General features: G+C 63.9%; 107 protein-coding genes and 1 tRNA gene (2 of these 108 only partly in view). 70 read left to right on the top strand and 38 right to left on the bottom strand.

Annotation, left to right across the window (positions count from 1 at the left end; translation table 11 throughout):
- The 6 genes from AAEO60_RS05505 to AAEO60_RS05530 all read left to right on the top strand — a co-directional run.
- Positions 1–633, top strand: the 3' portion of a protein-coding gene (locus tag AAEO60_RS05505) for a 4-(cytidine 5'-diphospho)-2-C-methyl-D-erythritol kinase (protein WP_341672639.1). Its footprint begins 180 nt before the window's first position; 633 of the gene's 813 nt are visible here — the last part of the coding sequence; its start codon lies beyond the left edge, outside the window; its stop codon occupies positions 631–633.
- A complete protein-coding gene (locus AAEO60_RS05510; protein ID WP_341672640.1) occupies positions 630–1,367 on the top strand; it encodes an N-formylglutamate amidohydrolase in 738 nt (245 codons plus the stop codon). The genes AAEO60_RS05505 and AAEO60_RS05510 overlap by 4 nt, the downstream gene beginning before the upstream one ends.
- Before the next feature lie 110 nt (positions 1,368–1,477).
- Entirely contained in the window at positions 1,478–3,343 is a 1,866-nt protein-coding gene (gene ilvD, locus AAEO60_RS05515; RefSeq protein WP_341672641.1) for a dihydroxy-acid dehydratase, read from the top strand.
- Positions 3,340–3,684: a hypothetical protein gene (locus tag AAEO60_RS05520; RefSeq protein ID WP_341672642.1), complete on the top strand. Its 345-nt coding sequence runs from the start codon at positions 3,340–3,342 to the stop codon at positions 3,682–3,684. Before ilvD ends, AAEO60_RS05520 begins: the two co-directional genes overlap by 4 nt.
- A complete protein-coding gene (locus tag AAEO60_RS05525) occupies positions 3,681–5,081 on the top strand; it encodes an NAD(P)H-hydrate dehydratase (protein ID WP_341672643.1) in 1,401 nt (466 codons plus the stop codon). The genes AAEO60_RS05520 and AAEO60_RS05525 overlap by 4 nt, the downstream gene beginning before the upstream one ends.
- Positions 5,078–6,274, top strand: coding sequence for a class I SAM-dependent RNA methyltransferase (locus tag AAEO60_RS05530; protein WP_341672644.1), 1,197 nt, complete (start codon positions 5,078–5,080; stop codon positions 6,272–6,274). The genes AAEO60_RS05525 and AAEO60_RS05530 overlap by 4 nt, the downstream gene beginning before the upstream one ends.
- Here the strand turns inward: AAEO60_RS05530 and AAEO60_RS05535 are convergent.
- The 4 genes from AAEO60_RS05535 to AAEO60_RS05550 are packed head-to-tail and all read right to left on the bottom strand — an operon-like array spanning position 6,271 to position 9,005.
- Positions 6,271–7,050, bottom strand: coding sequence for a hydrolase 1, exosortase A system-associated (locus AAEO60_RS05535; protein WP_341672645.1), 780 nt, complete (start codon positions 7,048–7,050; stop codon positions 6,271–6,273). The two genes, AAEO60_RS05530 and AAEO60_RS05535, sit on opposite strands and share 4 nt — an antisense overlap.
- The gene (locus AAEO60_RS05540) at positions 7,047–7,709 is read right to left on the bottom strand and encodes an alpha/beta hydrolase family protein (protein ID WP_341672646.1); all 663 of its coding nucleotides are present in this window, start codon (positions 7,707–7,709) and stop codon (positions 7,047–7,049) included. The genes AAEO60_RS05535 and AAEO60_RS05540 overlap by 4 nt, the downstream gene beginning before the upstream one ends.
- 6 nt (positions 7,710–7,715) lie before the next feature.
- Positions 7,716–8,009 (bottom strand): acyl carrier protein, encoded by a 294-nt coding sequence (locus AAEO60_RS05545; protein WP_341672647.1) that lies wholly within the window; start codon positions 8,007–8,009, stop codon positions 7,716–7,718.
- Positions 8,010–8,018: 9 nt separating this feature from the next.
- Positions 8,019–9,005 carry a GNAT family N-acetyltransferase gene (locus tag AAEO60_RS05550; protein WP_341672648.1) on the bottom strand — a complete coding sequence of 329 codons (987 nt, stop codon included), beginning with the start codon at positions 9,003–9,005 and terminating at the stop codon, positions 8,019–8,021.
- A gap of 25 nt (positions 9,006–9,030) precedes the next feature.
- Here AAEO60_RS05550 and AAEO60_RS05555 point away from each other — a divergent pair, with 25 nt between their 5' ends.
- From AAEO60_RS05555 to AAEO60_RS05610, 12 genes are all read left to right on the top strand, one after another.
- Complete coding sequence (locus tag AAEO60_RS05555; protein ID WP_341672649.1) at positions 9,031–10,527, top strand: acyl-CoA ligase (AMP-forming), exosortase A system-associated; 1,497 nt, start codon at positions 9,031–9,033, stop codon at positions 10,525–10,527.
- On the top strand, positions 10,524–11,750 hold the full coding sequence (locus tag AAEO60_RS05560; RefSeq protein WP_341672650.1) for a pyridoxal-dependent decarboxylase, exosortase A system-associated: 1,227 nt from the start codon (positions 10,524–10,526) through the stop codon (positions 11,748–11,750). Before AAEO60_RS05555 ends, AAEO60_RS05560 begins: the two co-directional genes overlap by 4 nt.
- Before the next feature lie 195 nt (positions 11,751–11,945).
- Positions 11,946–12,587 (top strand): XrtA/PEP-CTERM system exopolysaccharide export protein, encoded by a 642-nt coding sequence (locus AAEO60_RS05565; protein ID WP_341672651.1) that lies wholly within the window; start codon positions 11,946–11,948, stop codon positions 12,585–12,587.
- A 15-nt stretch (positions 12,588–12,602) separates the two neighbouring features.
- Positions 12,603–14,120 (top strand): XrtA system polysaccharide chain length determinant, encoded by a 1,518-nt coding sequence (locus AAEO60_RS05570; protein WP_341672652.1) that lies wholly within the window; start codon positions 12,603–12,605, stop codon positions 14,118–14,120.
- A gap of 10 nt (positions 14,121–14,130) precedes the next feature.
- A complete protein-coding gene (locus AAEO60_RS05575) occupies positions 14,131–15,159 on the top strand; it encodes a P-loop NTPase family protein (RefSeq protein ID WP_341672653.1) in 1,029 nt (342 codons plus the stop codon).
- Positions 15,156–16,808, top strand: coding sequence for a preprotein translocase subunit YajC (locus AAEO60_RS05580; RefSeq protein WP_341672654.1), 1,653 nt, complete (start codon positions 15,156–15,158; stop codon positions 16,806–16,808). Before AAEO60_RS05575 ends, AAEO60_RS05580 begins: the two co-directional genes overlap by 4 nt.
- A gap of 22 nt (positions 16,809–16,830) precedes the next feature.
- Positions 16,831–17,985, top strand: a complete 1,155-nt coding sequence (locus AAEO60_RS05585; protein ID WP_341672655.1) for an XrtA/PEP-CTERM system-associated ATPase — start codon at positions 16,831–16,833, stop codon at positions 17,983–17,985.
- A gap of 53 nt (positions 17,986–18,038) precedes the next feature.
- A complete protein-coding gene (locus AAEO60_RS05590; RefSeq protein WP_341673548.1) occupies positions 18,039–18,926 on the top strand; it encodes an XrtA system polysaccharide deacetylase in 888 nt (295 codons plus the stop codon).
- Positions 18,923–19,981 (top strand): FemAB family XrtA/PEP-CTERM system-associated protein, encoded by a 1,059-nt coding sequence (locus AAEO60_RS05595; RefSeq protein ID WP_341672656.1) that lies wholly within the window; start codon positions 18,923–18,925, stop codon positions 19,979–19,981. The genes AAEO60_RS05590 and AAEO60_RS05595 overlap by 4 nt, the downstream gene beginning before the upstream one ends.
- Before the next feature lie 9 nt (positions 19,982–19,990).
- Positions 19,991–21,223: a TIGR03087 family PEP-CTERM/XrtA system glycosyltransferase gene (locus AAEO60_RS05600; RefSeq protein ID WP_341672657.1), complete on the top strand. Its 1,233-nt coding sequence runs from the start codon at positions 19,991–19,993 to the stop codon at positions 21,221–21,223.
- Positions 21,213–22,769, top strand: coding sequence for an exosortase A (gene xrtA / locus AAEO60_RS05605; RefSeq protein WP_341672658.1), 1,557 nt, complete (start codon positions 21,213–21,215; stop codon positions 22,767–22,769). The genes AAEO60_RS05600 and xrtA overlap by 11 nt, the downstream gene beginning before the upstream one ends.
- A 9-nt stretch (positions 22,770–22,778) precedes the next feature.
- A complete protein-coding gene (locus tag AAEO60_RS05610; RefSeq protein ID WP_341672659.1) occupies positions 22,779–24,674 on the top strand; it encodes an XrtA/PEP-CTERM system amidotransferase in 1,896 nt (631 codons plus the stop codon).
- Here AAEO60_RS05610 and zapE read toward each other — a convergent pair.
- The 3 genes from zapE to AAEO60_RS05625 are packed head-to-tail and all read right to left on the bottom strand — an operon-like array spanning position 24,671 to position 27,001.
- Positions 24,671–25,786: a cell division protein ZapE gene (zapE, locus tag AAEO60_RS05615; protein WP_341672660.1), complete on the bottom strand. Its 1,116-nt coding sequence runs from the start codon at positions 25,784–25,786 to the stop codon at positions 24,671–24,673. The genes AAEO60_RS05610 and zapE overlap by 4 nt on opposite strands.
- Positions 25,783–26,217, bottom strand: a complete 435-nt coding sequence (locus tag AAEO60_RS05620; RefSeq protein ID WP_341672661.1) for a GFA family protein — start codon at positions 26,215–26,217, stop codon at positions 25,783–25,785. The genes zapE and AAEO60_RS05620 overlap by 4 nt, the downstream gene beginning before the upstream one ends.
- A gap of 1 nt (position 26,218) precedes the next feature.
- Positions 26,219–27,001, bottom strand: coding sequence for a succinate dehydrogenase iron-sulfur subunit (locus tag AAEO60_RS05625; RefSeq protein WP_341672662.1), 783 nt, complete (start codon positions 26,999–27,001; stop codon positions 26,219–26,221).
- Positions 27,002–27,191: 190 nt separating this feature from the next.
- Between AAEO60_RS05625 and AAEO60_RS05630 the strand changes: the two genes are divergently transcribed.
- On the top strand, positions 27,192–27,932 hold the full coding sequence (locus AAEO60_RS05630) for an SDR family NAD(P)-dependent oxidoreductase (RefSeq protein WP_341672663.1): 741 nt from the start codon (positions 27,192–27,194) through the stop codon (positions 27,930–27,932).
- Here AAEO60_RS05630 and AAEO60_RS05635 read toward each other — a convergent pair.
- Complete coding sequence (locus AAEO60_RS05635) at positions 27,929–28,942, bottom strand: D-alanine--D-alanine ligase family protein (protein ID WP_341672664.1); 1,014 nt, start codon at positions 28,940–28,942, stop codon at positions 27,929–27,931. The genes AAEO60_RS05630 and AAEO60_RS05635 overlap by 4 nt on opposite strands.
- A 142-nt stretch (positions 28,943–29,084) precedes the next feature.
- Between AAEO60_RS05635 and AAEO60_RS05640 the strand changes: the two genes are divergently transcribed.
- The gene (locus tag AAEO60_RS05640) at positions 29,085–29,720 is read left to right on the top strand and encodes a class I SAM-dependent methyltransferase (protein ID WP_341672665.1); all 636 of its coding nucleotides are present in this window, start codon (positions 29,085–29,087) and stop codon (positions 29,718–29,720) included.
- 2 nt (positions 29,721–29,722) lie between these two features.
- Here the strand turns inward: AAEO60_RS05640 and AAEO60_RS05645 are convergent, their stop codons facing one another.
- Together AAEO60_RS05645 and AAEO60_RS05650 are read right to left on the bottom strand one after the other, a co-directional pair.
- Positions 29,723–30,553 (bottom strand): NTP transferase domain-containing protein, encoded by an 831-nt coding sequence (locus tag AAEO60_RS05645; protein WP_341672666.1) that lies wholly within the window; start codon positions 30,551–30,553, stop codon positions 29,723–29,725.
- A 26-nt stretch (positions 30,554–30,579) separates the two neighbouring features.
- Entirely contained in the window at positions 30,580–33,321 is a 2,742-nt protein-coding gene (locus AAEO60_RS05650) for an Rne/Rng family ribonuclease (RefSeq protein ID WP_341672667.1), read from the bottom strand.
- A 467-nt stretch (positions 33,322–33,788) separates the two neighbouring features.
- Between AAEO60_RS05650 and AAEO60_RS05655 the strand changes: the two genes are divergently transcribed.
- The 7 genes from AAEO60_RS05655 to AAEO60_RS05685 all read left to right on the top strand — a co-directional run bounded on the left by AAEO60_RS05655 (position 33,789) and on the right by AAEO60_RS05685 (position 41,517).
- Entirely contained in the window at positions 33,789–34,661 is an 873-nt protein-coding gene (locus tag AAEO60_RS05655) for an N-acetylmuramoyl-L-alanine amidase family protein (RefSeq protein WP_341672668.1), read from the top strand.
- A 54-nt stretch (positions 34,662–34,715) separates the two neighbouring features.
- Positions 34,716–37,235 carry a penicillin-binding protein 1A gene (locus tag AAEO60_RS05660; protein WP_423970090.1) on the top strand — a complete coding sequence of 840 codons (2,520 nt, stop codon included), beginning with the start codon at positions 34,716–34,718 and terminating at the stop codon, positions 37,233–37,235.
- A 66-nt stretch (positions 37,236–37,301) separates the two neighbouring features.
- Positions 37,302–38,429 (top strand): peptide chain release factor 2, encoded by a 1,128-nt coding sequence (prfB, locus tag AAEO60_RS05665; protein WP_341672669.1) that lies wholly within the window; start codon positions 37,302–37,304, stop codon positions 38,427–38,429.
- 203 nt (positions 38,430–38,632) lie between these two features.
- Positions 38,633–39,427 (top strand): class I SAM-dependent methyltransferase, encoded by a 795-nt coding sequence (locus AAEO60_RS05670; protein ID WP_341672670.1) that lies wholly within the window; start codon positions 38,633–38,635, stop codon positions 39,425–39,427.
- Entirely contained in the window at positions 39,408–40,814 is a 1,407-nt protein-coding gene (locus AAEO60_RS05675; protein WP_341672671.1) for an NAD(P)H-dependent flavin oxidoreductase, read from the top strand. Before AAEO60_RS05670 ends, AAEO60_RS05675 begins: the two co-directional genes overlap by 20 nt.
- Position 40,815: 1 nt before the next feature.
- Positions 40,816–41,352 (top strand): esterase/lipase family protein, encoded by a 537-nt coding sequence (locus AAEO60_RS05680; RefSeq protein WP_341672672.1) that lies wholly within the window; start codon positions 40,816–40,818, stop codon positions 41,350–41,352.
- Positions 41,353–41,358: 6 nt separating this feature from the next.
- Entirely contained in the window at positions 41,359–41,517 is a 159-nt protein-coding gene (locus AAEO60_RS05685; protein ID WP_341672673.1) for a hypothetical protein, read from the top strand.
- Here AAEO60_RS05685 and AAEO60_RS05690 read toward each other — a convergent pair.
- Positions 41,514–42,809, bottom strand: coding sequence for an ammonium transporter (locus AAEO60_RS05690; protein WP_341672674.1), 1,296 nt, complete (start codon positions 42,807–42,809; stop codon positions 41,514–41,516). The genes AAEO60_RS05685 and AAEO60_RS05690 overlap by 4 nt on opposite strands.
- A 132-nt stretch (positions 42,810–42,941) precedes the next feature.
- Here AAEO60_RS05690 and AAEO60_RS05695 point away from each other — a divergent pair, with 132 nt between their 5' ends.
- Positions 42,942–43,412 (top strand): SH3 domain-containing protein, encoded by a 471-nt coding sequence (locus AAEO60_RS05695; protein ID WP_341672675.1) that lies wholly within the window; start codon positions 42,942–42,944, stop codon positions 43,410–43,412.
- A 61-nt stretch (positions 43,413–43,473) separates the two neighbouring features.
- Here the strand turns inward: AAEO60_RS05695 and AAEO60_RS05700 are convergent, their stop codons facing one another.
- The 4 genes from AAEO60_RS05700 to AAEO60_RS05715 form a co-directional block, all read right to left on the bottom strand.
- Positions 43,474–43,866, bottom strand: a complete 393-nt coding sequence (locus AAEO60_RS05700; RefSeq protein ID WP_341672676.1) for a hypothetical protein — start codon at positions 43,864–43,866, stop codon at positions 43,474–43,476.
- A gap of 109 nt (positions 43,867–43,975) precedes the next feature.
- Positions 43,976–44,368 carry a hypothetical protein gene (locus AAEO60_RS05705; RefSeq protein WP_341672677.1) on the bottom strand — a complete coding sequence of 131 codons (393 nt, stop codon included), beginning with the start codon at positions 44,366–44,368 and terminating at the stop codon, positions 43,976–43,978.
- An 86-nt stretch (positions 44,369–44,454) separates the two neighbouring features.
- A complete protein-coding gene (locus AAEO60_RS05710) occupies positions 44,455–44,898 on the bottom strand; it encodes a hypothetical protein (RefSeq protein WP_341672678.1) in 444 nt (147 codons plus the stop codon).
- Positions 44,899–45,013: 115 nt separating this feature from the next.
- Complete coding sequence (locus AAEO60_RS05715) at positions 45,014–46,210, bottom strand: thiolase family protein (protein ID WP_341672679.1); 1,197 nt, start codon at positions 46,208–46,210, stop codon at positions 45,014–45,016.
- Between the two features lie 68 nt (positions 46,211–46,278).
- Here AAEO60_RS05715 and AAEO60_RS05720 point away from each other — a divergent pair, with 68 nt between their 5' ends.
- The 22 genes from AAEO60_RS05720 (at position 46,279) to AAEO60_RS05825 (ending at position 66,577) form a co-directional block, all read left to right on the top strand.
- Positions 46,279–47,613 carry an SMP-30/gluconolactonase/LRE family protein gene (locus AAEO60_RS05720; RefSeq protein WP_341672680.1) on the top strand — a complete coding sequence of 445 codons (1,335 nt, stop codon included), beginning with the start codon at positions 46,279–46,281 and terminating at the stop codon, positions 47,611–47,613.
- Between the two features lie 79 nt (positions 47,614–47,692).
- The gene (ndhC, locus tag AAEO60_RS05725; RefSeq protein WP_341672681.1) at positions 47,693–48,073 is read left to right on the top strand and encodes an NADH-quinone oxidoreductase subunit A; all 381 of its coding nucleotides are present in this window, start codon (positions 47,693–47,695) and stop codon (positions 48,071–48,073) included.
- Positions 48,064–48,609, top strand: a complete 546-nt coding sequence (locus AAEO60_RS05730) for a NuoB/complex I 20 kDa subunit family protein (protein ID WP_341672682.1) — start codon at positions 48,064–48,066, stop codon at positions 48,607–48,609. Before ndhC ends, AAEO60_RS05730 begins: the two co-directional genes overlap by 10 nt.
- A complete protein-coding gene (locus tag AAEO60_RS05735; protein ID WP_341672683.1) occupies positions 48,606–49,358 on the top strand; it encodes an NADH-quinone oxidoreductase subunit C in 753 nt (250 codons plus the stop codon). Before AAEO60_RS05730 ends, AAEO60_RS05735 begins: the two co-directional genes overlap by 4 nt.
- Entirely contained in the window at positions 49,355–50,569 is a 1,215-nt protein-coding gene (locus tag AAEO60_RS05740; RefSeq protein ID WP_341672684.1) for an NADH-quinone oxidoreductase subunit D, read from the top strand. Before AAEO60_RS05735 ends, AAEO60_RS05740 begins: the two co-directional genes overlap by 4 nt.
- Positions 50,566–50,784, top strand: coding sequence for a hypothetical protein (locus AAEO60_RS05745; protein WP_341672685.1), 219 nt, complete (start codon positions 50,566–50,568; stop codon positions 50,782–50,784). The genes AAEO60_RS05740 and AAEO60_RS05745 overlap by 4 nt, the downstream gene beginning before the upstream one ends.
- The gene (nuoE, locus tag AAEO60_RS05750; RefSeq protein WP_341672686.1) at positions 50,771–51,439 is read left to right on the top strand and encodes an NADH-quinone oxidoreductase subunit NuoE; all 669 of its coding nucleotides are present in this window, start codon (positions 50,771–50,773) and stop codon (positions 51,437–51,439) included. Before AAEO60_RS05745 ends, nuoE begins: the two co-directional genes overlap by 14 nt.
- On the top strand, positions 51,439–51,594 hold the full coding sequence (locus tag AAEO60_RS05755) for a hypothetical protein (protein WP_341672687.1): 156 nt from the start codon (positions 51,439–51,441) through the stop codon (positions 51,592–51,594). Before nuoE ends, AAEO60_RS05755 begins: the two co-directional genes overlap by 1 nt.
- Complete coding sequence (nuoF, locus tag AAEO60_RS05760) at positions 51,584–52,876, top strand: NADH-quinone oxidoreductase subunit NuoF (RefSeq protein WP_341672688.1); 1,293 nt, start codon at positions 51,584–51,586, stop codon at positions 52,874–52,876. Before AAEO60_RS05755 ends, nuoF begins: the two co-directional genes overlap by 11 nt.
- Positions 52,873–53,685, top strand: a complete 813-nt coding sequence (locus tag AAEO60_RS05765; RefSeq protein WP_341672689.1) for a hypothetical protein — start codon at positions 52,873–52,875, stop codon at positions 53,683–53,685. Before nuoF ends, AAEO60_RS05765 begins: the two co-directional genes overlap by 4 nt.
- Positions 53,685–55,673 (top strand): NADH-quinone oxidoreductase subunit NuoG, encoded by a 1,989-nt coding sequence (gene nuoG, locus AAEO60_RS05770; RefSeq protein WP_341672690.1) that lies wholly within the window; start codon positions 53,685–53,687, stop codon positions 55,671–55,673. Before AAEO60_RS05765 ends, nuoG begins: the two co-directional genes overlap by 1 nt.
- A gap of 14 nt (positions 55,674–55,687) precedes the next feature.
- The gene (gene nuoH / locus AAEO60_RS05775) at positions 55,688–56,731 is read left to right on the top strand and encodes an NADH-quinone oxidoreductase subunit NuoH (protein ID WP_341673550.1); all 1,044 of its coding nucleotides are present in this window, start codon (positions 55,688–55,690) and stop codon (positions 56,729–56,731) included.
- Entirely contained in the window at positions 56,728–57,213 is a 486-nt protein-coding gene (gene nuoI / locus AAEO60_RS05780; RefSeq protein WP_269101161.1) for an NADH-quinone oxidoreductase subunit NuoI, read from the top strand. Before nuoH ends, nuoI begins: the two co-directional genes overlap by 4 nt.
- Before the next feature lie 18 nt (positions 57,214–57,231).
- Positions 57,232–57,849 carry an NADH-quinone oxidoreductase subunit J gene (locus tag AAEO60_RS05785; RefSeq protein WP_341672691.1) on the top strand — a complete coding sequence of 206 codons (618 nt, stop codon included), beginning with the start codon at positions 57,232–57,234 and terminating at the stop codon, positions 57,847–57,849.
- Positions 57,846–58,151 carry an NADH-quinone oxidoreductase subunit NuoK gene (nuoK, locus tag AAEO60_RS05790; RefSeq protein WP_341672692.1) on the top strand — a complete coding sequence of 102 codons (306 nt, stop codon included), beginning with the start codon at positions 57,846–57,848 and terminating at the stop codon, positions 58,149–58,151. The genes AAEO60_RS05785 and nuoK overlap by 4 nt, the downstream gene beginning before the upstream one ends.
- Positions 58,152–58,154: 3 nt before the next feature.
- Positions 58,155–60,146 carry an NADH-quinone oxidoreductase subunit L gene (gene nuoL, locus AAEO60_RS05795; protein WP_341672693.1) on the top strand — a complete coding sequence of 664 codons (1,992 nt, stop codon included), beginning with the start codon at positions 58,155–58,157 and terminating at the stop codon, positions 60,144–60,146.
- Complete coding sequence (locus tag AAEO60_RS05800; protein WP_341672694.1) at positions 60,146–61,693, top strand: NADH-quinone oxidoreductase subunit M; 1,548 nt, start codon at positions 60,146–60,148, stop codon at positions 61,691–61,693. The genes nuoL and AAEO60_RS05800 overlap by 1 nt, the downstream gene beginning before the upstream one ends.
- Positions 61,693–63,156 carry an NADH-quinone oxidoreductase subunit NuoN gene (nuoN, locus tag AAEO60_RS05805; RefSeq protein ID WP_341672695.1) on the top strand — a complete coding sequence of 488 codons (1,464 nt, stop codon included), beginning with the start codon at positions 61,693–61,695 and terminating at the stop codon, positions 63,154–63,156. The genes AAEO60_RS05800 and nuoN overlap by 1 nt, the downstream gene beginning before the upstream one ends.
- Before the next feature lies 1 nt (position 63,157).
- Positions 63,158–63,871 carry a biotin--[acetyl-CoA-carboxylase] ligase gene (locus AAEO60_RS05810; RefSeq protein WP_341672696.1) on the top strand — a complete coding sequence of 238 codons (714 nt, stop codon included), beginning with the start codon at positions 63,158–63,160 and terminating at the stop codon, positions 63,869–63,871.
- On the top strand, positions 63,871–64,650 hold the full coding sequence (locus AAEO60_RS05815) for a type III pantothenate kinase (protein ID WP_341672697.1): 780 nt from the start codon (positions 63,871–63,873) through the stop codon (positions 64,648–64,650). The genes AAEO60_RS05810 and AAEO60_RS05815 overlap by 1 nt, the downstream gene beginning before the upstream one ends.
- Positions 64,647–66,296, top strand: coding sequence for a ribonuclease J (locus tag AAEO60_RS05820; protein ID WP_341672698.1), 1,650 nt, complete (start codon positions 64,647–64,649; stop codon positions 66,294–66,296). Before AAEO60_RS05815 ends, AAEO60_RS05820 begins: the two co-directional genes overlap by 4 nt.
- A 5-nt stretch (positions 66,297–66,301) precedes the next feature.
- The gene (locus AAEO60_RS05825; RefSeq protein WP_341672699.1) at positions 66,302–66,577 is read left to right on the top strand and encodes a DUF1467 family protein; all 276 of its coding nucleotides are present in this window, start codon (positions 66,302–66,304) and stop codon (positions 66,575–66,577) included.
- 9 nt (positions 66,578–66,586) lie between these two features.
- Here AAEO60_RS05825 and AAEO60_RS05830 read toward each other — a convergent pair whose 3' ends face one another.
- Complete coding sequence (locus AAEO60_RS05830) at positions 66,587–69,151, bottom strand: hypothetical protein (protein ID WP_341672700.1); 2,565 nt, start codon at positions 69,149–69,151, stop codon at positions 66,587–66,589.
- A gap of 167 nt (positions 69,152–69,318) precedes the next feature.
- On the opposite strand from AAEO60_RS05830, the gene AAEO60_RS05835 reads away from it, so the two are divergent.
- From AAEO60_RS05835 to AAEO60_RS05845, 3 genes are read left to right on the top strand one after another with little or no spacing between them, the layout of a single operon-like run.
- Entirely contained in the window at positions 69,319–70,470 is a 1,152-nt protein-coding gene (locus AAEO60_RS05835) for a hypothetical protein (RefSeq protein WP_341672701.1), read from the top strand.
- Positions 70,471–70,505: 35 nt separating this feature from the next.
- A complete protein-coding gene (locus AAEO60_RS05840) occupies positions 70,506–71,465 on the top strand; it encodes a hypothetical protein (protein ID WP_341672702.1) in 960 nt (319 codons plus the stop codon).
- 4 nt (positions 71,466–71,469) lie between these two features.
- Positions 71,470–72,849, top strand: a complete 1,380-nt coding sequence (locus tag AAEO60_RS05845) for a sensor histidine kinase (RefSeq protein WP_341672703.1) — start codon at positions 71,470–71,472, stop codon at positions 72,847–72,849.
- A gap of 3 nt (positions 72,850–72,852) precedes the next feature.
- Here the strand turns inward: AAEO60_RS05845 and AAEO60_RS05850 are convergent, their stop codons facing one another.
- Both AAEO60_RS05850 and gltX read right to left on the bottom strand, forming a co-directional pair.
- Complete coding sequence (locus AAEO60_RS05850) at positions 72,853–74,139, bottom strand: citrate synthase (RefSeq protein ID WP_341672704.1); 1,287 nt, start codon at positions 74,137–74,139, stop codon at positions 72,853–72,855.
- A 46-nt stretch (positions 74,140–74,185) separates the two neighbouring features.
- Positions 74,186–75,616, bottom strand: coding sequence for a glutamate--tRNA ligase (gltX, locus tag AAEO60_RS05855; protein ID WP_341672705.1), 1,431 nt, complete (start codon positions 75,614–75,616; stop codon positions 74,186–74,188).
- Between the two features lie 28 nt (positions 75,617–75,644).
- Here gltX and AAEO60_RS05860 point away from each other — a divergent pair, with 28 nt between their 5' ends.
- Entirely contained in the window at positions 75,645–77,831 is a 2,187-nt protein-coding gene (locus AAEO60_RS05860) for a ComEC/Rec2 family competence protein (RefSeq protein ID WP_341672706.1), read from the top strand.
- Between the two features lie 64 nt (positions 77,832–77,895).
- Here the strand turns inward: AAEO60_RS05860 and lexA are convergent, their stop codons facing one another.
- The 11 genes from lexA to AAEO60_RS05915 all read right to left on the bottom strand — a co-directional run bounded on the left by lexA (position 77,896) and on the right by AAEO60_RS05915 (position 88,474).
- Positions 77,896–78,567 (bottom strand): transcriptional repressor LexA, encoded by a 672-nt coding sequence (lexA, locus tag AAEO60_RS05865; RefSeq protein WP_341672707.1) that lies wholly within the window; start codon positions 78,565–78,567, stop codon positions 77,896–77,898.
- Positions 78,568–78,637: 70 nt separating this feature from the next.
- Positions 78,638–79,828, bottom strand: coding sequence for a molybdopterin molybdotransferase MoeA (locus tag AAEO60_RS05870; protein ID WP_341672708.1), 1,191 nt, complete (start codon positions 79,826–79,828; stop codon positions 78,638–78,640).
- Positions 79,829–79,833: 5 nt separating this feature from the next.
- The gene (moaC, locus tag AAEO60_RS05875) at positions 79,834–80,304 is read right to left on the bottom strand and encodes a cyclic pyranopterin monophosphate synthase MoaC (RefSeq protein WP_341672709.1); all 471 of its coding nucleotides are present in this window, start codon (positions 80,302–80,304) and stop codon (positions 79,834–79,836) included.
- Positions 80,305–80,380: 76 nt separating this feature from the next.
- On the bottom strand, positions 80,381–80,776 hold the full coding sequence (locus tag AAEO60_RS05880; protein WP_341672710.1) for a DUF3597 domain-containing protein: 396 nt from the start codon (positions 80,774–80,776) through the stop codon (positions 80,381–80,383).
- 90 nt (positions 80,777–80,866) lie between these two features.
- Positions 80,867–81,655, bottom strand: coding sequence for an indole-3-glycerol phosphate synthase TrpC (gene trpC / locus AAEO60_RS05885; RefSeq protein WP_341672711.1), 789 nt, complete (start codon positions 81,653–81,655; stop codon positions 80,867–80,869).
- Complete coding sequence (trpD, locus tag AAEO60_RS05890) at positions 81,652–82,644, bottom strand: anthranilate phosphoribosyltransferase (protein ID WP_341672712.1); 993 nt, start codon at positions 82,642–82,644, stop codon at positions 81,652–81,654. Before trpD ends, trpC begins: the two co-directional genes overlap by 4 nt.
- Positions 82,641–83,255 (bottom strand): anthranilate synthase component II, encoded by a 615-nt coding sequence (locus AAEO60_RS05895; protein ID WP_341672713.1) that lies wholly within the window; start codon positions 83,253–83,255, stop codon positions 82,641–82,643. Before AAEO60_RS05895 ends, trpD begins: the two co-directional genes overlap by 4 nt.
- 31 nt (positions 83,256–83,286) lie before the next feature.
- Positions 83,287–84,246: a prolyl aminopeptidase gene (gene pip / locus AAEO60_RS05900; protein WP_341672714.1), complete on the bottom strand. Its 960-nt coding sequence runs from the start codon at positions 84,244–84,246 to the stop codon at positions 83,287–83,289.
- Positions 84,243–85,025 carry a phosphodiester glycosidase family protein gene (locus tag AAEO60_RS05905; protein ID WP_341672715.1) on the bottom strand — a complete coding sequence of 261 codons (783 nt, stop codon included), beginning with the start codon at positions 85,023–85,025 and terminating at the stop codon, positions 84,243–84,245. Before AAEO60_RS05905 ends, pip begins: the two co-directional genes overlap by 4 nt.
- The gene (gene trpE / locus AAEO60_RS05910; RefSeq protein WP_423970093.1) at positions 85,022–86,533 is read right to left on the bottom strand and encodes an anthranilate synthase component I; all 1,512 of its coding nucleotides are present in this window, start codon (positions 86,531–86,533) and stop codon (positions 85,022–85,024) included. The genes AAEO60_RS05905 and trpE overlap by 4 nt, the downstream gene beginning before the upstream one ends.
- Positions 86,534–86,542: 9 nt before the next feature.
- Positions 86,543–88,474: a peptidyl-prolyl cis-trans isomerase gene (locus AAEO60_RS05915; RefSeq protein WP_341672716.1), complete on the bottom strand. Its 1,932-nt coding sequence runs from the start codon at positions 88,472–88,474 to the stop codon at positions 86,543–86,545.
- A gap of 232 nt (positions 88,475–88,706) precedes the next feature.
- Between AAEO60_RS05915 and tpiA the strand changes: the two genes are divergently transcribed.
- The 3 genes from tpiA to AAEO60_RS05930 all read left to right on the top strand — a co-directional run bounded on the left by tpiA (position 88,707) and on the right by AAEO60_RS05930 (position 91,677).
- Positions 88,707–89,465 carry a triose-phosphate isomerase gene (gene tpiA / locus AAEO60_RS05920; protein WP_341672717.1) on the top strand — a complete coding sequence of 253 codons (759 nt, stop codon included), beginning with the start codon at positions 88,707–88,709 and terminating at the stop codon, positions 89,463–89,465.
- Between the two features lie 94 nt (positions 89,466–89,559).
- Entirely contained in the window at positions 89,560–89,946 is a 387-nt protein-coding gene (gene secG / locus AAEO60_RS05925) for a preprotein translocase subunit SecG (RefSeq protein ID WP_341672718.1), read from the top strand.
- Positions 89,947–90,036: 90 nt separating this feature from the next.
- Positions 90,037–91,677 carry a CTP synthase gene (locus AAEO60_RS05930; protein ID WP_341672719.1) on the top strand — a complete coding sequence of 547 codons (1,641 nt, stop codon included), beginning with the start codon at positions 90,037–90,039 and terminating at the stop codon, positions 91,675–91,677.
- A gap of 362 nt (positions 91,678–92,039) precedes the next feature.
- Here the strand turns inward: AAEO60_RS05930 and AAEO60_RS05935 are convergent, their stop codons facing one another.
- Entirely contained in the window at positions 92,040–92,513 is a 474-nt protein-coding gene (locus AAEO60_RS05935) for an Hsp20 family protein (RefSeq protein WP_341672720.1), read from the bottom strand.
- A gap of 129 nt (positions 92,514–92,642) precedes the next feature.
- Here AAEO60_RS05935 and grxC point away from each other — a divergent pair, with 129 nt between their 5' ends.
- The 4 genes from grxC (at position 92,643) to AAEO60_RS05955 (ending at position 94,315) form a co-directional block, all read left to right on the top strand.
- On the top strand, positions 92,643–92,906 hold the full coding sequence (grxC, locus tag AAEO60_RS05940; RefSeq protein ID WP_341672721.1) for a glutaredoxin 3: 264 nt from the start codon (positions 92,643–92,645) through the stop codon (positions 92,904–92,906).
- Between the two features lie 4 nt (positions 92,907–92,910).
- Positions 92,911–93,738 (top strand): carbon-nitrogen hydrolase family protein, encoded by an 828-nt coding sequence (locus tag AAEO60_RS05945; RefSeq protein WP_341672722.1) that lies wholly within the window; start codon positions 92,911–92,913, stop codon positions 93,736–93,738.
- Entirely contained in the window at positions 93,735–94,199 is a 465-nt protein-coding gene (locus AAEO60_RS05950) for a DUF1178 family protein (RefSeq protein WP_341672723.1), read from the top strand. Before AAEO60_RS05945 ends, AAEO60_RS05950 begins: the two co-directional genes overlap by 4 nt.
- Positions 94,200–94,238: 39 nt before the next feature.
- A tRNA-Arg gene (locus AAEO60_RS05955) sits at positions 94,239–94,315 on the top strand.
- Positions 94,316–94,320: 5 nt separating this feature from the next.
- Here the strand turns inward: AAEO60_RS05955 and AAEO60_RS05960 are convergent.
- Together AAEO60_RS05960 and AAEO60_RS05965 are read right to left on the bottom strand one after the other, a co-directional pair.
- Positions 94,321–95,310, bottom strand: a complete 990-nt coding sequence (locus AAEO60_RS05960; RefSeq protein WP_341672724.1) for a zinc-dependent alcohol dehydrogenase family protein — start codon at positions 95,308–95,310, stop codon at positions 94,321–94,323.
- A gap of 97 nt (positions 95,311–95,407) precedes the next feature.
- Positions 95,408–98,554, bottom strand: coding sequence for a TonB-dependent receptor plug domain-containing protein (locus AAEO60_RS05965; protein WP_341672725.1), 3,147 nt, complete (start codon positions 98,552–98,554; stop codon positions 95,408–95,410).
- A 643-nt stretch (positions 98,555–99,197) separates the two neighbouring features.
- Between AAEO60_RS05965 and AAEO60_RS05970 the strand changes: the two genes are divergently transcribed.
- The gene (locus tag AAEO60_RS05970) at positions 99,198–100,505 is read left to right on the top strand and encodes a MarR family winged helix-turn-helix transcriptional regulator (protein ID WP_341672726.1); all 1,308 of its coding nucleotides are present in this window, start codon (positions 99,198–99,200) and stop codon (positions 100,503–100,505) included.
- Positions 100,506–100,547: 42 nt separating this feature from the next.
- On the opposite strand, the gene AAEO60_RS05975 is transcribed toward AAEO60_RS05970, so the two are convergent.
- On the bottom strand, positions 100,548–101,105 hold the full coding sequence (locus AAEO60_RS05975; protein ID WP_341672727.1) for a hypothetical protein: 558 nt from the start codon (positions 101,103–101,105) through the stop codon (positions 100,548–100,550).
- A gap of 115 nt (positions 101,106–101,220) precedes the next feature.
- Positions 101,221–102,330 (bottom strand): 4-hydroxyphenylpyruvate dioxygenase, encoded by a 1,110-nt coding sequence (gene hppD, locus AAEO60_RS05980; protein WP_341672729.1) that lies wholly within the window; start codon positions 102,328–102,330, stop codon positions 101,221–101,223.
- Between the two features lie 119 nt (positions 102,331–102,449).
- Between hppD and AAEO60_RS05985 the strand changes: the two genes are divergently transcribed.
- The 3 genes from AAEO60_RS05985 (at position 102,450) to AAEO60_RS05995 (ending at position 105,408) form a co-directional block, all read left to right on the top strand.
- On the top strand, positions 102,450–102,770 hold the full coding sequence (locus AAEO60_RS05985) for an FtsB family cell division protein (RefSeq protein WP_341672730.1): 321 nt from the start codon (positions 102,450–102,452) through the stop codon (positions 102,768–102,770).
- 148 nt (positions 102,771–102,918) lie between these two features.
- The gene (gene pdhA / locus AAEO60_RS05990) at positions 102,919–104,019 is read left to right on the top strand and encodes a pyruvate dehydrogenase (acetyl-transferring) E1 component subunit alpha (protein WP_423970094.1); all 1,101 of its coding nucleotides are present in this window, start codon (positions 102,919–102,921) and stop codon (positions 104,017–104,019) included.
- A 3-nt stretch (positions 104,020–104,022) separates the two neighbouring features.
- Positions 104,023–105,408: a pyruvate dehydrogenase complex E1 component subunit beta gene (locus AAEO60_RS05995; RefSeq protein WP_341672732.1), complete on the top strand. Its 1,386-nt coding sequence runs from the start codon at positions 104,023–104,025 to the stop codon at positions 105,406–105,408.
- 101 nt (positions 105,409–105,509) lie between these two features.
- Here AAEO60_RS05995 and AAEO60_RS06000 read toward each other — a convergent pair whose 3' ends face one another.
- Genes AAEO60_RS06000 through AAEO60_RS06010 form a run of 3 tightly spaced genes read right to left on the bottom strand, consistent with a single transcriptional unit; the run spans position 105,510 to position 108,045 of the window.
- Positions 105,510–105,950 carry a TadE/TadG family type IV pilus assembly protein gene (locus AAEO60_RS06000; protein WP_341672733.1) on the bottom strand — a complete coding sequence of 147 codons (441 nt, stop codon included), beginning with the start codon at positions 105,948–105,950 and terminating at the stop codon, positions 105,510–105,512.
- A 5-nt stretch (positions 105,951–105,955) separates the two neighbouring features.
- Positions 105,956–106,453, bottom strand: a complete 498-nt coding sequence (locus tag AAEO60_RS06005) for a TadE/TadG family type IV pilus assembly protein (RefSeq protein ID WP_341672734.1) — start codon at positions 106,451–106,453, stop codon at positions 105,956–105,958.
- Positions 106,450–108,045 (bottom strand): TadE/TadG family type IV pilus assembly protein, encoded by a 1,596-nt coding sequence (locus tag AAEO60_RS06010; RefSeq protein WP_341672735.1) that lies wholly within the window; start codon positions 108,043–108,045, stop codon positions 106,450–106,452. The genes AAEO60_RS06005 and AAEO60_RS06010 overlap by 4 nt, the downstream gene beginning before the upstream one ends.
- A 179-nt stretch (positions 108,046–108,224) precedes the next feature.
- On the opposite strand from AAEO60_RS06010, the gene AAEO60_RS06015 reads away from it, so the two are divergent.
- Positions 108,225–108,896 carry an isoprenoid biosynthesis enzyme family protein gene (locus AAEO60_RS06015; RefSeq protein WP_341672737.1) on the top strand — a complete coding sequence of 224 codons (672 nt, stop codon included), beginning with the start codon at positions 108,225–108,227 and terminating at the stop codon, positions 108,894–108,896.
- 32 nt (positions 108,897–108,928) lie between these two features.
- Complete coding sequence (locus tag AAEO60_RS06020; RefSeq protein WP_341672738.1) at positions 108,929–109,387, top strand: EF-hand domain-containing protein; 459 nt, start codon at positions 108,929–108,931, stop codon at positions 109,385–109,387.
- A gap of 33 nt (positions 109,388–109,420) precedes the next feature.
- Here the strand turns inward: AAEO60_RS06020 and trmFO are convergent, their stop codons facing one another.
- Positions 109,421–110,785: a methylenetetrahydrofolate--tRNA-(uracil(54)-C(5))-methyltransferase (FADH(2)-oxidizing) TrmFO gene (gene trmFO / locus AAEO60_RS06025; protein WP_341672739.1), complete on the bottom strand. Its 1,365-nt coding sequence runs from the start codon at positions 110,783–110,785 to the stop codon at positions 109,421–109,423.
- A gap of 54 nt (positions 110,786–110,839) precedes the next feature.
- Here trmFO and AAEO60_RS06030 point away from each other — a divergent pair, with 54 nt between their 5' ends.
- The 3 genes from AAEO60_RS06030 to AAEO60_RS06040 form a co-directional block, all read left to right on the top strand.
- Entirely contained in the window at positions 110,840–112,315 is a 1,476-nt protein-coding gene (locus AAEO60_RS06030; RefSeq protein WP_341672741.1) for a S41 family peptidase, read from the top strand.
- Between the two features lie 9 nt (positions 112,316–112,324).
- Positions 112,325–113,017 carry a lysoplasmalogenase family protein gene (locus AAEO60_RS06035; RefSeq protein WP_341672742.1) on the top strand — a complete coding sequence of 231 codons (693 nt, stop codon included), beginning with the start codon at positions 112,325–112,327 and terminating at the stop codon, positions 113,015–113,017.
- Between the two features lie 80 nt (positions 113,018–113,097).
- On the top strand, positions 113,098–113,932 hold the 5' portion of the coding sequence (locus tag AAEO60_RS06040) for an alpha/beta hydrolase (protein WP_341672743.1). The gene runs 146 nt beyond the window's last position; the window shows 835 of its 981 coding nt (coding positions 1–835); the start codon lies at positions 113,098–113,100; its stop codon lies off the right edge, out of view.

Raw genomic sequence — 113,932 nt, forward strand, 5'->3', positions numbered from 1 at the left:
AGCGACCCGTTCGAGAACATCGTAATGCAGGCGCTGGGTGCGCTCCCGCGTCCGGGCGGCCTTGCCATCACGCTGGAGAAGAACCTGCCGGTCGCAGCCGGGCTGGGCGGCGGTTCTGCCGATGCCGGGGCGGTGTTCCGCATGTTGCGGGAAGCCCACGGCCTTCCGGACGATTGGCGCGAACGCGCGGCCCGTCTCGGTGCCGATGTTCCAGCCTGTGTGGAGAGCGTCACCTGCATCGGCCTCGGCACCGGCACGGAACTTGTTCCGCTCGAAAGCGATTTGATTGGTATGCCCGTTCTCCTGGTCAATCCGCGTATCCCGCTTCCTACCGGGCCAGTGTTCAAGGGATGGGACGGCGTTGACCGCGGCCCCTTGCCGGAGACCAACGAGGTTAGCCGGATCGCACGCGAGGGTCGCAACGACCTTGAAGCACCAGCCATCGAAATCTGTCCAGAAATCGCCGACGTTCTCGACGAATTGGCCAAGGACGATCCGTGGCTCGCGCGCATGTCCGGGTCGGGCGCAACCTGCTTCGCCCTTTATGAAACCGCAGAAGTGCGCGATAGAGCCTCGCAAAGGCTACATTCTGACCGCCCGCAGTGGTGGCAGATGAAAGGAAACCTGCGATGAGCGAGACGGTCTGCCGCCTGATCGGCGAGGCCAGCAAGGGCGGTATTGTCGCTGTTTGCGACCATGCCTCCAAGCGCGTGCCCGAAGGCATCGAGCTTGGCGTCACGCCGGAGACGCTGGAGAAGCACGTCGCCTGGGATATCGGTACTGCCGGCGTCTGCGAGCGGCTGGCGCGGCGGCATCACATCCCCGCGATGCTCTGTGACATCAGCCGGCTGGTGATCGACATGCACCGCGAAGAAGAGTCGTCCGGCCTGATCCCCACCAGCAGCGACGGGATTCTGATTCCCGGCAATATCGGTGCCAATCGCGATGCCCGGCTGGACGCCTATCATCGGCCCTATCACGATATGCTCGGCAAGTGGCTCGACGCGGTCGAACCGGGGCTGATCCTCTCGATCCACAGCTTCACCCCGGAACTGGAAAGCAAGCCGGAAGAAGAGCGACCGTGGGAACTGGCGCTGCTCTACAACGAGGATGACCGCGCCGCGCAGCATGCGATCCGCCTGTTCAGCGAGCTTGGCGTGACCGTGGGCGATAACGAGCCCTATTCGGGCAAGCAGCTCAACGCGACGATGAACCGCCATGCGGAAGCGAAGGGCCGTCCCTATTGCGCGATCGAGATCCGCAACGACCTGATCGCCACGGAGACGGGGCAGGCCCGCTACGCCGCGATCATCGCCGACGTTGCTGGCCGCGTGAAGCTGGCACTCGACACCGAAGCCCAGGGCTGACCAAACACCAAGCACTTGCAGGCGGGAAAGCATTTCCTCTTTCGGATGGGGCCCGGCTTCCTCTAAGGCGAGCCCTGCAAATCTGATCAGGACTGACCCGAAGGCCAATCATGCCCGCATATCGTTCACGTACCTCGACCCACGGCCGCAACATGGCAGGTGCCCGCGGCCTCTGGCGCGCCACCGGCATGAAGGATGGCGACTTCGGCAAGCCGATCATCGCCGTGGTGAATTCCTTCACCCAGTTCGTGCCGGGTCACGTGCACCTGAAGGACCTCGGCCAGCTGGTCGCGCGCGAGATCGAGGCGGCGGGCGGCGTTGCCAAGGAATTCAACACCATCGCGGTGGATGATGGCATCGCCATGGGCCACGACGGCATGCTCTATTCGCTGCCTTCGCGTGACCTGATCGCGGACAGCGTGGAATACATGGTCAACGCCCATTGCGCCGATGCCATGGTGTGCATTTCCAACTGCGACAAGATCACGCCCGGCATGCTGATGGCGGCCATGCGGATCAACATTCCCGTCGTGTTCGTTTCGGGCGGCCCGATGGAAGCGGGCAAGGTGGTGCTGAAAGGCAAGGAAGTGGCACTCGACCTGGTCGATGCCATGGTTGCCGCCGCGGACGAAAGCTATACCGACGAGGAAGTGCTCAGCATCGAGCAATCCGCCTGCCCGACCTGCGGTTCATGTTCTGGCATGTTCACCGCCAACTCGATGAACTGCCTCACCGAGGCACTGGGCCTGTCGTTGCCGGGCAACGGCTCGCAGCTGGCCACGCACTCTGACCGTCGGGGCCTGTTCGAGCGCGCGGGACGGCTCGTGGTGGCGCTGGCCAAGCGGTACTACGAGGAAGACGATGCCAGCGTGCTGCCGCGTTCCATCGCCAGTTTCGAGGCGTTCGAGAACGCGATGAGCCTCGATATCGCCATGGGCGGCTCGACCAATACCGTTCTCCACCTGCTCGCCGCCGCGCACGAAGCGGGCGTGGATTTCACCATGCAGGATATCGACCGGCTCAGCCGCAAGGTGCCGTGCCTGTCAAAGGTCGCGCCCGCCAAGGCTGACGTGCACATGGAAGATGTCCACCGCGCCGGCGGGATCATGTCGATCCTCGGCGAACTGGACCGTGCGGGACTGCTGCACACGGCGCTGCCGACCGTGCACTCGCCGACCATGGCCGATGCGCTGGACGATTGGGACATTGTGCGAACCGGCAATCCCAAGGTGCACGAATTCTACAAGGCCGCCCCCGGCGGCGTGCCGACACAGACCGCCTTCAGCCAGTCACGCCGCTGGGAGGAACTCGATCTCGACCGTGACGGCGGCGTGATCCGCAATGCCGAACATGCCTTCTCGCAGGATGGCGGGCTCGCGGTGCTCTACGGCAATATCGCGCTCGAAGGCTGCATCGTGAAGACTGCAGGCGTCGACGACTCCATCCTCAAGTTCACCGGCCCCGCGCGCGTCTACGAAAGCCAGGATGCGGCCGTAGAAGGCATCCTTGCTGACGAGGTACAGGCGGGCGAGGTCGTGGTGATCCGCTACGAAGGCCCCAAGGGCGGGCCGGGCATGCAGGAAATGCTCTACCCGACCAGCTATCTGAAATCGAAGGGCCTTGGCGCCAAGTGCGCGCTGCTGACCGACGGGCGCTTCTCCGGCGGCACCTCCGGCTTGTCGATTGGTCACGCCAGCCCCGAAGCGGGCGAGGGCGGGGCGATTGCCCTGGTCGAAACCGGCGACGTGATCGCCATCGATATTCCGGGCCGCACGATCAACCTCATGATCGACGATGCCGAACTGGCCGCTCGCCGCGAGACGATGGAAGCCAAGGGCGACGCCGCATGGCTGCCGACCGAGCCGCGCAAGCGCCGCGTTTCGCCGGCGCTGGAAGCCTATGCCGCCATGACCACCAGCGCCGCACGCGGTGCGGTGCGCGACGTGACCCAGATCACCCGAGGCGCGAAATCGTGAGGGCGGCGCTGGTCGCTGCAGTCCTGCTCCTCGCTGCCTGCAACGAGGCGGTCGAGGGCGAGGCTGTGAATGCGACCGGTGAAGGCACCTTGATCGATTGCTCGCTGAACGGTGCGGGCGGTTTCGGTCGCGATTGCACCTTGGAACGGCACGAGCAGGACAACGAAAGCTTCGTCATCGTCCGCCACCCTGACGGGGCCTTCCGGCGCTTCGAGCTGGGCGTGCCGGGACGCGGCCTGATCACCGCCGACGGCGCGGAAGAGGCAGAAATCACCGATATGGGCGGCTATGTCGAAGTGCGCGTCGGGTCCGACCGCTACCACTTGCCGATAGCGGAATGACCGCCGCCTTTCCCCAGCAGATCCTGACCGCATCGCAGATGCAGGAGGCCGAGCAGGCGCTGCTGGATGCGGGCGAGACAATCGAAACCCTGATGGAGCGCGCCGGTGCGGGCGCGGCCGACTGGGTCTGGCGCATCGCCGCACACCGCCCGGTTACCGTACTTTGCGGCCCCGGCAACAACGGCGGCGACGGCTACGTCATCGCCCGCGTGCTGGCGGAGCGCGGCGTGCCGGTGCAGGTGGTCGCGCCGATCCCGCCCAAGACCGATGCGGCAAAAATTGCGCGGGCAAAATGGGGCGGCGAACCGGTGTCCGATGCCAAGGGCGAAGTGCTGGTCGATTGCTTGTTCGGCACGGGCCTCGGACGGCCACTCGACGACAGCCTGCTGGCACACCTTACCTCGCTGGCAGCCTCGCACCCCATCCGGATCGCGGTGGACCTGCCCAGCGGGATCGACAGCGACAATGGCGAAGCGCTCAACGAAGGCTTGCCGCACTACCAGCTGACCATTTCGCTGGGCGCGTGGAAATATGCGCACTGGATGATGCCCGCCATGGCGGCGATGGGCGACAAGCGCCTCGTCGATATCGGGGTGGGCCGCGTGCACGAGGCTGCGCGCCTCTCCACCCCTCCGCAATTGGCTGCTCCGGCACCTGACGCCCACAAGTATTCGCGCGGCCTGCTGGTCGTGCTCGCAGGAGAAATGCCGGGCGCAGCCGTCCTCGCTGCACGCGCGGCGCAACATGGCGGCGCGGGCTATGTAAAAGTATTCGCGGGCGAAGACGACGAACGTTTCCCGGTCCCGCCAGACTTGGTGGTGGATCACGGGTCGCTGTTCGACCTTGTGCGCGATCACCGCATCGACGCCTTCCTTGTCGGACCCGGCCTTGGCCGCAGCGACGAGGCACAGGCGCGGCTCGACTGGGTGCTCGCTTGCGACCTGCCGACCGTTGTCGATGCCGACGCGCTGGCCTTGCTCGAACCGCAGATGCTGGAAGAGCGCGAATGGCCGATCGTGGCCACGCCGCACGCTGGCGAGCTGGATGCCATGGCCAATTCTTTCGGCGTCGCTGGCCTCGACCGCGCCGAGCAGGCGATCGAACTGGCCGAGGGCATCGAGGGCGTCATGGTGGCCAAGGGGCCGGATACGCTGATTGCTGCCCAGGGATCGTCGCTGGCGATCATGCCGCCTGCCACAAGCTGGCTGAGCACGGCAGGCACCGGTGACGTGCTTGCTGGCCTGATTGCAAGCCGTCTCGCTTGCGGCGTGAACCCGCGCAAGGCGGCAGAGCAGGGCTGCTGGCTGCACGCACTCGCGGCGCGCAAGGCCGGACCGACCTTCACGGCAGGACAACTGATCGAACAGGTGCCTGCTGCCTACGCGGAGTTGATGTGAGCGAACCCAGCGAAATCCTGCGCCTCGCCGCCAAGGGCGACGGCGTGACCGCGGACGGCAAGCATGTGCCGCTGTCCGCGCCGGGAGACCTGCTGCTGCCCGATGGTACGCTCCAGCATGGCCCGCACCATGTCGAACCGGCCTGCCGTCATTTTGGCACTTGCGGGGCCTGCCAGTTGCAGCACTGCGACGAGCAAGCGCTGTCCGAATTCGTCCGCAACCGCGTGGCCTATGCGGCGCAGTCCCAGGGGCTGGAGCCGGAACTCGTCGCGCCCGCAACGCTGTCCCCGCCGCGCACGCGTCGCCGCGCCAGCCTGCGAGCTATCAATGGCGGCGGCCGCCCGCTGATCGGCTTTACCCAGGCCGGATCGCACAAGGTCGTCGACATGCGCGAATGCCATGTCCTGCTGCCGGAACTGTTTGCCGTGATCGAAGGTCTGCGCGGTTATCTCGGGCGGGTGAAAGGCAAGTATTCGATCGGCATCGAGCTGACGCGGATCGACCAGGGCGTCGACCTTGGCCTTACGGGCTTCACGCCCGAGGGGCTCGACCAGACGGAAGACCTGCTCGATTTCTGCCGCGACCAGGGACTGGCGCGCCTGACGCTGGATCAAGGTTATGGCGCCGAGGGCTTCTGGGAGCCGGAACCCGCCACGGTTACGCTTGGCGGCGTGCCGGTGGCCTTCCCGGCGGGCGCCTTCCTGCAAGCGACGCACCACGGCGAAGCCGCGCTGCTGGGGGCGGCGAAGGAATGGCTGGCGGATTGTCCGCTGGTGGCAGACCTGTTCTCGGGCCTCGGCACCTTCGCGCTCGCCCTGGCCGCCAATGCCCAGGTTTTGGCCGCCGAAGCTGACGGAGCGGCCATTGCCGCTTGCCGTCTTGCAGCCAACCGCGCGCGCATGCCGGTCGATTGCCTGCACCGCGACCTCTTCCGCAATCCCGTGCGCGCGGATGAACTGGCAGACTTTGATGCCGTCCTGCTCGATCCGCCGCGCGCCGGTGCGCGGACGCAGGTCGAGAAAGTGGCGCAGAGCAAGGTGAACCGCGTGGTCTACATCAGCTGCAATCCGTCCAGCTGGTCGCGCGATTGCGTGCAGCTGAAAGAGGCCGGTTTCCGCCTCGTCGAGCTGCGTCCCGTGGGCCAATTCCGCTGGTCCACCCACGTCGAACTGGCCAGCCTGTTCGTCCGCTAGCCGCCAAGCATTCCCAGCACCTGCGTTTCAAGCCAATTGCGCGCGTGCGGTTCGACATAGGCGTGGCTGGCACCAGGGCAGGTGTAGAGATCGCCGCTGTCACCATCCCAGTGCACGGCGAAGGCCTGCCCGGTGCGATCCTTTTCGGCGATCAGGATGACGTGGGGCTTGCTCGAGCCAACTAGCCCATCCAACATGTCCTGCAGCAGCGAGTTCGGTTCGGGCGCTTTCTCCACCGCCCCCCACAGGCCGCGCATCAGCTTGGCCATGTTCACCTCGCCGCGCAGCAGGCGCAGGAGTTCGGCGGGATTGCGCAGCTTCTCGGCATAGCGGGAGCGGATGGCCGAAGGCGGGGGCAACGCGTCTTCGGCCGCGTCTTCAAAGGTCCAGGGGTTGGAGAGGACCAGTGCATCGCAGAGATCGCCGGACATCAGCATGAGGGCACTGGCGGCATCGCAATTGCCGAAGGCTACTACCCGGTTGATCTGCGGGCACAGTTCGCGAAACTTGGCATTGGCGGCCAGGATGTCCTCGCTGCTTTCCCGGAAGCCGAGGTTTTCACCGCTGCTGTCGCCGACACCGCGCCGGTCGAAGCGGAACACCGGAAAGCCGGCTGCGGCAATCCGGGCGGCAAGCGCTGCCTGCCCGCCGAAAGTGCCGGAGCGAATCTCGTTGCCGCCGCTGACGATCAGCAGGCCACTGCGCGAAGCGCCGCGATCCAGCGTGCCGACGAGCGTTTCGCCTGCACATTCGAAAGTGACGTGCTGGCGGCTCATCCGACCTGCTCCAGCATCAGTGCTGCCAGTGCGTCAGCCTGATCGGCATCGAATGCAGGTTCGGCGCGCAGCCAGAGGCCCGCGCCGCCCATCTCGGCCTGTTTCACCTCGGTCGCCGGGCCATCCGGTGCTTCCGCTTCCGCCAGTTCCCGCACCATGGCAGGCCCAAGATCATATCCCGCGAGCTGTGCGCCTTGCGATTCTGCGCGCGCGACCAGTTCATCGCGCGTGGTGGTGAGGTCCGCTTCCTTGTCGCTCAACAGCTGCACGCGCACGAGGCCGCGCAGCAATGCAGTCCCGCCGACACTGGCGTAGCGCAGGCCGGGCAGGGTGCCGGGATCGAGCAAGGTACCGCCACGCAGGGTCAGCACATGGGTTGCTTTGAAGTGGCTCGCCGCGGCTTCAACGGCTGCCCGCCATCCGCTCACCGTCTGCTCGGTCAGCGGCGCGAGGCTCTCGTTGGTGCCCGGCAGGTCCGGCAGCATGGAATCGACGCCGCCGGTATCCAGTCGACGCATCACCTCGACGGTAAAGTGCCGCAGCTTGTTGCTCTCGTCGAACAGCGCCGGGATCACCAGCACGCGCTTGTCGCGCTGCTGGTCGAAGCTCAGCGCGAATTCGTCGCCACCGGCAGGGCTGGGCCAACTGCCGGTCAGCATCGGCTGTCAGCCTTCGTTGCGCTTTGCGGCGAGGTAGGAGAGCAGCCCGCCATAGGTCTCCAGCATTTCGCCATCGACCTCGTCGTCCTCGATGATGATGTCGAGGCGGTCTTCCAGCTCGGTGAGCAGGCCCGCGACGGCCATCGAATCGAGTTCGGGCAAGTGACCGAACAGGCCGGCATCGTGATCGAGATCGGCAACGCGTTCTGCCGAAAGGCCGAGAACATCCGACAACACCTGTCGCAGGATGAGGTCGGTATCGCCTTCCAGTTCGAGCGGGACGGGGAGATTGGTCGACATAACCGCGCCCTAGCCACGGCGCGCGCCCGAGACAAGCTTGCGGAGCGTGGCCTTGGCGATGAAAGGCCAGTTGCGCGGTTTACCGTGGCGCAGGCAGGTGAGCTGCCAGCGTGTGCGGACCTGTTCCATCCAGTCGCGCTTGTAGGGATCGTCGCCGGTGCCGAAATCGACCCATTCGACCTTGTCGGTGTCGATCACATGTTCGAACAGCGCGGCAGTCAGCGTGGTGCCGGGGGAGAGATTTTGCGCGCCTTGCCGGTGCGCCAGCTTGTGGATGTAGGCGGTCCTCCCCTCGACCGTCCAGAACTGCGCGGCGACGGGTTTGCCGTCGTGGCGGGCTAGGGCGAAGCGGAAACGGCCAGCCTTGCTCTCGGCCTCGGCGAAGGCGCGCAGCATGGTGGGATCGCCTTCCTCAGGCTTCCAGCTGTCGGCGTAGATTTCCTCGTAGGCGTCCCAATCCTCGGCATCGAAGAGGGTGTGCAGTGTGGTTTCGACCTTCTTCGCCTTGCGCTTCAGCGTGGTGCGGACCTGGCCCGGGCGGTCCGCGAGGAACTCGGCATAGGTGCGGCCGGCGACGGGCAGCACGTGGTTGGTATCGCAGGGTTCTGCGAAAACGAGCCATCCGGCCTTGCGGAAGGCCAGCATAAGGCGCTGCAAAGTGCCGTCCTCGTCGCGCAGCTTGGTGAGGGTGACGCGGTCCGCGCGGCCTGCAAGGTCAAGCGCGAGGTCTTCGAGCAGGGCGGGGCTGGTAAGACCGGAGGTGTGCAGGTCGCCCCAGGTGAACGCATACCAGTTGGTTAGGGCTTCCAGCCCGTCGCCAGACTGGCGCAGCGGCAGGGTGATCGCCTGCCCACCTTCGCTGGCGGTGGCGAACAGCGGCTGCATCCCGCTCTGTTCGAGCAGGGCAAACCATTCCGGACGTGCAAAAGGTCCTGCACAAGCCCAGTCATGGTCTTGCAGATCGTTAACCGTGTCGTGATAGCTGATCGCTGTCACTTTTCCTGCTTGCTCCCGGAGCCCGATGTCCACTGCGCCTGACCCAACGCCGTACCCGCTCGATCACCTCGCACTGCGCGGGGATGATGACGATGCGGCGCTGGTCCTGCGCGGCGAAACCCTTAGCTGGAAGGACTTAAGAACCCGTGTCGGCCAGCTGGCAGGCTGGCTGGCGGAGCAGGTGCCGGAAAAGGGCGCGCGGGTCGCGACCTGGGCGGCCAAGGGTGAGTTGACCTGCCTGATGCCGCTGGCTGCGGCCCGCGCGGGGCTGGTCCACGTGCCGGTCAATCCGCTGCTGAAGCGGGCACAGGTTAAGCATATCCTTGAAGACTGTTCGGCCAGCCTGTTGCTGGCCAACTCCGCGCGGCTTGCCTCGCTGGAAGATGGCGACGTCGAATGTCCGCAGGTGGAGGAAAGGGCGGCCATGGAGGCGCTCGACAGCGCTTGGCCCCTTTCGGGCCCGTCTGCGCATGACCCGCAGGATCTCGTCGCGATCCTCTATACCAGCGGCTCCACCGGGCGTCCCAAGGGCGTGATGCTGAGCCATGCCAACCTGTGGCTGGGCGCGGTCAGCGTGGCGCATTACCTTGGCATGGAGCGCGATGACGTGACGCTGGCGGTCCTGCCACTGAGCTTCGATTACGGTCAGAACCAGCTGCTAAGTACCTGGTACGCAGGTGGCTCGGTCGCACCGCTCGATTACCTGACGCCGCGCGATGTTATCAAGGCGTGCGGCCGCCATGGGATCACGACGCTGGCCGCGGTTCCTCCGCTGTGGGTACAACTGGTGGACCAGGAATGGCCCGCCGAAGCAGTCGCCCCGATGCGGCGCATGACCAACAGCGGCGGCGCCCTGACAGAGGACCTTGTGCGCGATCTTCGTACCATCTTCCCCGATGCGCGGCTGTTCCCGATGTACGGGCTAACCGAAGCATTTCGCTCGACGTTTCTCGATCCGGCATTGGTCGACGAACATCCGACCTCGATGGGCAAGGCTATTCCCTTTGCGGAAATTCTCGTGGTCGACGAGGCGGGCGAGGTCGCCACCCAAGGCGAACTGGTTCACTGCGGACCGCTGGTGGCGCAAGGCTATTGGCAGGATCCCGAGCGGACCGCCGAACGCTTCAAACCTGCACCTGCGGCCTCGCAATACGGCGGCATGGCAGTCTGGTCAGGCGACAGCGTACGGCGTGCGGACAACGGTTTGCTCTATTTCCTTGGCCGCGGCGATGCCATGATCAAGAGCGCGGGCAACCGCATCAGCCCGCAGGAGATCGAGGAGGCCGTGATCGCGACCGGACTGGCAGACGAAGCCGTGGCTTTCGGCGTCCCTGACGAGAAGCTCGGCCACGCGATCTACCTGGTCGTGCGCGGCACTGGTGACGAGGACGCCTTGCGCGATGCCCTGCGCCGCGAATTGCCCAATTTCATGCAGCCGGCGGTGATCCGCTGGGTAGAGACGATGCCGCTCAATCCCAACGGCAAGATTGATCGCGCCCTGCTGGCGAGGAAGGCAGCATGAAGGCGCTCGGCCCGATCCCCCCGGAATATACCGCCAAAGACGGCGAACTGGCTATCGGTGGCCGTCCCGCGAGTGCGCTGGTGAGGGAGGCGGGCGGTACACCGCTGTTTGTCTATTCGCGCGACATGCTGGCCCAGCGCATGGGCAAGTTGCGCAAGGCCATGCCTGAGCGGATCAACATTCATTATGCCATGAAAGCAAACCCCTACGGGCCATTACTCGAATTCATGGCAGACCTGGTCGACGGCCTCGACATTGCCTCTGCAGGTGAGCTGGACCTGGCGCGCGAGGCCGGATACCTGCCGCGCGAAATCAGCTTTGCCGGACCGGGCAAGCGCGACAGCGAACTGTTCGCTGCCATCCGGGCCGGCGTGACGCTGAACCTCGAATCCGGGAACGAGGCCGACCGGGCCTTGCAGATGGGCAAGGAACTGGGCGTCTCGCCGCGTCTCGCGATCCGGGTGAACCCCAGTTTCGAACTGCGCGGTTCGGGCATGAAGATGGGCGGCGGAGCCAAGCCTTTTGGTATCGACGCCGACCGGGTGCCCGCCCTGGCGCGCAAGATCGTCGATGCCGGGGCCACATGGCGGGGCTTCCATATCTATTCGGGCAGCCAGGCGCTGGATGCCGAGGCGATCATCGAGGCGCAGGGCCACGTGCTCGACCTTGCCGCACAGCTGGCAAGCGAGGCGGGCGTGGACGTGCCGCACCTCAACATGGGCGGCGGCTTCGGGATCCCCTATTTCGACAAGGACGAGCGGCTCGATATCTCGGCCATCGGTGCGGCGCTGCAGGCGCGCTTCGGTGACTTGCCGGACGTGCTAAAGGACACCCAGTTCGCCATCGAGCTTGGCCGCTATCTGGTTGGCGAGGCAGGGGTCTATCTTGCTGAAATCGTTGATCGGAAAGTGAGCCACGGTACCACCTATCTCGTCACGGACGGGGGCCTGCATCACCAGCTGGCGGCATCTGGCAATTTCGGCACCGTCGTCCGCCGCAACTATCCGGTGGCTATCGCCACGCGCTTCGATGCCGAGCCGGAAGAAGAGGTCTATGTCGTGGGTTGCCTCTGCACCCCGCTCGACCGGCTTGCCGATGCCGCGCACCTGCCGCGCGCCGAGGTGGGTGACCTCGTCGCGGTGTTCTGCGCCGGGGCCTATGGCGCCAGCGCCAGTCCGGCCCAGTTCCTGGGACAGGGACCGGCCCGCGAAATGCTGGTCTGACAAGCGCCCGAATCCCGTCCCGTTTCGGGACATCCCCTCATAAACCCCCGTCAAACCGCCTGTTTCGGCCAAAAGGCTAACGCAATGTTCACCCTTATTCGCGAGAAGCGAAGGCGGATCCAAAGGGGTGGGTTGCGTCCATAGCCAGCGAGGGCTTGGCAGCGACTTCCCCGAAAATTCGTGAAGGACGCTTCAATGCGCACGTCAAAGCCGGTTTTCCTCCTCCTAGCCTCCGTTGGCATGGCGCTCAGCCTTGCCGGTTGCGCCACGAGCAGCGGCGCACAGCTGGAGCCTGCGCGCTTCGTCGCCATGCAGGAAGAACCGGGCGAGGAATACATCATCGGCCCGCTCGACAAGCTGACCGTCCACGTCTGGCGCAACGACGAGCTCGGCGCCGAGGTGCAGGTACGACCCGATGGCCGTATCACCACGCCGCTGGTGGCTGACATGCCCGCCGTGGGCAAGACCCCGACCATGCTGGCCGAAGATATCCGCCTGCAACTGTCGCAGTACATCGAAGATCCGCTGGTGACCGTGATCGTGAACGAGTTCGCCGGCACCTTCAGCCAGCAGGTGCGCATTATCGGGGCGACGGCCGAGCCGGCCTCGCTGCCTTACCGCGCCAACATGACGCTGCTCGACGCGATGATCGCTGTCGGCGGCCTGTCCGAATACGCCGCGGGCAACCGCGCCAAGCTGATCCGCTTTGACCGCGAAAGCGGCCAGCAGCGCGAATATGACCTGCGCCTGTCGGACCTGCTTCGTCGCGGCGAGAGCGACGCCAACGTGATGCTGCGTCCGGGTGACGTGATCATCATCCCTGAAAGCATGTTCTAGGGCAGGGGCAGGGCATTGAACCAACTCCTTGAAGAACTGCGCGCCGGCATCTGGGCTGTCTGGAACCGTCGTTGGCTCGCCCTGGCGATCGCCTGGGGTGTCTGCCTGCTGGGCTGGCTGGCCATCGCGCTGATTCCGAACAAGTACGAGAGCGAAACCCGCATCTTCGTGCAGCTGGATGACGTGCTGGCCGAACAGATCGGTATCGGCGCGGCCAGCCGTGCCCGCGACATCGACCGGATCCGCCAGACGCTGATCAGCTCCGTGAACCTCGAGAAAGTGGTGCGCGGCACGCGTATCGGCGACAGCGTCACTTCGCCGACTGACATGGAAGCCGCCATCGAGCAGCTCACCCGCGATGTCGAAGTCGTCAGCGAAGGCGAGAACATCTTCGAGATTACGGCCTCAAGCGGCCGTGGTGACCTGTCCGATCGCGAAAACGCCGAACTTGCACAGGTTATCGCCCAGCAGATGATCGACATCTTCCGCGAGGAGAACCTCGGCGGGGCGCGTGGTGACATGCAGGATTCGATCGAGTTCCTGAACCAGCAGCTTGCCGACCGTGAAGCCGAGCTGGCAGCGGCAGAAGACCGTCGTCTTGCCTTCGAGGCAGAGCATCCCGAATTGATGGGCGGGGCGCAGGCCATTGCCGCCCAGCTGGCTGCAACACGCTCCGAACTCCGTAGCGTCGAGGCTGACCTTGCCGCCGCGCAGAGCGCGCTTGCCGGTCTCGACGGGCAGATCGCCAGTACGCCGCGCGTGCTTGTGACACCCGGCAGCGGCGGCCCTCAGGCCAACCTCGCGCAGGCCCAAGCCAACCTTGCGGCGTTGCGCGCGCGCGGCCTGACGGACGAACATCCCGACATTGTCGCCGCCGAACGCACCGTGGCCAACATGCGCGAAGCAGCACAGGGCGCAAGCGCCCCGGTCGGCACGAACAATCCTGCTTACACCACGCTCCAGACCATGCGCGTTGAGCGCCAATCGAACGTCTTGTCGTTGCAGTCCCGCGCGGCTGCGCTGCGCTCCGAAATTGCCTCGATCACCGCTAGCCAGGCGCGTGAGCCGGGCGCGGCTGCCGAAGCCACCCGCATCAGCCGCGATTACGAGGTACTCCGCGAGCAGTACGACCAGCTGCTGCAGGACCGCGAAGAGCTGCGCCTGCGCGGCCAGGTGGAGACCGAGCGCAGTGCCGTGCAGTTCGAGGTGGTCGATCCGCCCACCACGCCGCGTGTGCCTGCTGCGCCCAATCGTCCCTTGCTGCTGTTCGGTGTGCTGATCGTCGGCCTCGGGGCCGGTGCCGGTACGGCCTATGCCCTCAGCAAGCTCGGTTCGACCTTTGCGACGGCCAGCCAGCTGGAGCGCAACCTCGGTTTGCCGGTGATCGGTACGATTTCGCATACTTTCACCGAGGCGGGCCGGGAACTGCGCGCCAAGCGTCTCAAGTATTTCGCTGCCGGGGTTGGCGGCCTTGGCATCATGTTCGTGGTGCTGATGGGCGTCGAGTTCGTCCAGCGCGGCATGATGGCGTGAGGGGATAGCGATGACTGACCAGAGCAATCCACCCGAAGCCCCCAAGACGCTGCTCGAGCGTGCCGAAGGCATGTTCGGCCTCGGCGGCTACAAGCCTGCGCCGGTGCCGAAGAAACTGAAGAAGCCGGTCAATCGCCGGATCGTGAAGCGCAAGGGTGAAGTCGAGCCAGTTGCAGCTCCGGCACCTGCGCCTTCCACTCCTGTGACGCCACCGGCGGTTGCCGAAGCACCTGTCGCTGCGCCGACCGCCGCGCCGCAGCCTACTCCCGCGCCGGAACCGGTTTACGAGGACGTCGAATTCTCCGGCAAGGTCCATCCGATCGATCGCGATTGCCTGACCCGCTACGGGCTGATCCAGCCGGAAGGGCAGGTCACCGGCCTGCTGGAAGAATTCCGCATCGTGAAGCGCAAGGTCTTGCAGTCGGTCCGCAAGGCACAGGAAGCTGGCAACGGCGCCTTCGCCCAACGCGTGCTGATCTGCTCGCCGCTACCCGACGAGGGCAAGAGCTACTGCGCAGCCAACCTCGCGCTGGCATTGGCGGCTGAGCGCGACAGCGAAGTGGTGCTGGTCGACGCCGACTTCGCCAAGCCGTCGATCCTCAAGATGCTGGGCCTGCCCAAGGGCCCCGGCTTCATGGACGTGCTCGCGCGCGACGACATGCAGGTCGAAGATTGCGTGATGGCGACCGACGTCGACGGCCTGTTCGTGCTGCCTGCGGGCAACCACACCACGGCCGACAGTGAATTCCTTGCCAGTCACCGGACTGCCGAAGTGCTTGACCGGCTGACCCGTGCCGCGCCGAACCGTATCGTCATCTTCGACAGCCCGCCGGCGCTCGCTGCATCGCCTGCTGCCGAACTGGCCAACCATGTCGGCCAGGCCATCGTGGTCGCCCGCGCGGACCGTACCGGCCAGAGTGCACTCGAAGACGCGCTCACGCTGCTGTCAGCCTGTCCCGACCTGAAGCTGCTGCTCAACGCAGCCCATTTCAGCCCCAGCGGCCGCCGCTTTGGCGTCTATTACGGGGAGGAGGCATGACCATGCGCATCAACCGGACATTCCCGCTGAGCCTGGCGATTGTCCTTGCCGCATTGCCGCAAGTGGCGATGGCGCAGGAAGGCGGCGATGAAGCCGACGAGGGCGTGCGCACCTCGCGTACCGAAGTCGTGCCCTATATCGAAGCCGCGCAGGTCGTGACTGCGCAGCTTTCACCGGGTGACGACGTACTGACCTACACCCAGCTGGCTGCCGGCGTGGACACCACGATTACCGGTCGCAACAGCGCTGCTTCGGCCTCGGTTCGCTACGAACACACCATCGGTTACGGCGATGCTTCCGACGTCGATACGCTGTCGGGCATTGCTCGCGCTTCGCTGGCTTTCGCCGGTCGCGGCATGACGATCGAGGCAGGCGGGCTTGCCTCACGCACCCGCGTGGAAGGCAGCGGCTTTTCCACGATTGGCGGCTTTGGCGGCAATGCGGCCTCCACCAGCCAGATCTATTCGGTCTACGCCGGTCCCTCGATCCAGTCGCGCAGCGGTCCGGTCGAAGTCAGTGGTTCTTATCGCCTCGGATACACTCGGGTGGAATCGCCCAATGCCTTCGTGCTGGCGCCGGGCACCGATCCGGTCGACATCTTCGATGACAGCGTGACGCACAACGCAGCGGTGCGTTTTGGCGTGGCGCCCAATACGGTTGCGCCGGTTGGCCTGGGCGTGGGCGCTGGCTGGAACCGTCAGGATATTTCCAACCTCGACCAGCGGATCGACGACAAGTACGTGCGCGCCGACGTTACCTTGCCGGTTTCGCCCAACCTCGCGTTGGTTGGCGGCGTCGGCTACGAAGACGTGCAGATATCCAGCCGCGATGCCGTGCGCGATGGCAATGGCCTGCCGGTGATCGGTTCTGACGGACGCTATGTTACCGACGACAGCCAGCCGCGCACAATCGCCTACGAAACCGATGGCCTGATCTGGGATGTCGGTGTCATGTGGCGGCCCAGCCGTCGTACCTCGCTGGAGGCCCATGTCGGCCGCCGCTACGGTTCGACGACCTACTACGGCTCGCTGGCCTATGCGCCGAATTCGAACTCCAGTGTCAACGTGTCGGTCTATGACAACATCACCGGTTTCGGCGGTCAGGTTACCACAGCGCTGAACGGCCTCGGCACCGATTTCTCTGCCTTCCGCAACCCGATCACGGGGGACCTTGGTGGCTGTGTCGTCGGCGTCGAAGGCGACAATTGCGCACTGGCCCGCCTCGGTTCGCTGCGCGGTTCGGTGTACCGCAACCGCGGGGTGGTAGCGAGCTACTCGATGATCCGCGGGCGCAGCTCGTTCGGCATCGGTGCCGGCTATGACCGTCGCAGCTTCATCGGTGGTGAAGGCACCGTCCTGGAGGGCGTTGACGGCCTGGTGGACGAAAGTGTCTTCGTTGCCGCCAATTTCAACCGCCAGCTCGATCGCGATTCCAGCCTGTTCGCCGGTGCCGCCGCCAGCTGGTTCAACGCGGGGGACAGCGCGCTCGGTGACGGCATGGGGTATTCCGCCTCGCTCGCCTACAACCGTGACCTGCTGCGCAACCTGACGGCCACGGCAGCTGTCGGGCTCGATGGCATCAGCCGCGACGATCTTCCCGATTACTCATCCGCATCGGCCCTTCTGGGCTTGCGCTATTCCTTCGATTGAGGGGTCAACAGGAGAAAACCCCATGTTTGACAATTTCTATGGCCTCACCGGCAAGCCTTTCCAGCTGACGCCCGATCCGGAGTTCTATTTCCGTTCGATCACGCATCGCAAGGCGCTGTCGTACCTGGGTTACGGCCTGGCGCAGGGCGAAGGTTTCATCGTCATTACTGGCGAGGTTGGCGCGGGCAAGTCGACCCTCGTCGCGCACATGATGGAAAGCCTCGACACCTCGGCTGTCACCGTGGCGCAGATTGTCACCAGCAAGCTGGACGATGAAGAGGTCATCCACGTCGTCGCCGGCGCGTTCGGCATCGACATCGAAGGCCACGACAAGGCGACCGCGCTGACCGAGATAGAGAGCTTCCTGCACGAGGAAGCCCGCGACGGTCGCCGTTGCCTGCTGGTGCTGGACGAGGCGCAGAACCTGGCGGTGGAAGCCCTGGAAGAGCTGCGCATGCTGTCGAACTTCCAGCTGGGCAACCACCCGCTGTTGCAGACGCTGCTGCTGGGCCAGCCAGAGTTCCGCACGACCTTGCAGGCGGACGAGCGCCTCGAACAGCTGCGCCAGCGCGTGATCGCCGCGCATCACCTTGAACCGATGCAGAAGGGCGAGATAGAGCCCTACATCACCCATCGCCTGAAGATCGTAGGCTGGGATGGCAATCCGTCGTTTGACCAGCGCGTGTTCAGCGAGCTGTACGAAGCCAGCGGCGGTATCCCGCGCAAGATCAACCAGATCGCCAACCGCCTGATGCTGCTGGGTGCTGTCGAGGAGCGTTCGCGCATCGACGCTGCCATGCTGCAGAACGTGCTGAGCGAAATGGCTGCCGAACGCGCCTTCCCCGAAGCTCCGCCCGCACCGATGCCGGAGCCGGAAAAGACCTTTGAGCCGGTCAAGGCCATGCCCACCGAGCCGCGCATCGACAAGGCCATGCTCGAGGAATACCTCGCCGAACGAGACGCCCAGATCGTCGAGCTGCAGCAGGCCATCGTCGAATTGTCCGACGTGCGCGACACGGTCATTGCCGAGGCTGTCGCACCCGAGATCGAAACGCTGCGTGCCCAACTCGCCCGGGTCGAGGCCAAGTGCTTCGAACAGGAGCGCACCATCCGCCAGACGCTGACCATGCTGATCGACTGGATCGAAAGCGAAATGGATTCGAGCAAGGCAGCCTGAAGAGCAGTTATCCAGGGAACCACCACAAGGTGAACGCGCATTTCTTTGATCCCATGTCCGGCAAGCCCGGTCCCGTCGTCAACGGCCTGTCGGTCGATGTCGAGGACTGGTTCCAGGTGGGCGCGTTCGAGGATGTGATCGAGCGGGACCAGTGGGGTGGGCTGGACGACCGGGTGGACCGCAATGTCCGCCTGATCCTCGACCTGTTCGATGAAGCTGGTGCCGTTGCGACCTTTTTCACACTGGGCTGGGTAGGCCAGCGCCACGGCGCCCTGCTGCGCGAAATCGCCTATCGTGGGCACGAGATCGCCAGTCACGGATGGGATCACCAGCGCGTGTTCCGCATGGATCCGAAGACTTTCGGCGAGGACATTTCACGCACCCAGAAGGTGCTGGAAGATGCCAGCGGTGCGGAGGTGAAAGGCTACCGTGCGCCCAGCTTCTCGATCGACGCGCGCACACCATGGGCCTTCGAGGTGCTGGCGGAACAAGGCTATGCCTACTCTTCCAGCGTCGCACCGATTTCGCACGATCACTATGGCTGGGCCGAGGCGCCGCGCTTCGCTTTCAAACCGCTCCCGGACAGCAACCTGGTGGAAATGCCGGTGACCACGGCCATGTTCCGCGGCAAGCGCCTCGCGGCGGGCGGAGGCGGCTTCTTCCGTGTGCTGCCCTATGGTTTCAGCCGCTGGGCCATCCGGCAGGTCAATCGCAAGGAAGGCCGCCCGGCTGTGTTCTATTTTCACCCGTGGGAGATCGACCCCGGCCAACCGCGCGTTTCCGGTGCGCCGCTGCGTTCGCGCCTGAGGCACTATACCAATCTCGACAAGATGGCGGGAAAGCTGAAACAACTGGTCCACGAATTCCGCTGGGGCCGGATGGACGCCATCGCCAAGCGCGAGAACCTGCGGCTGCGACTGCAAAGCGCGGTGCAGGGATGAACGCGCCTTTCACCCTGACCCGCGAACATGTGCGGCCCGTGGACCTGCGCCAACCGGACGAGGTGGCGCGGATCGAGGGCTTTGTCGCCGAACGCGGCGGATCGGTGTTCCACCGTCCGGCGTGGCTGCTCGCCGTCGAGAAAGGCACCGGCCAGTGCGCGCACGGACTGGTGGCAGAGAAGGGCGGCCTGCTGACAGGCTGGCTGCCGCTGACCGAAGTGCATTCTCCGGTGTTCGGCCGCATGCTTGCCTCCAGCGGCTTTGCCGTCGAGGGCGGGGTGCTGGCGGCCAACGATGTGACCGCGGTAAACCTGTGCGCGGCGGTGCAGGAATATGCCGAGCGCCTGTCCTGCCCTACGGTCGAACTGCGCGGCGGCTTTGCGGCAGAAGGCTGGACCGTACGCGAAGACAGTCACTGCGGCTTCGTCGCGCCCTTGCAGGATGACGACGAGGCACAGCTGGCGTGGATCCCGCGCAAGCAGCGTGCCGAAGTGCGCAAGGGCCTGAAGAACAACCTGCGCGTGACCAAGGGCAAGGACTCGGTCGACCGCGAAGCGCATTACGAAGTCTACTCCGAAAGCGTTCGCAACCTCGGTACGCCGGTGTTCCCGAACAGCCTCTTCGATGCCGTGCTCGACAGTCTCGATGGAGAAATCCTGACCGTCTGGAACGGCATGACCCCGGTCGCCAGCGTGCTGTCGCTGTTCCACGACGGCGCTGTCATGCCCTATTGGGGCGGCGGGACATGGGAGGCGCGCGAGCTGCGCGCCAACGATCGCATGTATTACGAGCTGATGCTGCGCGCGCGGCGGCTCGGTTGCGACCGGTTCGACTTCGGTCGCAGCAAGACCGGCAGCGGGGCCTGGTCGTTCAAGAAGAACTGGGGTTTCGAGCCCGAACCGCTCTCCTACGCCAGCTGGACCGCGTCAGGACACGAACTGCGCGATGCCGATCCCACCAGTTCGCGCCACCAGTCGCGCATCGCGCTGTGGAAGCGCCTGCCGCTGACGCTGACCAACAGGCTCGGCCCGTTGATCGCGCGTGGCCTTGGATAGGGGGCGGGGATGGATGGTGACATTCTCTTCCTTGCCCATCGCTTGCCGTTTCCGCCCGATCGCGGCGACAAGATTCGCTCGCACAATGTGCTGAAGACGCTGGCGCAGATCGCTCCGGTGCATGTCGGCTGTCTGGGCGAGAGCGAAGCAGACATCGCTCACCTCCACGAACTGGAAGCGCTTGCAGCCAGCTGGTGCATGCCGCGGCGCTCCAAGCCCTTGCCGCTGGCGGGGCTGGAGGCCTTGGGACGCGGAGAACCCGTCAGCATTTCCGCCTTCCGCTCGGCAGAGCTTGCGCAGTGGGTCAAACGTACCATCCGCGAGCGTGACATTGCCGCGATCTACGTCTTTTCCGGACAGATGGGCCAGTTCGTTCCGATGGACTGGGCAGGGCGCCTGATCGTCGACCTCGTCGATGTCGATTCTGCCAAGTTCGAAGCCTTCGGCGCCGACGCCTCCGGCCCGCGCGCATGGGTAGACCGCCGCGAAGGTCGGCTGTTGGGGGCGGTCGAAGCCGGCCTCGTCCAGCGCGCCGATATCACCTTGCTGGTCAGCGAGGCCGAAGCCGACCTGCTGCGCAGCCGGGTGGGCGACAACGGCAGGATTCGCGCCCTGCGCAACGGCATCGACTGCGCCGCCTTCGATCCCGAACGGGTAGCAATCCAGCCGGATATCGCCGCGCGCTCCGGCCCGCATGTCGTCTTCACCGGCCAGATGGACTACGCGCCCAATGTCGATGCGGTGGAACGATTTGCCCTGCGGATATTGCCGCAGCTGCAGGTCGATTTCCCTTACCTCGAATTCCACATTGTCGGACGGGCACCGACTGCTGCTGTGCAGGAGCTTGGCCAGCTTGTTGGCGTGACGGTCTGGAGTGAAGTGCCGGACGTCAAACCCTTCCTCGCGGCGGCTGACCTCGTCTGCGCCCCGCTGACCATTGCCCGCGGCGTCCAGAACAAGGTGCTCGAAGCCATGGCGATGGAGCGCTGTGTGCTGCTCTCGCCCGAAGCCGCCACGGGGATCGACGCGCGGCACGGCGAACATTTCGCCGTTGCCGGCAGCGATGAGGCGATGGTGGCCCAGGCGCGCGACCTGTTGCAGCGCCAGCAGGATCGCGAGGTGATCGGCAAGGCGGCTCGCCAGTTCGTACTCGATCACATGAGCTGGCCTGCCATGCTGGCCGCGCTGCCGCAGATCATGTCCGGGCAGCCCACTGGCGGGACTTGCCGCGATGCAGCTTGAAGCACTCACCCCGCAACGCGCGGCGCTGGCAGAACGCATCGCTCCTGTATGGCGCAAGCCGCTGCTACAGCTGGCGCTGGCATGGGTCGGCATGTTCGCCCTGTTTGCTGCCGACTGGGCGGCCATGGTGCAACTTTGGTGGGACAGTTCGACCTACAACCACATCCTCGTCGTCCCGGCGATCATTGCGTGGCTCGTCTGGCAGCGCGCGCACCAGCTCGCCAGGATTGCGCCGCAAGCATGGTGGCCGGGCTTGTTGCTGCTGTTCGGCAGCCTGTTCGTCTGGCTGCTGGGTGACATTTCGGGCACCGCGACCGCCAGCCAGCTGGGCGCCGTCACGAGCCTGCAAGCCGCGACCATTGCCGTGCTGGGGCCGCGCGTAGCCTGGGCGCTGCTTTTCCCGTTGTTCTACGGCTTCTTCCTCGTACCCGTAGGCGACGAGCTCGTGCCCGCGCTGCAGATGATTACTGCGGAGATCACCATTGCCCTTACCCACGCCAGCGGCATTCCCGCGCTGATTGACGGGGTGTTCATCGACACGCCTGTGGGCCTGTTCGAGGTGGCGGAAGCCTGTTCGGGGGTGAAATTCCTCGTCGCCATGGTCGCGCTCGGCACGCTGGTGGCCCACGTCTGCTACCGTTCGTGGACCCGCCGCGCGCTATTCATGGTTGCAGCTATCGTCCTGCCCATCCTCGCCAACGGTGTACGCGCATGGGGCACGATCTATATCGCCCAGTCGCAAGGCGTGGATTTTGCGGCCGGGTTCGACCACATATTCTATGGCTGGATCTTCTTCGCCCTCGTCATGGCGGCACTGCTGGGCATGGGCTGGCGCTTCTTTGACCGCGGTTTCGATGAAGAGTTCATCGACGGCGAGGCAATCGCCGGCGCCGCCTGGCCCGCGCGCTTCGAGCGATGGAGCGGTTCCGGATGGCCCGTGCTGGCAGGATTGGCCTTGCTTGCCCTGACCATGCTTGGCTGGGCGCATGCAGCACGTTCGGTAGAGGCCGACATGCCGCAAGTTATCGACTTGCCAGAGGTCCCGGGCTGGACCCGCGTGAACCCCGCCCAGTCGCACACGTGGCTGCCGCATACCACTGGCGCGGATCACAAGCTGATCGCCAGCTACGCCGACGAGGAAGGGCGCGTGGTCGACGTGGTCTATGCGCTCTACGCCGCGCAGGAGGATGGCCGTGAGGCAACCGGGTTTGGCGAGGGCGCTCTGCCCAGCGATACCGACTGGCGCTGGCTCTCCGATGCTCCGCCAGTCGAGGGCGCGATCGGCGACCGTTTGCAGGCCCTCGGGACGTACCAGCGAGTCGCCTACACCTGGTATCGCCACGGTGACTGGATCGGCAGCAGCCGCGCACGGCTGAAGCTTGCCAACATGGCGGACCGCCTGCTGTTCGCCCCGCGGCCCACCATCATGCTGATCATCTCCGCGGAGGACACCGAAAGCCAGCACGCCGAAGACACGCTCGCCGCTTTCCGGCAATCCACCGCTCCGCTGCCGGAGTGGATGGACGCTATCGCCTTGCTGGACTAGTCCGCCACCATGTGCGGGATCGCCGGCCTCTTCCATTGCGGTACGATCAAGCCGGTCGAGCCCTTGCGGATCGAACGGATGACGGACGTGCTTGCCCACCGCGGGCCGGACGGCTCGGGCGTCTGGACGGGGCCGGGCGTGGGGCTGGGCCACCGCCGCCTTTCGATCATCGACGTCGAAGGCTCGCCGCAGCCCATGGCATCGCCGAGCGGACGCTCGATCATCGTCTTCAACGGCGAAATCTACAATTATCGCGAACTGCGCCGCGAGCTTGAGGCAGCGGGCGAGATATTCCGTACTGACGGCGATACCGAAGTCATCCTTGCCGCCTACGAGCAGTGGGGTACGGAATGCCTCCGCCGCCTCAATGGCATGTTCGTCTTCGCGATCTACGACCAATCCAAGCGTGAATTGTTCCTCGCGCGTGACCGCCTTGGCGTGAAGCCGCTGTTCCTCGCCGAATTGTCCGACGGTTCGCTGGCCTTTGCCTCCGAACTGAAGGGCCTGCTCGCCCACCCGTTGCTGCGACGCGAAGTCGATCCGCGCGCGGTAGAGGACTACATGGCATGGGGCTATGTCCCCGATCACCGCTCAATCCTGCGCGGCGTGAGCAAGCTGCCCGCCGGGCACTGGATGCTGCTGCAACACGACAAGGGCGTCCCTGAGCCGCAGCAGTACTGGGACATCAGCTTTGCGGGTCGTCACAAGGGCAAGCCCAAGGACCTCGAGGCAGAACTGCTGCATCACCTGCAGCAGGCCGTCACCAGCCGCATGGTTGCGGACGTGCCGCTGGGCGCCTTCCTGTCAGGCGGTGTCGACAGCTCCACCGTGGTCGCCTTCATGGCCGAGGCCAGCCGCCAGCCGGTGAAGACCTGTTCTATCGGCTTCGACATCGCCAGCGCGGACGAGACGAGCTACGCACAACAGGTCGCCGAACTGTTCGCCACCGATCACAACGCACGCACGGTCAGTGCGGACCAGTTCGATGCCATCGACACGCTCGCGGGCATGTTTGACGAACCCTTTGCCGATGCCTCCGCCTTGCCGACCTGGCGGGTGTGCCAACTGGCGCGCGAGAATGTCACCGTGGCCCTGTCCGGCGACGGCGCGGACGAGGCCTTTGCCGGTTACCGGCGACAAGTGTTCCATGCCCACGAGGACCGGATACGCGGCCTGCTGCCCTCGGCGATCCGCCGCAATGTGCTGGGGCCGCTCGGCAAGTTCTATCCCAAGGCCGACTGGGCACCGCGTCCCTTGCGCGCCAAGACCACCTTGCTCTCGCTCGCAGGATCGGCGGAGCAGGGCTATGCCCGCGCGCTGTCCGTCGTTCCGCCGGAGATGCGCGGGGCGCTTTACTCACCGGACATGGCCCACAAGCTGGGCGGCTATCGCGCCGAAGACCCGCTGCTGGAGCTGATGGCCAAGGCGCCGATGCGCAGTGCGCTGGACCAGGCGCAATATGCCGATCTCAAGTTCTGGCTGCCCGGCGACATCCTGACCAAGGTCGACCGCACTTCCATGGCGGTCAGTCTCGAAGCGCGCGAGCCGCTGCTGGATCACCGCCTAGTCGAGTTTGCGGCCGGCCTTCCCGAGGGGCTTCGCGTTCACGGTTCGCAGGGCAAGTGGCTGCTCAAGAAGTCCATGGAGCGCTACCTGCCGAAGGACATTCTCTACCGCCCCAAGCAGGGGTTCGTGACCCCGATCGCCGAGTGGCTGCGCGGTCCGTTGGCGGGCAAGGCGCGGGGGATCGCCAAGAGCGCCATGCTGGCGCGGACCGAGTGGTTCGACAATGCCCGCCTCGCCGAACTGGCAGAGGATCACATCGGGGGCAGGGCGGACCATTCGCGGCTGCTGTGGCAACTGGTCATGCTCGACCGTTCGCTGGCCCGTCTGGGGATCGCCTAGGCATCCGTCCCGTGGCCGAGCGCCATGTACTCGTCGCTCTGCATTTCGTTAAGCCGGCTCACGGTGCGCTGGAACTCGAACGAGCCATCGCCCGCCGGATAGAGGTCTTCCGGCTGCGCGGCGGCGGTGGCGAACAGCTTCACGTGGTTCTCGTACAGCGCGTCGATGAGGGTGACGAAGCGCGCGGCTTCGTTGCGCATTTCCTTGTTCATCTGCGGGATGCCGACGAGGATCACCGTGTGATAGCGCTGGGCGATGGCGAGGTAGTCGGGCGCCCCGCGCGCCTCGCTGCACAGGCGCTTGAAGCTGAAGACGGCCACGCCTTTCAGGCTCTTGGGGACGTGGATCGTGCGCCCGCCGCCCACATCGAGTTCGCGTGATGGCACGTTGGCGGCATCCTCGGGCGGGTAGTCGGTCAGGCGGAAGAAGGCTTCGCGCACCTTGGCCGTTGCGTCGTCCCCGATGGGCGAGTGCCAGCTTTCGAGGTCGCCGATCCGCTCCATGCGGTAGTCGGTGGGTCCATCAAGCGGCATGACGTCTAGTTCATCGTTGATCAGGTCGATGAAGGGCAGGAAATGCTCGCGGTTGAGGCCGTCCTTGTAGAGGTCTTCCGGCACGCGGTTGCTGGTGGTGACAATGGCGACGTCGTGTTCGCAGATCAGCTGGGTGAACAGCCGGCTCATGATCATGGCATCGGCAGAGTTGTTCACCACCATCTCGTCAAAAGCCAGTGATCTTAGGTCCCTGGCAAGCGAAGCTGCGACGATCGGGATGGGATCGCCGCTCTCGCCCTGGCGCGCTTCGCGCAACTTGGCGTGGACTTCCTGCATGAAGGCGTGGAAGTGCGCGCGACGCTTTTCCTCGATCGCCAGCGTTTCGTGGTAGAGCGCCATCAGCATCGACTTGCCGCGTCCGACGCCGCCCCAGAGGTAGACGCCTTGCGGACGCGGCTTGCGCTTGCCGAACAGCTGGCCGAGCAGTCCGCCCGCCTGTTCCGCCTCCAGCTCCTTTTGCAGCTTTTCGAGACGCTCGGCGGCCCGACGCTGGTCCGGGTCCGGTTGCAGCTCCCCGGCAGCGATCAGGCGTTCGTAGCGGGCGAGGACGCCGCTCATCGTTCGCGCGGCTGCATGGCCTCGAACTTGGGCAGGTCAGGGTCGAAGAAGTCCCAGGCCACCGCGTCCTTCATGTAGATCACGCTTTCGGGCGAGACCACGTCGGGATCGTCGAGCGAGCCCGCCTGCAGGATCAGCACCTGGTCGCCCGGCATGTCGCCGGTGGTGTATAACCGGCCGCCGCATTCGCCGCAGAAGTGGCGCGTCACGGAACCACCGCTTTCACCGTCGTTGGTATAGGTCTTCGGCGTGCCACGCATGTCCAGCTGGTCGCGTCGCAGGCCGATGATGGTGGTGTGGCCGGTACCGGTCGCCTTCTGGCAATCCTTGCAGCAGCACTGCGAGGTGAACATCTCCGGCCCGGTGACCGTGTACCGGATGGCGCCGCAGAGGCAGCCACCGTCGACCTTTGCCCCGGCTTCGATCCCCATGTCAGACGTGCCGCTCTGCCTGCATCTTCTTGATTTCGGCGATCGCGCGCGCCGGCGACAGGCCCTTGGGGCAGACGTTGGCGCAGTTCATGATCGTGTGGCAGCGGTAGAGGCGGAACGGATCCTCGAGGTCGTCCAGCCGCTCGCCCGTCATCTCGTCGCGGCTATCCGCCAGCCAGCGGTAGGCCTGCAGCAGGATTGCCGGACCAAGGAACTTGTCGCTGTTCCACCAGTAGCTGGGGCACGAAGTCGAGCAGCAGGCGCATAGGATGCACTCGTAGAGGCCGTCCAGCTTCTCGCGCTGCTCGGGCGACTGCAGTCGCTCCTTGCCGCTGGGCGTGGTGGAGACGGTTTGCAGCCACGGGCGGATCGAGGCGTACTGGGCGTAGAAGTGGGTGAAATCGGGCACGAGGTCCTTCACCACTTCCATGTGCGGCAGCGGCGTGATGCGAATCTCGCCCTTCAGGTCCTCGATGGCGGTGGTGCAGGCGAGGCCGTTCGACCCGTTCATGTTCATCGAACACGACCCGCAGATGCCTTCGCGGCACGAGCGGCGGAAGGTCAGCGTCGGGTCCACCTCGTTCTTGATCTTGAACAGGGCGTCCAGCACCATCGGGCCGCATTCGTCGAGATCGATTTCGAAGGTGTCGTAGCGCGGGTTCTTGCCGCTGTCCGGATCGTAGCGATAGATGCGGAACTTGCGCACGCGGCCGGTGGTCTCGGCCTTGTGGACCTCGCCATCCTTGCTGATCTTGCTGTTCTTCGGGAGGGTGAAGGTAGCCATGCGTCGATCCCCGTTTGCGGTGTGTGTTCCTCTCTACTGATCCAGCCGGTGAGAGCAAGGTGTGACAGGTGTGACAGTGTCCTGGAGCAAAAATTTCTACCGCTCAATGCGGGGGCCCAAAGTACCGGTTTTCGCGTGATGACAGCCTGTTAGAAGGCCCGGCACGAGCAGGAAACGAGAGTGGTTGGTCATGATCGAGATGCAAGCGCCCCAAGCACCTTGTAGGAAAGCCGCGATCTTCGGGGCGAGCGGCGGTATTGGTGCTGCGCTGGTGGAATTGCTGGCAGGGCGCGGCACGCAGGTGCTCGCCGGGTCGCGGAGCGGGAAGGCACCGGACATGGCTGGCGTGACACCTTTCACCTTCGACCTGGACGATGAAGCCAGCATCGCCGCGGCGGCCGCCAGTTGGGCTGACGATCCGCCTGACCTGGTCTTGGTGACAACGGGCGTGCTGACGCTGGCCGACGGCACCGGGCCGGAACGCAGTTTCAAGCAACTCGACGCTGACGTCATGGCGCGCGTCCTGCACCTCAACGCCATCGGTCCGGCGCTGGTGGCGAAGCACGTGCTGCCGCTGCTCCCACGCGACCGGCGTTCTGTCTTCGCGGCCCTGTCCGCCCGCGTCGGCTCGATCGGCGACAACCGCATCGGCGGGTGGCACAGCTACCGTGCCAGCAAGGCCGCACTCAACATGCTGGTGCGCAATTTCGCCATCGAACTGGGGCGCACGCACAAGCAGGCGGTGGTCGCAGCCCTGCATCCCGGCACGGTGGACACCGGCTTGTCGGAGCCGTTCCAGGCCAATGTGCCCGAGGGGCAATTGCAGTTACCAGCGCGGGCGGCGCAGCACCTGCTCGACGTGATCGACGGCCTGACGCCGGAAGACAGCGGCCAGCAATTCGACTGGAAGGGCGAGCGGATCGCGCCCTAGCTGATCAGCGCGTGGCGGCGCCAGCATTCGGCCAGCAGCGTTTCCATCAGGTCGGCATGGCTGAAACCCGCCTGCGCGGCAGCCTTGGCCATGACCTTTTCGGACCACAGGTTGCAGTTCAGGTTGATCTCGATGAAGTTGATATCACCGGTCTTCAGGTCGACGCGGAACTCGATGCGGCCGTAGTCGAAAGGCACGAATTCGCGAGCGTAGGTCTTCGCCATGGCCTCGATCTTGGGCGCAAGCTCAGCGTGGTCGAACCGCTTGAGCGCAGCCTTCTCCGCATTCGGCACAAGGTCGCGCTTTTCGTAGTAGGTCCACAGCTTCTGCGTATCCTCGCGCTCGTACCACAGCATGGGCAGGGCGACCGGTTCGCTGTTGATGGTGATGAAGGCGCACTGCACGTCGTAACCGTCGAGATAGGGCTCGACGATGGCATCGTGGCCCTGGCCATGGATGTCGGCCAAGGCGTTGGTGACGCCGTTCCAGTCGAAGGCATCGGAAATGCCCCAGCTGGCGGAGCTGGCATTGGGCTTGATCACCCAGCGGCCATCTGGCGAGGGCGGCAGGTCGGCTTCGAGCACGGGCGCGCCGCGGCGATAGCAGAACCACGGTGCGGTCGGCACGCCGGCATGGGTGGCCACCAGTTTCGACACCGACTTGTCATCGCCCAAGCCGCGCAGGAAGGGCATGGCGCCGAGGTAGGGAAGGCGGTGCATGTTGCACAGGATCGGGATGAGCATTTCCGAGTTCACGAAGCCGCCGCGATTGAGCAGCGGGAACACGAAATCGACGTCAGGACGCTCGTACAGGACGTTGTAGCTGTTGGCGAACTGCAGGTTCAGGCCGAGGTTTTCCAGCGTGGTGCGCACTTCGTGGTGGTAGATGGCATGGTTGCCGTCTTCCGGGTGCATCCCGCCGCCCCACAGCGCGTGTTTGGCCATGAAGAGCATGCGGACCCGCTCCTTGGCTTCATCAGGAATACGGAGCGGGGAAATATTCGTGCTCATGGTGGACCTTGCCTGGCTGAAAATACCAACCGCCGCCTAGTCCCAAAGATGAGTCGGCACAACGGGCTTGGATATTAGAGATTGCAAATACTCGGCTTGCGGGTGAGATTGCAGTTCCTGCAGCTTCCGAGGAGAGGCTCTGATGGGTTTTGCCAGTTGGTACGACGAAACGATCCTGCCGAAGGTTGTTTCGTTTGGTTGCGGGTCCGAAGACCTGGATCGGCTGCGGCACCAGGTCGTCCCACTGGCCAAGGGCGCGGTGTTCGAACTGGGCTGCGGCGGCGGGTTCAACCAGCAGCATTATGACAGCGAACAGGTCACCAGTTTTTCCGGCATCGACCCCAACGGCAGCCTGCTTGCAGCAGCGCGTGAACGGGCGGCAGAGAGGGGCTGGGAGGCTGACATTCGCGAAGGGAAGGGTGAGAACATCCCCTTCAGCGACGGAGCTTTTGACACGGTGGTGTGCACGTACACGCTGTGTTCGGTCGACAATCCCGAACGGGTCCTGTCGGAAATGCGGCGGGTCCTGAAACCGGGCGGGCGCTTGCTGTTCCTCGAACATGGCAAGGCACCCGATCCGGGGCCTGCCAAGTGGCAACGCCGGATCGAACCGGTGTGGAAACGCCTAGCAGGCAATTGCCACCTCACGCGCGAGGTCGGTGGTTCGATTCGCAAGGCCGGGTTCGAGATCGAACCGATCGGCCAGACCTATTTCGAGAAAGCACCCAGGTGGGCAGGCTGGATGGAATGGGGTGCGGCGCGGCGCGCGGGCGCCTGATCCTACTTCGCTTCGGGTGAAATCTCGGGCTTGGGAATGTCCATTCCCAGTCTTTGGCCAAGCACCCATTCGCAAATGGAATAGGTCCGCTCGTTGTCGACGTCGATGGCAAGGGCACCGTCCTCGAACACGACCGGCGCAAGCTTTGCGTCGAACCGCTTGCCCACCCGCCTCAGGCCGCTGGCCAGCGTCACCAGGCCAAACCGCATCAGCAAGATGTTGAACAGGCCAAAGGCGGTCACCATGCGCTTCGGGTTCGACTGGAACTGGCCACCCTCACGAAAAATGTCTGCCGCTTTCAAGCCCTTGGCATTGGCGAGGCCATAGAGGTTGCAGTTGGCGTAGCCTGCGTCCTTCAACTCGTAGAAGCCGCGCTGGCCTTGCCGGTGGATCGCCCAGACGCGCTCCCGCGTGGTCACGCCGATCACGGCATCGTTGTGCTGCATGGCCTCGCGCACTTGCGCCACGCCATCGTGCGTCAGCAGGACGTTGTCGGCGGTGGTGATCAGGAACGGGCCGTCCTCACCCTTCGTTGCCGCCAGCACGCTCTCGACGATGTTGGGATCGCTGTCGACCAGGGTGATCGGCACGCCGCGAGCGCGGAATGGTTCGATCACCTGGTCGACTTCGGCCTGGCCTTCCGGCTCCAGCACCACACGGATTTCGCGCACGTCGGGCACGGTGGTCAGCGTTTCCAGCACGTGGGAGACCAGCGGACGATCGCAGATCGGCACGAGGCACTTGTGGCTGACACCCGCGCGCTTGGCGAGTGGATTGACAACGCCCGTGCGCTGGGCCGCGAGCACGATAATCGTGACCGGTTGCAAGGCCATGCGGGTTCTCCTGCCGTCGGGTGCGATCAGTTACCGAAAGTGCGCTGCCACCAGCCGCCACGACGCGGCGAGCCATCGTCGTCGTGCCCTTCGGCATCGCCCTCGGCAGGTGCTTTGGCAGGTGCTTTGGCAGGTGCTTTGGCAGTCGCGGCTTCGGCCTCTGCCGGTGCCTCTTCCGCTACAGGTTCGGCTGCCTTCTTGCGACGTGTGCGCTTCGGCTTGGGAGCTTCTGCTTTCTCGTCAGCAGCCGGTTCGGCAGTGTCGGTTTCGGCTTCGGCTTCGGCAGGTTCTGCGACCTTCTTGCGGCGGGTACGCTTGGGCTTCGGCTTTTCCTCGGCTTCCGGCTCGGCGGCAGCTTCGGTCTCGGCCTGGCTGTCGTCAGCCTTGGCTTCCTCGGCTTCGGGTTCGGCCTTCTTGCGCCGCGTGCGGCGCTTGGGCTTTGCAGGTGCTTCCTCGGCTTCGTCGTCGGCTTCAGGCGCGGCTGTTTCGGCCGGAGCTTCTACAGCGGCTTCCTCAGCGGCATCCTGCTGTTGCTCGCCGTCTGCATCGTCCGAGCCTTCGCCGGTCTGCTTCTTGCGGTTGCGGCCTCGACCTCCGCGACGTCCACGGCGACGCTTCGGCTTATCCTCACCGTCGTTGTCGGACCTGTCCTCCGAATCCTCGTTCTCGTCGGAATCGTCGGAAGAATCGTCGGACGAATCGTCGCTATCGTTGCCGTCTTCGTCCTGCTGCCGATTGCGATTGCGACCACGACCGCCACGACGCCGACGCCGACGCTTCTTGCGCTGGCCGCCGTCATCGTCGTCGTTTTCGTTCTCGTTGTCGTTGATGTCGTCAGCCTCATCGGCTTCGTCGATATCTTCGATGTCGTCGTCATCGTCGACAATGGCTTCGAACTTGGGGGCCGAAGTCGGGCGCGGACCGGACGAGGTGACGCGCATCTTGGCGCCTTCGTCCTCGCCTTCCGGCTTCACTTCGACGGTTACGCCATAGCGATCCTCGATCTCGGCGAGATCGGAACGCTTGGCGTTGAGCAGGTAGACTGCCGCCTCGGTGGAGGCATAAAGCGTGATCGTCGTACCCTTGCCCTTGGCCGCTTCGTCTTCGATCTGGCGCAAGGCCGACAGGCCGGCTGAGCTGGCCGTCCGGACCAGGCCGGTGCCATCGCAGTGCGGACACGTGCGTGTGGTGGCTTCGAGCACGCCGGTGCGCAGGCGCTGGCGGCTCATTTCCATCAGGCCGAAACCCGAGATGCGGCCCACCTGGATACGCGCCCGGTCGTTCTTGAGCGCGTCCTTCATGGCGCGTTCGACCTTACGGACGTTGGAGTTGTGCTCCATGTCGATGAAGTCGATTACCACCAGGCCGGCCATGTCGCGCAGGCGCAACTGCCGGGCGACTTCACGCGCGGCTTCAAGGTTGGTGTGCAGCGCGGTCTGTTCGATGCCGTGTTCCTTGGTGGAACGGCCAGAGTTGATGTCGATCGACACCAGCGCTTCGGTGGGGTTGATGATCAGGTAGCCGCCGGACTTCAGCTGCACCATCGGGTCGTACATGGCGGAAAGCTGGTCTTCCGCGCCGTAACGCTGGAACAGCGGGACGGGGTCGGAATAGTGCTTCACCCGCCGGGCATGGCTGGGCATCAGCAGCTTCATGAACGACTTGGCGGCCTTGTAGCCCTCTTCACCTTCAACCACGACCTCTTCGATTTCGCGGTTGTAGATGTCGCGGATGGCGCGCTTGATCAGGTCGGAATCCGAATGGATCGCGCTGGGCGCACTGCTGCCAAGCGTGCGTTCGCGAATCTCGTCCCACAGGCGGGCGAGGTAGTCGAAGTCGCGCTTGATCTCGCTCTTGTTGCGGCTGAGGCCGGCAGTGCGGACGATCAGGCCCATTGATTTCGGCAGGCTGAGATCGGATACGATCGATTTCAGGCGCTTGCGGTCCGAACCGTTGGAAATCTTGCGCGAGATGCCGCCACCATGGCTGGAGTTCGGCATGAGCACGCAATAGCGGCCGGCCAGCGACAGGTAAGTGGTGAGGGCAGCGCCCTTGTTGCCACGTTCTTCCTTGGCGACCTGGACCAACAGTACCTGGCGGCGCTGGATGACGTCCTGGATCTTGTAACGGCGACGCAGCGCCTGGCGCTTGGCACGGGCTTCGTCGATTTCCTTGGCGCGCGAACCGCCGCGACCACCGCGGCCCTGCTGGCGGCGACCCCGGCTACGACCACGGCCACGGCCGCGCGAACGCGGCTTGTCGCTGCCGTCTTCGTCGGAGTCCTCGTCGTCGCTGTCGTCCGTGCTGGAGCTGTCTTCGTGGCCGTCCTCGATGGTGGCGACGTCGTCCTTCTCGCTGGTGTCGATTTCTTCGACACCCGGCTCGTCATCCTCATCGTCATCGTTGTCATGATCGTCGGCGTCGATCTCGCCGTCTTCGTATTCCTCTTCCTCGGCGCGAAGCTTGGCTTCTTCTTCAGCCGCAGCCTGCTCTTCGGCAAGCAGGGCTTCGCGATCTTGCGAAGGGATCTGGTAGTAGTCGGGATGGATTTCGCTGAAAGCGAGGAAACCGTGACGATTGCCGCCGAAATCGACGAAGGCCGCCTGCAGCGACGGTTCGACCCTGGTGACTTTCGCTAGGTAGATATTGCCCTTGATCTGCTTGTGTTCGGCAGATTCAAAGTCGAACTCCTCAATCCGGTTTCCCTTGAGCACCGCCACCCGTGTTTCTTCCGGGTGGCGCGCATCGATAAGCATGCGCGTTGCCATTGAATATTCTCCATGCAGCAAATCCGGCGCGTGCCGGCCAACGGGTGGCCAGTTTGCGGGGGAGGGGCTGCCGATATGTGTGGATCCCGCCATTCATGCGGGAGTTTGAGATCATCACTTCGTTGCCAAAGGGGCGAATCGAAGTGCGAATTGCGTCTGTCGCAGTGCCAAGGCGCAGGGTTTGCGTCTGCGCTGGAAGCCCCGCAGCCATCAGGCGACCTTGCGGACGCTGCTTGGCTTGCTGGCTATTACTTTGCATTGCGGCATCAACCTGTAACGTAGTGCCGAAGCGCCCGTAGGGGCGGTTTCGGATAGGCCGGGATGCACAATCGCTCCGGCGCGCAAACGGTTAGCATTGGGGGAAAGCTTCGGCAACCTTGTTGCGCATTCGCGCAAAATTCCCTTGGAGTGCAACCGGCGCGCCAGCGCAGCATCAGGCGTGGGTAGAAGGAAGAGAGCGCAACTGCATGTCGCAGCGGATCCAGATCGCCCTGCTGTTCGCCTTCCCGGCGCTATTGCTGGGTGTGCTCTATGCCATCGGTGCCGCGATTCCCGTTCCCGTACTGGGGCGCGACTATGTAGTGCGGGTAGCCTTGCCGGTAAGTGCCGAGACTATCGGCCTGCCCGAAATCGAAGGGCCGGATGATCCCACCCGTCCGCTGGTGGTGATCGACGCGGGGCATGGCGGGCCCGATCCCGGTACCGTCGGCAGCGAATATCGAGAGAAGACCATCGTCCTGGGCTTGGCGCGTGCCTTGCGTGACCGTTTGCTGGAAGATGGCGGCATCCGGGTTGCCATGACGCGCGACGAAGACAGATTCATCGTACTGGAGGAGCGCGCGGCAATCGCCCGTGATCTTGGCGCTGACCTGTTCCTTTCGGTCCATGCTGACAGCGCGGGCGAACGCGATGACGTGACCGGTGCCTCTATCTACACGCTCTCCGAAACCGCGAGCTCCGAAGCTGCCGCACGCTTTGCCGAGCGCGAGAACGAGGCGGATATCATCAACGGTGTGGACCTTTCGGGACAGGACGAAGCCGTTAACGCCATCCTCGTCGAACTGTCGCAGCGGCGCACATCCGAACAGTCAGTCGAATTTGCCGAGCTGATCGAGCGGGAAGGGGCGGGCAACCTGCGGTTCCATCCGCAGGCCCGCCGGTCGGCCGCGCTGGCGGTTCTGCGGGCGCCTGACGTGCCCAGCGTGCTGTTCGAAGCCGGCTTCGTCACCAACGAGAGTGAGGCTGCGGCACTGGCCTCGGTCGAAGGGCGCGAACGCTTTGCCGAAGTGATGGCGCGCGCCATCCGTATCTATTTTGCCCGGCAATCGGGCGCTACCTGACACTATTCATTCTGGCGCCAGCCGGACTTGGCATGTAAGGCGCTGCATCTGGCTATGACGACTATTGCATCCAAATTCGGTGACGCTTGGGAAGGCCTGCGCCATGTACTGCGCCCGCTGACCTCTCGGTTCAGCGCCCTCTGGGCTGCCAAGCGGTGGTTCCGTTGGGGAATCAGGGTGATGCTGCTGGGCCTGCTGGTGGTGCTGGCGGGCTGGATCTGGCTGACGCGTGACTTGCCGGACGCGGAAACGCTGCTCGACTACGAACCGAACCTGCCCTCCGTGGTGCGCGGTATCGATGGCGAGATCGTCCACCGGTACGAGCGCGAACGGCGGGTGGAGCTGGAGTTCGGCGACCTGCCGGAACAGCTGCTCAACGCCTACGTATCGGCCGAGGACGAGACCTTCTGGAGCCATAACGGCATCGACGCAGGCGGCTTCGTGAACGCCGTTATCGACTACGTTTCCAAGCTGGGATCGGACGAGCGCGCCGTGGGTGGTTCGACGATCACGCAACAGGTCGCCAAGAACATCCTGGTCGGCAACGAGTACTCGATCACCCGCAAATTGCGCGAGATGATCCTGGCCACGCGCATCGAAGGCGTGCTGTCGAAGGAAGAGATCATCACGCTCTACCTGAACGAAATCCCGCTGGGCCGCCGGTCCTACGGCGTGCAGGCCGCCGCGCGGGCCTATTTCGACAAGGACGTGGGTGACCTTGACCTGCACGAGATGGCTTACCTCGCCATCCTGCCGCGCGCGCCCGAGGTCTACAGCCGCGAAGCCAACTACGACACGGCGCGCAGCCGCCGGAACTGGGTGCTGACCCAGATGGAAGACAACGGCTACATTACCGCAGCGGAGTTGCAGACTGCCCAGGCCCAGCCGCTCGGTATCGTGCAGGGGCAGCGCAGTGAACGCAGCGCCGATGCCGGCTACTATCTCGAGGAAGTGCGCCGCCAGCTGATCGACATGTACGGGGAAGAGGCCGAAGACGGCCCCAACAGCGTCTATGCCGGCGGCCTGTGGGTGCGCACCTCTCTCGACATGGAACTGCAGGATGCGGCGCGCAATTCACTGCGGGCGGCCATGCTGCGCTATCACGGCAACCGCGGCTGGGGCGGGGAGATCGCGACGATCAATCCGGAAAACGGCGACCTGACCGACCAGCTGCGCAGCTCCAACATTTCGATCTCCTACGAAAACTGGCGCATTGCCGTTGTCACCGCGAAGTCGGGTAGCAGCGCGACGGTCGGGTTCTCCGATGGACAGGAAGTGCCGCTGACATCCGCTCCGGACTCGATGGAGGTCGGCGATGTGGTGGCAGTGCAACCCGATGGGGGTTCGTGGCGCCTCGCACCGCTGCCGGAGGTGTCCGGCGGCTTCATGGCCATGGCTCCCGACACGGGACGGGTGCTCGCCATGCAGGGCGGTTTCGACTCCCGTCTCGGCAGCTTCAACCGTGCTACGCAGGCAGAGCGCCAGCCAGGTTCGACCATCAAGCCCTTCGTCTACGCGACGGGCCTTGACCACGGCATGACCCCGGCGACGATGGTCCCCGATAGCCAGTATTGTTACTATCAGGGCGCCAACCTGGGCGAAAAGTGCTTCACCAACTTCGGCGGCAGCCGTGGCGGCGGCGAATACCCGATGCGCTACGGGCTGGAGCAGTCGAAGAACCTCATGACCGTCCACATCGCGATGGAAACGGGCATGGAGAACGTGATCGAAACTTTCGAGAACGTCGGCATCGCGAACGAAGGCGCCTACGATCCCTATCCCGCCTTCGCGCTGGGTGCGGGCGACACGACGGTGGAACGCATTGTTGCCGCCTATTCGATGCTGGTGAACCATGGGCGGCTCAACCCGCCCTCCCTGATCGACTATGTGCAGGACCGCGATGGCCACGTGATCTGGCGCGCCGACGAGCGTGAATGCAGCGGCTGCAACATGGATGAATGGGACGGCAGCCCGATGCCGCGCTTCGGCAGGCGCGGGCGGCAGGTGATGGACGGGCGCACCGCCTTCCAGGTCGTGCACATGCTCGAAGGCGTGGTCCAGCGCGGTACGGCGACGCGCCTGCGGGATCTCGGCTTGCCGCTGTTCGGCAAGACCGGCACCAGCTCCGGCCCGACCAATGCCTGGTTCGTTGGCGGCTCGCCCGACATCGTCGCGGGCACCTATCTCGGTTTCGACAACCCGCGCAACATGGGCGGGTGGATCCAGGGTGGCAACACGGCCGCGCCGATCATGCGCCAGTTCATCCAGGAAACCCGGGACCACTGGTCCGGGAGGCCGTTCCTCGCCCCGCGCGGCGTGCGCATGGTGCGGATCGACCGCCGCACGGGCGGCCGCGTATTCGATGCCTGGCCCACCGACGAGCCGACCTCCGCAGTGATCTGGGAAGCATTCAAACCCGATACCGAACCGCGCCGCAGCCAGCGGCAGGACGAGATCGACGCCATGCGCGACCTGATCCTGGCACAGATGCGCCGCCAGCAGGAAGGCACGGCTTCTGGTGAGAACAATGGCGAACAGGACAACTTCGCCGAGGAGCAGGGCGGCATCTACTGATCCGCCCACTTCCCACCGTGGCCATGCTGCGCTAGTCGCGCCCATTCATTTTACGAGGAATTTGTCATGCGTGCCGAAGGGCAGGCCCATATCGACCGCATCGAAGCCGCACTGGCGCTGGTCAAGAAATCGCTCGACTGGGAGCATGCGCTACGCCGGCTCGACGAGCTGGAAGCGCGCGTGCAGGACCCGGACCTGTGGAACGATCCCAAGAAGGCCCAGGCAATCAGCCGCGAACACAAGCTGCTGAAGGACGCCGTGGAGACAGTGCAGGAAATCTCGCAGGAGATGGCCGACGCCACCGAATTCGTCGAAATGGGCGATGCCGAGGGTGACGACGACGTGGTGGCCGAAGGCCTGGCCTCGCTTGCGGCCCTGGCCGTACGGGCCGACCGCGACAAGGTCTCCGCGCTGCTGTCGGGCGAGGCTGACGGCAACGACACCTACCTGCAGATCAACGCCGGCGCTGGCGGCACCGAAAGCCAGGACTGGGCCGAGATGCTCATGCGCATGTACGTCCGCTGGGCCGAGAAACGCGGATTCAAGGTGGAAACGGTGGAATACGCGGCCGGCGAACAGGCCGGCATCAAGTCCGCCACCCTGCTGATCAAGGGCGAGAACGCCTACGGCTATGCCAAGACAGAGAGCGGCGTGCACCGCCTCGTCCGCATCAGCCCCTACGACAGCTCGGCGCGCCGCCACACCTCGTTCTCGAGCGTCTGGGTCTATCCGGTCATCGACGACGACATCAACATCGAGATCAACGAGGGCGACCTCAAGATCGACACCTACCGGGCCTCGGGCGCGGGCGGCCAGCACGTCAACACGACCGACTCCGCCGTGCGTATCACCCACCAGCCGACCGGTATCGTGGTGGCCAGCCAGAACGACCGCAGCCAGCACAAGAACCGCGCCACCGCGATGAACATGCTCAAGGCTCGCCTGTTCGAACGCGAGATGCAGATCCGCGAGTCGGCGGCGGCAGGCGAATATGCCGAGAAAACCGAGATCGGGTGGGGCCACCAGATCCGCAGCTATGTCCTCCAGCCGTACCAGATGGTGAAGGACCTGCGCACCGGCGTTACCTCGCCAACGCCCGACGACGTGCTCGACGGCGACCTCGACGACTTCATCGCCGCCGCGCTGGCGCAGCGCGTGACCGGCGAAAAGGTCGAGGTGGAGGACGTCGAGTAGCGTGGACGCTGCCGTCCTCGATCAATCGGCAATCTGGTATTCGGCCTTGTCCACGACACGGGGCTGGAAAACCGCATGACCGCCGGTGTCGGCGCGCTGTTCTACTCCTTCGTCGTGGCGGAAAAGACGTGACGGGCGACAGCCACGGTCATGTCGCAGCATCCCTCTTTGCCAAGTTAATGGTCAGGGGCTAGAGGCGGGGCATGAGCAGGAGGATACTCACCGCTGTCGGCGTGTCACTGGCCGCATGCCTTGCCCTCGCGTCTTGCGATGTCGCGGAGGAGGACCGGCCGGTCTCCTCGCGCGATTTCCCGCGGCCTTATCGCCCCGTGTCCGAAGCCGGAAGCAATGCCTTCTCGACCGAGCAGGTGCGCGACGACCGGCGCGAAGCGCAGACGGTGATGGACCAGGCGCAGATTACCGAAGGCATGACCGTGGCCGATATCGGTGCGGGTGACGGCTATTACACGGTGCGCCTGGCTGCCCGGGTGGGCGAAGATGGACGCGTGCTGGCGCAGGATATCGACCAGGCGGCGCTCAACCGCCTGGGCAACCGTATCGAGCGCGAACGGCTCGACAACGTATCCATCGCGCTGGGGGCGCCGGACGATCCCAAGCTGCCCGAAAATAGCTTCGACCGCATCTTCATGGTACACATGTACCATGAGGTGAGCGAGCCATATGCCCTGCTGTGGCGGATGCGCCCGGCGCTGCGCGAAGGCGGGCAGGTGATTGTCGTGGATGTCGACCGGCCGGTGGACCAGCACGGGATCAATCCCCAACTTCTGTTTTGCGAATTCGAGCGTGTGGGCTATCGGCTCGTCGAATTCGTGCGCAAGCCGGAGATCGCCGGCTACTATGCCCAGTTCGAGGTCGCTGGTGAGCGACCGGAGCCACGCGACATAGAACCATGCCTGCAACCAGGCGAAACAACTACGGAGATCTCGCTTCCGGGCGAGACCTCAGCTGAGGAAGATGATGAGCTTCAAGGGTCTTAAACCCATTATGTACGGCGGCCACGAAGTCTGGCCGCTGATCGAGGGTGGCAAGGGTGTTTCCGCTACCAACCACAAGAGTTCGGGCGCCTGGGCGGCTGCCGGCGGCATCGGCACGGTCAGTGCCGTGAACGCCGACAGCTACGACGCCGAAGGCAAGATCATCCCCCAGGTCTATGACCAGCTGACTCGCAAGGAACGGCACGAGCAGCTGGTCCAGTATGCCATCGACGGTGCCACCGAGCAGGTGAAGCGGGCATACGAAATGGCCGGCGGCAAGGGCGCGATCAACATCAACGTGCTGTGGGAAATGGGCGGTGCGCAGCAGGTGCTGGAAGGCGTCCTCGAACGCACGAAGGGCATGGTGACAGGCGTTACCTGCGGTGCCGGCATGCCTTACAAGCTCGCCGAGATCGCCGCGCGCTTCAACGTCAGCTACCTGCCGATCATCAGCTCGGCGCGCGCTTTCCGCGCACTGTGGAAGCGCAGCTACCACAAGGTCGCTGACCTGATGGCTGCCGTGGTCTACGAAGACCCGTGGTTGGCTGGCGGGCACAACGGCCTGTCCAACGCTGAAGACCCGGAGAAGCCCGAAGATCCCTATCCGCGCGTTGCCGCGCTGCGCGAGACCATGCGCAAGGAAGGCGTATCGGACGACGTGCCGATCGTCATGGCTGGCGGTGTCTGGTACCTGCGCGAGTGGAACGACTGGATCGACAATCCCGAGCTGGGTCCGATTGCCTTCCAGTTCGGCACCCGTCCGCTGCTGACCGAGGAAAGCCCGATTCCGCAGGGCTGGAAGGACATGCTGCGCACGCTGGAACCCGGCGACGTGCTGCTGCACCGCTTCAGCCCGACCGGCTTCTATTCCAGCGCCGTGCGCAACCCGTTCCTGCGTAACCTCGAAGCGCGGAGCGAGCGCCAGATTCCCTACTCGAAGGTCGAGGCGGGCGAGCACACCGTGCAGCTGGACGTGGGCGTGAAGGGCAAGAACTTCTGGGTCACCCCGAAGGACCGCGAACGCGCCCGTGGCTGGGTGGCCGAAGGCTATACCGATGCGCTGAAGACCCCGGACGATACCGTAGTGTTCGTGGATCCCGAAGAACGCGCGGAAATCCGCAAGGACCAGGCCGACTGCATGGGCTGCCTGTCGCACTGCGGGTTCTCCTCGTGGAAAGACCACGACGATTACACCACCGGCCGCCTTGCCGATCCACGCAGCTTCTGCATCCAGAAGACCCTGCAGGACATCGCCCACGGCGGCGACGTGAACCAGAACCTCGCCTTTGCCGGACACGCGGCCTACCGCTTCAAGCAGGACCCGTTCTACTCGAACAACTTCACCCCCAGCGTGAAGCAGTTGGTCGACCGGATCCTGACGGGCGACTGATTTGACGGACAACGCCGGACCGCCACCCTTGCGCAATACCCTGCGCGAAGGGCTGGCGATCCCGCGGGTGCTGTTCAACCCCCTGCGCTTGCCAAGGGGCGGGGCGGACGTCGGGCATGGCCGCCCCGCGCTGGTCATTCCCGGCCTTGCGACGGGCGATATCTCCACCACGCTGATGCGCCGCACCTTGCGGTCGCGCGGGTTCGTGCCGGAGGGTTGGCGGCAGGGCCTCAACACCGGCGCCAATCCCGCCAAGCTGCAAGCCGTAGAAGCGCGGCTTGAGCGGTTGCACGCCGAAAGCGGCAAGAAGGTCATGCTGATCGGGTGGAGCCTTGGCGGCCTCTATGCCCGCGTGCTGGCGCACCGGGTGCCCGAACATGTCGACATGGTGGTGACGGTCGCCAGCCCGTTCTCTGGTGATCGCCACGCCAACGTGGCCTGGAAGCTTTACGAGGCAATCAACGATCACACGGTCGACAACCCGCCCTTTGCCGAACAGGTGAGCGCCAAGCCGCCGGTGCCGACGCTGGCCGTGTAGTCGGCCGTGGACGGGGTGATTGCGCCCGAATGCACACGCGGCCAGCCCGACGAAAGCGATGCCCAACTGCGGATCGATGCCCAGCACTTTGCGCTCGGCACTTCGCGTGCGGCGATGGACCGCATCCTTGCCAAGGTGGCGGAGATGGAAGCTGAGGCGTCCTAGTCGAAGTGCCAGCCACGTTCACCGTGGCTGGTGTTGTCGAGACCCTGGATTTCCTCGTCCTCGCTCACGCGCATGGGGATGAACAGCGATACGCCGATGGCGATGATCGCCGTGACGATGGCGGAGAAGATCGCCACGACCACGACCGCCAGCGTCTGGATCCCAAGCATGCCCAGCATGGTGGTTTCGCCGTCATAGCCGGTGCCGCCAAGGTCTGCCGAGAGGAAGATGGCAAGCAGGATCGAACCAAGCATGCCGCCAACGCCGTGGACGGCGAAGACGTCGAGCGAATCGTCGATGTTCAGGCGGTTCTTCACCAGCACGATGGCGGCGTAGCAGACCACGGAGGCCGCGGCGCCGAGCAGGATGGCTGCACCCGGGTTGATGAAGCCTGCGGCCGGAGTGACCGTGGCAAGGCCGGCAATCGCGCCGGTGGCAAAGCCCACCGTGGTCGACTTGCCGAACTTCACTCGCTCGATCAGGATCCACAGCAGCGCTGCCGTAGCGGCAGCCGTGTGCGTGTTGATGATCGCCATGCTCGCGTCGTCGGTGGCGGTGAGCGCGCTGCCGCCGTTGAAGCCGAACCAGCCGACCCACAACATCATGGCGCCCAGCATGGTCATGCCCGGAGCGTGCGGAAGCAGGGCACCCGACGGGAAGCCTTGGCGACGACCCAGCAGCAGGGCGACGACGAGTGCGGAAACGCCTGCCGTGGTGTGGACGACAATGCCGCCTGCGAAGTCGAGTGCGCCCCGGGCGCCCAGCCAGCCGCCGCCCCAGACCCAGTGCGCGACTGGAGCATAGACCAGCAGGCCCCAGATGGCGGTAAAGGCGATCACCCAGCCGAAGCGGGCGCGGTCGACCCATGCGCCTACCATCAGCGCCGGCGTAATTGCGGCGAACGTGAGCTGGAACATGGCGAAGGTGCTTTCGGGGATCGCCGTCCCGGCGCGCAAGTTGCCGAGGTCGATCAGCATCCACGCGCGGCCGTTGCCGATCCAGCCGCCGGTGGTCTCGCCGAAGGCCAGCGTGTAACCGACCACGACCCACAGGATCGATGCGATCCCGACCACGGCTGCCACCTGCAGCATGACCGAGAGGAAGTTCTTCGCCCGTACGAGGCCGCCGTAGAACAGGCCGAGGCCCGGTAGGGCCATGAGCAGCACCAGGGCCGTGGCGACAAGAATCCAAGCCGTGTCGCCGCTATCCCCGGCAGCCGGAATTCCATCCTGCGCGAAAGCCATGGTCGGCATGGCCAGCAGCGCGCTTGCTGCAGCGATCTTGCGAAGCATTTTCGTGTTCCCCTCACGTCCGCTCTGGTGGCGGGATTACGTCTCGGCAGTCTGTTAGGACAGATTCTTCCAATTGGGCAAGCGGCCTGAGAATTATTGCCCCACACACGCACAGATCGCTATCCTGCGACCATGTCCCGCATGATCCGAATCACTTTTACCGTCCTGGCCCTGGCTATCGGCGGTCCGGTCGCGGCGCAGGATGTGGAGCTGCCTTACTGGGCCAGCATCGACACGTCGGAGGCCTACATGCGGTCGGGGCCGGGCGAACAGTTCCCGATCATGTGGGTTTATACCCGCGAAGACCTGCCCGTGCGCGTCGTGCGCCTGCTGCAGGGTTGGCGCTACATCGAGGAGCCGGACGGCACACTGGGCTGGATGTCTGCCAGCCTTCTGAGCCGCCAGCGCACTGCCATCGTCATCGGCGAAGACCTTCTCCCCATGCGGGCGGATCCGTCGGAAGCAAGCGCCTTGCGCTGGAACCTTGAACCCGGCGTTGTCGGCCTGTTGGGCGAATGTTCTGCCGGTTGGTGCGAATTCGAGGTCGATCGCCACGCGGGCTGGGTCGAACAGTCGCGCCTGTGGGGCGCGGGTGAGCCCTGAGTCGCAATGAGAAAGGGCGCCCGCAGCGGACGCCCTTCCAGTTGCGGTATGTCGATCCGGATCAGCTGACCTTGATCACCGTCTGGGATTCGCCATCGGTGCCGGTTACCTCGACCGAACCATCTTCACCGACTTCGCCGAACATGTAGCATTCCTCTTCGTCGGCTTCCTCACCCTCGCCAGGAACGCCGGTGAAGCAGGTCATGCCTTCTTCGTTGGTGCGCCAGGTCGCGGAATCGACCACTTCACCGTCGACGGTGACATCGCTGGTACCGTCTTCGTTGATGGTGGCGGTCCATTCGGTGCCATCTTCGCCGGTGCCGTTGTAGGTGCCGACGACCGAGACCACTTCCACGACCTCTTCTTCGACGGTCGCTGCTTCTTCGGTGGTGTCAGCTTCTCCGGCGCAGGCCGCCAGTGCCAGCACGCCGCCAATCAGGATCAGTTTACGCATCTTTTCCCCCTTTTTTCGAGGCGGCAAGACTAGGCAGAATTGCCCGCGTGGCAAATGCAAAAAGGGCGGCCCGAACCGGACCGCCCTTTTGTGTAGCAAGCCGAAAGACTTAGCCTTCGAAGCTGTAGTTCATCGTTTCGCCGTCGGGGCCGGTCACGTCGACCATGCCGTCTTCGCCAGCGGGGGCGATGTTGTAGCAGTCTTCGCCTTCGCCGCCTTCGGGCATCATGCAGGTGCCGCGGATGTTGTCTTCCCAATTGCCAGTCTCAACCTGCTCGCCACCTTCCATGACGGAATAGGTGCCATCGGCATTCAGCGACACGGAAACCTCGACGCCTTCGGGCGTAGTCGAGGTGTAGGTGCCGGCCTTGGTATCGGGGAGCACCGCATTCGCAGCATCTTCGTCGATGTCGGCTTCGGTCGGTTCGTCTGCCCCGCCGCCGCAGGCAGCAAGGACGAGGGCACCGGACACGGCAGTGGCAACGGCGATAAGCTTCTTCATATGGTTTTCCCTATTTCACTTGTTGTTGTTCCCGCAGCATGACGCGAGTGCCGCCGCGGGTATCGAAAGTTGGATGCGTGGTGATCTTATTCGCTATCACCAACATAGTCGTCGAGGTTACCGTCTACCGGCACCACGGTGGAAACATCGCCAGCTTCGGAGGTGGTCTCCATGCTGCCGTCTTCCTGCGTCGGACCGTCAGTAAAGCAGGCTTCATCCTCCTCGCCTTCGACGAGGAAGCAGGTCATGCCGTCCTTCATGAATATGGAACCGCCCGTGGCATTCCCTTCGGCATCGACGCGCGAGAAAGTCATGCCCGGGTGAATCTGGATATAATCCACCTCGCCGCCCGAGCGGGTGACCTGGTAGGTGCCTGGAGCGACTGCCTCAAAACCCGGTGCATCGCCTTCCAGAATGTCGCTGGCCTCGGCCATATCCTCATTGGTGCCAGCGTCTTCGGTGACGTCGTCATTCGCGCCGTTACAGGCGGCTAGTGCGAGCGCGAGGCTCACGGCAATCAGCTTCTTCATGGCAAATCCCTCTATTCCCATTTGCTTGCGTGCGTAGTGCACAGACATAAGGGAAATGCCAAGGGCGGACGACTTGTTCCGCCCTTGGCAAAAAAGAGATTGGGCGAAGGAACGATCAGGCGAGTTCGACAGCCACCGCGGTTGCTTCGCCGCCGCCGATGCACAGCGAGGCGATGCCGCGCTTCTTGCCCTGCTGCTTCAGCGCGTTGAGCAGGGTGACGATGATGCGGGTGCCGCTGGCGCCGATCGGGTGGCCCAGTGCGGTGCCGCCGCCGTTGATGTTGATCTTGTCGTGCGGGATGCCGATGTCCTGCATGGCGAACATGGTGACGCAGGCGAAGGCCTCGTTCACTTCCCACAGGTCGACATCGTCAACCGACCAGCCGGTCTTCTCGAGCAGCTTCTGGATCGCGCCCACGGGAGCGATGGTGAATTCTTCGGGAGCCTGGGCGTGGGCCGTCAGGCCGACGATGGTAGCCACCGGTGTCTGGCCCTTGGCGTCAGCGACGCTCTTGCGGGTCAGCACCACGGCAGCCGCACCGTCGGAGATCGACGAGGAGGTGGCGGCGGTGATGGTGCCGTCCTTGGCAAAGGCCGGACGCAGGGTCGGGATCTTTTCCGGACGGCCCTTCGACGGGCTCTCGTCGGTGTCTACCACCACTTCGCCCTTGCGGGTCTTGATGGTGACGGGGACGACCTCGTCGGCGAAGGCACCGCTGGCGATGGCAGTATTGGCGCGTTCGAGCGAGGTGATCGAGTAGTTATCCATGTCCTCGCGGGTCAGCTGGTACTTGTCGGCCATTTCCTGGGCGAAGGTGCCCATGGCGCGGCCCGGCTCGTAGGCATCTTCGAGCCCGTCGAGGAACATGTGGTCATAGGCGGTGTCGTGGCCGATGCGCGCACCCGAACGGTGCTTCTTGAGCAGGTAGGGCGCGTTGGTCATGCTTTCCATGCCGCCCGCGATCACGGTGTCGACCGTGCCGGAGGCGAGGGCTTCGGCGCCCATGATCACGGTCTGCATGCCGGAGCCGCAGACCTTGTTGACCGTGGTGGCCTGGGCCGACAGCGGCAGGCCCGACTTGATGGCAACCTGGCGGGCAGGGGCCTGGCCGAGGCCGGCGGGCAGCACGCAGCCCATGTAGACGCGGTCGACATCCTCGCCCGCGACGCCGGCGCGCTCGACAGCGGCCTTGACGGCGGTAGCGCCGAGATCAGTCGCAGCGACTTCGGAGAGGGCGCCCTGCATCGCGCCCATGGGGGTGCGGGCGTAAGACAGGATGACGATCGGATCGGATTCGTTGAAAGTGGCCATGGGGAGCTTGCCTCTCTGGGTCGGGTCTTGGATGACGGTTCGCGGGCTATCTAGGTGGTGAAGTCGAAATGCGCAAGATTGTGCAGTGCAGCATAATGGCCATCACGGCCCTGACGCTGGCAGGATGCCAGACGCCGGAGAACCCGTTCCAGACCATGGCGGAGCCGGCACCTGTCAATACCGCAGCACCGCCGCCGCCCTCGCGCCCGCCGCAACCATGGCGACCCGTCGATGCCGCGACGGGGCAGATCACCGCCGTCGATGCCTTGCAGAACCTGACGGCCGAGTTTCCCAACTCGTCCTCGGTCCGCCTGCGGCTGCTCAACGCACACCTTGCGGAGGAAGATACCGGCCGCGCCCTGTCGGTGGCGCAGGTACTGGTGCAAGATGGCTATGCCTTTACTCCCGGTGCGCTCGAATACCTGCAAGGCCTGGTGCAGACCGCTGTTGTCCCGGCGTGGATCGCCGCCGCACGGATCAACGCCGAGCCCATCGCAGCCAGCGAGGTGGTGGCCGAAGTTCCGGCAACAGTCCTGCTCCCCGAATCCGTACTGCACGATCCAGCTACGGACCGTTTCCTTGTCACCTCCATCGTTTCTCGCGGCCTGTTCGTCCGCGAAGGCGAGGGTGAGTGGCGGCAGGTCGACATTCCCGCCGCGGGCAGTCTTGCCGGAATCGCGATTGACCAGCGGCGCGGTCTGATCTGGCTGGGGTCCGGGGTGGTCGAGCAGACCCCCGATCCGGATAGCGCCTTCCGCGGCATGATCGCTCTCGATCGCACAACACTTGAAGTCCGCCGCCGCGTTCCCGCACCGGCAGGTGTGACGATTTCCGATATCGCCGTGGGGCCCGACGGCACCGTATTCGGCAGCGATCCTGTCGGAGGAGGAGTCTACACTGCCTCCATGCAAGACGCGTCCATGACTGCGCTGATCGCGCCCGGAACCTTCCGTTCGCCGCAAGGGCTGGCGGTGCGGCCGGACGGTCGCTCGCTGTTCGTCAGCGACTATCGCTACGGCATCGCCGTCGTCACCTTGCCCTCGCGGCAGGTCTACCGGCTGCAGATGGAGGAGCACGCCCTGCTCGACGGTGTCGACGGGCTGTGGCTCTACGGCAACGAGCTGGTCGCCATGCAGAACGGTCTCGGACCGATGCGCCTGATTGCTATCACCCTTGGCGGCGGCCCCGCCAGCGCCGCCAGCTACCGCGTGATAGAGCGCAACCACCCGGGCTGGACCGAACCGCTCGGCGGCGCGATCAGCGGCAATGCGCTCGTCTATATCGGCACCGGCCAGTGGGAGCTTTTCGGGGAGGGCGGGGCGCTTGCCGAAGGCCTCGAGCCGCAACCAACAGCGATCCATCGCGTGCCATTGGTGGAAAGCGAGGCGGAATCTCTGGAATAGGGCCATTTGACTGCCTTGCATCGCCGCAAGGCATTGCCTAGACGCGCCCTCGCAACCTCCAGCAACTGTCGAGTCTGTCTTGGCCGAACTAGATCTCACCCAATACCTGCCGATCCTGCTGTTCATTGCGATCGCGGCAGGTCTTTCGGCGGCATTCGTCTTCCTGCCCATGGGCGTTTCGCGGCTTACCGGCTCGCATAAGCCGACCACGGACAAGCTGACCGAGTACGAATGCGGTTTCCCCGCGTTCGAGGACCCGCGCAGCCAGTTCGACGTGCGATTCTACCTCGTCGCGATCCTGTTCATCGTGTTCGACCTTGAAGCGGCTTTCCTGTTCCCCTGGGCGGTGTCGCTCGACCTGACGGGCTGGCCGGGCTGGATTACCATGATGATTTTCCTGGGCGAACTGGCCATAGGCCTCGCCTATGCGTGGAAGAAGGGAGCTCTGGAATGGGAGTAGACGGCCTTCCGACCGCACAGCCGGGCGAAGTGAAACAGCCCGACGCTGAGTATTTCAACGCCTTGCAAACCGAGGTGAACGACAAGGGTTTCCTCGTCACCAACACCGAGGACCTGTTCCAGTGGGCGCGCACCGGTTCGCTCTGGTGGATGACCTTCGGTCTCGCCTGCTGCGCCGTGGAGATGATTCACGTCAACATGCCGCGCTATGACATGGAGCGGTTCGGCGTCGCCCCGCGCGCCAGCCCGCGCCAGTCGGACGTGATGATCGTCGCCGGTACGCTGTGCAACAAGATGGCTCCGGCGCTACGCCGCGTCTACGACCAGATGTCGGAGCCCAAGTACGTGATTTCGATGGGCAGCTGCGCCAACGGCGGCGGCTACTATCATTATTCGTACTCGGTGGTGCGCGGCTGCGACCGCATCGTGCCGGTCGACATCTACATCCCCGGCTGCCCCCCTACGGCTGAAGCGCTGCTCTACGGCGTGATGCAGCTGCAACGGAAGATCCGCCGCAGCGGGACGATCGAACGATGAGCGTCGTACATTCCGCTCCCAAGTTCGCCACCAATGAAGGCGTGAAGGACGCGCTTTCCGCCGCGCTGGGCACCATGCTGGTGTCCGCGAAGGAAGAGCATGGCGAGATCGTGCTCACCGTGAAGCGCGAATCGATCGAAGACGCGCTGCGCCTGCTGCGCGACGAGCACGCCTACCAGCAGCTGATGGAAATGGCCGGTGTCGACTATCCGGGCCGCGCAGAGCGGTTCGAGGTGGTCTACATGCTGCTCAGCCTGACCAAGAACCACCGCGTGATGGTGAAGGTCACGACCGACGAGGATACCCCGGTGCCGACCGTTACCACGCTGTGGCCGGTCGCCGGTTGGCTCGAGCGCGAAGTGTTCGACATGTACGGCGTCACCTTCGACGGCAATACCGACCTGCGCCGCATCCTCACCGACTACGGCTTTGAAGGTCACCCGTTCCGCAAGGACTTCCCGCTGACCGGCTATACCGAACTGCGCTATTCCGAAGAGGAAAAGCGCGTGGTCTACGAGCCGGTGGAACTGGCGCAGGATTTCCGCAGCTTCGATTTCATGAGCCCGTGGGAAGGTGCCGATTACATCCTCCCGGGTGACGAAAAGGCCGAGGGCCCGCCCGAAGTGGACAAGCCCAAGACCACTGAGAGCGCCAAGCAGACCGGTGCAGGCGAGAAGACCGAAGAAAAGGCGGAGGAGGGCACCGACGCCGATCCGCCGGCAATGGAAGACAAGGAGGACGACAAGTGAGCGGCCTCGTACAGGAAACCTCGCCCACCACCGGTGACGAGGAAATCACCAACTACACCATCAACTTCGGTCCGCAGCACCCTGCCGCGCACGGCGTGCTGCGCATGGTGATGGAGCTCGACGGCGAGATCATCGAGCGCATCGATCCGCACATCGGGCTGCTCCACCGCGGCACCGAGAAGCTGATCGAGTACAAGACCTACCTGCAGGCGCTGCCGTACTTCGACCGGCTCGATTACTGTTCGCCGCTGGCGCAGGAGCACTCTTACGTGCTCGCCATCGAGAAGCTGCTGAATATCGAAGTGCCGGAACGGGCGCAGTACCTGCGTGTGCTGTTCGCCGAACTGACGCGCATCTGCAATCACATGCTCAACATCGGCGCCCACGTGATGGACGTCGGCGCGATGACGCCGAACCTGTGGGTGTTCGAGCTGCGCGAGGACTGTCTCAACTTCTTCGAGCGGGCCTCGGGCGCGCGCATGCACTCGGCCTGGTTCCGTCCCGGCGGCGTGCACCAGGACGTGCCGCTGAAATTGCTGACCGATATCGGCGACTGGGTCGATGGCCGCCTGCCCGAACTGTTCGGCGACGCGATGAGCCTGGTGCAGGACAACCGCATCTTCAAGCAGCGCAACGTCGACATCGCCGTGGTGAGCAAGGAAGACGCGATCACCTGGGGCTTCTCCGGCCCGATGATCCGCGCTGCTGGCGTGCCGTGGGACATCCGCAAGAGCCAGCCTTACGACGTCTATGACCGGATGGAGTTCGACATTCCCGTCGGCACCAATTCGGACTGCTACGACCGTTTCATGGTTCGCTGCGAGGAAGTCTACCAGTCGGCGCGCATCATCAAGCAGTGCCTTGCCGAGATGCCCGAAGGCCCGATCGCTTCCGACGACCGCAAGGTCTCGCCGCCCAAGCGCGCCGAGATGAAGCAGTCGATGGAAGCGCTGATCCACCACTTCAAGCTCTATACCGAGGGCTTCCACGTCCCCGCTGGCGAGGTCTACGTCGCGACCGAAAGCCCCAAGGGCGAGTTCGGCGTTTATCTTGTCTCGGACGGTTCCAACAAACCCTATCGCTGCAAGATCCGCCCGACGGCGTTTTCGCACCTGCAGGCGATGGATTTCATGTCGAAGGGCCACATGCTGCCCGATGCGACCGCCATCCTTGGTGCAATCGACGTGGTGTTCGGGGAGTGTGACCGGTGAGTATGCTGAGATTCTTAGAGCGAGCCACGCTCCTCCTTCTCGGAGCATTCGGGGCGGTTTCCGGCTTGCGGCTCATGGAAACGCCGAACCTCGAAAGCGCCATGGTCATTATCTTGACTTCTATGGGCATTGCACTGGTTGCATATGTGGTCACGCTGCGCGTGGTCCGTCCGCATCGCGAGAACGCTGCAGAGGTGAACAATGGCCGCCCGTAAGATCGCCGCCGATACGCCCGAACTGCGCGCGCAGTGGGGTGGTTGGACCTTCACGGACGAAAACCGTGAGAAGGCCGACTGGCACATCAAGAAGTATCCCGAAGGCCGCCAGAAGAGCGCGGTCATGCCGCTGCTCGACCTGGCCCAGCGCCAAGTTGGCGCGGAGACCCAGACGCAGGGCTGGCTGCCGCTGCCGGTGATCGAATATGTCGCCGACTACCTCGACATGCCGATCATCCGCGTGCTCGAAGTCGCGACCTTCTATACCATGTATAACCTTGAACCGGTGGGAAAATTCCACGTGCAGGTCTGCGGCACCACGCCGTGCATGCTGCGCGGTTCGGACGACCTGATTACGGCTTGCAAGAAGCGCGGGATGAAGGCTGGCCATGTCTCGGACGACGGCCTGTGGTCGTTCACCGAGGTCGAATGCATGGGCAATTGCGCCACGGCTCCGATGGTGCAGATCAACGACGACAACTACGAAGACCTGACCGCAGAACGGCTCGATGCCGTGCTCGACGCGCTGGCCGAGGGCAAGACGCCCAAGACCGGTACGCAGGAGCCCGGTCGCCACACCAGCGAACCCGCTGGCGGGCCGACCAGTCTGAAGGAAATGGTCGAAGCCAACCACGATTACCGGGGCGAGTGGTGATGGAACAGCTGATCCCCCTGCTGGTGGCGGTCGTGCTGATTGCGATCGCCTGGAAGGTGCTGAAGGGCATCGTCAAGACGGCGGCACTGGTCATTATCCTGGGCGCAGTCGCCTGGTTCGTATTCCTCGGTGGAGGCATGGCAAATGCTGGCTGACAAGGATCGCATCTTCACCAATGTCTACGGCTTCCAGTCCCCCGGACTGGCGGCTGCACAGGCGCGTGGTGACTGGGACAACACCAAGAAGCTGATGGAAGTCGGCCAGGACGAGATCATCGACGAGATCAAGGCCTCCGGCCTTCGTGGTCGCGGTGGTGCGGGCTTCCCGACCGGCATGAAGTGGTCCTTCATGCCCAAGGAAAGCAAGGATGGCCGCCCCAGCTTCCTCGTCATCAACGCCGACGAGAGCGAGCCGGGTTCGTGCAAGGACCGCGAGATCATCCGCCACGATCCGCACAAGCTGATCGAAGGCGCGCTGGTTGCCGGTTTCGCCATGCGGGCGCGCGCCGCCTACATTTACATTCGCGGCGAATACATCCGCGAGGCCGAGGCGCTGCAGCGCGCCATCGACGAAGCCTACGATGCGGGCCTGGTGGGCAACAATGCCAGCGGTTCGGGCTATGACTTCGACGTGTTCATGCACCGCGGCGCGGGTGCCTACATTTGCGGTGAAGAAACCGCGATGATCGAAAGCCTCGAAGGCAAGAAGGGGCAGCCGCGCCTGAAGCCGCCGTTCCCGGCGGGTGCTGGCCTCTACGGCTGCCCGACCACGGTGAACAACGTGGAATCTATCGCCGTGGTGCCCACCATCCTGCGCCGCGGGGCCGAATGGTTCGCCAGCTTCGGGCGTGAGAACAACAAGGGTACCAAGCTCTTCCAGATCAGCGGGCACGTGAACAAGCCCTGCGTGGTCGAAGAGGCGATGAGCATCACCTTCGAGGAGCTGATCGAGAAACACTGCGGCGGCATCCGCGGCGGTTGGGACAACCTGCTGGCCGTGATCCCCGGCGGCTCCTCCGTGCCGCTGGTACCGGGCGAGCAGATCCGCTCCGCCCATATGGACTTCGACGGGCTGAAGGAACTCGGCTCGGGCCTTGGTACCGCCGGTGTCATCGTGATGGACAAGTCGACCGACATCGTCCGCGCGATCAGCCGTATCTCCTATTTCTACAAGCACGAAAGCTGCGGCCAGTGCACACCCTGCCGCGAAGGCACGGGCTGGATGTGGCGCGTGATGAAGCGACTGGAAACGGGTGCGGCAGAGGTCGAGGAAATCGACATGCTCTACAACGTCACCAAGCAGGTGGAAGGCCACACGATCTGCGCCCTGGGTGACGCTGCCGCATGGCCGATCCAGGGCCTGCTCAAGCACTTCCGCCCCGAACTCGAACGCCGCATCGCCGAACGCGAAGCGGGCATGGCCGAGGCGGCCGAGTGATCCGCAAGGTCGCCTTGTATCTTCTGGGCGCGCTGGCGCTCAGCTTCGGTTCCGCGGCGCTGCCCGGAATCGGCGCTGCGCCTGCCGTTGCGCAGTCGGAAGACTACATGGCGCCCAATTCGCGTATCCGCCGTGATCGCCAGTTCCCCACCGAGCCGCAGACCTATTACGAGCGGCGCGAGCTGACCCGCGTTGGTCGCAGCCGTAGCCGGTCGATGATCGGTCAGTTCGGCCGTTGCATGTGGAACCGCTCCAACGAGGATTCGCTGGCCTTCCTCGACATGACCGATATGGGCTTCGTGAATTTCGGGCAGATCGGTTGGACGCGCGAACAGGTGAGCGACTATTTCCCGATCGACACCTGCCTCGATCGCGTCGCGCGCAACAACAACAGCGGCGTGCGGCTCAACTACACCGATGCCGGAATCCGCCAGTGGCTGATCGAGGCGGCCTATAACGATCTTTACCCCGATGGTCCTACCTGGCTCCAGCCCGGCTACGTCATGGCCGAGCGCGAATATCCCGTTTCGGCGGCCTATCCGCAGGTCCATGCATCGCTGAACTTCGCCGATTGCCTGGTGGCCGCCAATCCGGTCGACGCCGATTATTTCTACCGGACCGGGCAGGATTCCGAGGAGGAAAGCGCGGCCGTCCAACGGCTGATGCCGACCATCGGCGGCTGCCTTCCGCAAGGCCAGACTATCGACATTACCCCCTTCACCCTGCGTGTGTGGCTGGGGGAAGGGCTGTGGCACGCGGCGCGCAACAGTGTGCCCGCGCCCGACGTAACTTCCGAGGATGAGCAGTAATGCCCAAGGTCACCGTAGACGGACAGGAAATCGAAGTTCCCGCCGGCGCCACCGTGCTGCAGGCGTGTGAGCTGGCGGGCAAGGAAATCCCGCGTTTCTGTTACCACGAACGCTTAAGTATCGCCGGTAACTGCCGGATGTGCCTGGTGGAAGTGAAGCCGGGACCGCCCAAGCCGCAGGCCAGCTGTGCGCTGCCCGCGACCGAGGGCCAGGAAATCCGTACTGATAGCGAAATGGTCAAGAAGGCGCGCGAAGGGGTGATGGAGTTCCTCCTCATCAACCACCCGCTGGATTGCCCGATCTGCGACCAGGGCGGCGAATGCGACCTGCAGGACCAGGCCATGGCCTATGGTCGCGGCGGATCGCGCTATCACGAGAACAAGCGGGCGGTGACGTCCAAGAACATGGGCCCGCTGATCAAGACGATCATGACCCGCTGCATCCACTGCACCCGCTGCGTGCGCTTCTCCGAAGAGATCGCCGGCGTGGACGAAATCGGCGCGCTCTATCGCGGCGAGGACATGCAGATCACCACCTACCTCGAGCAGGCGGCCAAGCATGAGCTGTCGGCCAACGTGATCGACCTGTGCCCGGTCGGCGCGTTGACCAGCGGCCCCTACGCTTTCGAAAGCCGCCCGTGGGAGCTGAAGAAGACGCTGGGCATCGACGTGTCCGACGCGGTCGGCTCCAACATCCGCATCGACAGCCGCGGTCGTGAAGTGCTGCGCGTGCTGCCGCGGATCAACGATGACGTGAACGAGGAGTGGATCTCCGACAAGGCACGCTACCAGGTCGACGGCCTGACCCGCCGCCGTCTCGACAAGGTCTTCATCCGTCGGCGCGGCAAGCTGGAAGCTGCCAGCTGGGACGAGGCCTTCAAGAAGATCGCCGCCGCCAAGCCGGGCAAGTCGATTGCCGCCGTCGCCGGCGACATCGTCGACTGCGAGACCATGTTCGCGGCCAAGGCGTTGCTCAAGGCCAGCGGTTCGTCACTGATCGAGAGCCGCCAGACCGGCATGGACTACGACGTGTCCAACCTTGCCGCAGTCAACTTCAACTCCACCTTCGCCGGGATCGAGGAGGCTGATGCCATCCTGATCATCGGCAGCCACGTGCGCTGGGAAGCGCCGCTGGTGAACGTGCGCCTCCGCAAGGCCGCAAAGCGCGGAGCAAAGGTGTTCATCGTCGGGCCGGAGTGGGAAACCACCTATCCGGCGTCTTTCCTCGGCGCAGACCTGTCGGTGCTCGACAATCTGCCCGCAGAGGTCAACGATGCCTTCAAGGGCGCGGAAAAGCCTGCTGTCATCCTCGGTGCCGCCGGTTTCGGTGCCAAGGCGCATGGCAAGGCGCTGGCCGTGGCAGAGGCGCTGGGCGCCGAATTCAACGCGCTGCACATTTCGGCAGCCCGTATGGGTGCGCTGATGCTGGGCTTCGCGCAGAAGGGCGGCATTGCCGACCTCGTCGCCGCCAAGCCCAAGGTGGTCCTGGCACTCGGCGCGGACGAAGTGGACTGGAGCCAGTTCGGTGACAGCCTCAAGGTCTATATCGGCCACCATGGCGACAACGGCGCCCATGCTGCCGACATCATCCTGCCCGCCGCCGCCTATACCGAGAAACCCGGCACCTATGTGAATTCCGAAGGCCGCGTGCAGATGTCCGACAAGGCCGTCTTCGCTCCCGGCGATGCGCGTGAAGACTGGACCATCCTGCGCGCACTGGCCGATGCGCTGGGCGTCAAGGTTGGCTTCGACAGCTTTGACCAGCTGCGCGCCGCCATGACCGCCGAAGTGCCTGCACTGGGCGTCGAAGGCCTCGCCGATTACGGCAAGTTGTCCAGGGCTCCCAAGGACGCCAAGGCAAGCGGCAAGATCGGCCATGCGGTGAAAGACTTCTACCTGACCAACCCCATCGCCCGCGCCAGCACGGTGATGCAGCAATGTTCGGCTGAACTGCTGCACGGCGAGACGATGCAGGAGGCCGCAGAATGATCTCCGAGACCCTCATGGAATGGGGCATGATGGAAAGCTGGGCGCTGGTGCTCGGCTCCGTCATCGGCATCCTGTTGATCTCGCTGCCGCTGATGCTGGCCGTGGCCATGATCATCTACGTCGACCGCAAGGTGTGGGCGGCGATCAACCTGCGGCGCGGTCCCAACGTGGTCGGCCCGTTCGGCCTGCTGCAATCGTTCGCGGACGGTTTGAAGGTGTTCCTGCAGGAAACCATCATTCCCTCGGCATCCAACAAGGGCATTTTCATCCTTGCGCCGATCGTCACCTTTACCGTGGCGCTGCTGGCATGGGCGGTGATCCCCTTCGATGCCGAATGGGTGCTGTCGGACATCAACGTTGGCCTGCTCTACATCCTCGCGATCTCCTCGCTGAGCGTCTACGGCGTGACCATGGCGGGCTGGGCTTCGAACTCGAAGTACCCGTTCTTCTCCGCTATGCGCGCCGCCGCTCAGATGATTTCCTACGAAGTCTCCATCGGCTTCATCCTCGTTTGCGTCGTGCTCTACGCCGGCACCTTCAACCTCAGCGACATCGTGATGGCGCAGGAAGGCCACGGCTTCGGGATCGTCAACGGCTACTGGTTCAACCTGCTGCTGTTCCCGATGTGGGTGGTGTTCTTCATCTCCAGCCTCGCCGAAACGCAGCGTGTCCCGTTCGACCTGACCGAAGCGGAATCGGAGCTCGTTGCCGGTTACCAGACCGAATACTCGTCGATGGCCTTCGCGCTGTTCTGGCTGGGTGAATACGCCAACATCCTGCTGATGTGTTCGCTCAACACGCTGCTGTTCTTCGGTGGCTGGCTGCCGCCGCTGAACGTGGACTGGATCCCCTGGTTCGACATTCCGGGCATCGTGTGGTTCCTGCTGAAAACGTTCTTCTTCTTCTTCATGTTCAGCTGGGTGATGGCGACCGTCCCGCGCTACCGCTACGACCAGCTGATGCGGCTGGGCTGGAAGGTCTTCCTGCCAATGAGCCTGCTGTTCGTCGTCGCCATTTCTGGCTGGCTGATGCTTACCCGTTACGGAGGTGCGGCATGACCGTCGCCCAACTCGTCAAATCGTTCACCCTGTGGGAGTTCGTGAAGGCACATGCCCTCACGCTGAAGTACTTCTTCAAGCCCAAGGTGACGATCAACTACCCGTTCGAAAAGAACCCGCTCAGTCCGCGCTTCCGCGGCGAGCATGCGCTGCGCCGTTATCCCAACGGCGAGGAACGCTGCATCGCCTGCAAGCTGTGCGAGGCCGTCTGCCCGGCGCAGGCGATCACCATCGAGGCGGAACCGCGCGATGACGGCAGCCGCCGCACCACGCGTTACGACATCGACATGACCAAGTGCATCTACTGCGGCTTCTGCCAGGAAGCCTGTCCGGTGGATGCTATCGTCGAAGGGCCGAACTTCGAATATGCGACCGAAACGCGCGAGGAACTGCTCTACGACAAGGCGAAATTGCTGGCCAACGGGGACAAGTGGGAGCGGGCGATTGCCGCGAACCTTGAAGCCGATGCGCCGTATCGATAGGGGGCGCGCGAGCTTACGATGACCGTCTTCGCTTTCTATCTCTTCGCCGTCCTGATGCTCGGCTCCGCGGTGCTCGTGATCACCGCGCGCAACCCCGTGCATTCGGTGCTGTGGCTGATCCTGGCCTTCTTCAACGCTGCCGGCCTGATGGTGCTGGTGGGGGCAGAGTTCCTCGCCATGCTGCTGGTCGTGGTCTACGTCGGCGCCGTCGCGGTGCTGTTCCTGTTCGTCGTGATGATGCTCAACATCGACTTCGCCGAAATGCGCGCGGGCTTCATGAAGAACGCGCCAGTGGGGGTCGCCATCGCGATCATCCTGCTGGCCGAACTGGTGCTGGGCATTGGCGCCTACAAGGCGGGCAACCTGTCGCTCGGCACGCCGGATGGCAGCGCCGCTCCGCTGGTGGGCGAAAGCAACATCGAGTCCATCGGCGAGCTGCTCTACACCGATTACCTGTTCCTGTTCGAAACCGCGGGCATCATCCTGCTGGTCGCCATGATCGGCGCCATCGTGCTGACGCACCGCGAACAGCGCGCCCCGCGCGGCCACCAGGACATTTCCAAGCAGGTCAACCGCCGTCCGCAGGACGCGACCGAACTCAAGCAGCCCGGTATCGGGCAGGGGGTCGAGCTATGATCGGCGTCGAACACTATGTCGTGGTGAGCTCGATCCTGTTCGTGCTCGGCGTGCTGGGGATCTTCCTCAACCGCAAGAACGTGATCGTCATCCTGATGGCGATCGAGCTGATCCTGCTGGCGGTGAATATCAACCTGGTGGCCTTCAGCGCCTTCCTGGGTGACCTCACCGGACAGGTCTTCGCCATGTTCGTGCTGACCGTGGCTGCTGCCGAAGCGGCCATCGGCCTTGCCATCCTCGTCACTTACTTCCGTACCCGCGGCTCCATCGCTGTGGACGACGTCAACCGGATGAAGGGTTAGACCTTGAACTCCATCCTCATCATCGTCTTCGCGCCGCTGGTCGCTGCCATGGTAGCAGGGCTGGGCGGTCGCTGGATCGGCCACACCGCGGCCAAGGCCATCACCACCGGCGGCCTGTTCCTGGCTGCCGGCCTGAGCTGGCCGATCTTCCTGTCGTTCATTGCCGGCACGGGCGAGGCTTCGGTCACCCCGGTGCTGACCTGGGTGCAGTCGGGAGCCATGACCTTTGACTGGGCGCTGCGGGTCGACACGCTGACCGCCGTGATGCTGGTGGTGATCACCAGCGTCTCGGCGCTCGTGCACCTCTACAGCTGGGGCTATATGGACGAGGACCCGGACCAGAGCCGGTTCTTTGCCTACCTGTCGCTGTTCACATTCGCCATGCTGATGCTGGTGACAGCCGACAACCTGGTGCAGATGTTCTTCGGTTGGGAAGGCGTGGGCCTCGCCAGCTACCTGCTGATCGGTTTCTGGTACAAGAAGCCCAGCGCCAATGCCGCCGCGATCAAGGCCTTCGTGGTCAACCGCGTTGGCGACCTTGGCTTCATGCTCGGCATCTTCGGGACGTTCCTCGTCTTCCAGACCACCAGCATCGACGCCATCCTGGAGGCGGCTCCCGCCATGCAGGGCAGCACCATCACCTTCATGGGCGCGCGCTGGGATACGATGACGATCCTGTGCCTGCTGCTGTTCGTGGGTGCCATGGGCAAAAGCGCGCAGCTGGGTCTGCACACCTGGCTGCCCGACGCCATGGAAGGCCCGACGCCGGTTTCCGCGCTGATCCACGCCGCCACCATGGTGACGGCGGGCGTGTTCATGGTGTGCCGCCTGTCGCCGATGTTCGAAGCTGCGCCTGACGCACTGACCGTGGTCACCGTGATCGGTGCCGCAACCTGCTTCTTCGCCGCGACGATCGGCACCACGCAGTGGGACATCAAGCGCGTCATCGCCTACTCTACCTGCTCGCAGCTGGGCTACATGTTCTTCGCTGCCGGTGTCGGCGCCTATGGCGCGGCCATGTTCCACCTGTTCACGCACGCCTTCTTCAAGGCGCTGCTGTTCCTTGGTGCCGGCTCGGTGATCCACGCCATGCACCACGAGCAGGACATGCGTTACTACGGTGGCCTGCGGAAAGAGATTCCGATCACCTTCTGGGCCATGCTGTTCGGCACGCTGGCGATCACCGGTGTGGGTGTCTACCACCTCGGTGCCGGTTTCGCAGGCTTCTGGTCGAAGGACGCTATCCTCGAAGTGGCCTACGCCGCTGCGGGTGAATACTCCGTGCTGGCCTTCTGGCTCGGCACCTTCGCAGCGCTGCTGACCAGCTTCTATTCGTGGCGCCTGATGTTCCTCACCTTCTGGGGCAAGCCGCGCTGGATCGAGAGCGAGCATATCCAGCATTCGGTGCACAAGACGCCGGAAGAGGCGGGGGCAGACACCACCGGTGGCTATCACCCGCACGAGAGCCCGTGGACCATGCTGGTTCCGCTAGGAGTGCTCAGTGTCGGCGCGATTTTCGCCGGCCAGGTCTTCCACGACGCCTTCCTCAACGAAGAGGGCTTCTGGATGGGGTCCATCGCCTACAACGAGCACCTGATGCACGCGATGCATGAAGTGCCCTACTGGGTGAAGTATTCGGCCTTCACCGTCATGGTGATCGGCCTGCTCGGTGCAATCTACGCCTACCTGATCAAGCCCGGGGTGCCCAAAGCGACCGCCGAGCAACTCGGCCCGGTCTACCGCTTCATCTACCGCAAATGGATGTTCGACGAGCTCTACAACTACGTTTTCGTGAAACCTGCATTCTGGCTCGGCCGTCTCTTCTGGAAGAAGGGTGACGAGGGCACGATTGACCGCTTCGGCCCCAACGGCGTTGCCTGGGTGGTCGAGCGCGGCAGCGTCTTCGCGAAGAAAGTCCAGTCCGGTTATCTTACGAGTTACGCGCTGATCATGCTGCTTGGCCTTGTCGCCGCTATCACCTGGGTGCTGTTCTGATGGGCGACTTCCCGATCCTGACCGCCATGCTGGTGGTGCCGCTGCTCGGCGCCATCGCCTGCCTGTTCCTCGACGCCAAGTCCGCTCGCATGGTCGCGCTGCTGGCCACGCTGATCGATCTTGCCCTCGGCATCGTGCTATGGGTAAACTTCGATATCGGCGGCGCGCAGTGGCAGTTCACCGAACGCTCCAACCTGTTCGCGGGCTTCGAATATGCGCTCGGCATCGACGGCATCGCCCTGATGCTGATCATGCTCAGCGTGTTCCTGATGCCGATCTGCATCGGTGCCAGCTGGGAAGCCATCACCAAGCGGGTGGGCGAATACATGTGCGCCTTCCTCATCATGGAAACGCTCATGATCGGCGTCTTCGCCGCGCAGGACATCTTCCTGTTCTACATCTTCTTCGAAGCCGGCCTGATCCCGATGTACCTGATCATCGGTGTATGGGGTGGCCAGAACCGCATCTACGCGGCCTACAAGTTCTTCCTCTACACGCTGCTCGGCTCGGTCCTGATGCTGGTGGCCATGCTGTGGATGGTGAACGAGGCCGGGACCACCAGCATCCCTGCGCTGATGGAATACGACTTCGCTCCCGAAGCCCAGACCTGGCTGTGGCTGGCCTTCTTCGCCAGCTTCGCGGTGAAGATGCCGATGTGGCCGGTGCACACCTGGCTGCCCGATGCCCACGTGCAGGCACCGACTGCCGGTTCGGTGATCCTGGCTGGCGTGCTGCTCAAGCTGGGCGGTTACGGCTTCATCCGTTTCAGCCTGCCGATGTTCCCCGATGCCAGCGCCGAATTCGGTTGGCTGGTCTGGGGCCTGTCGATGGTGGCCGTGGTGGTCACCAGCCTGATCGCGCTGGTCCAGCACGACATGAAGAAGCTGATCGCCTACTCGTCGGTCGCCCACATGGCGATCGTGACCGTGGGCCTGTTCGCCTTCAACGTGCAGGGCCTCGAAGGTGCCATGATGGTGATGCTGGGCCACGGCCTGGTATCTGGCGCGCTGTTCCTGTGCGTCGGCATTATCTACGACCGGCTGCACACCCGCGAGATCGACCGTTACGGCGGCCTCTCGATCAACATGCCCGCCTACGCCACGCTGTTCATGCTGTTCACCATGGCCAGCGTCGGCCTGCCGGGCACCAGCAACTTCGTCGGCGAGTTCCTCTCGCTGGCCGGTATCTACCAGGCGAATAGCTGGGTGGCCTTTGTCTGCACGACCGGCATCATCCTTGGTGCTGCCTACATGCTCTACCTCTACCGCCGCATCTGCTTCGGCGAGCAGAAGAATGCCGACGCCGCCGCCATGCCCGACCTGTCCGTGCGTGAGTGGCTGCTGCTCGGCCCGATTGCCGCTGCCGTGCTGTGGATGGGCGTCTATCCCGAAAGCTTCCTTGCTCCCATGCGTTCCGACATCCAGATCCTCGACGCGCGCCTTGCTGCTGCGGCACCCGAAGGCGATGCCCACCTCGAGATCGGGGAGGGCGCACCCGTTGAAGGCGATATGGCCGAAGAAGAACGCCATGAAGGGGAGGCGCACTGATGGACCTCACAGCTTCCCTCGGCCTCGTCGCACCCGAGATCGTCCTTTCGCTCTCCGGCCTCGTCCTGCTGCTGCTGGCGGCCTGGGGCGGTGACAAGGGCGCGCGTGTCATCTCCGTCGCCGCATGCGTGGCGCTGGGCGGTGCCTTCGCGCTGGTCGCGCCTTCGGTCTGTGCCGGCGCCAGCGGACCGGACACGGTTGCCTTTGGCGGCCAGTTCCGCGCCGATGCCTTCGCCGGTCTCGCCAAGCTGATGATCTTCGCTGCCAGCGGCGCCGCACTGGTCGTGGCTCCGCGTTTCTTCGAGCGGCTCGATTCCATGCGGGCAGAGTTCCCGATCCTGGTGCTCTTCGCCGCGCTCGGCATGAGCATCATGGTCTCCGCCACGGACCTGGTGACGCTTTACATCGGTCTCGAGCTCAACTCGCTGTCGGCCTACGTCCTGGCCGCACTCCTGCGCAACGACGAGCGTAGTGCCGAAGCCGGTCTCAAGTACTTTGTGCTGGGCGGGCTCGCCTCGGGCATCCTGCTGTTCGGCATGAGCCTGACCTACGGCTTTACCGGGACGACCAATTTCGGCGGTATCGCCGTTGCCGTGGCGGACGGCATGTCGATCGGCCAGATGTTCGGCCTGACCTTCGTGCTGGCAGGCCTCGCCTTCAAGATCAGCGCTGCGCCGTTCCACATGTGGACGCCCGACGTCTACGAAGGCGCGCCGACCCCGGTGACCATGTTCTTCGCAAGCGCCCCCAAGGTCGCGGCCATCGCCCTCTTGGCGCGAGTCTCGCTGGAGGCTTTCGGGTCGCAGGCGGGCGCTTGGCAGCAGATCGTGATCTTTGCCGCGCTGCTTTCCATCGTGATCGGTGCGCTTGGCGCCATCGGGCAGCAGAACGTCAAGCGCCTGCTCGCCTATTCGTCGATCAACAACGTCGGCTTCATCCTGATCGGCCTTGCTGCCGGGACGGCTGCGGGAGCCAGCGCGATGATGGTCTACCTCGCCATCTACGTGGTGATGACCGTGGGTAGCTTCGTCGCCGTGCTGCTGATGCGCGATGCGGATGGCAATGCGGTCGAAGGCATCAGCGATCTTGCCGGCCTGTCGACCTCACGTCCGGTTTTGGCATGGTGCCTGATGGCGCTGATGTTCAGCCTTGCCGGTATCCCGCCGCTGTTCGGCTTCTGGGGCAAGTTCGTGGTGTTCCAGGCGGCGGTCGAGGCAGACCTCGTGGCGCTTGCCGCCATCGGTATCGCCGCCAGCGTGATCGGCGCGTTCTACTACATCAAGATCGTCAAGGTGATGTTCTTCGATGAGCCAGCGGACACGGTCAAGGGTGCTGCGGACACCCCGCATTGGGCGCTGCTGGCACTCTGTGCGCTGCTGATCTCGCCGCTGGGTTACCTGCTGACGGGTTGGCTGGGATCGCTGGCAGACATGGCGGCAGCGTCGCTGGCGCTCGCCTTCTGACTTGACCGCGACGATCGAGTACATCCCCGAAACCGGCAGCACCAATGCCGACCTGCTGGCGAGACTGGCAGGCGGGGAACTGGTGCCCGAGGGTCATTGGCTGGTCACCGACCGCCAGACCGCCGGGAGAGGGCGTCAGGGCCGTAGCTGGATCGACGCGCCGGGCAATTTCATGGGTTCCACCGTGGTGCGCCTGCACGAACGTGACCCGTCGGCCGCCACGCTCAGCTTCCTTGCCGCCTTGGCAGTCTACGAGACCGTGGTGCCCCGCGTCGCGGCGCCGCAGTCGATCATGCTCAAGTGGCCCAATGACGTGCTCATGGCCGGGTCCAAGTTCTGCGGCCTGCTGCTTGAGATGGGGCATGGTGCCGTGATTGTCGGCATTGGGGTGAACCTTGCGGCCGCGCCAGAGATCGCCGGTCGCAGGACCGATGCGCTGAAGGGCCTGTCGCGCAATGCCTTTGCCGAGGCACTGGCCGCGCAGTTCGCGCTCGAGCTGCAACGTTGGCGCGAATTCGGTGCCGAACCGATCATGCGCCGCTGGCAGGCCGCGGCGCACAAGCCCGGCACACCGCTGACGGTCCACGGCAGCGATGGCGACGCCATTTCCGGCCTGTTCGATGGCCTCGACGCCACGGGCGCGCTAAGGCTGCGCTTGCCCGACGGGACCGCTCAGGTCATCCACGCGGGCGATGTTATGTTGGAGGAAGGCTGATGCTGCTCGCAATCGACGTCGGCAACACCAATGTCGTTTTCGCCCTGTTCGAGGGCACCGAGATCAAGGCGCGCTGGCGCATTGCCACCGACGGCCGCCGCACTGGCGACGAATATGCCACCTGGCTGCTGCAACTGCTTGCCATCGAGGGGATCGAGCGCAGCCAGGTCGACCGTATCATCTTCGGCTCGGTGGTGCCGCGTGCGGACCACAACCTCGATGTGCTGGCGACCAAGTACTTCGGCATCGAGCCGCTGATTGCGGGCAAGGGCCAGGCCGCCTGGGACTTCGAGATCGACGTCGAGCAGCCGCATACGCTGGGTGCGGACCGCGCGCTCAACTGCATCGCCGCACACGAGCTGGTGGGCGGTGACATTATCGTGGTCGACTTCGGCACCGCCACCAAGTTCGAGGCGATCGATTTCAACGGCGCTTACAAGGGCGGTATCATCTGCCCCGGTATAAACCTCTCGCTCGACGCGCTGGTGGGCAATACCGCCAAGCTGCCGCGCATCGCCATCGCCGCGCCTGACACCGACAGCGTGCTGGGCCGCAACACCGAAGATCAGATGCTGATCGGCGTGTTCTGGGGCTACGTCGCGATGATGGAAGGCCTGATCGAACGCATGAAAAACGAAATAGGTCGACCGGTGAAGGTTGTAGCCACGGGTGGGCTCGCCATATTGTTCGACAAGAAAACCGACATTTTTGACGTCGTCGATGCCGATATGACGATCCGCGGCCTGCAGATCCTGGCAGACCGCGCTGGAGCCTCATGAAAAAGAACTACACACCCGAAGACGAATTGCTGTTCCTTGCGCTTGGCGGGTCCGGCGAGATTGGCATGAACGTCAATCTCTACGGCTGCCAGGGCAAGTGGATCATGGTGGACTTGGGGATGAGCTTCGGCTCGAACGAATACCCCGGTACCGAGCTGATGTTCGCCGATCCCGAATTCATCGAGGACCGCGCCGACGACCTGCTCGGCATCGTCCTGACCCACGCGCACGAGGACCACATCGGCGCGATCCCCTATTTCGCCGCTGAACTGGGCGTCCCGCTCTATGCGACACCCTTCACGGCAGACCTGATCAGGCGCAAGTTGGACGAGGCAGGACTGACCAAGCGCATCGAGCTCAACGTGATCGAGGACGACCACGGCGAGATCGAGCTCGGCCCGTTCAAGATCGCCTATGTGCCGCTGGCGCACTCGATTGCCGAGGGCAATGCCTTGGTGATCGACACGCCGCATGGCCGCGTGTTCCACACTGGCGACTGGAAGCTGGACGAGGAACCAATCGTCGGCGAGCCGGCGACCGAGGACGAGCTATGCGAGATCGGCGATGCTGGCGTGCTGGCACTGGTTTGCGACAGCACCAACGTGTTCAATCCCGTTCCCTCGGGCAGCGAGGGCGCGGTCTATCGCGGCTTGCTCGAAGAGGTGCAGAAGCACCACGGCAAGCGCGTGCTGGTGACTACCTTCGCCTCCAACGTGGCGCGGCTGCATACGCTGGGCGAGGTTGCCAAGCGCACCGGGCGCCAGTTGTGCGTGGCCGGTCGCTCGCTTGACCGGATCATCGAGGTTTCGAAGCAGAACGGTTACCTGCAGGAATTTCCACCGGTGCTCGATTTCGACAGTGCCATGGCCCAGCGCCGCGGCGAGATCATGATCATCGCCACCGGCGGGCAGGGTGAGCCGCGCGCCGCGCTCGCCCGGATTGCCGACGACAGCCACCCGCTCAGCCTCGACGAAGGCGACGTGGTGCTGTTCTCCAGCCGCCAGATCCCGGGCAACGAGATCGCTATCGGCTACATCCAGAACAAGCTGGCCGAACGCGGCATCATCATGGTGACCGACCGCCAGAGCGAGATACACGTATCCGGCCATCCGGGCCGTCCGGAACTGGAAGCACTCTATGGCTGGCTTCGCCCGCAAGTGCTGGTGCCCGTCCACGGCGAGATCCGGCACATGCAGGAACAGGTGCGCCTGGGCATCGCGAACGGCATTCCCGACGCGGTGTTCCAGAAGAACGGCGATATCGTACGTCTTGCCCCCGGCGCGCCCGGAAAGGTCGGCGAAGTGCGCACAGGCAGGCTGGTTCTTGATGGCGACATCATCGTGCCTTCGGACGGCGATGCGGTGACCATGCGTCGCCGCCTGTCGCGCGACGGCATCCTTATCGTGGTTCTCGACGAAGAAGGCGGGGTGCGGATCGAAGGCATCGGCCTGCCATTGGACGAGGACTATGCCGACTTTGTCGACGAAGCCGAGGCTGACGTCATGACTTCACTTGGCAAGCTGCGCGGTGCGCGGAGCCAGGATCGCGAAGTCATCATGGAAGCTGCGCGCCTCGCGGCACGCCGCGCTGCCCAGCGCTGGTCCGGCAAGAAACCACAGACACGCGTTATCTTGCTGGGTGAATAGTCGCCATGCAGATTACCTCCATCATCGCGATTTTCGGCCTGATCTGGGTGATGTGCGCTTTCGTCATGTTGCCATTCGGCGTGAAGACGCATGATGAGGCGGGTATCGTGAAAGTGCCGGGGCAGGCGGACAGTGCGCCTGCCAACTTCCGTCCCTGGCGGGTGGTGCTGCGCGCCACTTTGCTGGCAACCGTGCTCACGGCACTGTTCATAGCGAACTATGACCAGGGATGGATCAAGCTGGACGATATCAACATCTTCCCGTCCCCGCCTGAAAGATAGGCGAAAAAGCTAGTCCCGCAGGCGTTCGATGGCCTGTGCCAGCGCAACGTAGAGCTTGCCCATGTCGCTGGAGAGCAGGGTAACTGCAATGGCGTTGCCATCGCGGGTGGAGAGGACGCCGCGCAGCATGGCTTCGAAGTCGTGGATGTAGCGGTTCACCACTTCACGGAACTCCGCATCTTCCTGGTAGAAGTTGCTGATTTGCCGGGCTTCGTGCTTGTCGAGCAGGCGAACCGCATGGCGTGTGAAGATACCACGGTCACCGCGCAGGTAATGGGTCCACTGGGTGTCGGCGACGTCGTTGTCGAAAGCCTTGGAGATATCGATCGACGTTGAATTCAACGCCTCGGTGATCAGCGCCATGCGGCGTGAGAAGTCGCTGTCGTTGTGTTCCTCCGCCTGCCGGCGGGCGTCTTCCACGCGCTGTTCCAGGTTGGCGGCGAGGTCACCGACCTTCGCCATTTCAGCGCGCAGCAGCTGTACGGTTTCGCGGCCGGCAGCATCGGCACGCCCAGCTGCCTGTTCCAGCTCCGCCAGAACCGTAACGGCATTCTCGCGCATGGCCGAGGCCAGCTGTTCGCGACTGGCAGTGCTGATCTCTTCGGCCAGGGCCGCCACGGCACCCGACTGCTCATCACGCAGATTTTCCAGTACCTTGGCAGAGGCTGTTGTGAGTAGCTCGATAGCTTCTCGCAGTTCGCCCGAGGTGCGCTCGGCAAGCTGGTCACTGTCTGCGGCAACACTTTCGAGCTGGGTTTTCAGTACCCGCAACTGCTCGAGCGTGGCTCCGCCAGATTCGCGGGCGGTTTCCAATTGCGATGCAAGGTTGCTGCCGCGGCTTTCTGCATCGCGGATAAGTTCCTGAAGCTCGTTGGCGGTGGTGCCGAAGGCAGACAGTCGCGTTTCAGCATTGCTGATCGCGTCGGACAGGGCACCTTCGGAGTGATCCGCGCTTGACCGGATAATCTCCAGCAGGCGTACGCTGTCGTCGGTAAGACGGCTGATGAAGGTACCGTTCTCTTCGAGCACCGCACGGCTTTGACTCAAGCGGTTTGCCAGCAGTTCGGCTGCTTCGGCCACGTTCCCGCTGGCGCTTTCGGCCTGCGAGCCAAGCTGCTGCAGGTCGCCATCGAGGGCAGCAAAGCGCTGGGCGAGGGCTTCGCCGCGTTCTGCCAGTCTTTCGACGTGGGCAATGTGTTCCTGCTGCCGCTCAACGATCCGCTGGTCGAACTCGGCAAGGCGCCGCTCCAGCTCGGCGATAGCTTCGTTCTCGCGCTGCTGGCTGGCTTCGCGGCGGCGGGCAAAGTCGGCTTCGAAGGCTTCGGCCGCCTGGTTCAACCTTTCGTCCACCTGCTGGGCTTCGTCGTTCAGCGCAACAAGGCGCTGACGGGCGTTGTTGGTCGCCGATTCGTCGAGCGCCATCACGCCTTCCAGTACGTGCTTGATACGCTCTTCCAGTGCATCGACCGCCTGGCTCCAGCGTGATGTTGCTGCGGCCTGCCCATCGTCCAGCGAGGATACGATCCGCTCGCCCTCGACGCGCAGGGCCACCAGGCGTTCACGCATGGCGCTTACCGCATTTGCTTCACGCTGGCGGAGCGCTTCGGAGTCTTCGGACAACTGCCGCACCAGCGCTTCCGACTTGCTGGCGATGGAATCGGTAAGGTGCTCCTCGCTCTTCTCCAGTTCGCTGCGGAACTCGTGGCTTTGCGCGCGCAAGCCTTCGAAACGCTGCCGGGCCAGGTCTCCCAGTTCGACCAGTTGCTCCTCGAAACTCCGCAGGGTGTCGCCAACCTGCTCGTTGATCGCGCTGACATGCGCTTCGCCAGCTTCGCCGAAGGTGTTGAGCCGCTCGAATGCGCTCACCAGGCCATCGATCTGACCTCGCGCCGAATTGCCGGCGGCGGCGATCTGGTTGTTCATGTCGCGGGCGGAGTTGGCGAGGACGGGCAGCTGGTCGCGCAGCGCCTCCATATTGCTCACGGCGCTCGTGCTGACGTGGCCAATCGATTCCACCTGCGCACTGTTGTCCCTGATCAGCGACTCCAGGTGTTCGGCATGGGTGGAAAGCCGCTCGCTCGCGATGCGGCCAAGCGATTCGAGATCGCGGGCCTGCGCTTCGATGAAGTTGCGGGCCAGCGCCAGCTCGCGATTGACAGCCACGAGTCGCGCTTCGAGCTGGGCGGATTCGTGTGACAAGGCGCGCGCGGCGTCGGAAAAGCGGTTGGCTTCACGCCGGCTGTTGCGCATCACCAGCAGGTAAACCGCCACCAGCAGTACCATGGGGACCGACCACTGCACGATCCAGTCCAGCCACTGGCTGGGCGCAGCACCGGCCATTATCGCCTGTTGGTTTACCCATGCAAAAAAGCCGGTCCAACCAATCGCGGCCAGAGCCGCCAGCGTCGGTGCGATCCAGGTCCCGCGCGGACGTACCGGCTGCTCTTCCCAATACTGCTCTTCGTATACCTCCTCCGCAGTGGCTACGTCTGCCTCGGGGGTGTCAGCGCCTTCGACGGCAGTATCCGGGCTTTCATGGTCTTGCGACGGAGAAATGGTGCGCCTTCGGTTCATGAAACATCCTTACCACAGGGTTATTCGCTTGGAACCCCCGACAAAGGTGGCGTCCACCGTGCAGGGCCGCCGTCTGTCGGGTTTTCCGCAAGCTTCGCCGCGCAGACCGCTTGGCATTGCTCCTGCCGCTGCCTAGGCAGGGGCCATGCTGGAAACCCTGAACTGACATGCGTGCAGCGCTGATCGGCTTGCCCCAACCGGGGGAGGGCGCACTGCCCGTCATCGCTGGCCAGTCACTGGCGCGGCGGCAGCTGGCCTTTGCCCGCGAACTGGGGTGTACCAGCGTTATCGCATATGGCGGCGGCGCATCGCCGGACGCCATCGACCTGCGCCACGCGGCAGAGCGCGCTGGCATGAAATACCAGGTGATCTCTACCACGCACGCCTTGCCGGGCATCATCGGAGACGATGACAGCTTGCTCGTGCTGCAATCCGGACTCCTGCCCGAATCGCGGACGGCGCTGGACCTCCTGCGCGCGGAGGGAGACCGTCTCCTGATCGTTTCCGCGGGGCCGGGGGCGACAGCGGGGCTGGAGCGTATCGATCTCGACCGGGCGTGGGCGGGTGCGCTGACCATTCCCGGCAGGTGGCTGGGCAAGGTCGCCAGCCTGCCGGAAGACGCCGCGCCGCAGCCGGCCCTGCTGCGGATCGCGTTGCAGCAGCGCTTGCCCGAAGCGCGCCTTGCCGATGCCATGCTCGATGATGGCAAGTGGTCGGTCGTTACCTCGCAAGAGGCCGCCCGGCAGCGCGCCGCGGCTTGGCAGCGAACACATCTGGGCGAGATTTCGCCAAGCGCCCCTTCGCGTTGGCTGGGACGTTTCATCGTGACTGGTCCGGGCAGCGGCATGCTGGACCTGCGCTTTGCCAAGCCTGCCTTGCTGGCGCTCACGGCGATATTGCTGGGCAGTGGTATCGCCGCGACATTCTACGAACTGCCGGTGCTTGGCTTTGCCCTGACTGCCTTGTCGGCTCCGGTACTCGAAGCCTTCCTTGCCATGTCGCGACTGGGCGTCGCGCCTTTCGGCAAATTGCGCCGGTTGCCGTGGTTGCGCTGGCTCGTGGATGCAGCCTTGCTGGTGCAAGGTGTGCTGGCCATCGACGGCCTGCACCACCGTACTATCTTCCCGCCATTAGTCCTTGTTTCTGTGTTGCTTTTGCTGGACCGGCGCAAACTCGCGACATGGCTGGAACCGACGCGTGACCGGATGCTGGTAGCAGGCCTGCTGGCAGCGGTTTCGGCTGTCGTGCCGCCGGAGCAGGCTATCATGCTGGCTTCGCTGCTGGTCTTGGCAGCAAGCCTGCTGCCGGATCGCAGCTAACGTGGGCTTAACCAAGCTGGGCTATGCGTGCGGGCATGAGCGATATGAGCAAAGCCATGCCCACGGCTGAGTCAGTGGAAAAGATGCTGAGCGCCGAGTTGGCGCAGGCCGACGTCATCCTGGCGACGGCCCAGCCGATTTTGCGCCACCTGCTGGCCAATGACGAGCATACGTTGTTCAGCGACCAAGTGATCGCCAGGATCCGCGGCATGATGCTGCACCTGGCACGGCAACTGTTGCTCGGCCTCGCGCGAGATGCCGGGATCGAAGACTGCGACACCTACGTGCAGGAACGCGAGGAACGGCTCGCGGTCGAGCTGTTGGAAGACACGGCATTCCTCGGCCACGCCCATGCGCTGACGATCGAGGCCCAGCTTGCCGATCGCCTGCAACAGCGCAGCGGGATCGATCCGGTTCTATCGCCGCTGTTGCAGGAACTGACCGCATCGGAAGACCAGGACCTGGCCGCAGCGGCCATGCGCTGCGTCGCGGCGCAGGCACGCTTCATGCAGAACCAGCGGCGCATGGAACTGCCCCTGCAGGAACTGCCGGCAGAACTGTTCCACACGGCCACCAGGCTCTTGCGCACTCATGCCGGTGACCATGCTCAAGTTGCCAAGCAGCTGTGCGACCGGCTGCGCGACGAATACGACGAGAGTGATCGCCGTATCGGCCAGGCCACCCGCCTGTTGATGGCGATGGGACCAAAGGCGAGGCGTGCCCTGGCTGTGGACCATGCAGGCCTGTCCCTGTTCGCTACGGCGCTGTCGATGGCGTCGGAGCAGGAACGCGATGTCGTGATCCTGTCGCTGGGCGAAAACCAGTGCGCGCGACTTGCCCTGTCCTTGCGAGCCGCGGGGCTAGGCCAGAGCGCGGTCGAAGAGCAGTTCCTCTACTTGCACCCGGAAATCACGCTGCCGGACGGTTTCGATGCGGTGCGTGCGGAACGCGCAGCGGCCCTGCTGGCTGCCGCCGCGTCAGAAGCGGCGAACTGAGACCGTGGCTTCGGCCTCTTCCCACCGCGCACAAGCGCAGACCGACGCGCAGGATCGGTTGATCGCAGCGGACGAGCCGCTGGCGAGCTTCCACTTGCGCGCTGGCGGGGAAATGCCGGGCGTCATAGTCACTCCGGCCCTGCTGGAAATGGTGCGCAAGGCGCGCGTCTACGGATTGCGCATGGCGCGAGCAATCCGGGCACAGGACGATAGCGAGCAAGTTACCGCATGGGTCGAAGTCGAGCCTGACGGCGATGGTGCCCTGATCCGCATTTCCGACTGGTATGCCCAGCCACTGGAAAGCACTGCCAAGGCCGAACCGGAGGGAAAGAAGCTTGCCCTCTTGCGTCACGTTGCCGGGCTTAGCGCAAGGCTTGGCCCCTCGCAGGAGGTCTTGGCTGTAGACGCCGACGCGCCGGACCTCGAAATGCTGGCCGGGCGCATGCGTGAGGGGATCGGCGAGGTCTGGACGCAATTCGTTACCCCGACCGCGGGCAGCCACCACAAGCGGCTGCACTGGCGCTTGCTCGACGGGGCATCGGTGGAGATCGAGGGGTCCGACCGGGAATGGAGCGTCCACCTTGTCCCGCTGGGCAAACCGCAACCGGGAAGCGACGGGTTCGAGCTCTACATCGTCCCGCGCGAGGCACCGCGCGAGGAGGCGCCAAAACCTGCGCGCGCGCAAGATCGCGTCAGTGGCATCGGCCGCGATATCGCGCCGGTGCTGCGCCAACCGGTCAGCCGCATCATCGCCAATGCCGAGACGATCCGCACTCAGCTGGCGGGCCCCCTGGCCGAGGAATACAGCAATTACGCCGCCGATATCGCGGCTGCCGGCGAGCACCTGCTGGCGCTGATCGAGGACCTGACCACGCTGGAACTGGTGGAGGACGAGGAATTCGTCACCGAGCCGGACAAGATCGACCTTGCCGATGTCGCCCGTCGTGCCGTGGGTATCCTTGGGGTGCGGGCGCAGGAGCGCGGGATCACGCTCGACGCTCCGAAGGAAGCTGACTCCACCCCCGCGATCGGCGAGTTCCGCCGGGTCCTGCAGGTTTTGTTGAACCTTGTCGGCAATGCCATCCGCTATTCGCCCGAGGGTGCACAGGTGTGGATCCGCACGGAGATCGAGGGCAAACGCGCGCGCATCACCGTGGCTGACCAGGGCGAGGGGCTCGACGAGGCGCAACAGGCCCGCGTCTTCGCCAAGTTCGAACGGCTTGGCCGCAGCGGCGATGGCGGCTCGGGCCTCGGCCTCTACATCTCGCGCCGCCTGGCCGAAGCCATGGACGGCACGCTGACGGTCGAAAGCGCGAAGGGGCAGGGTGCCCGCTTCACGCTTGAACTTCCGACCTTCAAGGAACGGCGCAAGAAGCCCCGCTAAACCCTACCGGTCGCCGATCTGCACGTAATCGCGCTGCGTCGGTCCGGTGTAGAGCTGGCGCGGACGGCCGATGACCTGGCCGGGATCGGAGATCATCTCGTTCCACTGTGCCACCCAGCCCACGGTCCGGGCGAGCGCGAAGAGCGCGGTGAACATGGTGGTCGGGAAGCCGATGGCAGAAAGGATGATGCCCGAATAGAAGTCGACGTTCGGGAACAACTTCTTTTCCTGGAAATAGGGATCGTTGAGCGCGATCTCTTCCAGCTGGAGCGCGGTTTCGAACACCGGATCCTTCACCTGCAAGGCGTCGAACACTTCGCGTACGGTTTTCTGCATGACAGTCGCACGCGGGTCGTAGTTCTTGTAGACGCGGTGGCCGAAGCCCATCAGGCGGAACGGATCGTTCTTGTCCTTGGCGCGCTCGATATAGTGCGGGATGCGATCGGGAGTGCCGATCTCGCGCAGCATGTTGAGCGCGGCTTCGTTGGCGCCGCCGTGGGCAGGGCCCCAGAGGCAGGCGATACCAGCCGAAATACAGGCAAACGGGTTGGCACCCGACGAACCGGCCAGACGCACGGTCGACGTCGAGGCGTTCTGTTCATGGTCGGCGTGGAGGATGAAGATCCGGTCCATCGCCTTTTCGACCGCCGGGATCACTTCGTATTCCTCGGCCGGAACGCCGAAGGTCATGCGCAGGAAGTTGCCCGTGTAGCTGAGCGAATTCTGCGGCTGCATGAAGGGTTGGCCCACCGCATACTTGTAAGCCCAGGCCGCGATGGTCGGCATCTTGGCGATCAGGCGGTGGCTCGAGATCTTGCGGTGCTCGGGGTCCGAAATGTCGGTGCTGTCGTGGTAGAAGGCTGACAGCGCGCCAACCACGCCGCACATGATCGCCATCGGATGCGCGTCACGCCGGAAGCCCTGGTAGAACTGCCGCATCTGGTCATGCAGCATGGTGTGATAGGTCAGGGTGTTCTTGAAGTCGTCGTACTCGTCCTGGCTGGGCAATTCGCCATTCAGCATCAGGTAGGCGACTTCCATGAAGCTGGAATGCTCTGCCAGTTGCCCGATGGGATAGCCACGATGCAGCAGGACACCTTCGTTGCCATCGATGAAGGTCAGCGCGCTTTCGCACGAGGCAGTGGACTTGTAGCCCGGATCAAAAGTGAACTTGCCCGTCTTGCCATAGAGCTTGCGGATATCGATGACATCCGGTCCGCAGCTGCCTTCCAGTGTCGGGAAGTCATAGGTCTCGCCACCGATGGTCAAATCCGCCTGCTTGTCAGCCAAAGCCGTTCTCCTTCAATAAATTAGACACCACAGTTCAGGCGACCTGTCAGCCGCCTGCCTGAGCGTCGATCCGCGCAAGGCTTTCTTCTCTTCCGAGAAGCACCAGCACATCGAAAATCCCGGGCGAAGTGGTTTGCCCCGTCAAAGCCGCGCGAAGCGGCTGCGCAAGTTTGCCGAGGCCGAGCCCCATCTCCTCCGCATAGGCCTTCAGATTGGCCTCCAGCGCCTCGATTGTCCAGTGCGTTTCGCCGTGCAACCGGGCGGAAATCGCCGCCAAACGGCCCCTTGCTTCTCCGTCGAGCTGTTCGGCAGCCTTCTCGGTCATTTCCAGCGGGCGCTGCTTGAACAGGAATGCCGCTCCGTCGGCCAGTTCGTTGAGGTCGCGGGCGCGCGTCTTGAGCACGGGCATGGCTTCGGCCAGCAGCTTTTCGTCGGCTTCGGGGCCGATCAGCTTGGCCACCAGCCCAGCGAGCCGCGCATCGTCTGCCGCGCGAATGTAATTGCCGTTCATGTTGAGCAGCTTCTTCATGTCGAAGCGGCTCGGGCCCTTGTTCACCGCGTCGATATCGAACAGCGCGATGGCTTCTTCCTTGGTGAACTCTTCCTGGTCGCCGTGGCCCCAGCCAAGCCGCAACAGGTAGTTGAACAGGGTTTCGGGCAGGATGCCCATTTCGCGGTAGTCGCGCACGCCCAGCGCGCCGTGGCGCTTTGACAGCTTGGCGCCGTCGTTGCCGTGGATCAGCGGGACGTGGGCATAGGTCGGTTCTTCCCAGCCGTCTTCGATACCCTGCATGGCGCGGATCACCTGGATCTGGCGGAAGGCGTTGTTGAGGTGGTCGTCGCCGCGGATGATGTGGGTGCAGCCCATGTCCATGTCGTCGACCACCACGGCCAGCATGTAGGTGGGCGAGCCATCGGCGCGCAACAGGATGAAGTCGTCAATCTCCCGGTTGTCGACCTTCACGCGGCCCTGCACCGCGTCCTCGATCACCGTTTCGCCGCCCTCGGGCGTCTTGATACGGATGACATAGGGCGCTCCTGCGGGCGCTTCGGAGGGATCGCGATCGCGCCAGCGGCCATCGTAGCGCATCGGCTGCTTGGCGGCCTTCTGCTGCTCGCGCATTTCGGCCAGCTCTTCCTGGGTGGCGAAACACTTGTAGGCGTGGCCGGCTTCGAGAAGCTTGTTGGCAACTTCGGCGTGGCGATCGGCGCGCTGCGACTGGTAGACAGTCTCCCCGTCGAAATCGAGGCCGAGCCAGTCGAGGCCGTCGAGGATGACGTCGATGGCTTCCTGCGTCGAACGCGCCTTGTCGGTATCCTCGATGCGCAGCAGGGCCTTGCCGCCGTGGTGGCGGGCGTAGAGCCAGGAGAACAGGCCGGTGCGGGCATTGCCGATGTGCAGGAATCCGGTGGGGCTGGGGGCAAAGCGCGTCACCACCGGACGCTGACCCGAACCATTTCCACTCGAACTTGCCATAACGCCTTGTTTCCTGTCCTATTCTTGCATGGCCGAGACCGTGCTTCCGCTGGTCCCGCTGGGGGACGACACAAGCGATGTTGCGCCGCAGCAGACGCCTTGGCGAAAGCGCGCTTCTTTGTCCAGCGTGGCAGCAGGGGCAGAGCGATTTCTGGGCGATTCCGGCTTTGATCGCGGGCCCTGGTTGGCGGTGGCCATGGCAGCGGGGATCGGGGCCTGGTTCGTGCTCGACAGCCCTGCCAGCTGGGTGGTTTGCATGGCTGCGGGACTGCTGGTGGCGCTGGCTGTGGTGGCCGTCTGGAAGGGGCGTGAGGACCGCGTGCACCTGGTCGGCGCGCTGGTGGCCTGCGGACTGCTGCTGGCCTTCGGCACGGGCCTCGCCTGGAGCCGGTCGGCCCTGGTGGGGGCGGAGGCTTTCGACAGGCCGCAATCGGGCCAGTTCACGGGGCGGGTGCTGGAGCGGATCGAGCAACCGGCGCAGGACCGCGTGCGCCTCGTCCTCGCCATCCGCAGTCCGGAGACGGGCGAGCCGCTACGTGTCCGCATCAACGTGCAGTTGGACGACGACTTGCCCGGCCTCGACGAGGGCGCGCTGATTTCGGCGCAGGCGCGGTTGATGCCGCCGGCGGCGCCGATGCTGCCCGGCGGCTACAACTTCGCCCGCACGGCCTGGTTCGAGGGCTTCGCTGCGACCGGCAGCGCGCAAGGCGAGATAACCTTGATCGAACCGGCGGAGGCTGACGGCGCATTCATCGCCGGATTGCAGCGCCGGTTGTCGGCGCACGTGCGCAGTCGTCTGGGAGGATCGGCAGGCTCTATCGCCGCGGCCTTCGCCAGCGGGGACCGCGGCGCAATCAGTGCAGCGGACGAGGACGCCATGCGCGATGCGGGACTGACCCACCTGCTGTCCATCAGCGGCCTGCACGTCAGCGCGGTGATCGCCGGGGCCTACCTGCTGGCGGTGAAGCTGCTGGCGCTCTGGCCGTGGCTGGTCCTGCGTATGCGGCTCCCGGTTGCAGCTGCTGCTGTCGCTGCATTGGCGGGCATTGGCTATACCCTGTTGACCGGCGCGCAGGTGCCGACCGTGCGCAGCTGTATCGCTGCCCTGCTGGTGCTGGGCGCGCTGGCCCTGGGCAGGCAGCCCCTTAGCCTGCGCATGGTGGCCGTGGCCGCCATGGCCGTGTTGTTGCTCTGGCCGGAAAGCCTGGTCGGCCCCAGCTTCCAGATGAGTTTTGCGGCCGTCATCGCCATTGTCGCGCTGCACAATGCAGAGCCGGTGAAGCGCTTCCTCAAGCCGCGCGAGGAAGGACGGGGCAAGTGGTTCGCGCGGCGGGCCTTCATGCTCTTGGTGACAGGGCTGGTGATCGAGATCGCGCTGATGCCGATCGTGCTTTTCCACTTCCACCGCGCGGGCGTCTACGGGGCCTTCGCCAATGTCATCGCCATCCCGCTTGTCACCTTCATTTCCATGCCGCTGATTGCCGTGGCGCTGGTGTTCGACCTGGTCGGGGCAGGGGCGCCGGTCTGGTGGCTGGCGGGCAAGTCGCTCGACCTGCTGCTGTGGATCGCCCACTTCACCTCCGGCCAACCCGGAGCGGTGAAGCTGTTCCCGCAGATGGACGTGGTGACGATCCTGCTGTTCGTGGGGGGAGGCCTTTGGCTGGCGCTATGGCGCGGAAAGGCGCGGCTCTGGGGCTTTGCGCCGGCCATGGCGGCCACGATCATGCTGTGGCTCACACCGATCCCGGACGTGCTGGTATCGGGCGACGGCCGCCACGTCGGGATAACGGGCGAGGGTGATCGCCTGCTCGTCCTGCGCGATACCCAGAGCAGCTTCACGCGCGACAACCTGCTCGAACTGGCGGGGGTCGAAGGTGAGCCGGTCACGCTCGACGAATGGCCCGGTGCACGGTGCAGCCGCGATTTCTGCGCCATCACGCTGGAGCGTGGCGGGCGCGAGTGGGAACTGCTGATGAGCCGTAGCCGCGATATCGTGGCCGAACGGGCGCTGGCTGCCGCCTGCGAGCGCGCCGACATCGTCGTTTCGGACCGCTGGCTGCCGCGCTCATGCGAGCCGCGCTGGCTCAAGGCCGACGGACGCATGCTGTCGCAGAGCGGCGGTCTGGCCATTGTGCTGGACGAGGAACCGCGCGTGACCACGGTCGCCGAGGGGCAGGGCGAACATGGCTGGTGGCGCGGGCGACGCGAGGATTGACGCCATACATGCAAACGGGGGCGACATCCCGCGATGCCGCCCCCGTCTGAAACCCGATAAAACCTTAGTGGTAGCGCCGCAGCAAGCCTGCGAGCTTGCCCTGTACCTTGACCTGGCTGCCTTCATAGACCTGCGGATCATAGGCACCGTTGGCCGGGTCTAGCCGGATACGGCCGCCATCATGATAGAGGTACTTCAGCGTGGCTTCCTCGTCGTTGACCAGGGCCACCACGATATCGCCATCGCGGGCGGTGTCGGCCTTCTTCACGAGGGCAAAGTCGCCGTCGAAAATGCCCGCTTCGATCATCGAGTCGCCGGAAACTTCCAGCGCATAGTGATCGCCCGGGCCGAGCAGGGCGGCGGGAACCGGCAGCGACCGGTCGCTTTCCAACGCCTCGATCGGGACACCGGCGGCGATCTTGCCGTGCAACGGGATCTCGATCACGTCGTTGGCAGGGGCTGGCTGGCTGGTGGGCGCAGTCGTTACCTTGGCAACGGCTTCCGCACCCTTGCTGCCGACATTCTCCGGCATCTTCACCACTTCGAGCGCTCGTGCACGGTTGGCGAGGCGGCGGATAAAGCCGCGTTCTTCCAAAGCCGAGATCAGGCGGTGCACGCCCGACTTGCTCTTCAGGTCGAGCGCATCCTTCATTTCCTCGAAGCTGGGCGAAATGCCGCTTTCTTCGAGCCGACGGTTGATGAACAACAGCAATTCGTGCTGCTTGGCAGTCAACATGGGCAAGCCCCTTCTGCAATGTTCCAGTTTGGAACGAATGCGGAACAATTATGAAACAGATTCGCTCAAGTCAAGCGATACCGCCATTTTGGAGGGGAAAGGCGCTCGCGATGGTGTCGATCGGCGCCGCAGGGGAATTGGCAGGGCGGTGGATCAAGACCTGTGCATGGGCCAAGGCTCTTAGGCCGCTGCTGTCCTGCTGGCTGAGGGGAAAGGCCAACCCCTTGTCGAGGTAGCCGCGTACGAACTCGTCACGATTTCCGGTCGCTGGCAGTGACCGTGCGAGACAGACGGTGATCGGTTCCGGATCGGGAAACTCAGCGCCTGCCAGCCTCCGCAAGAGTGGCAGCAGGAAGAGATACGCGGTGACATAGCTCGAGACCGGATTGCCGGGCAGGCCAATAATCCATTGCCGACCTTTACGGGCGATCAGCAAGGGCTTGCCCGGCTTGATCGCGACTTTCCAGAAGTCGATGCTGGCGCCCCACTGTTCAAGCGCAGGTCTGACGAGGTCGTGATCGCCAACTGATGCGCCGCCGCTGGTGACAATGACGTCGACATCGCCCGCCCTGTCCAGAGCACCAAGCATGGCGTCCAGCGTGTCAGGCACTGGACCAAGGCGGATAACATCCGCGGCGAATGGTATCGCCAGCGACGCCAGCATGGCGCCATTACTGGCAGGAATCTGGTGCGGTTCGCAGCTAGCCGGATCAGCAACCAGTTCGTCACCCGAATCGAGAATTGCCAAGCGTGGCAAAGCATGCACAGTGATGCCGGAATGTCCGGCTGAAAGAGCGAGTGCTACTTGCGGCGGTTCGATGCGGAATCCCGCTGTCAGAAGTTGGTCGCCGGCAGCGAAATCGAAACCTCTGCGACGAACGTGGCGCGACGTGGGCCCATCATCGTTGTCCAGAACGAGTGTGTCGCCATCGCGTCTGGCATTCTCCTGTAACAAGACCGCACCAGCACCTTCCGGCATCAGCGCTCCTGTGGAGATGCGCACAGCCTGCGTGGCTTCCAGTTTACCCTTAAAGGGATGGCCCGCCGCGCTTTCGCCCACCACCTGCCACGGACCTGCAATGTCATCCTCGCGCAAGGCGTAGCCATCCATGGCCGAGAGATCGGTTGATGGCTGTGTTCGTTGTGCCAGCAAAGGTTCGGCGAGATAGCGACCGACTGCCAGTTCGACAGGAAGCTCTTCCGGTGGCAGTGGCTGCGCCAGCTCATGCAACCGCGCCTGCGCCTCGTCCAGCGACAGCATGTCGCTCACTCCGCCCGCCAGTCGCCGCTCTTGCCGCCAGTCTTTTCGAGCAGGCGGACGTTTTCGATCACCATGCCTTTTTCCAGCGCCTTGGCCATGTCGTAGAGCGTGAGCAGTGCGACCGAAGCGGCGGTGAGGGCTTCCATCTCTACCCCCGTCTTGCCGGTCAGGGCAGCGCGGGCCGTCACTTCCACGGCGTCAACGGAGAAGGCAAAATCGACGCTGACCGTATCCAGCGCCAGCGGATGGCACAGCGGGATCAGGTCGCCGGTCTTCTTGGCGGCCATGATGCCAGCGATACGCGCGGCGGAGAGCACGTCGCCCTTGGGGCCGCTGCCTTCGCGCACGGCCTGCAAGGTTGCCGGAGCCATGCGAATACGGCCCGCAGCGGTAGCACTGCGAGCCGTTTCGGCCTTGCCGCCGACGTCCACCATGCGCGCGGCACCGGTATCGTCGAGATGAGTGAGATTTCCCATGCGGGCGACCTATCGCAGATCGGCCACAATGTTCAACAAATCACGGGCAACAGCGAGCTAACGCAGGCGCGGGATCTTAGCCGCGCAGGCTCTGGGGAACCTTGGCGCCGTTTTCGGCGAGCTTCTCCATCACGTGGGCGTGCAGGGCGATGTTTTCCTCGGCCTTGCCCGAATAGTCCGTGTCGCCCAGTTCGTGCGCCAGCTCCTTGCGGTTCTCATAGCTGGGCTCGAGGCCGACCAGCTTCATCAGGTCGACGATCGAGGTGCGCCAGTTGAACTTGTCGGAACCGTCCTTGGCGTCGAGCACGGCTTCGAGGTCGACTTCGTCGATCGCTTCGCCCTTGGTGTCGGCACGACCGAACCCGCTCGAAGTGGAAGCAGAAGGCGCCTTGCTGGCACCCTTGGTGGCCGGAGTTGCCTCTGCTTCGTCAGAACCGAAGATGGCATCCTTGATCGAGCTGAAAATTCCCATTGTATGTTCCTTCTTCAGGTGGCGACCGGTCGCGGTTGCGTTCGGCCTTGCTCGCATCAACGCTTGGCGCGCCGATGTGTCCCGAAGAAGTCAGCCGTTGAGCAGCTCTTGCGTGGCAGCGACGATGTCATCCTGCCGCATAAGGCTCTCACCTACCAGGAAACACCTGACGCCCGACCCGGCGAGCCGCTGGCAGTCGGCGTGGGAGTTGATGCCGCTCTCGCCGACCAGCAGGGTGCCTTCGGGCGCAAGGGCCGCGAGGCGCTCGGTGGTGCCGAGGTCGGTGGTGAAGGTCTTGAGGTCGCGGTTGTTGACGCCGATCAGTCGCGAAGTGAGCCGCGTGGCGGCGCGCTCCATCTCGGCTTCGTCGTGGACCTCGACCAGCACGTCCATGCCCTGTTCGCGCGCCGCGGCCTCGATCTCGGTCATCAGGGCATCTTCCAGCGCGGCGACGATGATCAGGATGGCGTCGGCGCCGATGGCCCGGCTTTCGGCAACCTGCCAGGGGTCGACCATGAAATCCTTGCGCAGCACCGGCAGACTGCAGGCCGCACGCGCGGCGACAAGGTAGTTCTCGTGCCCCTGGAAATAGGGCGCATCGGTGAGCACCGAGAGGCAGGCAGCGCCGCCCTTCTGGTAGTCCTCGGCATGCTGCGAGGGATGGAAGTCGGGGCGGATCAGCCCCTTGGAGGGGCTGGCCTTCTTGACCTCTGCAATCAGGCCGAAGCCCGTTGCCGCCTTGGCCTCGAGCGCAGCGCGAAAGCCGCGCGGCGTAGATGCCGATGCGGCCTGGGCTTCGATGTCCGCCAAGCTACGCGCGGCCTTGCGGGCGCGCACTTCCTCGCGCTTGGTGGCGCAGATTTCGTCGAGCTTGTTCATTTGGCGGCCGCAATCCAGCATTCGAGCAGGGCCTTGGCGAGCCCCTTGTCGATGGCTTCGGCGGCTTCATCGACCCCGTCGACCCAGTTGTCGACTTCGCCCGCGACGATCAGCGCACCGGCCGCGTTGAACAGCACGGCATCGCGGTACGGACCGGGGGCGCCCAGCAGCAGGGCTTCGAGCGCCTTGGCATTGTGCGCGGCATCGCCGCCGCGGATGGCTTCGACGGGTGCATGCTGCAAGCCGGCTTCGCTCGCATCGACGCGGCGCATGAGCACCTGGCGGCCCTGCACGTCAGCCACCTCGTTGCCTTCGTCGAGGCTGAGTTCGTCGAGGCCCTCGTCGCCCGAGACGATGAAGGTGCGCTCGGTGCCGAGCCGTGCCATGGCATCGGCGTAGATCGGCACATAGGCCGGACGCGCGATGCCGATCAGCTGGCGGCGAACCTTGGCGGGGTTCGACAGCGGCCCCATCAGGTTGAAGATCGTGCGGCGGCCCAGCTGTTGCCGGATAGGCTGGATACGGGCCATGGCCGGGTGGTGGTTCTTGGCGAACAGGAAGCAGATGCCGATCTCGGCGAGGGTCTTCTCTGCCGTGCGACCGGCGGCGTCCATGTCGAGACCAAGCGCTTCGAGCGTATCGGCAGCGCCGGCCTTGGAGCTGGCCGCGCGGTTGCCGTGCTTGGCCACCGGCACGCCGCAAGCAGCCACGACCAGCGAGACCGCGGTGGAGACGTTGAGCGTGTGGTGGCCATCGCCGCCGGTGCCGCAGACGTCGATGGCGTTGTCGGGTGCCTCGATGGGGATCAGCCGATCGCGCATGGCGCGGGCAGCACCGGTGATCTCCTCGGCGCGCTCGCCGCGATCGGAGAGGTCGGACAGGAAGCGCGCGATCTCGTCATCGGACGGTTTGCCGTCGAGCATGTCGCCGAAGGCGCGCTCGGCTTCCGCCTCGGTGAGCGGCAGGTCGGCAGGAGGCAGGACGCTCATGCGAGCTCTTTCGCTTCGACGCCGCAAATCCGCAGGAAGTTGGCGAGCAGTTCGTGGCCGTACTGGGTCGCGATACTTTCCGGGTGGAACTGCACGCCGTGGATCGGCAGCGTGGCATGGCGAAAGCCCATGACCGCCGTGCCATCGAGACCGGGCGTCTCACTGGTGGCATTGATCACCAGGCAATCGGGAATGTCCTCCACGATCAGCGAATGATAACGGGTGGCGGTAAAGGGCGAGGGCAGGCCGGCAAAGACGCCGGTGGAATCGTGATCGACCGGCGAGGTCTTGCCGTGCATCAGCCCGCCGCGCGCCACGCGGCCGCCGAAGTGCTGGCCAATGGACTGGTGGCCAAGGCACACGCCCAGCAGCGGACGTTCGGCATCGGCGCAGGCAGCGACGAGGTCGAGGCTGATGCCCGCTTCGTTGGGCGTGCAGGGGCCGGGCGAGATCAGGATACCCTTGGCCCCGCTCGCCAGCGCTTCGGACGCGCTGAGGGCATCGTTGCGCACCACTTCCACCTGCGCCCCCAGTTCCATCAGGTAATGGACCAGGTTGAAGGTGAAGCTGTCGTAGTTGTCGATAACGAGGATGTCGGGCGGCGTGGTCATGCGGCCCCCTTCGCCTCTCGGACCGAGTCAATCAAGCCAATTTCCCCGCAAACTCGTCGGTCGCGCGGACCAGCCCGTCGACGATGCCGGGTTCGCTCGCGGCATGACCGGCATCGTCGACGATGCGCAGGTCGACTTCGGGCCAGGCTTTCTTGAGGTCCCAGGCGGAGACTGGCGGGCAGCAGATGTCGTGACGGCCCTGCACGATGATCCCCGGAATTCCCTTCAGCTTGCCGACATCGCGCAGCAGCTGGCCATCGTCGAAATAGAAGTCTTCGAGGAAGAACTTGGCACAGATGCGGGCGAAGGGAACGGCCTTCGCCGGGTCGGCAAAGTCGTCGAGCAGGTCCGGGTTGGGCACCAGGGTGGCAACCGAGCCTTCCCACAACGACCATTCGCGCGCAGCGGCCAGCCGGGTGGCTTCGTCATCGCTGGTCAGTCGGTCGTAATAGGCCTTCACCAGGTTGCCGCGTTCGTCTTCCGGGATCAGGCCGCTGAACTGGTCCCACTGTTCGGCCATGATCTCGCTCGCGCCGTAGGTGTAGAGCCAGTCCTTCTCCTTCTGCCGCGCCAGGAAGACGCCGCGGAGCACCAGTTCGCTCACCCGTTCCGGGTATTTCTGGGCATAGGCGAGGGCGAGCGTGGAGCCCCAGCTACCGCCGAAGACCTGCCATTTCTCGAAACCGCACATCTCGCGCAGCTTTTCCATGTCGGCAACGATCCGCCAGGTGTCGTTCGCCTCGATCTCGGCGAAGGGACGCGAATGGCCGCAACCGCGCTGGTCGAACAGCAGCACGTCGTAAAGCTCCGGGTCCCACTGGCCGCGATGCGAGGGGCTGATCCCGCCGCCCGGACCGCCGTGCAGCATGACGGCAGGCTTGGCGCCCTTGGTGCCCACGCGTTCCCAATAGAGCGAATGGCCTTCACCCACGTTGAGATGGCCGGTCTCGAAGGGTTCAATGTCAGGGTAGAGTGAACGGTATTCAGTCATTGGGTCGGTTCCCGGTCGTAGACGATGATAAGTGGGCCGATTGGCGCTCCGCTGTCGAGGCGGCCCGTAACCGGGTCCCACATTTGCGATACCGTTCCGTCCAGGAACAGCGCGTTGTCGATGTTGAGCACGTCGCGGTAGAGGCGCGCCAGTTTGCCGAAACTGACCGGCGCTTCGCTGATGACGAAATGCGCGCGTCCGGCGTCGTCGACGCCCACGGCATTGCGCAGTCTCAGGCTGGTCCCATTGGGGTCGATTTCAGGGTGTAGCTCGCCGTCGATCACCAGCATGGGTCCGGACTGCGTGGCGAATTCGGGGCGTTCTTCGACATCGCGGGCAAAGCGCGAGGTCGACCAGACGTGCCATGGCCCGACCGGGCTATCGCCGAAGAAGACACCATTGGGCAGCATGTGGAAATTGCCGGGCCCTTCGTTCTGGTTGAGCACCGTCAGGCGCCGCCCGTCCTCGACGTAATAGCCGATCGGATCGCCATCGGGATCGAACATCCCGCCGTTCACCGCCAATGCGATGCCGGTTCCGTCCTCGCCAACATCGTCAGCCAGCGCCGTCAGAGAGCGATAAGGCGTATCCTCGCCCTCGGGCGCCAGCTCCATGCGGATATCGTGGATGGTGGGCATGGCAGTGCAGTGGGTGAAGGACGATTCCTCGAACACCAGCGGTTGGCAGATCGAGGCTCGGCCTTGTTCCTCCTCACCGGCGGTGCCCACGGAGCAGGCGGTGAGGGCCAGCAAGGCACACACACCAACCAGCTGTTTCACTGCCCGAACCCCGGCTCGCTGGCTACTGCTACGGCTTCGCGTGCTGCGGCGATTAGCGCGCCCGCCTTGTGACGACATTCGGCGGCTTCGTACTCGGGGTTACTGTCGGCAACGATGCCTGCACCTGCCTGCACGTGCATGGTGCCGTCTTTCACCACGGCGGTGCGCAGGACGATACAGCTGTCGACCGAACCATCGGGCGCGAAATAGCCGACGCCGCCCGCGTAGGGACCGCGCGTTTCGGGTTCGAGCTCGGCAATGATCTCGCAGGCGCGGATCTTGGGGGCACCGCTGACCGTGCCCGCCGGGAAGCCCGCGAACAGCGCGTCGATGGCGTCCTTGCCCTCTGCCAACTGGCCGACGACGTTGCTGACGATGTGCATGACGTGGCTGTAGCGTTCGATGGTGAAGCTGGCGGTGACGGTGACGCTGTCGGCTCCTGCCACGCGGCCCACGTCATTGCGCCCAAGGTCCAGCAGCATCAGGTGCTCGGCGCATTCCTTGGGGTCGGCCAGCAGGCTCAACTCGTTGGCCTTGTCCTCGCCCTCGGTCGCACCGCGCGGACGGGTGCCGGCGATGGGACGTATGGTCACTTCGCCATCCCGCACGCGGACGAGGATTTCGGGACTTGAGCCGACCACGGCAAAGCCGGGCAGGTCGAGGAAATAGAGGAAGGGCGAGGGGTTCACCCGCCGCAGCGCGCGGTAGAGCGCAATCGGCGGCAAGGGGAAGGGGCAGGTAAAGCGCTGCGCCAGCACCACCTGGAAGATGTCGCCCGCGGTGATGTAGTCCTTGGCCTTGAGCACGATCCGCTCGTAATCCTCGGGCGGCATGACCGGCTCGAGCTCGAGGTCGGGCATGTCCGAGAGGCGATCGGCAGCAGGTACCTTGTCGCCAAGGCGGCGCAGGGCCTCGTCGATGCGGTCCGTGGCGCGTTCGATCTTGCCCGCGGGATCGTCGTCATTGGCCCACAGCGGGGCGATGACGTAGAGTTCGTTGGTCAGGCCGTCGAACACCAGCACCAGCGCGGGGCGGGCAAACAGCATGTCCGGCAGGGACAGCTCGCTCTGCGGTGCGCGCGGCAGGTCTTCGACGAGACCGATGGTCTCGTAACCGAAATAGCCGACAAGGAAGGCGAGCGCGGGCGGCAGTCCTTCGGGCATGTCGATGCGGCAGGCCGTGGCAAGCGCGCGCAGTTCGCTCAGGCTGTCGCCGGGCAGCGCCTCGAAAGCCTCGCGGTCATGGCGCCATTGCCGGTTGACCTCGGCGCGGTGGTCCGTCGAGCGGAACATCAGGTCCGGATCGAGGCCGAGCATGGAGTAGCGACCGCGGATCTCGCCGCCTTCGACCGATTCCAGCAGGTAGTCGCCGCGTCCCGGCTCGATCAGTTTGAGCGCCGCACCGATCGGGGTCTCCGTGTCGGCCACGACCCGGCGCCAGATAAGCGTGTTACGCCGCTCCGCCAGGGCAGAGAGCGCCACGTCGGCATTATGGGGTGCGCCGGACAAGGCCAGGACCTAGTTGTTCAGGCCAAGCAGCTGCGCCCGCACGGCTTCGACTGCCACTTCGTTGGTCTCGGCTTCAAGCGAACCCTGCATCGCCGTGACGAACTGGACGACATACTCCTCGCCGAGGCTGGCGACGAGCTGCTGACGCGTTTCGGCAAACCGCTGATCCTCGGCATCGATCTCCGGCTGTTCGATCTCGCTCAGCTGGACGACGAACCAGGTCGAAACGTCTGCCAGTTCAACCGGCTTGGTGCTGCCTTCAGCCATCGAGAAGAACAGGATGCTGGCGAGCGAAAGCTGGCCCTGTTCCGCCAATTCGCGGCGGTTCAGGCGCAGCGGTTCCGGGGCTGGCAGGCTGACTTCTTCGGCAGCTACGGCTTCGGCAAAGGTTGCGCCGCCTTCGATCCGTTCGATGACGCGCGCGGCAGCAGCACCGGCTTCGGCCATGCCCTGTTCGCGGCGCCATGCGGTGACCACATCGTCACGAATTTCCGCCAGCGGAGCGGCAGCGCTGGGCACCACCTCGGACACGTCGAAGATCAGGTACTGCTCGCCGGGCACAAGTTCGTTCAGCTGCGGATCGCCGGCGTCGACCTGGAAGGCAAAGGGGATAATTCGTGCCACCTGCGGAGCGACGGACTCCTGCGTCCCATAGACCTGTCCGGTCGCCGTAGCCTGACGCGAGGTAGTGACTTCCAGACCCAGTTCCTCGGCAGCTTCGGTAAGGCTGCGGCCATTGCGGAATTCGTCTTCCAGACGCTCCGTAAACTCGTTCAGCGCCAATTGCTGGCGTTCCTCGAACAGCTGCTGGCGAATGCCTTCGCTCGCCTGTTCCAGCGTCTGGCCGGAATTCTGCGTGACCTGGTCCACGCGCAGCACATACCAGCCAAGGTTGCCGCGCGCCGGGCGGGCGAGGTCGCCGCTTTGTGCCGCAAAGGCTGCATCGGCGACATTCTCGGACGCCTGTTCCTCGATGTCCTCGCGGCTGACGCCGCTGAGCGTGACCGTCTGCAGGCCCTTTTCACGGGCAGAAGCTTCCAGCGATACGCCGCCATTCACTTCGTCTATTACGGCCTGTGCCGCAGCTTGCGTCGGCAAGACCAACTGGGTGAAGCTGCGCGTTTCGATCGGCGCATAGACCGCAGCGTCTCGCTCGTAGCGGCGGGCAATCTGCTCATCCGTAACGGGCGCAATGTCGTCCAAGGCAGTGCGATCAAAGGTAGCGTAACGGATCACGCGGCGTTCCGGCCGCACATACGCACCGCGATTCGCCTGGTAATAGGTTTCCAGCTGTTCGTCGGTCGGATCTTCGTCCGGTGCAAAGGCGACAGCGGTGAAGCCGGCGGCAAGGCCAACCCGGGTTTCGTTGAACATGCCGGCGTAGCGACGCGCGATGCTGTCAGGCACCGTCATGCCGTAGGAAATCGGCATCAGCAGCTGTTCGGCCTGGATGCCCATGGCCACGTCTTCCAGCACGCGATCCTCGGTAAGGCCTTGCTGGCGCACCCAGGTGCGGAAAACCTCAGGGTCGAACTCTCCATTGAGGCCGTTGAAAATCCCGGTTGCGCGCAGTTCGCTGTTCACGGTGGCCTGGCTTGCACGCAGCCCCATGGCCTTGCCGAATTCGGAAATCGCGGCGCGAGTCAGCATCTGCTCGAGCACGTCATCCAGCCCGCCGTCCGCAATGAAGGATTCCATGGTGATGGTCGGATTTTCCGCACGCGATTGCTGCACCGCGCTGTTCGCGTTCTGGATCAGGTCCGCCGTGGTGAGCGTCTGGTCGCCCACGTTGGCCACCCGGTCGCCACCGGCAACACCGCCGAACAGGCTGTTGTTGGCCACGTCCGAACTGGCGAAGGCAACAGCGATCAGGGCGAGGAAGGCCAGCGTTACGCCGATCCCGATCTTGGACTGGAAAAACCTACGGAAGAGCTGGATCATCGATGTATCTGTTTCTGTGCTTGATGGTCCGCGCAGGAGGTGGCGGACCTTATGTCGCCGACGCTTTAGTCGCCATGCGACTCTCCCGCAACAGCCTGACGCGGGTTTCCGGCAAAGTGCAAAACCTTCTTTGACAAGCTGCTGGCGGGGCACTAGCGCCCATGGCAGTAACCAGGCGGGTAACCACAGCAGTGGGCCTGCAGCAGGCTAAAATCACGGAAATCACATACTAATGTCCAATCGACCCTATATTGTCGGCAACTGGAAGATGCACGGTACGCGGGCAATGCTTGCCGAAGCCCGCGCCATCGACCGCGCGGCAGAGCGACTGCTGAAGGTGGAAGTCGCCCTGGCTCCGCCATTCACCCTGATTCACGCGACCCGCAAGGAAGCCGAGCTGATCGGTATCGGCGCGCAGGATGTGCACCCGGCAGACGGCGGCGCCCACACCGGCGACATCTCCGCTGCGATGGTGAAGGACGCCGGTGCCAGTTTCACGATCGTGGGCCACTCGGAACGGCGCGCGGATCACAAGGAAACCAACGCGCTGGTCAAGGAAAAGGCCGTGTCCGCGCTCGCCGCTGGCATGAGCGTGATCGTCTGCGTCGGCGAGACCGAAGAGGAGCGTGACGCGGGCAAGGCGGAAGCCGTGGTGGGCCGCCAGTTGACCGGCTCGCTGCCCACTGGCGATGGCGTGGCGGAGAAGATCACGGTTGCTTACGAACCGGTTTGGGCCATTGGCACCGGCCGCACCCCGACGGTGGATGATATCGGTGCCATGCACCGCCACATCCGGGAAAAACTGGAAAGCATCTACGGCGAAGCCGGTGCTTCCGTGCGTATTCTCTACGGCGGTTCGGTGAAGCCCGACAATGCAGCGGAACTGCTGGCTGCGGACGAGGTCGGCGGAGCCCTGGTGGGCGGCGCCAGCCTGACCGCAGAGAGTTTCCTCGGTATCATCATCGCTGCTGCCGAAGGCGAGAAGGAATAGGCCTGACCTGCCAGTCCCTCTCTCGCTAGCCCTTGTGGGCAGCGGGCAGGGCGACTACATGGCGTCCCATATTTCCCCGGATACAAGAATTGTCATGAACTGGTTCCTCTTTCTTACCGTCATCCAGGCCTTCGTGGCCGCAGGCCTCGTAATCCTGGTGCTCATGCAGCGTTCCGAAGGCGGTGGCCTTGGAATCGGTGGTGGCGGCAGTCCGGGGGGGCTGATGTCGGCCCGCGGCGCGGCGGACTTGCTGACGCGTGCGACCAAGTGGTTCGCCATCGGTTTCGTGACCCTGTCGATCGTACTGGCCGGCCTGGCCGTGGACGTTTCGGGCGATCGCAACTTCGAAGAAACGCTGGATCGTACCGCCACCTCGACCGGTGAAGGGGCTGATGCGACGGCGCTGCCGGGCGGTAGCGACGGCGCCTCTGCGGAAGAGACCAGCGACGAAGCCGATCCGCTGGCCGACCTGGCCGACTGATCTTTTCCGCGGACAATTCGCTCTAAGCAGTGAAATTCTGCACCAAAGAGCTTGCGCCGAATCCGCGCAGGCCCTTAAGGCCCGACTCCCATGGCGCGGTACATTTTCATCACCGGCGGCGTGGTCTCCTCGCTCGGCAAAGGTCTCATGGCTGCCTCTCTGGCGGCCCTTCTGCAGGCGCGTGGCTACAAGGTCCGCATCCGCAAGTTCGATCCCTATCTGAACGTCGATCCGGGGACCATGAGCCCCTACCAGCACGGTGAAGTCTATGTGACTGACGACGGGGCGGAAACCGACCTCGACCTGGGCCACTACGAGCGCTTCACCGGCGTTTCCGCACACCAGAACGACAACATCACCTCGGGGCGCGTCTACCGCGACATCATCGCCAAGGAACGCCGCGGCGATTACCTTGGCGCGACGGTGCAGGTGATCCCGCACGTCACCGACGCCATCAAGGAATTCGCCCTGGCCGACCAGGGCGACCACGATTTCGTCCTGTGCGAGATCGGCGGCACGGTGGGCGACATCGAGAGCCTGCCGTTCATGGAAGCCATCCGCCAGCTGCGCAACGAGCTGGAACCGGACCAGACCGTCTCCGTCCACGTCACGCTGGTGCCCTATATCGCCGCTGCCGGCGAGCTGAAGACCAAGCCGACGCAGCACTCCGTGCGGGAACTGGCATCGCTGGGCATCAAGCCCGACGTGCTCCTGTGCCGCTGCGAGCACCCGCTGCCCGACAGCGAGCGCCAGAAGATCGCCAATTTCTGCAACGTGCGGAAGGAATCGGTTATCCCGGCGCTCGACGCGACCAGTATCTATGCCGTGCCGCAGCAGTACCATGGGGAAGGGCTCGACAGCGAAGTGCTACGCCATTTCGGCATGCTCGGCACGTCCAATCCGCCGGACATGTCGCGTTGGGAAGACGTGGTCGACCGCTACGAGAACTACGAAGGCGAAGTCACCATCGGGGTCGTGGGCAAGTATGTCGGCCTGCCCGATGCCTACAAGTCGCTGAACGAGGCGCTGGTGCATGGCGGCATGGCCAACCGCACCAAGGTCAAGATCCGCTGGATCGACGCCGAGATCTTCGAAAAGGACGATGCCGATATCGCCGCCGAACTGGAGCCCTTGCATGGCATCCTGGTGCCCGGCGGCTTTGGCGATCGCGGCAGCGAAGGCAAGATCGCCTCGGTTCGTTTCGCCCGTGAGCGCAAGGTGCCGTTCTTCGGCATTTGCCTGGGCATGCAGATGGCCTGCATCGAGGGCGCGCGGAACACGGCCGGGATCGCCGATGCGAGTTCGACCGAATTCGGCGAAACCAAAGAGCCGGTGGTCGGCATCATCACCGAATGGATGAGCAAGGAAGGCTTGCAGCAGCGTTCGGCAGAAACCGATCTGGGCGGCACCATGCGGCTGGGAGCCTATGACGCCAAGCTGGCGGGCAACAGCCACGTGTCGCAGATCTATGGCGGCGCTACGGAAATCTCTGAACGGCACCGCCATCGGTACGAAGTGAACTCAGCCTACGTACCGGCCCTGGAAGAGGGCGGGCTGATCTTCTCAGGCATGTCACCCGACGGCCTGCTGCCCGAAATCGTCGAGCGGCCAGACCACCCGTGGTTCGTCGGCGTGCAGTTCCATCCGGAGCTCAAGAGCCGCCCGTTCGATCCGCACCCGTTGTTCAGCGGCTTCATCGCGGCGGCCTTGGAACAATCGCGTCTCGTCTGATATCGCGAGGGTTGTTATCGTTAACACCCGTGGTAAAAGCGGCATTCGTATATGCGAATATTGCCCTTGCCAAGGCAGCGAATAGAGGCGTAACTCCGAATAACAGGGCAATTCGGGTTACGTGCCAGATGGGGATTGGCACGCCTTCATCGAAATTATTAGCCCAGGGATTGAGACCGGTCCTACGCACGAACAGGGTTTATTGTGCGTACTTTCGGCTCGGTCTTGCTGAATGGAGTTGGCTGCCTTTTGCGACCCGGACAGCCAGTTTCATCAGCCAGTCGGCGCAGACGCGTCGAGGGGGCGGGGCTTTAGCGAGCCCCGCCTCCAAAGTTTTAAGCTGATGGTTAATCCAGGTAGGATCAGGCAGCGTCGGCCTGGTCGTCATCCTTGGACTTGTTTTCGACCACCTTCAGCTCATTGCCGCCGATAGCGATCTTCTTCGGCTTCATCGCTTCCGGCACTTCGCGTACCAGGTCGATAACCAGCAGGCCGTCTGCCAGGTCAGCGTTCTCGACGCGGACGTAGTCGGCCAGTTCGAAGCGGCGTTCGAAACCGCGGTTGGCGATGCCGACATGCAGCATCTCGCCATCAACGGTCTCTTCGCGCTTGTTGCCCTTGACCGTCAGCAGGTTCTGCTGGGCCACGATGTCGAGATCGGCAGACTTGAAGCCGGCGACGGCGATCGTGATGCGGTAGGCATCTTCATCGCGGCGCTCGATATTGAAGGGGGGGTAATTGTCGCCGCTGTTGCGGGAGTTGCTCTCCAGCAGGTCGAACAGGCGGTCAAAGCCCACGGTGGAGCGGCGATAGGGGGTAAAATCCATACGGTTCATTTGAAACAAATCCTCTCTTGAGCAATTTGACATGTATACAGGCCCGAAAGCGGCGCCTGCGTGTACAGAGATAGGCAGGCCGGTAGCCGTTTCAAGAACCCCGACTGCCGCCAGATTGAAGGATTTTTCGTGAGCGTCCCCAAGGTCGAAATCTACACCAAGATGTACTGCGGCTATTGCTACCGCGCGAAGCGGCTGCTCGATTCCAAGGGCGTCGAATACGAAGAGTACGACATCACCCTTGGCGGGCCGAAGCGGGCGGAAATGAAGGAGCGCAAGCCCGACGCGATAACCGTTCCGCAGATATTTATCGACGACAAGGCCATCGGCGGGTCCGACGAACTTGCCGCGCTTGAGCGTGACGGCAAGCTGGACGGGCTGCTGGGGCTTTAGCCGGATGCCGCGAATCGCTCTGCTGCAAATGACCTCGGGCATTGACCCGGCAGCCAATGCTGCGGGGGTGATCGAAGCTGCGCGCAAGGCCGCGGGGCAGGGCGTTCAAATGCTCTTCACGCCGGAAATGGCCGGGCTGCTTGATCGCGACCGGAAAAGGGCGACTGCCCACATCCTGCCGGAAACCGACATTCCGCAGGTCGAGGCCGTGGCCAAGGCTGCTGCCGACGCCGCCATCTGGATTGCCTACGGCCTGCCGGTTGCGCGGGGAGACGGTCGCTGGGCCAACCGAACGCTGCTGTTCAATGACAAGGGTGAAGTCGCCGCGCGGTATGACAAGATCCACATGTTCGACGTGGAGCTCGATACCGGGGAAACTTGGCGCGAATCCGCAGCCTATGTTCCGGGTGAGCAAGTCGTGACCGTCGACGATACACCGCTCGGCCGGCTTGGCCTGGCGATTTGCTACGATATCCGTTTTCCCGCGCTATTCGAGGAATTTGGCCGCCGACGTTGCGACGCCATCGCGATCCCCGCAGCATTTACCGTGCCGACCGGAAAGGCGCACTGGCACCTGATGCAACGGGCACGCGCTGTCGAAGCGAGCGCCTTCGTGATTGCCGCAGCGCAGGTGGGTCGGCACGAGGACGGTCGCGAGACCTACGGTCATTCGCTGGTGGTCGATCCTTGGGGCGAAGTCCTGCTCGATATGGGCGGCGAACAGGCAGGCCTGGCCTGCTGCGACCTCAATCTCGACCGCATCGGCGAGGTGCGACGACAGCTGCCCAGTCTTGCCAACAAGCGCGATCTGCCTACATCGGGCGCGCAATGATCGTCTACGACCTTTCCTGCGACCAGGGCCATCGATTCGAAGGCTGGTTCGGCTCGTCTGACGACTTTGCGTCGCAAAAGACTCGTGGCCTGCTCTCCTGCCCGCAATGCGGTTCGGAGGCGGTCGAGAAGGCGCCGATGGCACCCGCGGTTGGCAAGAAGGGGAACCAACAGGCGTCGGCTGGGGTCAACCAAGCCAAGGGTGTCTCCAACGCCCCCATGTCCCCCGAAGTCGCGGCCGCCCTGGACAAGCTTGCCAGGGCTCAGGCCAAGGCGCTGGAGAACAGCACATGGGTGGGAAAGGATTTCGCCGAACAGTCGCGCGCCATGCACTATGGCGAGCGGGACCATGCGGCGATCCATGGCGAAGCCAGCCTCGAGGAAGCGCGCGATCTGATTGATGAAGGCGTGCCGGTTGCGCCACTTCCGTTGCCGGTTGCACCGCCCGACGACGTCAACTGATTGCCAGACACGAATTGGCTGCTAACAGGACGCGTGGAAGCGCCCGTAGCTCAGTCGGATAGAGCATCGGATTCCTAATCCGGGGGCCACAGGTTCGAATCCTGTCGGGCGCACCAATTCCTCAGAACCTCACCACGACCTTTCCGACCTGCTGGTTGCTCTCGAGGTAGGCATTGGCATCCGGCAGCGCTTCCAGTCCGGTGAAGGTCTTGGCGATTACCGGTTCAAGCTGTCCACCCTCAAGACCGGCCAGGATCTTCCGCTGTGCCACTTCGAAGCGGTGCGGATGGTTCCATATTTCGCTCGCCACCCAACCGCGCATGGAGCAGCCCTTGAAGGCCATCGGCCAGTGGGGATAGGGTGTAGGCTCGCCGCTCAGCCCGCCGTAGACGAACAGGATCCCGCGTTCCTCCAGTGCCCGGGCTAGTGTGTCCACATAGGGCCCGCCGACTGGATCGAAGGCGCACCGCGCGCCGCGGCCCTTGGTGATGTCCATGACCCGTTCGACCAGGTCTTCTTCCTGAGTTGCCACGACATGGGCTGCGCCGATCCGCTTCAGCGCCTCGGCCTTGGCGGACGTCCGAGTGGCGGCAATCGACGTTGCTCCCGCCCAGTTGGCGAGCTGGATCGCGGCAATGCCGACACTGGAGGAAGCAGCCGGAATGATCACACCATCGCCGATGCCGACCTTGGCTACCTCGATGATCGCGAAGGCCGTGAAGTACTGCATCCAGATCGCCGCGGCCTGCTCGTCGGACAGGCCTTCCGGTGCGGGAAGCAGGATGCGGGCGGGGACGATCGCCTCGTCGGCCCAGATCCCGTAATCGCCCTGGCTGATCATCGGCAGCACGCAAACCCGGTCACCTACCGAGAATCTTTCCACGCCATCTCCCAAGGCGCTGATCGTGCCGACGCCCTCGTAGCCGATGCGGCTCGGCAACTGCGGCTGCACCGGATACTTGCCGGCGCGGTACATGGCCTCGGCCCGGTTCAAGCCGACGGCTGAAACCTTGATGCGCACCTCACCGGCGCCCGGCTCACCAATCTGCCCCTCTTCAATCTGCAGGACTTCGGGACCACCGGTTTCGTGGAAGCGGACGAATCGCGTCATGTGTCTCTCCTTGGACGACAGGTTCCACCAATTGCGCACATAAGAAAAGGGCCCCTCCCGAAGGAGAGGCCCTGATCTGTTTGGCTGTCGCCGTCGACTAGAACCGGAGGTTCGCGCCGAGGTAGAATCGACGACCGTTGGTGTCGTAGAACCGGGCGTCGAACGATCCGCCCGGCAGCGTGGCACCGGTGCCCGGCTCGTTGGCCAGGTTGCGGTTGCCCAGCGGCGGAGCCTTGTCGAACAGGTTCTGCACACCGAAGCGCAGGTTGATGTCATCCGAGATGGCATACGACGCGTTCAAGTCGAAGATGTTGTAGCTGGGGAAGCCGGTGGTCTGGTTCGGACCAAACTGAGCTTCCGAAGCGTCTTCGATCGAGGGCAGGTGCTGCCACTGGAAGCCAAGGTAGGCCGGGCCCCAGTTGTAACCGAGCGTGGTCAGCACGCGGTATTCGTAAACACCGGTGTTGAGGCCGTTTTCACCCGTACCCTGCGTACCGACGTAGTCGATAGCGGGCACGACGCCAGCCAGCGAGGTCGTCTCGAAGTGCAGCAAGTAGTTTGCCAGCACGTTCAGGTTGAGTGAACCCGGACCAACGTCGAAACCCCAGTCGAGCTGCACGTCGATACCCGACACGCTGAACTCGCCGTTGTTGACGTAGGTACGGTTCACGTTGCCGAGACCGCCGTTGTTGGCGTTACGCGGTACCAGCTGACAGAATGCCGAGTTGGCAATGTCCGTCGGACTACCGCTGTCCCAAGCCGGGTTCAGCGCCGGATCGTAGCACTGCTGCAGTGCCACAGCCACGGTCTGCTCACCGATCGCGTCCGACACCGAGATGTCGAACCAGTCAACCGACAGACGGAAGCGGTTGAACATTGCGCTGGTGAACGGCGAGTTGATCACCACACCGGCAGTCCAGGTGTCGGCCGTTTCCGGGGTCAGGTTCGGGTTACCAACCGTCGTCGGGAAGGCAAAGCCGAAGGTACCCGATGCAGCTGCACCGTTGAGATAGGTACCCGAGCCATCCTGCTGATAGAAGAAATCATCAGCGTCCGGATCGCCCGTTGCGTTCATCTGCGCGCGGCAGACGGCTTCCACACCAGCGCCGTTGGCGTTGGCATCGTTGGCCGAGAACGACAGCGGGTTGAGCTTGGCGCAGGGGTCACCAGCGGTGTTCACACCGAAGGTCTGCTGTGCCGCGAGGAACAGTTCGCCGATGTTCGGTGCGCGTTCTGCGCGGTTGTAGCCGCCACGGAAACGCAGCCAGTCGGTGACTTCCCAGTCGCCCAGGATCTTGTAGGTGTAGCTCGTTCCCGTGGTCGAGAAGTCCGAGATACGACCGCCAAGCTCCAGGTTGAACTGCTGGATGCCCGGGATGTCCGAAAGGATCGGGATCAGCAATTCGCCGTAGATCTCGTGCACGTCGAAGCTGGCATCCACGTTGCCGCTGGGATAGATGCCCAGCGCCTGATCCTGGAACGAACGACCCTGCGTGGTGAGGGTGTCGTTGTCGAACTGGAACTGCACTTCGCGGTAGCTGGCACCGAGGGCGACACCGAGTTCACCGGCAGGCAGGTCGAACAGACCACCGGCAACGTTGGCTTCCGCAATCGTCTGCGTCACTTCCGAACGGTTCTTCAGGTCGGCACGAATAGCTTCGAGGCAGTCTTCCGAGAACCCGCCAGCCGGCGGACGGTAGAAGTTCAGGCCGGACGTACAGGTACCGGTCGAAGCGCCGAAGCCGCCATTCGTCGGGTTACCCTGCTGCGAGAAGCCTTCACCGAAGTTCGGGGCACCGATCAGCGTGCGAACACGGTTGAGCGAGTAGACACCCGTCTGCTTGGCGTAGGTAGACGAGATACCGTGGCTGACGAAAGCTTCCCACGACAGGCTGGTGCCGGGGATATAGCCCTCGAGACCAGCAGTCAGGTTGTAGGTCGTCACGTCAGTGAAGGTTTCGCGATCATCGGGCAGCAGAGCCTGCACGGTGAACGGGGCGTCCGGATCCGGACGTCCTTCGAGCAGTGTCCAGAGCGATTCGGGCAGCTGGTCACGATCGAGCACGGTCGGATCGGCCGTGGCACCCCAACCGGCGAAGATCGGGCCCGGTTCGTTGCGGGTGAAGGTTTCCACATGGCTGAACAGGCCCTGCGCGAACACGCCAACCCAGTCGTTGATCTCGTAGTTGCCGCGGGCGAACAGGTTGTAGCGCGTCAGCGGCAGGATCAGGTAGAGGTTGGTGTTGTTCTGGCTGATGGTGCCGTTCGAACCGCGCTGGTACGGTAAACCATCCGTCGTCAGCGAGAAGTTGTCATTGGCGATACCACCGAAGCCGTTGGTGAACGGCGTGCCGTCAGGCTGGACGTAGACCGTCTGGCCGCCGCGGACACCGGCACCCGGAGCGATCGAGTCGAAGCTCGGCAGGTTGCTGAAGCCGAAGTTGATCGCCGGGAAGTCGATGAAGAACTGCGTACCGTTGATGGTCGGATCGGCCCACAGGTCACGATAGTGGTCACGATCGCGCTGGTAGTTGGCTTCACGGGTGTTGATCGACATGGCGATCGACACGTTGCCGCGTCCATCGTCGAAGTCCGAGCCCATGATGCCGCCCAGCTGGTATTCGAAGTTGTCGCCGTGCTCGGTGATACCGAAGTTGGCGTCCAGCTCGAGACCTTCAAAGTCCTTCTTCAGGATGAAGTTGGTCACACCGGCCACGGCGTCAGCACCGTAGGTTGCCGATGCACCGCCCGAAATCACTTCGATACGTTCGATAGCAGCTGCCGGGATGGTCGAGATGTCGACCACGCCCGAGGCGTTGCCCGGGGTACCGCGGCGGCTGTCGATCAGGACGAGGTTGCGGTTGGTACCGATACCACGCAGCGACACGGTTGCAGCGCCCGGGGTGTTGGTAGCGGTCGGCTGGATGTCGCCACCGGCGGTCGGCGTCTGCGCCGGCACGAACTGCGGCAGGCGGTTCAGGTTCGATTCGAGAGCGGCGGTTGCCGAGTTCTCGATCAGGCCCGAATCCACGGTGACCATCGGGCTGTTGGATTCGAAGTCACCGGCAATACGCGAACCGGTAACGACGATGCGCTCCCCGGTCGTGCAGGCCGGCGCGTTGGCGTTGGCCGGGTCGTTGCAATCAACGGACTGGGCCATTGCCGGTGCGGCAAAACCAAGCGTACTGGCCCCACCGGCCAGCAGCAGGGCCTTGAAGACCAGCTGGTTGTTAAAGCTCCTCACTTTTGTGCTCCCTTCACAGTGCATGCAGGACCGCGAAATGCAGTCCTGCTAGTTTTCATCGTCCCACTGACAGTGCCCGAATGGAAATCGGCACACCTGTTGGTGACCGGCGTCCCGTGCGGACCGTGCGTGTTTGATGGATGAACTTGTCTATGGATAGGCCATTGCATGACACACGGGTAAACCCGTGGAATCACCGCGCTGATAGGCGCTGCCTGCATGCAATCTCCTCTCCCCGGTGGCGGATCTGAATCAGACCTCGCCTATCCGCTTACGGCCATATTCTCGCTCGTTGACTGTGTCTAGTCGGCGGAAGACAGGCATTGTGGAACTGCTCCCCAAAGACACCTTGGCAGACTGGTCAGGGCCGGTTCCACCCCTCCCATTTCGCAAGTGTGAAATGATATATACGTGAAATTACAGGTGTATAAGGCGCTTATGTGGCTGATACCGCTTCTTCGCGCAATAAAGTGTTGCGATCGTGCATCGCTTTGAAACTTCATTTGCGAAAGATTTTGTTGATCTCGTCCAGTTCCAGCTTTTCCGCCGTCTTGACCACGGATTCGCGCCGGTACTCGAACTTTTGATGTCGATCACTGTTCAAACCCAGCAAAGTTAATTAGGACCCGTCGCAGGCAATAAAATGAGCGATATGAGCCAGGCCAAGAAAGCACGCGCCAAAACCGGGGAGGGAGGCAGTACACCGCAATGGCGAGCCTTGCTGCTCGCCCACGCCAAGTCGGTGTATGCGAATGGTTTGCCCGACAAGTCTCCAGGCAACGATACCGAACTGCTGGAAAGCCTCCTCGGGCCCATGGCCGATGAAGCGACGCGCATCGTCGAGTCCTTTGCCCTTGGCGCGCGCGCCACGGAAGGTGTGACGGGAACCGGGAATTCGGTTCCGCCAGCTTTTGATACACGCCTCTCGATCATCCTCAACGGACTCGCGCCGGAGGCGGATTCCTTGCGCGCTACCGGGGATTCACAGCCCAGCGTGATCCAGCAGGAACTGTGGCAGCTGCTTTACAAGGTCCGCGAAAGCGCTGAGCTGTCCTATGCGCGCGAAATCGACCTCGTCGAACTGGACCGTCGCATCCTGTTCCTCGTGCGCAGCCAGGGTGCTCTTGTGCCCGCTGACATTTCCAGCGCCGTGGGCGTCGACAAGGCGCAGGTCAGCCGATCGGTAAAACGACTGCTCGAACTCAAGATGGTCGAGCGAGACCAGATTCGCGCGCCTGTCAGCCTGACGCGCAAGGGTACAACGCTGGCGGACCGGCTGTTGCGCTTGGCAGAATTGCGGAACCGCGAACTGACCTTCGACATTTCCGACGCGGAATTGGCCGATTTCTTCGCAGTGATCGAGAAGCTCCTGCATCGCGCGGTGATGCTTTACGATCAGGAACGCGCGCTGAGCCAGAGCGAGACCAAGTCGCTCAACCCGTTCGTTGTCGATCCCGACTATGAGCCCCGGAACGGACACAAGCTGGTTATCGAGCGCGGGCGCATCATTTCGCCGCTGATGACCCTGTCGGCCTACTTCAGCAGGTCTGGAGCCTTGGCTTTCAAACGCCTGACAGGGCTTTCGAATTTTGAGACCTGGGTGCTCAATGAAGTGGCCCTGGATGCCCCGATCGACTGGAACACGCTGGTATCACGGCTGGACCGCGACCACAGTCAGGCCGGTCGAACCGTGGGCGCGCTGGTCGAACGTGGCCTGCTCGTCCGCAGCGGCCAGCCGGGCCGGCGCCACGGCCGCTTTACACCCACGGCTGAAGGCCAGCGCCTGTTCGAGATCATCCAGGAAGCCAGCCGCAAGCGCGGCGCATTCCTCACGGCACCGCTGTCGGTTGCCGAGCGGGCGCGGTTCCAGGCCATCTTCGACAAGGTGCGGCGCAACGCCGTGGTCCAGCTCGAACGGGAGCGGACGTTTGACGAGCTCGGCCACCTTTAGGGAAGCCTCGCCCTCGTCAGGAAAATCGGCGATGCATTCAGTTTAACGGACGCGGCGGACGCGTACGGATGGCTGGCTGTCGTAGGTCAGCAGGAAACTGCCGAGCGACGCGCGGTCAATCTCGACTCTGCCGCCCACGCGCGGCGGGCGATAGGAGAACGGCACGCTCTCGGTAAACAGCCACTGCGCACCATCTTCAAGCGTGATGAGATAAATGCCGCGCTGTTGCTCGGACACGGCAGCAATGCGCGCGCGCAATTCTTCGATTTCCCCGGCCGGCGTCTCGAACCGTTGCGGAGTGCGGATATCCTCACGGCCAAAACCCGAGGGGCCGCCAGTGTCGAGCGGGGCACCAGCGCCGCCACTGGGCACGGCCATTTCGCCCGGCACGGAGTTGCGCGGCTGACCGCCAGTGGCGCGGATATTGTTGTCGTAGCAAGCCAGGCGCGCGGTCGGATCGTCGATCTCGGCGCAGTTGCGCAGGATGTTGAGCACGATCTCGTCGCTAACCTGCGCAGCGGCAGGCGCTGCCAGCATGGTGAGGGGCAGGGCGGCTGCGGAAATCGCAAGTACGCTAAATTGGGCGCGAAACGCGGTCATAATAACGGAAAACTCCTCTCGTCGCCGGACTGATGGCGCGGAAGGCGTTTCGGTGCAAGGGGCTTGCGTCGCGCTGAACAGGCCAACACGACGCTTTTCCCAAGCTTCCGGCTTGTCAGGCGTCGACCGACTTGGCGTCTTCCACGTCCAGCACGCCTCGGCGGATCTGGTCGCGTTCCATGCTTTCGAACAGCGCTTTGAAATTGCCTTCGCCGAAACCTTCGTCACCCTTGCGCTGGATGAATTCGAAGAACACGGGGCCGACCTGTGCCTCGGCAAAGATCTGCAGCAGCAGGCGGGGCTGGCCGCCCTCGGTCGTGCCGTCGAGCAGGATGCCGCGCGCCTGCAACTCGTCGGCAGGTTGGCCGTGACCGGGCAGGCGTTCGTCGAGCATCTCGTAATAGGTTTCGGGCGGGGCGGTCATGAAGGGCACGCCGAACTCTTTCAGCTTGTCCCAGGCGGCGAGCAAATCGTCACAAATCAGGGCGATATGCTGGATACCTTCGCCGTTGAATTCGCGCAGGAACTCCTCGATCTGTCCCTTACCGCCTTCGCCTTCTTCGTTGAGAGGGATGCGGATCTTGCCGTCCGGCGCGGTCAGCGCCTTGGAGGTGAGGCCGGTATATTCGCCCTTGATGTCGAAGAAGCGGATCTCGCGAAAATTGAACAGCGTCTCGTAGTAGTCGGCCCAGTATTTCATGCGGCCGCCGTAGACATTGTGGGTGAGGTGATCGATCACCTTGAACCCGGCCCCTTCGGGCCAGTGCTCGACGCCGTCGAGATACTCGAAATCGATATCATAGATCGACAGGCCTTCGCCTTCCGCGTCGGTATAGCGGTCGATCAGGTAGACAATGGCACCGCCGATGCCGCGGATTGCAGGGATGTGCAGTTCCATCGGGCCGGTTTCGACTTGCACCGGCTCTGCACCGCGGGCGAGCAATTCATCATAGGCCTTGGCGGCGTCCTTGACGCGGAAGCCCATGCCACAGGCTGATGCGCCATGTTCGCGGGCGAAGAACCATGCCGCGCTGCGCGGCTCGTAATTGATGATCAGGTTGATCTGTCCCTGCCGCCACAGTTGCACGTCCTTGGAGCGGTGTGAGGCGACATGGGTGAACCCCATGGCTTGGAACACGGGTTCGATTACGCCTTTCTCAGGAGCGCAGAATTCAACAAATTCGAAGCCGTCGAGGCCGATGGGATTTTCAAACAGGTCAGTCATAGTTTCAAATGTAACCTGTTTGGATGATTCGTGCAACCAGTCTGGAAAACATCGATCAGCCCGCAAGGTCGCTACGAATCTGCTTGAATCCCCTTGGTGATTGTGATTCTATCTTAACCATGAATGCTATCGGGCCTCGTCGGAACATAATCAGGGAGCGGATCGTCAACACGATTGCGCTGCTAGTGCTGATGCTGATCGGGGGAATGGCGCTGATCGGACCCTCGGGTATCCTCGCCTGGGGCGAGCAGAATTCACGCCTGTCCGATCACGAACAGCGTATCGCCGCGTTGCAGGAACGCCGCGACGATTTGCAGAACCGGGTCGACCTGCTCGATCCCAACAATGTCGATCCGGATTTTGCCACCGAACTGGTGCGCGGCAATCTCAACGTCGCCCACCCTGACGATTACATTGTCGAGCTCGAGCCGATCAATTGAGCGAGAGCCCTTGCGGCACTTCGGCTCACACAAATTCACCACATAGGTAAATAGACCAAAAGTCGCGTTGCCTCCCTTGCGCAACCACGCCTATAGGCGTTCCCGACATTGAACAGCGCTATCATGGCGCACAGATGGGGAATGCAACTTGGCCAAGGCGTCAGCTTCCAACAGCGGCAAATCCAAACCGGCAGCGGCAAAGAGCGCTGCGAAACCGGACGACGGCGACAACTTCGCCCTGCGCAGCCTGCAAGAGGCCCTCGACAAGCAGAAACGCTTCAAGGCCGACGATGACCAGCTGCTGCATTTCTACGAGCAGATGCTGCTGATCCGCCGCTTTGAAGAGAAGGCCGGCCAGCTTTACGGCCTCGGCCTCATCGGCGGTTTCTGCCACCTCTACATCGGCCAGGAAGCCGTCGCGATCGGCCTGCAGAGCGCCCTCGATAACGACAAGGACAGCGTCATCACCGGCTATCGAGACCATGGCCACATGCTGGCCTATGGCATTGATCCCAAGGTGATCATGGCCGAACTTACGGGCCGCGCCGCGGGCATCTCGAAGGGCAAGGGCGGCTCGATGCACATGTTCAGCACCGAGCACAAGTTTTACGGCGGCCACGGCATTGTCGGCGCCCAGGTGTCGCTGGGGGGCGGCCTCGCATTCGCGCACAAGTACAACGAAGACGGCGGCCTGTGCCTTGCCTATTTCGGTGACGGTGCGGCGAACCAGGGGCAGGTCTACGAGACCATGAACATGGCCGCGCTGTGGAACCTGCCCATCGTCTTCGTGGTGGAGAATAACCAGTATGCCATGGGTACGGCGGTCAAGCGTTCCAGCGCCGAGACCGAGTTCTATCGCCGCGGTACGGCCTTCCGCATTCCCGGCCTGGAAGTGAACGGCATGGACGTGCTCGAAGTGCGCCAGGCTGCCGAGATTGCCTTTGCCCACGTGCGCGAGGGCAACGGTCCGGTGCTGATGGAATGCAACACCTATCGCTATCGCGGCCACTCGATGTCCGACCCCGCCAAGTACCGGACCCGAGAAGAGGTGCAGGAACAGCGCGATCACCATGATCCCATCGAGCGGGTGAAGAAGGATCTCGGTGCCGTGGGTATTGATGAGGACAAACTGAAAGAGATCGACAAGGGCATCCGCGCCACCGTCGCGGAAGCAGCGGATTTCGCGGAAAGCTCGCCCGAGCCGGAGGCGGCCGAACTCTACACCGATGTCCTGGTGGAGGAGTATTGAGCCATGGCTATCGAACTGAAGATGCCCGCACTCAGCCCCACCATGGAAGAGGGTACGCTCGCCAAGTGGCTGGTGAAGGAAGGCGACACCGTCTCCTCCGGTGACGTGCTGGCCGAGATCGAGACGGACAAGGCGACGATGGAATTCGAATCCATCGACGAAGGTACCGTCGGCAAGATCCTGGTGCCCGAGGGAACCGAAGAGGTGAAAGTCGGGACGGTCATCGCCATCCTCGCCGGCGAGGGCGAGGATGCTTCCGATATCGAAGCCCCGGCCGCTGCCGAAGAGGTGCAGGACGTCGAGGGCGAAGGCAAGGATGTCGGCCGTGACGGCAACCCGATGGATATCGACAAGCCCGCTGCCAAGCCGCGCGCTTCCGATCCGGATATTCCCGACGGCACCAACATGGTGAAGCTGACCGTGCGCGAAGCGCTGCGCGATGCCATGGCCGAGGAAATGCGTCTCGATGAACGCATCTTCGTCATGGGTGAAGAAGTTGCCGAGTACCAGGGTGCCTACAAGGTGACCCAGGGCCTGCTCGATGAATTCGGTCCCAAGCGCGTGATCGACACGCCGATCACCGAATACGGCTTTGCCGGTATCGGTACGGGTGCAGCCATGGGCGGCCTGCGCCCGGTGGTCGAATTCATGACCTTCAACTTCGCCATGCAGGCGATTGACCACATCATCAACTCGGCAGCCAAGACCAACTACATGTCCGGCGGCCAGATGCGGTGCCCCGTTGTCTTCCGCGGACCGAATGGCGCGGCGAGCCGCGTTGGTGCCCAGCACAGCCAGAACTACGGACCGTGGTACGCCAGCGTGCCCGGCCTGATCGTGATCGCGCCCTACGATGCTTCGGATGCCAAGGGCCTGCTGAAGGCCGCCATCCGCAGCGACGATCCCGTGGTTTTCCTCGAAAACGAGCTGATCTACGGCCAGAGCTTCGAGGTCGCCCAGCTGGACGACCACGTGCTGCCAATCGGCAAGGCGCGCATCATGCGCGAAGGGTCTGACGTCACGATCGTGTCCTACTCCATTGCCGTCGGTGTGGCGCTGGAGGCGGCGGAGGAACTGGCCGAGCAGGGCATCGATGCCGAAGTCATCGACCTGCGTACCCTGCGTCCGCTCGATACCGCCACCATCCTCGAGAGCCTGGCCAAGACCAACCGCCTGGTGATCGCCGAGGAAGGCTGGCCCACCTGCTCGATCGCGTCGGAAGTGGTGGCACTGTGCATGGAGGAAGGTTTCGACCATCTCGACGCACCGGTGCTGCGCGTCTGCAACGAGGACGTGCCGCTGCCTTACGCCGCCAACCTCGAGAAGCTCGCGCTGATCGACAAGGACAAGGTCGTGGCGGCCGTCAAGAAGGTCACCTACAGCAACTGATAGGCAAGGGCGCCGGCCAGTCGGGCTGGTGCCCTAGTTGCGGAGAATGCCGGCGCCGTTGTAGGCGTCGCATGAATACAGAGTTGTGGGGCTGGCTGGCGTTATTCGTCGAGCAGGAAGATCGGCCGCGTGTAGGTGATGAAGGGAAATTCTATTCCGGCAAAACCCAACAGGCTGTCGACCTGGTACGCCACGACGACTTCCAGTTCGGTGGCACCCGCGACGCGCTGCGTCGAAGCATTGGTGACCACCACGTTCACGCGGTTCTGGTCGAGCAGGTAGGGCGCGCCCAGAGCGTGGTTTTCGGCGAAGGTCTCGATCTGCGAATTCGAAAGCTTGTTGCCCGTCTGGTACTGCACCATGGCATAGCGCGCCACGTCAGCGGAAAGGCTGCGCAGGGCGTTGTAGTTCTGCATGGCCATGCCGACCTGCAGCACACCCATCAGCATCAGCAGGAACGCCGGGCCCAGCAGGGCGAACTCGATCGCTGCAGCGCCATTTTCGTCGCGGCGGATGCGGGGGAAGAAGGTCAGTTTGCGCATGCCAGCTATCCGATCTGCACCGTGCGGCTGACGAAATAGTCGAAGCCGGAGCCGATGCCGTAGTTGACCCAGATGGGCACGTAGCTGTCGGCAATATCTACCTGGATGAAGGCATATTCCGGCGCCGCGCCGCAGGCACCGGCAGTCGTGGTGTAGGCCGTGCTGGTGCCGCAGCGATAAACCGGCGATACCGACACCGAAACCGTGCCGCAGGTTGCTGCACCATCGACTACCGAGCGGGTGCGATTGCCGCAAAGCGAGGTCGCGACGATGTCGCGCACCGTATCGCGCTCCGCTGCATCCGCAGGGGCGGCGGCGCGAACCACGGCGGCTGCCTCTGCAGCAGCACTTTGCAGTTCGGTCTGACGCGAGACCATCTGGCTCACCTCGAAACCACCCAGCGCCAGCATCAGCAACACCGGCGCCACGAAGGCGGTCTCGATGGCCATGGAGCCGCGATCATCGCGGGTAAGTCGGCAGAATCGGGCAAGCGACGACATCATGCAACAAGCCTCACTTTAGCTTCGGTGCTGACGACCGTCGTGTCCTCGGTAGAGTCTGCCGGACAGAAGGTCTCCATGTCGGTCGTACCGGTGATGGTGATATTGTTGGCGGCGATCATCAGGCACTGGCTGGTAACGCTGGCCGTACCGGCGAAGAACACCTCGCTGACAGGGAAGTAGAACGTCCCGTTGAGTACGGTGTTGGCATTGCCGTTGAAGCTCTGGCCGTTGGTGCCTGCACCAGCGGAATCGCGGTCCTCGAAGACGAGCATGCCCGCCAGATCGTTGGCATCGCTGGGCGAAACGCCGACGGACATCAGGTCGGCCGCAGTCATCGCGGTCAGGTTGATGTCGGCACCGCCGTTCACCTGGATGGAGGCCCCGTCGTAGAGCACGAACATCACGCCTGCTCCGGTTACTTCGTGCTGGCCGTTGATGATGAGCGTACCGCCGACGATGTTGTAGACGCCGGGCGCGAATGCCGTGTTACAGGAGATGTGGATGTCGGTGTAGGTGCCCGGACGGACGTTGCCTGCCAGACCGCCTTCGACCAGCGTCAGGTCGTCATAAGTCGTGGTGATCGTGCGGACGCGCTGTTCCCACTTCTTGGTCTGCCCGTTTCCGCCCAGGTCGCGCCAGGTTTCGTCGACCACGGTCGTCGTGCCGGCCACCGTGTCGTTCGGCACGATGATATCGTTACTGGAACTGGTGACATCGCTGTCGTCATGGCCCGAGGGGTTGGTCCAGAGCGTGACGTTGTTGCGCGTCGGACCCTCCCAGTAGGTGTAGTCCGTTACCGTGCGGATATCGACGTCGGCATAGGTCGTGTCGTTCTCTGCCGTGCACGTATAGGTGCGCGAAATCTGCGATGCCGTCGGGTTGGGCGGCGACAGGCTGGCGAACGGATCATAAAGCCCGTCCATATATTCCAGGATGACGTCGTCGGTGTTGGTGTAGAACCATTCATCCACGCCACCGGCGGACAGGATCCAACCGGCATCGACAGTCGGATCGCCGTTCACCGTGATCGACATGTCGTCGGTCGACAGTGCGGCAAGGCCGCAGCTGGCGGTGAGCACCGAGCTACCGCCGATGGTGATGGCGCCCGCGTCATCGTCGTCCAGTGCGATCAGGCAGCTGGTGAAGGTCGTGCCTTCCTCGAAGGTGGCCTGGGCATAGGCGTAGATCGTGGCGGCCTCGCCAGTCAGGAAGCTGGTGAAGGGCAGTTCCTTCGTCGCCGTGGCCGAAACCGCAACAGAGTTGTCTGTACCGCCCGCAAAGTTCGCCAGCTGGATAGTCGGCGCAGCGTTGAAATCGTCGGTCACCGAAAGGTTGGCGTCGAATTCCTGCAGGGCGCGTGTCTGGAAAGTGCTCTCGGTTTCCGTGTCAGCGGCAGCCCATGCACCGGCGATGGCAGCCTGGTCGACCGCGAACTGCAGCTCGCGCTTCCACATGTACCATTGGGTCATATCGACGCCAAGCCCGGCACCGCCGATCAGGACGGGCATGCCCAGCGCAACCATCATGGTTGCGTTACCGCTCTTGCAGCCTGCGATATGGGCGATCTTTTCGCGCATGAACTTGAGGATCATCGATTACACCTGCACTTTTTCCAGCGTTGGGCGCCCAACTACGACCCGCGTGGTTTCAGGGATGTAATGAGTTGGAGTTAACAACTTCTTGGCACTGTTCCGAGCGCAGTGTGTTTCCCAACCGCATCGCCTGGGGAGGTGCCATCGCCCAAGGCCTTTGACTTTCTCCGCGAATTGTCGTGTTGGATGCCGCCAAGACAATGTCCACCGATCTCCTCGAAACCCTGCCGCTGGCGCACCGACTGGCGCTGTCCTACGCGCCGCGCCAGACGCGCGATGCCACGCTTGGCCTGCTTGCGCTGGACGCCCGGCTGGCCGGGATCGTGCGGGCTGATGGCGAAGCGATCATTGCACAGATGAAACTGGCCTGGTGGAGAGAGAGGCTGGCCGACAATCCGGAAAACTGGCCTGTCGGCGAACCGCTACTGGCGCTCCTAGCCGGATCGGACATCAGGCCGGCAGGACTGGTTGGCTTGGTCAATGGCTGGGAAGGCCTGTTGGCCGAGCGATTGAGCGCTGCGTCGATCGACGAATTTGCGCAAGGGCGCGGCGAAGCCTGGCTGGCTACCGCGCAGCTGGACGATAACGAGCAGGCGACCGTGCGAGGCGCGGCTGTGGAAGTCGGTTATTTCGAGCTGAACGCCAACCTCTCCGACCCGGAAGAGAAGGAATTGACGGCGGAGCGCGCGCACTCGGCGCCATGGACCAGGCCCGCGCTGCCCGCATCCCACAGGCCGCTGGCTGTCCTCCATGCGCTGGCACGGCGAGCCCAGAGCAAGGCGGAGCAGCAACTTCTTCACGGCCCCGCCGCCATGCTCACCGCCATGCGGGTTGGAATTCTAGGACGTTAGCGTAAGTTACCCCAATCCAAGGGGAATTGCGCATGCAAAAGGTCATTCTCGGTGCTTTTGGGGCTCTTGTACTGGTCGCGGTGGGCCTGTTCTGGATGCAGGGTCGGGCGCAAGTGGAGCAGGGCGCACCGCCTCCCGAACCGGCTGCGGAGCCGACCGATCCCAACGCCTTGCCCAGCGCCGATATCGCCGACCTCGAGGGACCGGATCCGCCGGAGGCCAGCGAGCTGACGCGCGAGCAGCGCCGTTTCTTCCGCTATGATCGTAACCGCGACCTGAAGATCACTCGCAACGAAATGCTCTCGACCCGTACCGATGCCTTCCGGCGGCTCGACACCGACGGCAACAACCTGCTCACCTTCGAGGAATGGGCCATCACCACCTCCACGCGGTTCGAGGAAATGGACGCTGACGAGGATAACGAGCTGACCCAGGCCGAATTCGCCACCAGCGCCCCGACCCCGCGTCGAACTCCGGGTTGCAACTGCTAGCAGAGCCACGTTGGAGGCGGGCGCCGACCACGACTAGGCAGGGACGCGCAGGCCCTCCAGCCATTCGCCGAAATCGGCCTTGGCGCGCGACGTATAGGCCTCCTTTCGGGCCTTCTTCTTCACATCGTGCATTGGCGGGAATAGCCCGAAGTTGATGTTCATCGGCTGGTAGTCGCTCGCCCCGGCATCGCCGGTGATATGGCTGAGCAGCGCGCCCATGGCGCTCGTCGCGGGCGGCGCGACCCAGTCCTCGCCGGACAGCTCCGACGCAGCCATCATGCCCGCCATCAGTCCCACGGCGGAGCTTTCGACATAGCCCTCGCAGCCCGTCACCTGTCCGGCGAAGCGGATATGCGGCGCGCTCTTCAGGCGTAGCTGGCGGTCCAGCAGCATGGGCGAGTTGATGAAGGTGTTGCGGTGCATGCCGCCCAGCCGCGCGAACTCGGCATTCTCGAGGCCCGGAATGGTGCGGAACAGCTCCACCTGCGCGCCGTATTTCATCTTGGTCTGGAAACCGACCATGTTCCACAGCGTGCCGAGCTTGTTGTCCTGCCGCAGCTGCACCACGGCATAGGGCCAGCGGCCCTGCGGATGCACTTCGGTGCGGTCGTATGGGTTGTCGAGACCGACGCCCTTCATCGGCCCAAAGCGCAGGGTTTCCACGCCGCGCTCGGCCATGACCTCGATCGGCATGCAACCATCGAAGTAGGGGGTATCGGCCTCCCACTCCTTGAACTCGCCCTTCTCGGCATCGAGCAGGCCCTGGACGAAGGTTTCGTACTGCTCCTTCGTCATCGGGCAGTTGATGTAGTCGCCATCCTCGTTCGAGGCAGAGGTGGTCTTGTCCCAGCGTGACTGGATCCACGCCTTCGACATGTCGATGGAATCGCGGTGGACGATGGGAGCGATGGCATCGAAGAAGGCGAGCCGGTCCTCGCCGGTCGCCTTCACGATGCTTTGCGCCAGGCTGGCGGCCGTCAGCGGGCCTGTGGCAACAATGGTCAGGCCTTCGGACGGGAGCTCGTCCACTTTCTCGCGCACGATTGCGATGTTGGGGTGTTCTTCCAGCGCTTTCTGCACCTCGGCGCTGAAAACGTCGCGGTCCACTGCCATGGCGCTGCCCGCAGGAACGCGGGCCACTTCGCCTGCGCGCATGACCAGGCTGTCCAGCCGGCGCATCTCGTGATGCAGCAGGCCGACCGCGTTCTTGGTGTCGTCATCGCTGCGAAAGGAGTTGGAGCAGACCAGCTCGGCAAGGCCGTCCGTCTGGTGGGCAGGGGTCTCCCCGCCACCCCCGCGCATTTCCGACAGGCGCACGCGCACGCCGCGCTGCGCCAATTGCCATGCTGCCTCGCTTCCGGCGAGGCCGCCGCCGATGATGTGTACCTGGTGAGTCATGAGAGTGCGATTAGGCGTCTTGACTGCCAATTTCGAGGCCCTAGTGACCCAGGGATGCAAAATCGTTTCATCCGCAACCTGTTTGCGTCATTCTGCCTGCTCTCCGCATCCGCGGTTGCAGCGCAGGAACCCCCGCTCTGCGACACTTGCTACACAGAGGAAGAAGCACGCGAAGATCTGACGACGCTTTACGACCGCTTGCAGCGGGAACATGTCGACCTGTTCGCCCGTCGCAGCGAAGCGGAATACGCTGCCCATGTGCAAACCTTGCTAGAGCGAATCGATGGGCCTGTCGAACGTGCTGATTTCCACCTGATGCTGCACGCCGTCATGGCCTTCGGCAATGTCGGCCATGCCAAGACCGAAGCCGCCATGGCAGACGTCTTTGCCCATGTCGGTGCCGGTGGCACGATCATTCCCTTGTCGATTACCTATCGCGACGACGTGATGCTTACCGACAACTGGGTGGGCGAGGGCGATGCCCTGCCGCCGGGGTCTCAGATCACCGCACTAGGTGGCCTGTCCGTGCCCGAGTTTGAGGATCGCGCGAAACAGATCATCTCGGCAGACAGCGCCCGCCTGCTGCGTTCGCAGATCGAACTGGGCCTGCAGGCCTGGCTCTATCTTGTCTTCGGTCCGGTCGACAGCTTGCAAGTTGACTACGTCACTCCCGACGGGCGCAGCGGCGTCCAACAAGTCGAAGCCACGGGTCTGAACGAGATGTATGCTATGCAGGCAGAGCGGGCGTTGCCGCGCCCCGATCGCCGTCCGAGCGCACGTATCCATCGCGATCTTGGCCACGGGATCTATTACCTCCAACCAGGCCACTTCTTCGCTAGCGAAGCCGAGCGCGGCGAAGACGGCGAAGCCTATGCGATAGAACCATTCCGGGCTTTCGTGGAGGAAGCTTTTGCCAGTCTTGCGGCCAGCGGCGCCAGCGACCTGGTGATCGACTTGCGCGACAACAGCGGCGGTGACGCAAGCTTTTCCGACCTCATCATTGCTCGCCTCGTGAACGAACCCTATCGCTATGCCTCACACTATGAGGTGCGCGCCGGGGCCAATACCAAGGCCGCTTGGGCCGATTGGGAAGGCGATCCGGAAAGCATGGCTGGCCGGATCGCGGCTGCGCTTGCTTTGGCAGAGGAAGGCGAGCGGGTGGTGATCGACCTCCCCGAAACACAGCCGATCCTAGAGAATGCCTTCCGTGGGCGGGTCTGGGTATTGGTGAACCAGCACAGCTATTCCAACGCCGCAGTGGTCGCAGCACTGATGCAGGACCTCGACATCGCGACGATCATGGGTGAGGAGACTTCAGACGTGCCGACAACCTATGGCGCGGTCGAAAGCTTCACCTTGCCACATTCCGGTGCCAGCATAGTCTACCCCAAGGCCTACATGGTTCGCCCATCCGGCGATCGGTCGACGCGGGGAGTAGTGCCCGATTTCGTGATTGCCCCCAATGGGATCGGCAGCGCCGAGGATGTGATGCTGGAAACCGCACTGGTGCAAATCCGCAGCAGCCGCTAGGCGTCGCTCATGCGCCGCGCACTTGCCCAGAAACGTCCTTATCTCGTGCTGAGCGTGGTTGCCGCGCTGGCCTATCACTACCTGCAGATCACCGAGTTGCCCGAGGCCTTCCTCTGGCCGATCAAGGGCAGTGCCTGCGCCTTCCTCGCCTTCTACGCCTGGCTTCGGCACGGCAGCAGCGATGCGCGCCTGTTGGCAGGAGCCATGGCCGTGGCAGCGATTGCGGACATGGCGATGGAATTCGACATGGCCGTGGGGGCGGGGGTCTTCATCCTGTTCCACATTCTCGCGATCCGCCTGTTCACGCGCCACAATCGCGGCGCCATGGCAGGGCGGGACAACGTGGTACTGCTCGCCCTGCTGATCGTGCCCCCCTTTGCCGGGTACTGGCTGCCGGACGACCAGCTGTGGAGCTGGCTGGCGGCGGCCTATGGCGCATTCCTGGGCGTGATGGCGGCCAGTGCCTGGGCCAGCGACTTTCCGCGCCTGCGGGTGGCGGCAGGGGCGATCCTGTTCGTGATTTCCGACCTGCTGATCTTCGCGCGACTGGGCCCGCTGGAAGGCAGCCTTATCCCCGAGTACCTCGTCTGGCCGACCTATTACCTGGGCCAGTTCCTGATCGCGATCGGTGTCGTGACTACCCTGCGCAAGCGCGATCCGGAACTGCGCGTGGTGCCGGGCAGCAGGGAAACTATGCATTGATATTACGCCTGGCAGCCCTGTCTGGGGCCCTTTTCACGGCCCTGCTCGCCAACTTGTTCGTAACGCCCGCTGCCGCGCAAATGGGTGAGGGCATGCCGCACGTGACAGCCACGTCCTACACCGTCCACTCGGAAGTGCTTGGCGGGGAGCGTATCATTACCGTGCGCCTGCCTCCGGGCTATGTCGAACAGCCCGACACGCGTTTCCCGGTGGTCTACCTTCTCGACGGCGGGCCGGAGCAGGACTTCGACCACATCGCCGGGATCGCGCAGAGCCGCGACATGAACTGGAGCTTCGAGCGTTTCATCCTGGTCGGCGTGCAGAGCGTGGACCGGCGACACTACTTCGCTCCGGCTGTCGACGATCCGGCACCTTACACCGAGGCCCTCGGTTCCCCGCCGGGCGGCACGGAGGATTATCGCCGCTGGTTGTCCGAGGAGCTGATGCCGATGATCAACGCGCAATTCCGCACCGACGGACATGACGCGGTAATCGGGGAATCGCTGGCCGCCCTGTTCGTGGTGGAAACCATGCTCAAACAGCCCACGCTGTTCGACGATTACATCGCCGTGTCGCCGAGCATGTGGTGGGACGGAATGCGTTACGGGCGTGATGCGGCGGACTATCTCGCGGAGTTCCCGGCGGAAGGCGACTACCGGCTCTACCTCACCGTCGCCAACGAAGGCTTCTGGCACCGCGAAGGGGTAGAACGACTGGTCGACGCCCTGCGTGACCATGCGCCGGACAACCTACGCTGGACCTTCGTCCCCGTCGGCGACAGCGAAACGCACGGTACGCTGTTCCATCCCATGGCGCTGGATGCTTTCCGCACACTCTACGGCACGCCGGACCGTGAATACAAACCCACGGCGCTGCTGGGTGGCAGTGAGGAGGCGGACAGCACGCCGGAGGAAC

Origin of the sequence: Aurantiacibacter gilvus (genome assembly GCF_038289935.1) — a bacterium.
Taxonomy (GTDB): Bacteria; Pseudomonadota; Alphaproteobacteria; order Sphingomonadales; family Sphingomonadaceae; genus Alteraurantiacibacter; species Alteraurantiacibacter gilvus.

Coding starts and splice junctions, on each gene's coding strand:
- AAEO60_RS05640 (WP_341672665.1), top strand. CDS start 29,085: ATGGGTTTTGCCAGTTGGTACGACGAAACGATCCTGCCGAAGGTTGTT.
- AAEO60_RS05950 (WP_341672723.1), top strand. CDS start 93,735: ATGATCGTCTACGACCTTTCCTGCGACCAGGGCCATCGATTCGAAGGC.
- ilvD (WP_341672641.1), top strand. CDS start 1,478: ATGCCCGCATATCGTTCACGTACCTCGACCCACGGCCGCAACATGGCA.
- nuoF (WP_341672688.1), top strand. CDS start 51,584: ATGCTGGCTGACAAGGATCGCATCTTCACCAATGTCTACGGCTTCCAG.
- AAEO60_RS05580 (WP_341672654.1), top strand. CDS start 15,156: ATGACCATGCGCATCAACCGGACATTCCCGCTGAGCCTGGCGATTGTC.
- AAEO60_RS05895 (WP_341672713.1), bottom strand. CDS start 83,255: ATGACCACGCCGCCCGACATCCTCGTTATCGACAACTACGACAGCTTC.
- AAEO60_RS05565 (WP_341672651.1), top strand. CDS start 11,946: ATGCGCACGTCAAAGCCGGTTTTCCTCCTCCTAGCCTCCGTTGGCATG.
- AAEO60_RS06010 (WP_341672735.1), bottom strand. CDS start 108,045: ATGATCCTCAAGTTCATGCGCGAAAAGATCGCCCATATCGCAGGCTGC.
- AAEO60_RS05525 (WP_341672643.1), top strand. CDS start 3,681: ATGACCGCCGCCTTTCCCCAGCAGATCCTGACCGCATCGCAGATGCAG.
- tpiA (WP_341672717.1), top strand. CDS start 88,707: ATGTCCAATCGACCCTATATTGTCGGCAACTGGAAGATGCACGGTACG.
- AAEO60_RS05960 (WP_341672724.1), bottom strand. CDS start 95,310: ATGACGCGATTCGTCCGCTTCCACGAAACCGGTGGTCCCGAAGTCCTG.
- prfB (WP_341672669.1), top strand. CDS start 37,302: ATGCGTGCCGAAGGGCAGGCCCATATCGACCGCATCGAAGCCGCACTG.
- AAEO60_RS05595 (WP_341672656.1), top strand. CDS start 18,923: ATGAACGCGCCTTTCACCCTGACCCGCGAACATGTGCGGCCCGTGGAC.
- AAEO60_RS05860 (WP_341672706.1), top strand. CDS start 75,645: ATGGCCGAGACCGTGCTTCCGCTGGTCCCGCTGGGGGACGACACAAGC.
- AAEO60_RS05830 (WP_341672700.1), bottom strand. CDS start 69,151: ATGAACCGAAGGCGCACCATTTCTCCGTCGCAAGACCATGAAAGCCCG.
- AAEO60_RS05650 (WP_341672667.1), bottom strand. CDS start 33,321: ATGGCAACGCGCATGCTTATCGATGCGCGCCACCCGGAAGAAACACGG.
- AAEO60_RS05710 (WP_341672678.1), bottom strand. CDS start 44,898: ATGAAGAAGCTGATTGCCGTGAGCCTCGCGCTCGCACTAGCCGCCTGT.
- AAEO60_RS06035 (WP_341672742.1), top strand. CDS start 112,325: ATGCGCCGCGCACTTGCCCAGAAACGTCCTTATCTCGTGCTGAGCGTG.
- AAEO60_RS05825 (WP_341672699.1), top strand. CDS start 66,302: ATGCAGATTACCTCCATCATCGCGATTTTCGGCCTGATCTGGGTGATG.
- AAEO60_RS05975 (WP_341672727.1), bottom strand. CDS start 101,105: ATGACCGCGTTTCGCGCCCAATTTAGCGTACTTGCGATTTCCGCAGCC.
- AAEO60_RS05700 (WP_341672676.1), bottom strand. CDS start 43,866: ATGCGTAAACTGATCCTGATTGGCGGCGTGCTGGCACTGGCGGCCTGC.
- zapE (WP_341672660.1), bottom strand. CDS start 25,786: ATGAGCGGCGTCCTCGCCCGCTACGAACGCCTGATCGCTGCCGGGGAG.
- AAEO60_RS05625 (WP_341672662.1), bottom strand. CDS start 27,001: ATGGCTACCTTCACCCTCCCGAAGAACAGCAAGATCAGCAAGGATGGC.
- hppD (WP_341672729.1), bottom strand. CDS start 102,330: ATGACTGACCTGTTTGAAAATCCCATCGGCCTCGACGGCTTCGAATTT.
- AAEO60_RS05985 (WP_341672730.1), top strand. CDS start 102,450: ATGAATGCTATCGGGCCTCGTCGGAACATAATCAGGGAGCGGATCGTC.
- trmFO (WP_341672739.1), bottom strand. CDS start 110,785: ATGACTCACCAGGTACACATCATCGGCGGCGGCCTCGCCGGAAGCGAG.
- AAEO60_RS06030 (WP_341672741.1), top strand. CDS start 110,840: ATGCAAAATCGTTTCATCCGCAACCTGTTTGCGTCATTCTGCCTGCTC.
- AAEO60_RS05800 (WP_341672694.1), top strand. CDS start 60,146: ATGGGCGACTTCCCGATCCTGACCGCCATGCTGGTGGTGCCGCTGCTC.
- AAEO60_RS05555 (WP_341672649.1), top strand. CDS start 9,031: ATGTCCACTGCGCCTGACCCAACGCCGTACCCGCTCGATCACCTCGCA.
- trpD (WP_341672712.1), bottom strand. CDS start 82,644: ATGAGCGTCCTGCCTCCTGCCGACCTGCCGCTCACCGAGGCGGAAGCC.
- nuoE (WP_341672686.1), top strand. CDS start 50,771: ATGGCCGCCCGTAAGATCGCCGCCGATACGCCCGAACTGCGCGCGCAG.
- AAEO60_RS05820 (WP_341672698.1), top strand. CDS start 64,647: ATGAAAAAGAACTACACACCCGAAGACGAATTGCTGTTCCTTGCGCTT.
- AAEO60_RS05660 (WP_423970090.1), top strand. CDS start 34,716: ATGACGACTATTGCATCCAAATTCGGTGACGCTTGGGAAGGCCTGCGC.
- nuoG (WP_341672690.1), top strand. CDS start 53,685: ATGCCCAAGGTCACCGTAGACGGACAGGAAATCGAAGTTCCCGCCGGC.
- AAEO60_RS05840 (WP_341672702.1), top strand. CDS start 70,506: ATGAGCGATATGAGCAAAGCCATGCCCACGGCTGAGTCAGTGGAAAAG.
- gltX (WP_341672705.1), bottom strand. CDS start 75,616: ATGGCAAGTTCGAGTGGAAATGGTTCGGGTCAGCGTCCGGTGGTGACG.
- AAEO60_RS05695 (WP_341672675.1), top strand. CDS start 42,942: ATGTCCCGCATGATCCGAATCACTTTTACCGTCCTGGCCCTGGCTATC.
- AAEO60_RS05705 (WP_341672677.1), bottom strand. CDS start 44,368: ATGAAGAAGCTTATCGCCGTTGCCACTGCCGTGTCCGGTGCCCTCGTC.
- AAEO60_RS05970 (WP_341672726.1), top strand. CDS start 99,198: ATGAGCGATATGAGCCAGGCCAAGAAAGCACGCGCCAAAACCGGGGAG.
- AAEO60_RS05545 (WP_341672647.1), bottom strand. CDS start 8,009: ATGTCGACCAATCTCCCCGTCCCGCTCGAACTGGAAGGCGATACCGAC.
- AAEO60_RS05675 (WP_341672671.1), top strand. CDS start 39,408: ATGAGCTTCAAGGGTCTTAAACCCATTATGTACGGCGGCCACGAAGTC.
- AAEO60_RS05915 (WP_341672716.1), bottom strand. CDS start 88,474: ATGATCCAGCTCTTCCGTAGGTTTTTCCAGTCCAAGATCGGGATCGGC.
- AAEO60_RS05560 (WP_341672650.1), top strand. CDS start 10,524: ATGAAGGCGCTCGGCCCGATCCCCCCGGAATATACCGCCAAAGACGGC.
- AAEO60_RS05880 (WP_341672710.1), bottom strand. CDS start 80,776: ATGGGAATTTTCAGCTCGATCAAGGATGCCATCTTCGGTTCTGACGAA.
- nuoK (WP_341672692.1), top strand. CDS start 57,846: ATGATCGGCGTCGAACACTATGTCGTGGTGAGCTCGATCCTGTTCGTG.
- AAEO60_RS05575 (WP_341672653.1), top strand. CDS start 14,131: ATGACTGACCAGAGCAATCCACCCGAAGCCCCCAAGACGCTGCTCGAG.
- AAEO60_RS06020 (WP_341672738.1), top strand. CDS start 108,929: ATGCAAAAGGTCATTCTCGGTGCTTTTGGGGCTCTTGTACTGGTCGCG.
- AAEO60_RS05535 (WP_341672645.1), bottom strand. CDS start 7,050: ATGAGCCGCCAGCACGTCACTTTCGAATGTGCAGGCGAAACGCTCGTC.
- AAEO60_RS06000 (WP_341672733.1), bottom strand. CDS start 105,950: ATGCGCAAACTGACCTTCTTCCCCCGCATCCGCCGCGACGAAAATGGC.
- AAEO60_RS05755 (WP_341672687.1), top strand. CDS start 51,439: ATGGAACAGCTGATCCCCCTGCTGGTGGCGGTCGTGCTGATTGCGATC.
- AAEO60_RS05655 (WP_341672668.1), top strand. CDS start 33,789: ATGTCGCAGCGGATCCAGATCGCCCTGCTGTTCGCCTTCCCGGCGCTA.
- AAEO60_RS05785 (WP_341672691.1), top strand. CDS start 57,232: ATGACCGTCTTCGCTTTCTATCTCTTCGCCGTCCTGATGCTCGGCTCC.
- AAEO60_RS05590 (WP_341673548.1), top strand. CDS start 18,039: ATGTCCGGCAAGCCCGGTCCCGTCGTCAACGGCCTGTCGGTCGATGTC.
- AAEO60_RS05600 (WP_341672657.1), top strand. CDS start 19,991: ATGGATGGTGACATTCTCTTCCTTGCCCATCGCTTGCCGTTTCCGCCC.
- nuoH (WP_341673550.1), top strand. CDS start 55,688: ATGGAATGGGGCATGATGGAAAGCTGGGCGCTGGTGCTCGGCTCCGTC.
- AAEO60_RS05730 (WP_341672682.1), top strand. CDS start 48,064: ATGGGAGTAGACGGCCTTCCGACCGCACAGCCGGGCGAAGTGAAACAG.
- AAEO60_RS05510 (WP_341672640.1), top strand. CDS start 630: ATGAGCGAGACGGTCTGCCGCCTGATCGGCGAGGCCAGCAAGGGCGGT.
- AAEO60_RS05645 (WP_341672666.1), bottom strand. CDS start 30,553: ATGGCCTTGCAACCGGTCACGATTATCGTGCTCGCGGCCCAGCGCACG.
- AAEO60_RS05935 (WP_341672720.1), bottom strand. CDS start 92,513: ATGAACCGTATGGATTTTACCCCCTATCGCCGCTCCACCGTGGGCTTT.
- lexA (WP_341672707.1), bottom strand. CDS start 78,567: ATGTTGACTGCCAAGCAGCACGAATTGCTGTTGTTCATCAACCGTCGG.
- trpC (WP_341672711.1), bottom strand. CDS start 81,655: ATGAACAAGCTCGACGAAATCTGCGCCACCAAGCGCGAGGAAGTGCGC.
- AAEO60_RS05815 (WP_341672697.1), top strand. CDS start 63,871: ATGCTGCTCGCAATCGACGTCGGCAACACCAATGTCGTTTTCGCCCTG.
- AAEO60_RS05720 (WP_341672680.1), top strand. CDS start 46,279: ATGCGCAAGATTGTGCAGTGCAGCATAATGGCCATCACGGCCCTGACG.
- AAEO60_RS05620 (WP_341672661.1), bottom strand. CDS start 26,217: ATGGGGATCGAAGCCGGGGCAAAGGTCGACGGTGGCTGCCTCTGCGGC.
- AAEO60_RS05870 (WP_341672708.1), bottom strand. CDS start 79,828: ATGCTGTCGCTGGACGAGGCGCAGGCGCGGTTGCATGAGCTGGCGCAG.
- AAEO60_RS05690 (WP_341672674.1), bottom strand. CDS start 42,809: ATGCTTCGCAAGATCGCTGCAGCAAGCGCGCTGCTGGCCATGCCGACC.
- AAEO60_RS05540 (WP_341672646.1), bottom strand. CDS start 7,709: ATGCTGACCGGCAGTTGGCCCAGCCCTGCCGGTGGCGACGAATTCGCG.
- AAEO60_RS05835 (WP_341672701.1), top strand. CDS start 69,319: ATGCGTGCAGCGCTGATCGGCTTGCCCCAACCGGGGGAGGGCGCACTG.
- secG (WP_341672718.1), top strand. CDS start 89,560: ATGAACTGGTTCCTCTTTCTTACCGTCATCCAGGCCTTCGTGGCCGCA.
- xrtA (WP_341672658.1), top strand. CDS start 21,213: ATGCAGCTTGAAGCACTCACCCCGCAACGCGCGGCGCTGGCAGAACGC.
- AAEO60_RS06005 (WP_341672734.1), bottom strand. CDS start 106,453: ATGATGTCGTCGCTTGCCCGATTCTGCCGACTTACCCGCGATGATCGC.
- AAEO60_RS05670 (WP_341672670.1), top strand. CDS start 38,633: ATGAGCAGGAGGATACTCACCGCTGTCGGCGTGTCACTGGCCGCATGC.
- nuoN (WP_341672695.1), top strand. CDS start 61,693: ATGGACCTCACAGCTTCCCTCGGCCTCGTCGCACCCGAGATCGTCCTT.
- AAEO60_RS05715 (WP_341672679.1), bottom strand. CDS start 46,210: ATGGCCACTTTCAACGAATCCGATCCGATCGTCATCCTGTCTTACGCC.
- AAEO60_RS05945 (WP_341672722.1), top strand. CDS start 92,911: ATGCCGCGAATCGCTCTGCTGCAAATGACCTCGGGCATTGACCCGGCA.
- nuoI (WP_269101161.1), top strand. CDS start 56,728: ATGACCGTCGCCCAACTCGTCAAATCGTTCACCCTGTGGGAGTTCGTG.
- AAEO60_RS05995 (WP_341672732.1), top strand. CDS start 104,023: ATGGCTATCGAACTGAAGATGCCCGCACTCAGCCCCACCATGGAAGAG.
- AAEO60_RS05930 (WP_341672719.1), top strand. CDS start 90,037: ATGGCGCGGTACATTTTCATCACCGGCGGCGTGGTCTCCTCGCTCGGC.
- pip (WP_341672714.1), bottom strand. CDS start 84,246: ATGACTGAATACCGTTCACTCTACCCTGACATTGAACCCTTCGAGACC.
- AAEO60_RS05630 (WP_341672663.1), top strand. CDS start 27,192: ATGATCGAGATGCAAGCGCCCCAAGCACCTTGTAGGAAAGCCGCGATC.
- AAEO60_RS05735 (WP_341672683.1), top strand. CDS start 48,606: ATGAGCGTCGTACATTCCGCTCCCAAGTTCGCCACCAATGAAGGCGTG.
- AAEO60_RS05635 (WP_341672664.1), bottom strand. CDS start 28,942: ATGAGCACGAATATTTCCCCGCTCCGTATTCCTGATGAAGCCAAGGAG.
- AAEO60_RS05585 (WP_341672655.1), top strand. CDS start 16,831: ATGTTTGACAATTTCTATGGCCTCACCGGCAAGCCTTTCCAGCTGACG.
- moaC (WP_341672709.1), bottom strand. CDS start 80,304: ATGGGAAATCTCACTCATCTCGACGATACCGGTGCCGCGCGCATGGTG.
- AAEO60_RS05610 (WP_341672659.1), top strand. CDS start 22,779: ATGTGCGGGATCGCCGGCCTCTTCCATTGCGGTACGATCAAGCCGGTC.